Origin of the sequence: Marinospirillum alkalitolerans (assembly GCF_045055655.1) — a bacterium.
GTDB classification, from domain to species: Bacteria; Pseudomonadota; Gammaproteobacteria; order Pseudomonadales; family Halomonadaceae; genus Marinospirillum; species Marinospirillum alkalitolerans.
In genome coordinates this window covers 115,344-230,686 of sequence record NZ_JBANFI010000003.1, presented here as the reverse complement: position 1 = coordinate 230,686, position 115,343 = coordinate 115,344, and the positions used below count along the sequence as shown (strand labels likewise).

The 115,343-nt window shown below is 53.6% G+C and carries 94 protein-coding genes and 1 tRNA gene (1 of these 95 only partly in view); 35 read left to right on the top strand and 60 right to left on the bottom strand.

From position 1 onward, the window contains the following. Window positions 1–8 precede the first annotated feature (8 nt). Window positions 9–1,418 (top strand): replicative DNA helicase, encoded by a 1,410-nt coding sequence (gene dnaB, locus V6U78_RS05975; protein WP_405338426.1) that lies wholly within the window; start codon window positions 9–11, stop codon window positions 1,416–1,418. 7 nt (window positions 1,419–1,425) lie between these two features. On the opposite strand, the gene V6U78_RS05970 is transcribed toward dnaB, so the two are convergent. Beyond that, window positions 1,426–1,869, bottom strand: coding sequence for a hypothetical protein (locus tag V6U78_RS05970; RefSeq protein WP_405338424.1), 444 nt, complete (start codon window positions 1,867–1,869; stop codon window positions 1,426–1,428). A 174-nt stretch (window positions 1,870–2,043) separates the two neighbouring features. After that, window positions 2,044–2,376, bottom strand: a complete 333-nt coding sequence (locus tag V6U78_RS05965; protein WP_405338422.1) for a DUF3392 family protein — start codon at window positions 2,374–2,376, stop codon at window positions 2,044–2,046. Between the two features lie 206 nt (window positions 2,377–2,582). Between V6U78_RS05965 and trpB the strand changes: the two genes are divergently transcribed. Both trpB and V6U78_RS05955 read left to right on the top strand, forming a co-directional pair. Continuing rightward, window positions 2,583–3,803 carry a tryptophan synthase subunit beta gene (trpB, locus tag V6U78_RS05960; protein ID WP_405338420.1) on the top strand — a complete coding sequence of 407 codons (1,221 nt, stop codon included), beginning with the start codon at window positions 2,583–2,585 and terminating at the stop codon, window positions 3,801–3,803. Window positions 3,804–3,893: 90 nt separating this feature from the next. Beyond that, window positions 3,894–5,519, top strand: a complete 1,626-nt coding sequence (locus V6U78_RS05955; RefSeq protein WP_405338418.1) for a methyl-accepting chemotaxis protein — start codon at window positions 3,894–3,896, stop codon at window positions 5,517–5,519. Between the two features lie 134 nt (window positions 5,520–5,653). On the opposite strand, the gene V6U78_RS05950 is transcribed toward V6U78_RS05955, so the two are convergent. Further along, window positions 5,654–6,499, bottom strand: a complete 846-nt coding sequence (locus V6U78_RS05950; RefSeq protein ID WP_405338416.1) for a hypothetical protein — start codon at window positions 6,497–6,499, stop codon at window positions 5,654–5,656. Between the two features lie 153 nt (window positions 6,500–6,652). On the opposite strand from V6U78_RS05950, the gene V6U78_RS05945 reads away from it, so the two are divergent. Further along, window positions 6,653–7,423 (top strand): response regulator, encoded by a 771-nt coding sequence (locus tag V6U78_RS05945; protein WP_405338414.1) that lies wholly within the window; start codon window positions 6,653–6,655, stop codon window positions 7,421–7,423. Window positions 7,424–7,461: 38 nt separating this feature from the next. Here V6U78_RS05945 and cysG read toward each other — a convergent pair whose 3' ends face one another. From cysG to V6U78_RS05910, 7 genes are all read right to left on the bottom strand, one after another. Then, window positions 7,462–8,916 carry a siroheme synthase CysG gene (gene cysG / locus V6U78_RS05940; RefSeq protein WP_405338412.1) on the bottom strand — a complete coding sequence of 485 codons (1,455 nt, stop codon included), beginning with the start codon at window positions 8,914–8,916 and terminating at the stop codon, window positions 7,462–7,464. 40 nt (window positions 8,917–8,956) lie between these two features. After that, the gene (locus V6U78_RS05935) at window positions 8,957–9,715 is read right to left on the bottom strand and encodes a phosphoadenylyl-sulfate reductase (protein WP_405338410.1); all 759 of its coding nucleotides are present in this window, start codon (window positions 9,713–9,715) and stop codon (window positions 8,957–8,959) included. Then, the gene (locus tag V6U78_RS05930; RefSeq protein WP_405338408.1) at window positions 9,705–10,145 is read right to left on the bottom strand and encodes a DUF934 domain-containing protein; all 441 of its coding nucleotides are present in this window, start codon (window positions 10,143–10,145) and stop codon (window positions 9,705–9,707) included. The genes V6U78_RS05935 and V6U78_RS05930 overlap by 11 nt, the downstream gene beginning before the upstream one ends. 221 nt (window positions 10,146–10,366) lie before the next feature. Further along, window positions 10,367–10,786, bottom strand: a complete 420-nt coding sequence (locus tag V6U78_RS05925) for an OsmC family protein (protein WP_405338406.1) — start codon at window positions 10,784–10,786, stop codon at window positions 10,367–10,369. 38 nt (window positions 10,787–10,824) lie between these two features. Further along, window positions 10,825–11,634, bottom strand: a complete 810-nt coding sequence (gene trpC, locus V6U78_RS05920; protein WP_405338404.1) for an indole-3-glycerol phosphate synthase TrpC — start codon at window positions 11,632–11,634, stop codon at window positions 10,825–10,827. Further along, window positions 11,631–12,665, bottom strand: coding sequence for an anthranilate phosphoribosyltransferase (gene trpD, locus V6U78_RS05915; RefSeq protein ID WP_405338402.1), 1,035 nt, complete (start codon window positions 12,663–12,665; stop codon window positions 11,631–11,633). The genes trpC and trpD overlap by 4 nt, the downstream gene beginning before the upstream one ends. Window positions 12,666–12,669: 4 nt before the next feature. Further along, on the bottom strand, window positions 12,670–13,272 hold the full coding sequence (locus V6U78_RS05910; protein ID WP_452312087.1) for an aminodeoxychorismate/anthranilate synthase component II: 603 nt from the start codon (window positions 13,270–13,272) through the stop codon (window positions 12,670–12,672). A 231-nt stretch (window positions 13,273–13,503) separates the two neighbouring features. On the opposite strand from V6U78_RS05910, the gene V6U78_RS05905 reads away from it, so the two are divergent. Continuing rightward, entirely contained in the window at window positions 13,504–13,701 is a 198-nt protein-coding gene (locus tag V6U78_RS05905; protein WP_405338400.1) for a hypothetical protein, read from the top strand. A gap of 91 nt (window positions 13,702–13,792) precedes the next feature. On the opposite strand, the gene V6U78_RS05900 is transcribed toward V6U78_RS05905, so the two are convergent. The 3 genes from V6U78_RS05900 to V6U78_RS05890 form a co-directional block, all read right to left on the bottom strand. Then, window positions 13,793–16,171, bottom strand: coding sequence for an efflux RND transporter permease subunit (locus V6U78_RS05900; RefSeq protein WP_405338398.1), 2,379 nt, complete (start codon window positions 16,169–16,171; stop codon window positions 13,793–13,795). Between the two features lie 12 nt (window positions 16,172–16,183). Next, on the bottom strand, window positions 16,184–17,284 hold the full coding sequence (locus tag V6U78_RS05895; RefSeq protein ID WP_405338396.1) for a WD40/YVTN/BNR-like repeat-containing protein: 1,101 nt from the start codon (window positions 17,282–17,284) through the stop codon (window positions 16,184–16,186). Window positions 17,285–17,468: 184 nt separating this feature from the next. After that, a complete protein-coding gene (locus V6U78_RS05890) occupies window positions 17,469–18,101 on the bottom strand; it encodes an MBL fold metallo-hydrolase (protein WP_405338394.1) in 633 nt (210 codons plus the stop codon). Window positions 18,102–18,263: 162 nt separating this feature from the next. On the opposite strand from V6U78_RS05890, the gene V6U78_RS05885 reads away from it, so the two are divergent. Then, a complete protein-coding gene (locus tag V6U78_RS05885) occupies window positions 18,264–19,040 on the top strand; it encodes a sulfite exporter TauE/SafE family protein (protein WP_405338392.1) in 777 nt (258 codons plus the stop codon). On the opposite strand, the gene V6U78_RS05880 is transcribed toward V6U78_RS05885, so the two are convergent. Then, window positions 19,037–20,278 carry an MFS transporter gene (locus V6U78_RS05880; RefSeq protein WP_405338390.1) on the bottom strand — a complete coding sequence of 414 codons (1,242 nt, stop codon included), beginning with the start codon at window positions 20,276–20,278 and terminating at the stop codon, window positions 19,037–19,039. The two genes, V6U78_RS05885 and V6U78_RS05880, sit on opposite strands and share 4 nt — an antisense overlap. A gap of 121 nt (window positions 20,279–20,399) precedes the next feature. Between V6U78_RS05880 and V6U78_RS05875 the strand changes: the two genes are divergently transcribed. Further along, entirely contained in the window at window positions 20,400–21,284 is an 885-nt protein-coding gene (locus V6U78_RS05875; RefSeq protein ID WP_405338388.1) for a LysR family transcriptional regulator, read from the top strand. A 12-nt stretch (window positions 21,285–21,296) separates the two neighbouring features. Here the strand turns inward: V6U78_RS05875 and V6U78_RS05870 are convergent, their stop codons facing one another. Then, entirely contained in the window at window positions 21,297–22,478 is a 1,182-nt protein-coding gene (locus V6U78_RS05870; RefSeq protein ID WP_405338386.1) for an MFS transporter, read from the bottom strand. 190 nt (window positions 22,479–22,668) lie between these two features. Between V6U78_RS05870 and V6U78_RS05865 the strand changes: the two genes are divergently transcribed. Beyond that, window positions 22,669–23,706 (top strand): GGDEF domain-containing protein, encoded by a 1,038-nt coding sequence (locus V6U78_RS05865; RefSeq protein ID WP_405338384.1) that lies wholly within the window; start codon window positions 22,669–22,671, stop codon window positions 23,704–23,706. A gap of 63 nt (window positions 23,707–23,769) precedes the next feature. Here V6U78_RS05865 and V6U78_RS05860 read toward each other — a convergent pair whose 3' ends face one another. The 3 genes from V6U78_RS05860 to V6U78_RS05850 all read right to left on the bottom strand — a co-directional run bounded on the left by V6U78_RS05860 (window position 23,770) and on the right by V6U78_RS05850 (window position 27,130). After that, complete coding sequence (locus tag V6U78_RS05860) at window positions 23,770–25,689, bottom strand: ATP-binding cassette domain-containing protein (RefSeq protein WP_405338382.1); 1,920 nt, start codon at window positions 25,687–25,689, stop codon at window positions 23,770–23,772. Window positions 25,690–25,706: 17 nt separating this feature from the next. After that, on the bottom strand, window positions 25,707–26,642 hold the full coding sequence (locus V6U78_RS05855; protein WP_405338380.1) for a chemotaxis protein CheV: 936 nt from the start codon (window positions 26,640–26,642) through the stop codon (window positions 25,707–25,709). Between the two features lie 143 nt (window positions 26,643–26,785). Continuing rightward, window positions 26,786–27,130: a thiol-disulfide oxidoreductase DCC family protein gene (locus tag V6U78_RS05850; protein WP_405338378.1), complete on the bottom strand. Its 345-nt coding sequence runs from the start codon at window positions 27,128–27,130 to the stop codon at window positions 26,786–26,788. A gap of 117 nt (window positions 27,131–27,247) precedes the next feature. On the opposite strand from V6U78_RS05850, the gene V6U78_RS05845 reads away from it, so the two are divergent. The 5 genes from V6U78_RS05845 (at window position 27,248) to ung (ending at window position 30,937) form a co-directional block, all read left to right on the top strand. Next, window positions 27,248–27,979, top strand: a complete 732-nt coding sequence (locus V6U78_RS05845) for an SDR family NAD(P)-dependent oxidoreductase (RefSeq protein ID WP_405338376.1) — start codon at window positions 27,248–27,250, stop codon at window positions 27,977–27,979. A gap of 72 nt (window positions 27,980–28,051) precedes the next feature. Continuing rightward, window positions 28,052–28,885 (top strand): TatD family hydrolase, encoded by an 834-nt coding sequence (locus tag V6U78_RS05840; protein ID WP_405338374.1) that lies wholly within the window; start codon window positions 28,052–28,054, stop codon window positions 28,883–28,885. After that, complete coding sequence (locus V6U78_RS05835) at window positions 28,882–29,376, top strand: hypothetical protein (protein WP_405338372.1); 495 nt, start codon at window positions 28,882–28,884, stop codon at window positions 29,374–29,376. The genes V6U78_RS05840 and V6U78_RS05835 overlap by 4 nt, the downstream gene beginning before the upstream one ends. A 143-nt stretch (window positions 29,377–29,519) precedes the next feature. After that, on the top strand, window positions 29,520–30,143 hold the full coding sequence (locus tag V6U78_RS05830; RefSeq protein WP_405338370.1) for a riboflavin synthase subunit alpha: 624 nt from the start codon (window positions 29,520–29,522) through the stop codon (window positions 30,141–30,143). A 53-nt stretch (window positions 30,144–30,196) separates the two neighbouring features. Continuing rightward, window positions 30,197–30,937, top strand: a complete 741-nt coding sequence (gene ung, locus V6U78_RS05825) for a uracil-DNA glycosylase (RefSeq protein ID WP_405338368.1) — start codon at window positions 30,197–30,199, stop codon at window positions 30,935–30,937. Between the two features lie 8 nt (window positions 30,938–30,945). Here the strand turns inward: ung and V6U78_RS05820 are convergent, their stop codons facing one another. Next, complete coding sequence (locus V6U78_RS05820) at window positions 30,946–32,649, bottom strand: DUF342 domain-containing protein (RefSeq protein WP_405338366.1); 1,704 nt, start codon at window positions 32,647–32,649, stop codon at window positions 30,946–30,948. Window positions 32,650–32,895: 246 nt separating this feature from the next. On the opposite strand from V6U78_RS05820, the gene V6U78_RS05815 reads away from it, so the two are divergent. From V6U78_RS05815 to V6U78_RS05795, 5 genes are all read left to right on the top strand, one after another. Then, entirely contained in the window at window positions 32,896–33,225 is a 330-nt protein-coding gene (locus V6U78_RS05815) for a hypothetical protein (protein ID WP_405338364.1), read from the top strand. A gap of 63 nt (window positions 33,226–33,288) precedes the next feature. Beyond that, complete coding sequence (locus V6U78_RS05810; RefSeq protein ID WP_405338362.1) at window positions 33,289–34,092, top strand: response regulator; 804 nt, start codon at window positions 33,289–33,291, stop codon at window positions 34,090–34,092. Window positions 34,093–34,234: 142 nt separating this feature from the next. After that, the gene (locus V6U78_RS05805) at window positions 34,235–36,865 is read left to right on the top strand and encodes an EAL domain-containing protein (RefSeq protein ID WP_405338360.1); all 2,631 of its coding nucleotides are present in this window, start codon (window positions 34,235–34,237) and stop codon (window positions 36,863–36,865) included. 62 nt (window positions 36,866–36,927) lie between these two features. Further along, window positions 36,928–37,245 (top strand): hypothetical protein, encoded by a 318-nt coding sequence (locus V6U78_RS05800; protein ID WP_405338358.1) that lies wholly within the window; start codon window positions 36,928–36,930, stop codon window positions 37,243–37,245. A 62-nt stretch (window positions 37,246–37,307) separates the two neighbouring features. Further along, the gene (locus V6U78_RS05795) at window positions 37,308–37,754 is read left to right on the top strand and encodes a flavodoxin domain-containing protein (protein ID WP_405338356.1); all 447 of its coding nucleotides are present in this window, start codon (window positions 37,308–37,310) and stop codon (window positions 37,752–37,754) included. A 64-nt stretch (window positions 37,755–37,818) separates the two neighbouring features. Here the strand turns inward: V6U78_RS05795 and V6U78_RS05790 are convergent, their stop codons facing one another. Both V6U78_RS05790 and ppnN read right to left on the bottom strand, forming a co-directional pair. Further along, entirely contained in the window at window positions 37,819–38,103 is a 285-nt protein-coding gene (locus tag V6U78_RS05790; RefSeq protein ID WP_405338354.1) for a hypothetical protein, read from the bottom strand. A gap of 102 nt (window positions 38,104–38,205) precedes the next feature. Next, window positions 38,206–39,582, bottom strand: a complete 1,377-nt coding sequence (gene ppnN / locus V6U78_RS05785) for a nucleotide 5'-monophosphate nucleosidase PpnN (protein WP_405338352.1) — start codon at window positions 39,580–39,582, stop codon at window positions 38,206–38,208. Window positions 39,583–39,948: 366 nt separating this feature from the next. On the opposite strand from ppnN, the gene V6U78_RS05780 reads away from it, so the two are divergent. Together V6U78_RS05780 and V6U78_RS05775 are read left to right on the top strand one after the other, a co-directional pair. Beyond that, complete coding sequence (locus V6U78_RS05780) at window positions 39,949–41,349, top strand: xanthine/uracil/vitamin C permease (protein ID WP_405338350.1); 1,401 nt, start codon at window positions 39,949–39,951, stop codon at window positions 41,347–41,349. A gap of 98 nt (window positions 41,350–41,447) precedes the next feature. Further along, the gene (locus tag V6U78_RS05775; protein ID WP_405338348.1) at window positions 41,448–42,356 is read left to right on the top strand and encodes a LysR family transcriptional regulator; all 909 of its coding nucleotides are present in this window, start codon (window positions 41,448–41,450) and stop codon (window positions 42,354–42,356) included. Window positions 42,357–42,394: 38 nt separating this feature from the next. Here V6U78_RS05775 and ppa read toward each other — a convergent pair whose 3' ends face one another. After that, a complete protein-coding gene (gene ppa / locus V6U78_RS05770) occupies window positions 42,395–42,922 on the bottom strand; it encodes an inorganic diphosphatase (RefSeq protein WP_405338346.1) in 528 nt (175 codons plus the stop codon). A 261-nt stretch (window positions 42,923–43,183) separates the two neighbouring features. On the opposite strand from ppa, the gene V6U78_RS05765 reads away from it, so the two are divergent. Continuing rightward, a complete protein-coding gene (locus tag V6U78_RS05765; protein ID WP_405338344.1) occupies window positions 43,184–44,908 on the top strand; it encodes a protein kinase domain-containing protein in 1,725 nt (574 codons plus the stop codon). A gap of 100 nt (window positions 44,909–45,008) precedes the next feature. Beyond that, window positions 45,009–45,542 carry a zinc ribbon-containing protein gene (locus tag V6U78_RS05760; protein ID WP_405338342.1) on the top strand — a complete coding sequence of 178 codons (534 nt, stop codon included), beginning with the start codon at window positions 45,009–45,011 and terminating at the stop codon, window positions 45,540–45,542. A 58-nt stretch (window positions 45,543–45,600) separates the two neighbouring features. Here V6U78_RS05760 and lnt read toward each other — a convergent pair whose 3' ends face one another. From lnt to miaB, 5 genes are all read right to left on the bottom strand, one after another. Continuing rightward, window positions 45,601–47,121, bottom strand: a complete 1,521-nt coding sequence (lnt, locus tag V6U78_RS05755) for an apolipoprotein N-acyltransferase (RefSeq protein ID WP_405338340.1) — start codon at window positions 47,119–47,121, stop codon at window positions 45,601–45,603. Between the two features lie 32 nt (window positions 47,122–47,153). Further along, window positions 47,154–48,032 carry an HlyC/CorC family transporter gene (locus tag V6U78_RS05750; RefSeq protein WP_405338338.1) on the bottom strand — a complete coding sequence of 293 codons (879 nt, stop codon included), beginning with the start codon at window positions 48,030–48,032 and terminating at the stop codon, window positions 47,154–47,156. A 155-nt stretch (window positions 48,033–48,187) separates the two neighbouring features. Beyond that, entirely contained in the window at window positions 48,188–48,664 is a 477-nt protein-coding gene (ybeY, locus tag V6U78_RS05745; protein WP_405338336.1) for an rRNA maturation RNase YbeY, read from the bottom strand. Continuing rightward, window positions 48,657–49,715 (bottom strand): PhoH family protein, encoded by a 1,059-nt coding sequence (locus V6U78_RS05740; protein WP_405338334.1) that lies wholly within the window; start codon window positions 49,713–49,715, stop codon window positions 48,657–48,659. Before V6U78_RS05740 ends, ybeY begins: the two co-directional genes overlap by 8 nt. Before the next feature lie 9 nt (window positions 49,716–49,724). Then, window positions 49,725–51,077, bottom strand: a complete 1,353-nt coding sequence (gene miaB, locus V6U78_RS05735; protein WP_405338332.1) for a tRNA (N6-isopentenyl adenosine(37)-C2)-methylthiotransferase MiaB — start codon at window positions 51,075–51,077, stop codon at window positions 49,725–49,727. A 212-nt stretch (window positions 51,078–51,289) separates the two neighbouring features. Between miaB and V6U78_RS05730 the strand changes: the two genes are divergently transcribed. Further along, the gene (locus V6U78_RS05730; RefSeq protein WP_405338330.1) at window positions 51,290–51,964 is read left to right on the top strand and encodes a class I SAM-dependent methyltransferase; all 675 of its coding nucleotides are present in this window, start codon (window positions 51,290–51,292) and stop codon (window positions 51,962–51,964) included. A 76-nt stretch (window positions 51,965–52,040) separates the two neighbouring features. Here the strand turns inward: V6U78_RS05730 and V6U78_RS05725 are convergent, their stop codons facing one another. Next, window positions 52,041–54,104, bottom strand: a complete 2,064-nt coding sequence (locus V6U78_RS05725; RefSeq protein ID WP_405338328.1) for a carboxy terminal-processing peptidase — start codon at window positions 54,102–54,104, stop codon at window positions 52,041–52,043. Window positions 54,105–54,471: 367 nt separating this feature from the next. Between V6U78_RS05725 and V6U78_RS05720 the strand changes: the two genes are divergently transcribed. Then, on the top strand, window positions 54,472–55,785 hold the full coding sequence (locus tag V6U78_RS05720) for a M18 family aminopeptidase (protein WP_405338326.1): 1,314 nt from the start codon (window positions 54,472–54,474) through the stop codon (window positions 55,783–55,785). Window positions 55,786–55,843: 58 nt separating this feature from the next. Here the strand turns inward: V6U78_RS05720 and V6U78_RS05715 are convergent, their stop codons facing one another. The 3 genes from V6U78_RS05715 to V6U78_RS05705 all read right to left on the bottom strand — a co-directional run bounded on the left by V6U78_RS05715 (window position 55,844) and on the right by V6U78_RS05705 (window position 63,265). Beyond that, the gene (locus V6U78_RS05715) at window positions 55,844–58,939 is read right to left on the bottom strand and encodes an efflux RND transporter permease subunit (RefSeq protein WP_405338324.1); all 3,096 of its coding nucleotides are present in this window, start codon (window positions 58,937–58,939) and stop codon (window positions 55,844–55,846) included. A gap of 2 nt (window positions 58,940–58,941) precedes the next feature. Continuing rightward, window positions 58,942–60,066 carry an efflux RND transporter periplasmic adaptor subunit gene (locus V6U78_RS05710; protein ID WP_405338322.1) on the bottom strand — a complete coding sequence of 375 codons (1,125 nt, stop codon included), beginning with the start codon at window positions 60,064–60,066 and terminating at the stop codon, window positions 58,942–58,944. 283 nt (window positions 60,067–60,349) lie between these two features. Beyond that, entirely contained in the window at window positions 60,350–63,265 is a 2,916-nt protein-coding gene (locus tag V6U78_RS05705; protein ID WP_405338320.1) for a bifunctional diguanylate cyclase/phosphodiesterase, read from the bottom strand. 454 nt (window positions 63,266–63,719) lie between these two features. Here V6U78_RS05705 and V6U78_RS05700 point away from each other — a divergent pair, with 454 nt between their 5' ends. Beyond that, window positions 63,720–65,450, top strand: a complete 1,731-nt coding sequence (locus V6U78_RS05700; RefSeq protein ID WP_405338318.1) for a DEAD/DEAH box helicase — start codon at window positions 63,720–63,722, stop codon at window positions 65,448–65,450. A gap of 137 nt (window positions 65,451–65,587) precedes the next feature. Here the strand turns inward: V6U78_RS05700 and V6U78_RS05695 are convergent, their stop codons facing one another. From V6U78_RS05695 to V6U78_RS05630, 14 genes are all read right to left on the bottom strand, one after another. After that, window positions 65,588–67,852 carry an Orn/Lys/Arg family decarboxylase gene (locus V6U78_RS05695; protein WP_405338316.1) on the bottom strand — a complete coding sequence of 755 codons (2,265 nt, stop codon included), beginning with the start codon at window positions 67,850–67,852 and terminating at the stop codon, window positions 65,588–65,590. An 85-nt stretch (window positions 67,853–67,937) separates the two neighbouring features. After that, a complete protein-coding gene (iscB, locus tag V6U78_RS05690; RefSeq protein ID WP_405338314.1) occupies window positions 67,938–69,293 on the bottom strand; it encodes an RNA-guided endonuclease IscB in 1,356 nt (451 codons plus the stop codon). A 377-nt stretch (window positions 69,294–69,670) separates the two neighbouring features. Then, window positions 69,671–70,804: a sulfate/molybdate ABC transporter ATP-binding protein gene (locus tag V6U78_RS05685; RefSeq protein WP_405338312.1), complete on the bottom strand. Its 1,134-nt coding sequence runs from the start codon at window positions 70,802–70,804 to the stop codon at window positions 69,671–69,673. After that, window positions 70,801–71,697: a sulfate ABC transporter permease subunit CysW gene (cysW, locus tag V6U78_RS05680; protein ID WP_405338310.1), complete on the bottom strand. Its 897-nt coding sequence runs from the start codon at window positions 71,695–71,697 to the stop codon at window positions 70,801–70,803. Before cysW ends, V6U78_RS05685 begins: the two co-directional genes overlap by 4 nt. 1 nt (window position 71,698) lies before the next feature. Continuing rightward, window positions 71,699–72,553, bottom strand: a complete 855-nt coding sequence (gene cysT / locus V6U78_RS05675; protein WP_405338308.1) for a sulfate ABC transporter permease subunit CysT — start codon at window positions 72,551–72,553, stop codon at window positions 71,699–71,701. An 11-nt stretch (window positions 72,554–72,564) separates the two neighbouring features. Continuing rightward, window positions 72,565–73,602, bottom strand: coding sequence for a thiosulfate ABC transporter substrate-binding protein CysP (gene cysP, locus V6U78_RS05670; protein ID WP_405338306.1), 1,038 nt, complete (start codon window positions 73,600–73,602; stop codon window positions 72,565–72,567). 123 nt (window positions 73,603–73,725) lie between these two features. Further along, window positions 73,726–74,499 (bottom strand): thiosulfate oxidation carrier protein SoxY, encoded by a 774-nt coding sequence (locus tag V6U78_RS05665; RefSeq protein WP_405338304.1) that lies wholly within the window; start codon window positions 74,497–74,499, stop codon window positions 73,726–73,728. Window positions 74,500–74,513: 14 nt separating this feature from the next. Next, the gene (locus V6U78_RS05660; RefSeq protein ID WP_405338302.1) at window positions 74,514–75,608 is read right to left on the bottom strand and encodes a YeeE/YedE family protein; all 1,095 of its coding nucleotides are present in this window, start codon (window positions 75,606–75,608) and stop codon (window positions 74,514–74,516) included. Between the two features lie 125 nt (window positions 75,609–75,733). Then, a complete protein-coding gene (locus tag V6U78_RS05655; RefSeq protein WP_405338300.1) occupies window positions 75,734–77,032 on the bottom strand; it encodes an FCSD flavin-binding domain-containing protein in 1,299 nt (432 codons plus the stop codon). Between the two features lie 22 nt (window positions 77,033–77,054). Then, on the bottom strand, window positions 77,055–77,420 hold the full coding sequence (locus V6U78_RS05650; protein WP_405338298.1) for a c-type cytochrome: 366 nt from the start codon (window positions 77,418–77,420) through the stop codon (window positions 77,055–77,057). A gap of 144 nt (window positions 77,421–77,564) precedes the next feature. Then, complete coding sequence (locus V6U78_RS05645; protein ID WP_405338296.1) at window positions 77,565–78,353, bottom strand: ferredoxin--NADP reductase; 789 nt, start codon at window positions 78,351–78,353, stop codon at window positions 77,565–77,567. Window positions 78,354–78,640: 287 nt separating this feature from the next. Then, window positions 78,641–79,657 (bottom strand): tRNA 5-methoxyuridine(34)/uridine 5-oxyacetic acid(34) synthase CmoB, encoded by a 1,017-nt coding sequence (gene cmoB / locus V6U78_RS05640; protein ID WP_405338294.1) that lies wholly within the window; start codon window positions 79,655–79,657, stop codon window positions 78,641–78,643. A 3-nt stretch (window positions 79,658–79,660) separates the two neighbouring features. Next, window positions 79,661–80,401, bottom strand: a complete 741-nt coding sequence (gene cmoA / locus V6U78_RS05635) for a carboxy-S-adenosyl-L-methionine synthase CmoA (protein ID WP_405338292.1) — start codon at window positions 80,399–80,401, stop codon at window positions 79,661–79,663. Beyond that, window positions 80,398–81,477, bottom strand: coding sequence for a methyltransferase (locus V6U78_RS05630; RefSeq protein WP_405338291.1), 1,080 nt, complete (start codon window positions 81,475–81,477; stop codon window positions 80,398–80,400). Before V6U78_RS05630 ends, cmoA begins: the two co-directional genes overlap by 4 nt. 337 nt (window positions 81,478–81,814) lie before the next feature. Between V6U78_RS05630 and V6U78_RS05625 the strand changes: the two genes are divergently transcribed. From V6U78_RS05625 to V6U78_RS05615, 3 genes are all read left to right on the top strand, one after another. After that, a complete protein-coding gene (locus tag V6U78_RS05625; protein ID WP_405338289.1) occupies window positions 81,815–84,019 on the top strand; it encodes a TRAP transporter permease in 2,205 nt (734 codons plus the stop codon). Window positions 84,020–84,076: 57 nt separating this feature from the next. Further along, a complete protein-coding gene (locus tag V6U78_RS05620; RefSeq protein WP_405338287.1) occupies window positions 84,077–84,532 on the top strand; it encodes a universal stress protein in 456 nt (151 codons plus the stop codon). Between the two features lie 266 nt (window positions 84,533–84,798). Further along, window positions 84,799–85,812 carry a TAXI family TRAP transporter solute-binding subunit gene (locus V6U78_RS05615; RefSeq protein ID WP_405338285.1) on the top strand — a complete coding sequence of 338 codons (1,014 nt, stop codon included), beginning with the start codon at window positions 84,799–84,801 and terminating at the stop codon, window positions 85,810–85,812. Between the two features lie 101 nt (window positions 85,813–85,913). Here the strand turns inward: V6U78_RS05615 and V6U78_RS05610 are convergent, their stop codons facing one another. Together V6U78_RS05610 and V6U78_RS05605 are read right to left on the bottom strand one after the other, a co-directional pair. Continuing rightward, on the bottom strand, window positions 85,914–86,753 hold the full coding sequence (locus V6U78_RS05610; RefSeq protein ID WP_405338283.1) for a CheR family methyltransferase: 840 nt from the start codon (window positions 86,751–86,753) through the stop codon (window positions 85,914–85,916). A gap of 112 nt (window positions 86,754–86,865) precedes the next feature. Further along, window positions 86,866–87,807, bottom strand: coding sequence for a chemotaxis protein CheV (locus V6U78_RS05605; RefSeq protein ID WP_405338281.1), 942 nt, complete (start codon window positions 87,805–87,807; stop codon window positions 86,866–86,868). A gap of 139 nt (window positions 87,808–87,946) precedes the next feature. On the opposite strand from V6U78_RS05605, the gene flgA reads away from it, so the two are divergent. The 5 genes from flgA (at window position 87,947) to V6U78_RS05580 (ending at window position 90,512) form a co-directional block, all read left to right on the top strand. Beyond that, window positions 87,947–88,567, top strand: coding sequence for a flagellar basal body P-ring formation chaperone FlgA (flgA, locus tag V6U78_RS05600; protein WP_405338279.1), 621 nt, complete (start codon window positions 87,947–87,949; stop codon window positions 88,565–88,567). Window positions 88,568–88,707: 140 nt separating this feature from the next. Next, on the top strand, window positions 88,708–88,998 hold the full coding sequence (flgM, locus tag V6U78_RS05595) for a flagellar biosynthesis anti-sigma factor FlgM (RefSeq protein WP_405338277.1): 291 nt from the start codon (window positions 88,708–88,710) through the stop codon (window positions 88,996–88,998). 154 nt (window positions 88,999–89,152) lie between these two features. Then, window positions 89,153–89,641: a flagella synthesis protein FlgN gene (locus V6U78_RS05590; RefSeq protein WP_405338275.1), complete on the top strand. Its 489-nt coding sequence runs from the start codon at window positions 89,153–89,155 to the stop codon at window positions 89,639–89,641. 5 nt (window positions 89,642–89,646) lie between these two features. Then, entirely contained in the window at window positions 89,647–90,357 is a 711-nt protein-coding gene (locus tag V6U78_RS05585; RefSeq protein ID WP_405338273.1) for a flagellar brake protein, read from the top strand. Window positions 90,358–90,435: 78 nt separating this feature from the next. Then, window positions 90,436–90,512 (top strand) — tRNA-Arg (locus V6U78_RS05580). 32 nt (window positions 90,513–90,544) lie between these two features. On the opposite strand, the gene recD is transcribed toward V6U78_RS05580, so the two are convergent. From recD to V6U78_RS05515, 13 genes are all read right to left on the bottom strand, one after another. After that, complete coding sequence (recD, locus tag V6U78_RS05575; protein ID WP_405338271.1) at window positions 90,545–92,530, bottom strand: exodeoxyribonuclease V subunit alpha; 1,986 nt, start codon at window positions 92,528–92,530, stop codon at window positions 90,545–90,547. Then, window positions 92,527–96,480, bottom strand: a complete 3,954-nt coding sequence (gene recB, locus V6U78_RS05570) for an exodeoxyribonuclease V subunit beta (RefSeq protein WP_405338269.1) — start codon at window positions 96,478–96,480, stop codon at window positions 92,527–92,529. The genes recD and recB overlap by 4 nt, the downstream gene beginning before the upstream one ends. Next, complete coding sequence (gene recC, locus V6U78_RS05565) at window positions 96,473–99,994, bottom strand: exodeoxyribonuclease V subunit gamma (RefSeq protein WP_405338267.1); 3,522 nt, start codon at window positions 99,992–99,994, stop codon at window positions 96,473–96,475. The genes recB and recC overlap by 8 nt, the downstream gene beginning before the upstream one ends. Before the next feature lie 108 nt (window positions 99,995–100,102). Next, the gene (locus V6U78_RS05560; RefSeq protein WP_405338265.1) at window positions 100,103–100,381 is read right to left on the bottom strand and encodes a TIGR03643 family protein; all 279 of its coding nucleotides are present in this window, start codon (window positions 100,379–100,381) and stop codon (window positions 100,103–100,105) included. 176 nt (window positions 100,382–100,557) lie between these two features. Continuing rightward, window positions 100,558–102,657 carry a methyl-accepting chemotaxis protein gene (locus V6U78_RS05555; RefSeq protein ID WP_405338263.1) on the bottom strand — a complete coding sequence of 700 codons (2,100 nt, stop codon included), beginning with the start codon at window positions 102,655–102,657 and terminating at the stop codon, window positions 100,558–100,560. A gap of 233 nt (window positions 102,658–102,890) precedes the next feature. Next, entirely contained in the window at window positions 102,891–104,249 is a 1,359-nt protein-coding gene (locus V6U78_RS05550) for a YjiH family protein (RefSeq protein WP_405338261.1), read from the bottom strand. A 165-nt stretch (window positions 104,250–104,414) separates the two neighbouring features. Then, window positions 104,415–105,914, bottom strand: coding sequence for an anthranilate synthase component I (trpE, locus tag V6U78_RS05545; RefSeq protein ID WP_405338774.1), 1,500 nt, complete (start codon window positions 105,912–105,914; stop codon window positions 104,415–104,417). Window positions 105,915–105,919: 5 nt separating this feature from the next. Beyond that, window positions 105,920–106,666 carry a phosphoglycolate phosphatase gene (gph, locus tag V6U78_RS05540; RefSeq protein ID WP_405338259.1) on the bottom strand — a complete coding sequence of 249 codons (747 nt, stop codon included), beginning with the start codon at window positions 106,664–106,666 and terminating at the stop codon, window positions 105,920–105,922. Next, on the bottom strand, window positions 106,663–107,367 hold the full coding sequence (rpe, locus tag V6U78_RS05535; protein ID WP_405338257.1) for a ribulose-phosphate 3-epimerase: 705 nt from the start codon (window positions 107,365–107,367) through the stop codon (window positions 106,663–106,665). The genes gph and rpe overlap by 4 nt, the downstream gene beginning before the upstream one ends. Window positions 107,368–107,532: 165 nt before the next feature. Further along, entirely contained in the window at window positions 107,533–108,549 is a 1,017-nt protein-coding gene (locus tag V6U78_RS05530; protein WP_405338255.1) for a DUF3530 family protein, read from the bottom strand. A 90-nt stretch (window positions 108,550–108,639) separates the two neighbouring features. After that, window positions 108,640–109,482 (bottom strand): co-chaperone DjlA, encoded by an 843-nt coding sequence (djlA, locus tag V6U78_RS05525; RefSeq protein WP_405338253.1) that lies wholly within the window; start codon window positions 109,480–109,482, stop codon window positions 108,640–108,642. Further along, window positions 109,479–110,162, bottom strand: coding sequence for a nucleotidyltransferase family protein (locus V6U78_RS05520; protein WP_405338251.1), 684 nt, complete (start codon window positions 110,160–110,162; stop codon window positions 109,479–109,481). Before V6U78_RS05520 ends, djlA begins: the two co-directional genes overlap by 4 nt. A 58-nt stretch (window positions 110,163–110,220) precedes the next feature. Further along, the gene (locus tag V6U78_RS05515) at window positions 110,221–111,291 is read right to left on the bottom strand and encodes an aminoglycoside phosphotransferase family protein (protein ID WP_405338249.1); all 1,071 of its coding nucleotides are present in this window, start codon (window positions 111,289–111,291) and stop codon (window positions 110,221–110,223) included. On the opposite strand from V6U78_RS05515, the gene V6U78_RS05510 reads away from it, so the two are divergent. Together V6U78_RS05510 and V6U78_RS05505 are read left to right on the top strand one after the other, a co-directional pair. After that, entirely contained in the window at window positions 111,290–114,079 is a 2,790-nt protein-coding gene (locus tag V6U78_RS05510) for an LPS-assembly protein LptD (protein ID WP_405338247.1), read from the top strand. The genes V6U78_RS05515 and V6U78_RS05510 overlap by 2 nt on opposite strands. Window positions 114,080–114,190: 111 nt before the next feature. Next, window positions 114,191–115,343 carry the 5' portion of a peptidylprolyl isomerase gene (locus tag V6U78_RS05505; RefSeq protein ID WP_405338245.1) on the top strand. 158 nt of this gene lie beyond the right edge of the window, so the window shows 1,153 of its 1,311 coding nt (coding positions 1–1,153); it begins with the start codon at window positions 114,191–114,193; its stop codon lies beyond the right edge, outside the window.

Genomic DNA, 115,343 nt, shown 5'->3' with positions numbered 1-115,343 from the left:
TAAATCCAGTGGAGCCAACTTCTCTGGCACAAGATCAAGAAATCGCACAGGTCAAAATGTTACCGCGTTCGGAAGAAGCCGAGCAGTCGGTGATTGGCGGCCTGATGTTGGATAACGCCTCGGTCGATGCGGTTGCCGAAGTTCTCGTACCTGAGGATTTCTACAACAAGCAAAACCAGCTTATTTTTAAATCCATTCTTGAGCTCGCCAATAAGGGTTCACCCTTTGATCCGTTGATTTTATCGGCAGAATTTAAAGCCAGAGGATTGCTGGATGCGGTCGGAGGGGATGCCTATCTACTGGATCTGGCGCGCAATACGGCTTCAGCGACCAATATCCGAGCCTATGCCGAGATCGTCTATCAACGCTCAGTGCGTCGTAAGTTGATTCAAGCGGCCAATCGTATTGCCGATGCAGCCTATAATCCTGGCCCGCGCCATGCCGATGAGTTGCTCAATGAAGCTGAGCGTGAAGTTTTTGCGATTGCTGAAGATCGCCCTAAAATCGGTGGCCCACAGCAGATTAGTAGTGTCGCCAGTGATCTACTGAAAAAGATTGCCGAACTGGATCTACAGCCTGGTGGGATTACCGGTCTGACGACAGGGTTTAAGGATCTGGATGAAAAAACCTCTGGCTTGCAGCCTTCAGATTTAATCATCGTGGCTGGCCGTCCCTCGATGGGGAAGACCACCTTTGCCATGAATCTTGTTGAAAGCGCGCTGTTGAACTCCAATCAGCCTGTACTGGTGTTCTCGATGGAGATGCCGGCTGAACAGCTGTTGATGCGTGTTTTCTCCTCTTTAGGCCGTATTGATCAAACCAATGTCAGAACAGGCCGCCTCTCGGAGCAAGATTGGGATCGCTTGTCTGCAACGCTGGCGTTAATCAAGGATAAGCCCTTGTTTATTGATGATACGCCAGGCCTGTCGCCGAATGACTTGCGTACACGTACACGGCGTTTGGCGCGTGATCAGGGCAATCCAGCCTTGATTATGGTGGATTATCTTCAGCTGATGCGGGTACCGGGGAATACTGAAAACCGAACAGCAGAGATTTCAGAGATTTCGCGCTCGCTCAAGGCGCTGGCAAAGGAGTTCAAGTGTCCAGTTGTGGCCTTGTCTCAGTTGAATCGTGGATTGGAGCAGCGAACCAATAAGCGCCCGATTATGTCGGATTTGCGTGAATCAGGTGCGATTGAGCAGGATGCGGATGTCATTGCTTTTGTGTATCGCGATGAGGTCTATTATCCAGAAAAACAAGAGAACAAGGGCTTGGCTGAAATCATTATTGGCAAGCAGCGTAATGGTCCGGTTGGTAGTGTGCACTTGCTGTTTACTGGCCGTTATACCCGTTTTGATGATCTGGCACCCGAGAGCTACGCCCAGTATAAGGATGCCGGTATCCTGTATGAAGAGTAAGCACTGCTTAGCAAATCAAGCAGCCTTGACGTCGCCGATCATAGTGCTGCTCGATAACGCTGAAGGCTTCGCTTTCATTGAATACACCCAGCCATTCAAGCCGTAAATCGGCTGCATAGATCACCTCGACCTGCTCTGTATCCAATGCCTGTACACGGTAGCCGCTCCAAGCGGTCCCCAGCAGGCCAACAAAGCGTGGTGCAGGTCCTTGCCCTTTTAACCAAGGCGCAATCTCCTCAGGCAGCAGTTTAAGATGAACGCAGGTCTGCGCTGCTTCAATAAAGCGGGCTTTTTGCACTGCCAAAAGCGCGGGCGAGGCAAAAGCACCTAGGTGAAGGCACTCATCCTGATGCAAAGCGTAGAGATACCAGCCGCCTGAGTAGGCGGCTTCTTGCCACTGCCAACCTGTTGGCGCAGTGAGGGGCGGAGGATTATGCTGGGAACATGGCATATTTAACGACTCGCTTGATGTAGCTCAAGAAAAAAGAAGATAAAACCCCCTAAGCTACTGGATTGGTGGTCAAGACTTCTGCTGGTGTGCGCTGTTTTTGATCCGTGAAAGCCCTGTCGAAGAGGCTGTGCGCATCTGGCCAGCAGCAGATCAGTCTCCTATAGGGCACCAGCCTTATACTTGGTGCTTACGCTCTGCCAGCCATCCAATCAGCAAAAACAGCCCTAAAATCAGTGGGCCGAGCCATTGAATGCTGACCAGTGCAAGCCAGTAGGCCAGCCACGGCGTCAGAAAAACAGTCATCGCACCATAGCCAAAAGCACACATGAGTACAAAGCCGATCAGCCGGATCACACGATGATAAGGCCGAAGCTGGCGTTTGATGAAGCGGTTGATATCATCGCCGTAGATCACCAGTAAAGTCGCAATCAAGGCCAGAGCAATAGCATCAAGGTGGCGAAGTGCCAGATGCCCACTGCGTAAGAGTATTTCGTTCAGGATGTCCATCGTGCTCGCAATCCTTGTAGGTCAATGTTATTTTTGAACAATTCGGCTGAGTCGCTGAGTGATCCATAATGGCAGGAAGATCAATGCAGCTCAGGCCAGAGTGTGGCAGTGTCTGTGAGCGAGTGGTACCCAAAAACTCGGCTGATCAGACTGTTCAGACTTTTTCCCCTCGATTCTCTTTAAGTGAAGACTGAGTAGGCGTAACAATGATACCCAAACAACAAGAAACCTCCACCAGTGATTTAATGTTGCCGAACGCAGAAGGTTATTTTGGTCCTTATGGCGGGCAGGCGATTCCGCCTCATCTTAAAAGCATTATGGATGAAATCTATCATGCTTATCTGGCGATCCGCGAGACGCCAGCATATCAGCAAGAGCTGCAAGAGCTTTATCAGCACTATGTCGGTCGTCCGAGCCCGATTTATTTTGCACGTCGCCTCAGCGCGGCCTGTGGTGGCGCCAAAATCTACTTCAAGCGAGAAGATCTTAATCACACAGGTGCGCATAAAATTAACCATGCCCTCGGTGAAGCCTTGCTGGCTAAGCATATGGGTAAAACCAAGGTGATTGCCGAAACTGGAGCCGGTCAGCATGGTGTAGCCATGGCGACGGCCTGCGCCTTGGTTGGCTTGCCGTGTGAAATCCATATGGGGGCCATCGATATTGCTAAAGAGCACCCAAATGTGACCAAAATGAAGATTCTGGGTGCGCGTCTGATCAGTGTTGATCGTGGTACACAAACGCTGAAGGATGCAGTGGACAGTGCCTTTGATGAATATATGCAGGACCCTGAGCAGTTTTTCTATGCTATTGGCTCAGTGGTGGGTCCGCATCCCTTCCCGATGATGGTGCGTGATTTCCAGATGATTATTGGGCGTGAGGCGCGCGAGCAATTCCCGGCCATGACCGGCAAGCTACCTGATTATGTCGCAGCTTGCGTTGGCGGTGGCTCGAATGCGATGGGGATTTTTTCCGGCTTTCTTGATGATCATCAAGTCCAGCTGATTGGGGTGGAACCTCTGGGGCGTGGTGTAGCCAAAGGTGAGCATGCGGCCACTTTAACCTATGGGCAACCGGGGACCATGCATGGTTTCCATTCTTATATGTTGCAGGATGCCGAGGGTGAACCTGAGCCAGTCTATTCGATTGCCTCTGGCTTAGACTATCCATCAGTCGGGCCGCATCATAGTTATTTGAAGGATCTCGGGCGGGCGCAGTATGTGGCGATGGATGATCAAGCCTGTTTGGATGCTTTTATGCAACTGTCGCGTTTGGAAGGTATTATCCCCGCCTTGGAATCAGCCCACGCAGTGGCTTGGGCGATGCAGAAAGCCGCTGAGCTGGATGAGCAGCAGACTATTTTGGTCAATCTTTCAGGGCGTGGTGACAAGGATGCCGATTTTGTGGCTGAGCAGCTCCAGCTGTAATTGGCACAGGAGTACGCCGGTTTGGCTGTGACTGGACTGGCGTGACTTTAATGAAGCGGCTCAAAAGCCTCGACTCGATGGAGAAGCGGTATGAATAAGTGGCTGGCCAATACATCGATCCAAACCAAGGTCAATGCTGTCCTGCTGGTGGTGTTGGTGACGGTGATGCTGGTGTCAATGCTGTTTACAGTGCGCAGTGAGCGTCTGATGGTGGAAGAAACCATGGAGCAGACTGTGCGCGATATTGCTGATAGCTATCTCGACACCCTGAATATCATGATGCTGACGGGGACCTTGGCCCAATTCCGTGAAATTCATCGAGACAAGGTGCTGAGCCAACCAGGGGTTGTCGAAGCCCGAGTGCTCAGAGCGGAGCCAGTGCGGCGCTTTTTTGGCCCAGGTGCCGATATCGATCAGCCGCGTGATGAGCTGGATCAGCGTGCACTCAGTGGTGAAGCCATACAGCTGATCCAATCCACACCTGAGGGGCGGGTGCTGACTGTCGTGCGACCCGTGTTGAATGATACCGACTATCGCGGTACCAACTGTATGACCTGCCATGTGGGTACCGAAGGCGAGCTGTTAGGTGCCATTCGCATCAGCTATAACCTCAGTGATCTCGATCGGCGAATTAATCTGAATCTGCTCCAGCTCGGTGGTATTCAGGTGTTGTTGTTTGTCATCGGCATCGCGCTGATTTCTTTGGTTCTTTATCGCTTAATTTTGCGGCCCATCAATAAGTTGCGTCGTGCTATGCAACAGGTTGAGCAGCACTCAGATTTGACCATTCGTGTTCCCTACGCCACTGCGAAGGACGAAATCGGTGTGCTATCCAATGCCTTTAATACCATGATTGAGCGTTTTGCGCTCAGCCTGCGTAAGGTCACGGAGACCACGCGCACACTCAAATCTTCTGCTGATACCATTTCGCGTGTTGCGGATGAAACGGTGACGGCAGTCAATCACCAGCATGCTGAGACCGAGCAGATGGCCAGCGCGATGGAGCAGATGCAGGCCAGTGCCACCGAGGTGCGTGAGCATGCTGCGCGTACCTCTCAGGCCTCTCAGGAAGCCGATACAGAAGCCAGTGCGAGCCGTGAGCTGACTCAGGCATCGATTGCTGGCATACATCAGCTCACGCAAGACCTTGAGCGCGCCGGTCAGGTGATCAGCGAGCTGGATCGCTATAGTGCGGATGTCGGGCAGGTGCTGGAGATCATTACCAGTATTGCAGAGCAGACCAACTTATTGGCATTGAATGCCGCGATTGAAGCCGCGCGTGCGGGTGAGTCTGGACGGGGTTTTGCCGTGGTTGCTGATGAGGTGCGCTCCTTGGCGAACCGTACTCATGAAGCCACGCGTCAAGTTCAAGCGACGATTGCGCGCTTGCAAGAAGAAGCCAAAGACGCCGTAGAGGCCATGCAGACCGCGCGTAGTGGAGCCCAGCAGAGTGTGGGTGATGTCGAACGCGTTGCTGAGTCGCTGATGCATATCGCTGACGCGGTGACCCATATCAGCCAGCTGAATGCACAGATGGCCAATGCAGCAGAAGAGCAGCGGGATGTGGCGGGTCGTGTTAATGATCAGGTGGCTCATATTGGCACGATTGCCCAGCAGGCTTCTGCTGATGTAGGGCAGACCTCTCAGGTCAGTGATGATCTGGTGCAGTTGGCTGAGCAGCTCGAGAAGTTGGTCGATCAGTTCAAGCTACAATAAGCGCTGATCTTCAGCCCAGTCAGCCGATCCGATTATTGATGGCTGGCTGGGCTGGATCGATTGAGAGAAGAGCGTCAGAGCAAGTGGGCAACGAGCCAGAACAGAGGCACATCAGAGCTGGCTCAGGCTTGGTGCTAGGCCGCTGGTGGCTGGCCGATCACTTCACCCACTGTGGCAACAAAATGAACGGGATCAAAGGACTGAGGCAACTGCTCATGGATCACAAAGTACATAAACAAGGCGTGCATCGCACCCAAGCGATAAAAGAGATTGCTCACAAAGCCTTGTAACCAACCAGGTTGGTGGCGTTTTAAACCGAGTTTACTCTTTGCTGTGCCAAATAAATAAGCATAGGTGGCTCCGGTAATCTTCTGTTCAGGTCGAAACACACCCTGCTGAACTCGCTCTTTGGTGAGCTTCACGGCATCGCGAATAGAGCGCGCCAAGGAGACCGCCAGATGCTTGTTGATCGTCTTGATGGCGGTGGGCAGCTTGTCACTGGGTTCGTTATCCTGAGGACGTGCAGGCAGGGCCTGAAACTGTGCCCTGGCTTTGAGCAGTAGCTGATGCTTTTCGCTGAGTAAGGTATGGGCCTTGGCAAGATGCAGAGAAATACTTCCATTGGCGCTTTGGCGGTAAAAAACATGGGCGTTCAAATGCTGGAAGATGTGTTGGCGTCTCAGCAGGCGTGCAAGTTGATTGAGCAGATCTTTTGATGAGAAGAAGGGCATGGTCGCCAAGGGGAGCACCACGACCAAGGTGGCCAGCATGCCAAGGCTGAGGACAAAGGTTCTTTTTCGAATGAGCAGGCTTTCAAACAGGCCGAAGAGCAGCGCGCTCAGTGCGATGAGCATCAGCAGTGAGAGCATCAGCGCATTGCCGAAATAGTGGATCAGAAAGCGTCTTCCTTGCTGTTGCGTCAAAAGCGTCTTGATAAAGCGGCGCATCTCATCAAGACGGAAAAGGAAGCTCGATGTCATATTCTTCTCCTTCAAAAAACCGAGAAAAGGCTCAGAATCAGCCCAGAAACTATTGTAACAAAAAGAAAAGCGCCAGTGAGCGATGAGGCTTCTTTTCTTCACTGCGCCAGATTAGACTAATGGCCAAGAAAGTAAACATAAGAGAGCAGGCTGATGTTAGAAAATGATGTCGTGTTGGTGGTGGATGATTCTGCCACAGCGAGAACAGCCATCACCAATGTCTTGCGTGATCGTCTCTATTGTCAGACGATTATTGAGGCTGCGAATGGTCAAGAAGCGTTAAAACGCCTGCAAGCGAATCCTGATATTGACTGGATTTTCTGTGATTGGGAGATGCCGGTGATGGCCGGTGATGAGCTGCTTTCTAAGGTGCGTGAAAACCCAGCTACAGCCCATCTGCCATTTATTATGATTACCGCCAAGGGAGATCGAGATTCTTTGGTCACTGCGGTACAACTTGGTGTGACCTCCTTTGTCGTGAAGCCCTTTACACCAAAAAAATTGATTGAAAAGGTGCTGTTAGCGCGCGGACGGATGGAGCGGCGCAATGCCGAGCGCATTAAGGCCACGCGTGGGCAGCAGTTGATGCTCAAATGGGCGCAGGCCGAGCAACCTATAGCGGCTGATCTACTGGATGTTTCTTTGTCTGGATTGCTGCTGCTCGCGCCTTTTGAGCCAACCAAGACATTAGGCGTGTTTAGCTTGGCACACTTAGGGATCACCTTGCCCAATAGTGGCGCAACAGGTGAGCTACCCTGTCAAATTATTCGTCTTGAGGCTGATCCCTTGCATCCCGCTCGTGATGATCAGATCCGAATTGCGGTGCGCTTTCAGCCTATGTCGGCTGAGCAGCGTAAGTTATTGATGGACTATATTGAGGCGACACGGCGTTTAGCGCCTCAGCCTGAGCCTGAATCCGCTTAGGCGATCGAGGTCGATCCCAATCGCCATGCGGCTGGTTTTCAGGCCGAGGTTGAATGCAGCTTCGGTGCGGCTTGGCTGAGTGGTCCTTGTACAGCGATAGTCGGGGCAGGGTTGTTAAACCAAGCCAGCTGATGATGCAAGGAGACCACCTCGCCGACAATAATTAAGGCAGGGGCTTCAATTTGGGCTTCGGCCTGCTGAGCCACAATGGTTTCCAAAGTGCCAACCAAGACTTTTTGCTCTGGCGTGCTGCCTTTGGAAATCAACGCAATCAAGGTGCTCGCGGGTTTTCCGGCTTCGCGTAATCCAGCGACAATCAGCTCCAGGGTATGCAAGCCCATATAAAAGACCAGCGTCTGGTTGGGCGCACGCATTTCAGCAAAGTTGAGTTCACTGGTACGGTTTTTCAGCTGCCCGGTAATCAACTTCACCGACTGTGCATAGTGGCGGTGGGTCAAGGGGATACCGGCATAGGCTGAGCAGGCATTGGCCGAGGTGATCCCCGGGACAACCTGAAAGGGTACGCCAGCGGCTTTCAGCTCTTCTAGCTCCTCACCGCCACGGCCAAACACGAAAGGATCTCCACCTTTGAGACGCAACACACGATGGCCTGCACGGGCTTTTTCAACCAGCAGCTGGTTGATATCAGGCTGTGGCAGGTGATGGTGATCGCGCTTTTTGCCAACATAAATCAGCTCTGCATCGCGTCGGCAGAGTTCGAGAACCTCTGCGGAGACGAGCCGGTCATAAAGTACGACATCGGCTTGCTGCATCAGGCGCAGGGCTTTAAAAGTCAGCAGCTCAGGGTCTCCAGGACCTGCACCAACGAGATACACCTCTCCGACACCTGCTGATGATCCCTCTGCCGCCTCTAACTCGGCTTGGAGAAGTCGTTCAGCTTCAGGCATCTGGCCATTAAAAACTCGCTCTGCAATCGGGCCAGAAAACACCTTTTCCCAAAAGTAGCGCCGTTGATTGATCGAGCCAAAGCGCGCTTTGACTGCCTCACGAAAGCGCCCAGCCAGCTGCCCCAGATCGCTATAACGAGTGGGTATCCAGCTCTCAAGCTTGGCGCGCAACAGGCGTGCCAGAACAGGCGCCTTACCTGCTGAAGAGATGGCAATCACCAGTGGGGAACGATCAACAATTGCAGGAAAGATAAAGCTACACAGGGCTGGCTGGTCAACCACATTGACGGGAATGCCGCGTGCTTGACAGGCCTGATAAACCCGCTCATTCAGTGGCTGGTCATCCGTTGCGGCAATAACGAGCTTTTTACCCTCTAAATAGGTGTCGGCATATTCGGCATAATGGATCTGGCCTTGTTGTTCCTGAATCAGAGTCTTGAGATCAGGATGCACACTCAGCGCGACCAGCTCGACCTGCGCACCAGCTTTGATCAACAAGCGGGCTTTACGCAGGCCAACCTCGCCACCACCAATCAGTAACACTGGCTGTTGGCGTAAATTGAAAAACAGAGGTAAATAGTCCAAGAGTGCACCTTTATCCAAACAGAAATACGGCCAAAGAAGACTAGGGGGTGACTTGTGTAGGCCGAGCAGGATGCAGGCCACATTCGCGCTGCTCTGCCTGCTCCCACCACCAGCGTCCAGAGCGCGGATCGGCTCCCGGTTCAATCGCACGAGTACAGGGTGCGCAACCCAAGCTCGGATAGCCTTGATCATGCAAAATATTGTAGGGCCAGTGCCGTGTACGAAGCACCTGCCACACCTCATCCTCTTCCCAATCAAACAGGGGGTTGATCTTGGTGAGTTGTTGCGCGGCATCCCATTCACGCAGTGCCAGCTGCTCACGGGTGATAGATTGTGCGCGCCTCAGGCCAGTGATCCACGCCTGCTTGCCCGCTAAAGCGCGCTGGAGCGGCTCCAGTTTACGCAGTGCACAGCAGCTTTTACGCAGCTCAATGGAGCGATAAAAAGCATTGATACCTTCTTGCTTGACCCAAGCTTGCAAGGCTTCAGGAGCAGGATAAAAAACCTGCAGATCAAGCTGCGGCCAGCGTTTTTGCACTTCGGCTAATAGATTCAGTGTTGGTTCAGGCAGGCGGCCGGTATCGAGCACAAACAGTGGGATCGCCAGTGACTGCTCGGCGAGGCAGCCAGTGATCAGCATATCTTCGGCACCGAGGCTATTGGCAAAGGTGATATCTTGCCCAAACTCCTCACTGGCCTCTTTGAGACGAGCGCAGAGAGTCTGGTACTTGGCCTCCAGTGCTGGTGTCAGTGCTGCTTGGGCACGGCTGGGTGCTTTCAGAAAATCATTAAGCGACATGGGGCTGCCCTGGATAATGCACGGAGATCTCGCCAAAAGCGGTCAGATCAGCCTGTGTCAGCTGCTGCTCTGTCAGCTCAAAGGCGTTAAAGCCACAGCTTTCCAAGAAGGCGAGTTGATCCCGTAATAGATGACCACGCGCGCGCAGCTCACCCTGAAAACCAGCACGGCGGATCAAACGCGCCAGGCTGAAGCCGCGTCCATCACGAAAGGCAGGAAACTCAATCGCGATCATCTGTAGTTGATTCACCCAGCTTAGCAGCGGTGCAATATCATCTTCGGTGGTGCAGGCCACAGCGAGGCTAGCCGGTGGGGCAGTGAGATCACGCAGAGGCCAGACGACAGGCTGGTGGTTCGGCGGTGTTTCATCTGCTTGGATAAAGTACCAAGGGTCATTGTCGACCAGTTGACGATTTTTAATCAGGGGCATAACCACTCCACAGACAGGGTTCAAGCGTTCAGGCGCTAGTCTACTGACTCTGAGGTGGTTTAAAAAATAATAACTAAGGCTTTTGATATTTCTTTATGGAATAAGAGGGCAGGGCCAAGCTGATCTTGAGCAGGGCTTCAATTGAGGCTGAAGCCCTGAAGCCCTGAAGCCCTGAAGCCCTGAAGCCCTGAAGCCCTGAAGCCCTGAAGAGAGGCGAGAGGTTAAACCTCGATGATTTCGTGGCTGTGGGTGATCTCGACACCTGCTTGACCGAGCATGATCGAAGCCGAGCAGTATTTTTCGGCAGACAGCTGCACCGCACGCTCGACTTGAGTGGGCTTGAGATCCTTGCCCGTCACCACAAAGTGCAGGTGGATTTTGCTGAACACCGCTGGCACGCTATCAACACGCTCCGCTTGGATGTCCACGGCACAGTCCACCAGCTGCTGGCGAGATTTTTGTAAGATGGTGACCACATCGTAGCTGCTGCATCCACCGAGTCCCATCAGCAGCATTTCCATTGGACGTGGGCCAGTATTGCGACCACCTGAGGCCTCAGGGCCGTCCAGAACCACTGAGTGGCCTGTGCCTGACTCAGCCACAAATTGCACACCATCGACCCATTTGACTTTAACTTGCATGCACATGACCTTTGTGAAGAGAAAAGGGCTGCGACGCATCAGCGCGCAGGAAAAAACATGGCTTGTAACGCTTGCCCTGGATCGGCCGCACGCATAAAGGCTTCACCAACGAGAAAGCCCTGTACTTGGCGCTCCTGCATAGCCAGCACATCATCGCGTGAGATCAGGCCGCTTTCGGTGATCACCAGGCGATCTTCTGGAATCAGTGGCAACAGATCCCAGGTGTGTTGCAGGCTGACTTCAAAGCTGTGCAGATCACGGTTATTGATGCCAATCAACCGGTTAGGAAGAAGCAAGGCACGTTCTAGTTCAGCTTGATTATGTACCTCGATCAACACATCCATACCGAGTTCATGCGCCAGAAGATTCAGCTCTTGCATGGGCTGGTCTTCAAGGCAGGCGGCAATCAATAAAATGGCATCGGCACCGATGGCGCGCGCTTCATAGACCTGATAAGGATCAACAATAAAATCCTTGCGAATGACAGGCAGGCGGCAGGCCGCGCGGGCGGCTTGCAAATAATCTTCATGGCCTTGGAAAAAATCATGATCAGTCAGCACAGAAAGACAGGCTGCGCCACAGGCCTCGTATCTTTGTGCAATTTCTGCAGGAATAAAATCCTCACGCAGCACACCCTTGCTCGGAGAGGCTTTTTTAATCTCAGCAATAATAGCGGGCTGTTGAGCCTGAGCACGATCGATCAAGGCTTGAGCAAAACCACGTGGCGTATCGGCCTGCTGAGCCTTGTGGATCAAGCTGGCCGTGGGGCAGTGGCGGCTACGTTCGGCCACCTCTTGGTGCTTGCGGGCGACGATGGTCTTCAGAATCGTAGGGAGATTGGCATTCATGCAGCAGTTCCTGGGTTAAGGCTTTGGGTCAGGCTGATTAGGGCTTTGAGTTTTTCCATTGCCTGTCCAGAGGCGATGGCATCCTGTGCCAGCGCGACGCCTTCAATCATGGATTCGGCGATATCAGCAGCGTAGAGGGCTGCACCTGCATTCAGCAGCACCATATCCAAGGCTGGGCCAGCTTGATTGTTCAGTACTTCGCGCATCAGTTGCAGTGATTCCTGGGCTGAGGCAACCTTCAAAGCCTCTAGTGATTGGCGATCTAAACCATAGTCCTCAGGTGAGATGGTGTACTCATGGATCTCACCTTGTTTAAGCTCAGCAACATGGGTTGGGCCAGCAATCGAGATTTCATCCAGACCTTCTGCACCACTGACCACCAAGGCGTGGCGCACACCCAGTTGCTGTAGAACCTTGGCTAAAGGCGTGACCAGCTTGGCACTATAAACACCAAGGAGCTGATGTTGCGCTCCGGCAGGATTGGTTAAGGGGCCAAGCAGGTTAAACAGGGTGCGGATACCCAGCGCTTGACGTGGTGCCACCGCGTGGCGCATCGCACTATGATGCTGGGGGGCAAACATAAAGCCGACGCCGAGTGCTTCGACGCAGCGCTGGACAGCCGCCGCATCCAGATTGAGATAAACACCAGCCGCTTCGAGCACATCAGCACTGCCACTGGTGGAAGAGACAGAGCGATTGCCATGCTTGGCCACCTTGCCTCCAGCGGCAGCGACGACAAAGCTGGCACAGGTGGAGACATTAAAGAGATGGGCGCCATCGCCACCTGTGCCGACCAGATCGACGAGCTCCATATCTGGCAGATGGACAGGTGTAGCCAGAGCGCGCATGACCTGAGCGGCAGCAGTGATTTCTTCGACGGTTTCACCCTTCATACGGAGACCGAGCAGCAGCGCGCTGACCTGCATTGGCTCAGCTTGGCCGCTCATGATTTCTTGCATGATCTGGGTCATGGTGGCGTGATCTAGATGCTCAAAGCGGGAGACTTGATCGATCGCGTGTTGAATAGACATGATTTCAGCTCGCTTGGGCTAGAGGAGGTGGGGTATTGAGAAAGTTCTTCAACAAGGCATGACCCTGCTGAGACAAGATGGATTCAGGATGAAACTGAACGCCTTCAATCGGCAGAGAGTGGTGTTTGACACCCATAATTAATCCAGGTGTGGGGTCATCCTGAGCCACGCGCGCGGTCACTTCAAGGCAAGCGGGCAGGCTGGCTTCATCAATGACCAGAGAATGATAGCGAGTGACATTCAGCGGTTGCTGTAGACCGGCAAAAACCCCCTGACCTTGATGCTCGATCCAAGAGGTTTTGCCGTGCATCACCTGAGGCGCTCTGACGACCTTGGCGCCAAAAGCCTGCCCTATGGCCTGATGCCCTAAACAGACGCCCAAAATTGGCAGTTTGCCAGCAAAATGCTGGATCGCCGCTAAAGAGATACCGGCTTCATTCGGTGTACAGGGGCCGGGAGAGATGACAAGATGGGTTGGGTTGAGTTCTTCTATCTGTTCCAGCGTCAGACGATCGTTACGTTCAACGATGACAGAGGCACCGAGTTCAGAAAAATATTGGACGAGGTTATAGGTGAAACTGTCAAAGTTGTCGATCATCAGCAGCATGGTGGGTGCATCCTGAAATTGAAATAGCGAAAAAACAAGGCTCAAGGATTATACATAGATTCTTATTCAGTGCTAAGAAACCTCTGTTCTAGGCTCATGCCGCTGAGTTGGGAAGATGCATTCAATGTGAATCAGTAGCCGTCTTGTGCATTTTCAGGCAGAGGCTGTTAGGCTTAGGTTTCATCCTTATGTGATCCATAGGGTCTTTATCCTCATCCGCAAAGGTGAAGTATGGATATTTCAGCAGTTAACCCGGAAGTTTTGGTGCGCTCAACGCTGGCACAGCGTGATGCGCAAGTCCGACTTGAGGCGCAAGTGAGTGTCGTCAAGCAGGCACAGGAAGTACAAGGTGATGCCATTATGGCGCTGATGGGTTCAGTTCCAGCACCAGAAGGACGTTCAGGTCATACCATTAATGTGAGCGTTTAACTCTTCACACTGATGCTACCTGAAAAGCAAAAAAGCCCCTTGCTATGCTTGGGGCTTTTTTTGTGGATGGGGGATTTTACTCCCCCTAGGCTTAGGATGCTTGGGTTGCAGGGTGGGCTTGATCCTTGGCAATCACCTGATCTTTCAGCAGGTAGCGTGCAAAGGCAGGCAGTAACCACAGCGCGCCGATCATGTTCCAGATAAACATAAAGGTGAGCAGTATCCCCATATCCGCCTGGAATTTGATCGGTGAGAAGACCCAAGTTCCGACACCGATGGCCAGGGTGAGACCAGTAAAGCTGACCGCCTTACCTGTTGAGCGCAGCGTGTGGTAATAGGCATCTTGCAGATTCTCGCCTTCACGCAGATATTGGCTTAAACGTGAATAGATATAGATGCCATAGTCCACGCCGATACCCACCCCGAGTGCAATGACGGGCAGGGTGGCGACCTTGACGCCAATTCCAAGCTGGGCCATCAGCGCTTGGCAGAGCACCGAGGTCAATCCCAGTGGTGCGACAATACAGATCACCGCACGCCAAGAGCGGAAGGTGATCAACACCAGAGCGGCCACAACCGCGTAGACAAAGATCAGCATAAAGGTTTGTGCGCGGGCGATTTCTTCATTGGTGGCGGCTTCAATACCTGCACTGCCGGCTGCGAGCATAAAGACCGCAGCCTCAGAGTTGTTCTCGGCCGCAAAGGCCTCGATCTCGCGCGTGACACGCACCAGCGTATCGGCCTTATGATCTTCCAGATATAGAATCACGGGGAGCAGATCACACTGGTTATTGATCATCCCAGCGGGCAGGTTGCTCATGGCCTGATTCAGGACAAACTGGTTGCGTGATAAGGCCTCCCACTTCAGGTTGCCTTCATTAAAACCAGCGATCACCCTTTGGGTAATATAGGATGGCGACATAGTGCCTTGTACGCCCTCTAGATTACGCATCTGCCATTCAAGACGATCGACGGCTTCGAGTGCTTCAAAGGCAACACAACCCTGCTCGGGTGTTTCCACCATCACCACCAGCACATCCGCACTGGTCGCATAGTTGCGTGTGACATAAGCATTATCGAGGTTATAGCGTGAATCTGGGCGCAGCTCGGGCGCACCTTCATCAAGATCCCCGATTTGAAGCTGGGCACTCCCAATCAAACCCACCACACCCAAGATTAACGCGACCAGTAAAGACCAGGGCGCCACCTTCTTGTGACTGAAAAAGGAGATACGATGCCAGATGGGCGAGGTTTCTTGACGCTTGCGTTCAGCACGAATAATGCTGGTTTTACCCACGCCCAGATAAGACATGATCAAAGGCAGCAACAGTAGGTTGGTGAGGATGATCACCGCGACACCCAAGGCAGCCGCAATGGCCAGCTCTTGAATCACCTGAATATCAATAAACAACAGCGTCATAAAGCCAATGGCATCCGAGACCAGCGCCAGAATACCGGCCACATACAGGCTGCGGAAGGCCAGACGGGCAGCCATTAAGCGGCTATGACCATGTGAGGCTTCAATCGCCATCGCGTTGATGACCTGCACGCCGTGGGAGACGGCAATCGCAAACACCAAAAAGGGGACCAGCATCGAGTAGGGATCTAAGCCAAAGCCCATGAGCTTGAGAAGCCCAAGCTGCCAGACAACGGCAATCACTGAACAGACCAGTGGAATAATCGAGCTCTTGAAGCAGCGCGAATAGAGGAAGAGCAGTACAAAGGTAATCGCCAGTGCGATCAGGAAGAAGAAGCCGACTTGTGTAGCGCCATCAATCAAATCACCAATCAGCTTGGCAAAACCGATAATCCGAATTTGAAAGGTGTCATCGCTAAAACGATCACGGATTTCCTCTAAAGAATGCGAGAAGGTTTGGTAGTTCAGCGGTTGTCCATCAACCATTTCGACCAGCGGTGCCAGTACGATGGTAGAGCGAAAGTCATTCGCCACCAGAATGCCAACCTGTCCTGAACGCAGCACGTTTTCACGCAGGACTTCGAGGCTTTCTGCGCTGCCATCATAGGTATCAGGGATGACGGTGCCACCTTCAAAACCCTCTTCAGTGACCTGGGTCCAGCGCACAGCTGGGTCCCACAGAGAGCGGACTGCAGACTGATCGACGCCGGGTAGGAAGCGCACCTCGTCATAGACTTCTTGCAGGCGCTGCATATAGGCCGCGCTGAAAATATCCGCGCCCTCCTCTTCTACCGTCACGACGATGCGTACGGCATTCCCGAGTCCACGCAGGTCATCCTGACGCTCCATGAAATTCTCGATATAGGGGTGGGAGAGGGGAATCAGTTTTTCAAAACTGGCTTCGGGCTTGACTTGCACGGCTTGTGTTGCCAAGAAGATCGTGACCAGCAGCAGCAGGCCAAGCCAGAGTGGGCGCGCATGGAAAATGACACGTTCAAGCCAAGGGGCTTGGCGATCCAGTTCAGCGGTGGTTTGTTGTTCTTGTGAAGTCATCAGCGGCTTCCCTTAAAGTGAATCAGCATCTTGAGGAATCATCAGGCGATGCACGCCTGCGCGGCCAACAGCGATGATCTGCTGGTCTTGCGCGATCACGGACACCAGAGATTGGCGCTGAGGCAGTTGGAGCGCCTGGAGCTGATGTGGCTCGCCATATAAATAAAGGCCATTTTGGCCCACCAGCAGTAGGCGTTCACCCAGAATCAGCCCTGCGTTCAGTGTTTGTTCTGTTGGCGTTGGAACTTCTTCCCAGCTGGCACCGGCGCTATCGCTGATGAACAGGTGGCCGCGCAGACCAAAGGCAAAGAGCTGCTCTTCTGTGGCGATCACACCAAACAAGGAACCGTCATAGTCAACCGAGATATCTTCCCAGCTCTCACCTTGGTCTTCGGAGAGAAACACAACACCGCCTTCACCGGCAATATAGAGCCTGCCCTGGGGGTCCTGCGTGATGGCGTTAAGATGGCGGCCCTCCCAGTTGGGAATCCGGTCGCTGACCAGTGTCCAGCTTTCACCTGCATCCTCGGTCATCAGGGCCAGGTTATAACCACCCACCGCGAGCCCCTGGCTGGGTGAAAACATCAGGATATCCAGCAAAGGCGAGACTTCCTCGGCTTCCAGTGCGAAATAGAGCAGATCGAGCTGTTCTTCGAGGTATTCAATATCCACCAGATCATCCGCTTCCTGGGCCTGCTCAAGAGCCAGCTCAAGTTCAGGCAGCTTGGCTTCAGCACGCACTGGGGCGGCAGTCAGTTCATGGTGAACCAGCTCCCAGTGGCTGCCCTGATCACGGGTGCGCAGAATGATGCCTTCATGGCCAACGGCAAAACCGAGTTGATCATTGGCAAAGTCAACACCTGTGAGGTGCGCAATGACAGGCGCCTCGGCTTGCTGCCAGTCCTGTTGAGGATCTTGGAAAACGATATGGCCGCGTTCTCCTACACTGACCAGGCGCTCACCTGCGGCACTGATGTCCAGTAACAGGCTGGACGCCGCTAAGGCAGAAGGGAGAGCAGGGCGGAGGAGTTGCTGTTGTGCTGAAGCCAGGCCAGGAAAGAGCAAGCCAAGCAGCATCATAAAAACCAAACAGCGAGAGAAGAGCTGCTGCATAGAAGGTCTCCAGTTATTTTTTTTAGATGGGTCGCGAAGAAGCAGTCATCTTTGCACTCTAGCATTATGCGGGTTTGCAGACAAACGCTTGTTTTAACTTGTTGCGGCTGATCGACCTATCCTTTAGTCGAGTCAGCCAGCACCAGATGCTGCTTCAATGCGATGATGGTGCGACTTGTTGAGTTTAGCGCAGAAAAGGATTGTTTCTTTTTTCTGCACCAAAACTCGACATCGGCCCATGCCCAGGTACAAAGCGGACCGCATCGCCAAGAGGGAGAAGTTTGTTTTTGATCGAGGCGATCAATGTAGCGTGATCACCGCGAGGAAAATCAGTCCGGCCAATCGAGCCAGCAAAGAGCACATCGCCGACCTGCGCCCACTGGCTTTCTGCATCATAGAAAACAACATGCCCAGGTGTATGACCAGGACAGTGCAAGACCTCCAGCTGGCTCTGTCCTAGCTGAATGCGATCTCCTTCTTCTAACCAGCGATCTGGCGTGACTGGCTTGGCTTCAGGAAAGGAAAACAGGCGGCTTTGATCACCGAGACCATCCAGCCAGAATTGGTCTTCACGCTGGGGGCCCCAGATGGGTACGCCTGTTCTGGCTTTTAAATCTGCTGCTCCACCTGCATGATCGATATGGCCGTGGGTCAGTAATAGATAGGTAAGCTTGAGGCCACGCTGTTCCACGGCCTCCAAGAGGCGATCAACTTCACCGCCGGCATCGATGATGGCTGCTTCTTGGGTGAGATCACACCAGATCAGCGTCGCATTTTGCGCAAAGGGGGTGACGGGGAGAATTTCAAAATGTAGCACAGGCTGACTCCTGATGGCTGGGATAAAGCGATGAGACCGAAGGTGAGATCAGGCCTCTCTCTGCTGCTTCTAGACAAGATGCAGCAAAATGCAGACTCAATATTATGCTTTTTTTGTGATGTCTTCTCTAGATGTGTTTTGTGCTGACTCAGGAGATCGAAGGTGACGGCTTTTTTTCCCGCTGAATTAAGTGCCAGTATTCAACTGCTACTGATTGTGGCCGCCGCGCTGACGTCGGTGTTGACGGCCAGTTTTGGCGTGGGAGGTGGTGTATTGCTACTCGCCATTTTGGCGCTGATCTTGCCACCGGCGGCGATTATTCCGGTACATGGTATGGTGCAGCTAGGTTCGAATGCCAATCGGGCGCTGATGACCTGGCGACATCTGGATTTTAAGATGCTGCTGATTTTTGCGCCTGGCGCGGTGATGGGCGCGTGGATCGCCAGTGTGTTTTTGGTGCAGCTGCCGCTTGCTTGGCTACAGTTGATTATTGCTGGTTTTATTCTCTTTTTATGCTGGGGGCCTGCGATTCCAAGCATTGGCCTAGGTCGCTTGGGCACTTTAGCAACAGCGATCTCGACCAGTTTTCTGAGTATGTTTGCTGGGGCAACAGGGCCGTTGGTGATGGCCTTTATCAAGCAACAGCAGCAGGGGGAGCGTTTTCGTACCGTCGCCAATTTTGCTGCAGCGATGAGTTTACAGCATCTGCCCAAAGCCGTGGTATTTGGTGGTGCAGGCTTTTTATTTCAACAGTGGCTTGGCCTGATTCTATTGATGATTGCAGCGGGAGCTGTTGGCACCTGGCTAGGACTTAAGATTCTTGGACGCATGAGCGATCAGCGTTTTGCACGCATTATCCATTGGATACTGACGCTGCTGGCCATGCGTTTGCTCTGGGATGCTTATCAAGCGCTGACTGAAACCGCACACACCTTTTAAGAAGCCTGCGGCTTCTCGGCTTGTGTCGTGTGATTCGGTGCAGCATGGAGCTGGCTGAGTGTGCGTCCATCCTGACGCGCGAGCCACAGGCTGCACCCAAGCGTGATCAGCAGGATCACGACTGAGCCTGCGACCACCCCAGGCCAGGCGGCCCAACGCCAAAAGGGGTCGAGGTAAAAAGCACCGCTGCTGGCTCCGAGATAATAGAACACCAGGTAGAGGCTTGAGGCACTGGCGCGCGCTTCGGTCGCTTGGCGGCTGACCCAGCTTGAAGCATTGGAGTGACAGAAAAAGAAGCCAAAACTGCTCACCAATAGCCCAAGCAGGATACTGATCAGGCTAGGGAAGAGAGTGAGGCCACTGCCCAGTAGCATCAGGCTGATCCCCAGTGCCATACAGTAAGGTTGCGCCAGCACCAAGGCGACACGTCCAGATATACTGGCTGCCCAGGTGCCGCTTAAATAGGTCAAAAAGAGTAGGCCCAACCAGCGACTGGCGAGCTGCCAAGGCTCACCTGCTAGCAGATAGGTGATATAGCTGTATTGATTGACAAAGATAAAAAAGTTCAGCCCGCCAATCAGGTAGGCCACTAAGAGAAGCGGATGACGCAGATGCAGTCCTAAAGGACGTATAAAAGAAGACCAGCCAAAGCGTTGCGCTTGAAAATGACGTGAAGGTGGCAAGGCCCACCAGAACACGGCTAAACACACCAACGATAAGCAACCAGCAGCCAAGAAGCTCGCTCGCCAATCAAAAAGATCTGCCATCCAGCCTGAAAAAAGCCGGCCATTAATGCCTCCTAGAGAGTTGGCGGCAATATAGAAACCGACAGCCAGCGCGACGGCCTTTTTGGAGAACTCATCCCCCATATAGCCAATCGCAATGGCGGGAAGACCGCCGAGCAAAAAGCCTTGAATCGCGCGTAGGACCAAAAGACTAGGGTAGTTGGGCGCCCAGGCGAGTAAAAAGGTGACCAGTACGACGCCGATCATGGTGATTAGCATGATTTTTTTGCGCCCGAGCGCATCAGACAGGGGGCCATAAAATAGCAGCGATAAGCCGAGGGTCAGGCTTGCTAAGGCCAGAGAAGCATTGGCTTCTAAAGAAGAAATGCCAAAAATAGTTTTGAATTCAGGGAGTAAGGGTTGAGTGACATAGAGGTTACTGAAGATCATAAACGAGCCGCAGCCCAGCGCGAGCGTGGCCCGCCAAAATTCGGGTGATTTTTCTTTAATCATGGCGTTAAGTTTGGTATAAGAAATATAGACAAGAGTGATACATCAAGAGGTGTTCTCACTCTACGCCCTCTGATACAATAAGCGAAATATATCCTACCAATACTCAAGATAAGGTCATGTTATGGATATTCGTCCTTTGCGTTATCTGGTTGCTGTGGCTGATTTGGGGAGCTTTACCTTGGCGGCTGAACGTTTGGGTGTGGCCCAGCCCGCGGTCAGTATGTCCATTCGTAATATGGAAAAGCAGCTCGGCTTGTCCTTGCTTGATCGGGGTGAAAAGAAGGTGAAGCCAACAGCGGAGGGTGCGCTGCTGCTGGTGCATGCACGACGCATTCTCGATGAGGTGGAAGCCGCTGAGCTGGCGCTCAATGAGGCGCGTGGCCTGACCAAGGGAGAGGTGCGCATCGGGATTCCAAGTATGCTGGGTTCCTATTATTTTCCACCTATTCTGATGGCTTTTAAGCACCGGCATCAGAATTTGAATCTGGCCGTCTTTGAAGATGGCACGCGCAGCATCCAGAAGAAAATTCGTGAAGGTACCCTTGATGTGGGGGTGATCGTCGCTGATCGTGTGCCCCCCGATTTAGAGGCCGTTTCATTCTTACAAGAAGAAATGGTGGTCTGTGTGCCATCTGATCATCGTTTTGCTGATATGGATGCGGTGAGTTTTGCCGATTTCTTTGAAGAAGAGCTGGTGCTCTTTAAAGAAGGCTACTTCCACCGTGAGTTTATTGATCGTGTGTGCGAAAAATCCGGGCTGACTCCCAAGGTTGCGTTTGAATCCAACTTGATCCCGCTGACCAAATCCATTGTGCGCCAAGGCTTTGGCATTACTGTTTTTTTGAAAATGGTGCTCAAGGATGAACCCGATTTGATTGCTGTCCCCTTCAAAGAGCGCGTGTTTTTGAATATGTCGATTGCTTGGAAAAAAGGCGCGTACCAATCGATTGCTGATCGCGCCTTTGTTGACTTTTTGCTTGAGCATGCCGAAGTGGCCGCCAACTAGCGTCTGGCGTTGTTAGCTGTGATTTTGTGCTGGCTGTGCTTGGCGTGGTTTCAATCCATAAAGTGCAAGCATGACCAGCGCAATACAGGGTAGCATCCACAGGTTGAGCTGCTCCCAGCCCAGCCAGTGATGCAAATGCCCTGCTAGCAGACTGGCGAGGGCCGAAAACCCAAAGACAAAAAAGTCATTCATTCCTTGGACCCGAGCTTTTTCCTGAGGAGCGTAGCTTTGTGTCAGCAGGTGAGTAGCACCGATAAAGGTGAAATTCCAGCCTATGCCAAGCGCCACCAGCGCAACCCAGAAGTGCCAGTAGTCTCTGCCAAGCTGACTGACCAGAACACATCCCAGCAGCAGCCAGCATCCCGCTTGAATCACATGGCGTGTGCCAAAGCGCTGAATCAGGCGACCGGTGATAAACGAAGGCAAAAACATACCCAACACATGCCACTGAATAATGCTGGCTGTATCGTGAAAAGCATAGCCATCCTGATGCATGGCCAGGGGTGTTGCCGTCATCAGTAACACCATCACCGCATAGCCTAGACTGCCCGCGAGAATGGCTGCAACCAGCTGAGGTTGTTGGAGCAGCTGACGATAAGGTCGCCCACCCCTGGCTTGCTCCTGAGGACTTGGCTGAGGCAAGGGGAGTAGCAGAATCAGCAGTAGTGTGAGCAGATAGAGCCCAAATAGTGCGGCAAAAGCGCCCAAAAAGGGAGAATCAGGATAAAAGGCCTGTGACCAGATGGCCAAATTGGGACCAATCAGTGCCGCGAGTACGCCTCCACCCATGACTAGACTGATTGCGAGTGCAGCTTGCTGGGGAGAGCAGGCCTCGACTGCGGCAAAGCGGTACTGCTGTCCAACGCCAATGGCCATGCCCAGCAAAAAGGTGGCGCTACAAAACAATATAAAGCTGTGCTCGAGTAGAGCAAGATAGGCCAGTCCGGCACCGACGAGGCCAAGCAGGTTGCCGAGTAAAAAACCAATTTTACGGCCCATCCAGCCCATTAGCAGCGCAGCAGGTAGGGTGATGCTCATCAGCCCTAAAAACTGTAAAGCGATAGGAAGGGTGGTGTAGGCTGGTGTGGGGGCCAGCTGCTGGCCAATTAGGGCGCCAACTGAGACCAGCAGGATATTGCCGCTAATCAGCAAGGCTTGCCCGAGAGAGAGGCCCCAGACATTCAGTGGAAGCATGATTTTTCCTTAACAAAAGGCAGAGCATAGCATGGTGGTGATTTTTTATAAGTGATGTCTAATGCATGTTTGCACTCTTTGTTGATGTCTCGGGGCAAAAAAGGTGATTTTTGGTGTTTTTTTGTTAACTCGCTGACAAGCTTCATGTAGCATATTGGAATCAACTTGATTATGGATTTCTGGTCAGACTATGCCTCATCGACTTCATCAGTTGCTAGACAGCCTAGCGCACATTACCAGCTACAGGGATGTCCAGCGTTTAGAGCTGAGCCTGTTGAAAACCCTGCATGAAATCTTAAATCCACTCTCCTTGCAGTTATACAAGGTGGATGAGGCCTACCGACTATTGATCGCGCTCAGTTACCAGCCCGCCCAGTCCGATGTCGTCGAGCTGCAACCAGAGCAGGCGCAATCTCAGCCCGCTTCAGACTTGGTTCGTCGTGCCTTGCAGCAGGGGCAGCCTTGTTTTGTGCAGGCAGCGGATGCTTCCTATCTGTGTGCCTTTCCTGTAGTGGATATGCATGACATCCACTTTTGCCTATTGATCGGCAGTCAAGAACCACTGGTGGCAACGGAAGAACATCTGATCAGCAGTTTCTTTCGTATTTATCATAACTTCTGCCGCCTGCTCGAAGATGCGCAAACGGATGAGCTGACAGGGCTGCTGAATCGGAAAACCTTTGATGAGAACTTCTTACGCATCAGCCAAGAGTTGATTGATCCCAATATTCTTGCTGATGCAGATGATCGCCGCCGTGTCTTGGCCGCTAAGGTTGATCATCACTGGATGGCGGTACTGGATATTGATCACTTTAAGCAGGTCAATGACACCTATGGCCATATCTTTGGTGATGAAGTATTGATACTGATCTCGCGCTTGATGCAGCAGAACTTTCGCCGTACAGACTATCTCTATCGTTTTGGTGGTGAGGAATTTGTGATCGTCGCTCACTGTGGTGGTTTAGCAGAAGCGAAAAAGCTCTTTACACGCCTGCATCGTGCGATAGAAAGCTATCCCTTCCCTCAGGTTGGGCAGGTGACCGCCAGTATTGGTGTGGTGCAGCTGACTAATCGGCATTTGGCCTCTTCGCTGCTTGATCAGGCTGATCAGGCGCTCTACTACGCCAAAAGTCATGGTCGTAATCAGCTTCATTTTTATCAGGAGCTTTTGGATCAAGGCTTGATGAAAGAGAAGCGGCCTAAAACCGGCTCGGTGGATCTTTTTTAAGGAACCCACTTCGTCCATGAAGTGGGGTTGCTTTCAGCTGTCTACCCTAGAGTGTATCGAGTTTTAGAGCGCTTCAAGTTCCAGCCAGCGTTCCATTTTGCCTTCTAACTCTGCCTGTAAGGCTTCGAGGTCCGCCAGCTCTTGAGCGACCACTTCAGAGCTTTGCTGGTAAAAATCAGCTTGGCTGATCTTGGCTTCCTGTGCGGCAATCGCAGTTTCCAGAGCCTCGATCTCAGCGGGAAGCTGATCGAGTTCACGCTGCAACTTGTAGCTGAGCTTTTTGGTTGGTGCTGTCTCCACTTTGGGTTGTACAGCCGCAGTGGGCGCAGCTGGCGGAGACACCTCTTCTAAACGAGAGATTTGTGCCGCGCCTTTGTTGCTGCCAAGCTCTGGAAAACGCCCGCCTTGGCGTAGCCAGTCTTCATAGCCGCCAACATATTCCTTAATGCGTCCCTGCTCTTCAAAGGCCAGAATACCTGTGACCACGCTATCCAAGAAGGCGCGATCATGGCTGACCAGCAGCAGTGTGCCTTCGTAATTCAGCAGTAGCTCTTCGAGGAGTTCGAGCGTCTCAAGGTCCAGATCATTGGTTGGCTCATCCATCACCAGTAAGTTGGCAGGCTTGGCGAAGAGCTTGGCCAGCAGCAGGCGATTTTGTTCTCCACCAGAAAGCGCGCTGACTGGCTGGCGTGCTCGATCAGGCGTAAACAGAAAATCCTGTAGGTAGCCAATCACATGCTTATCGCGCCCATTAATCGTGACACTGGTGCGCCCTTCAGCCAGGTTATCCAGGACCGTTTTGCTCGGGTCTAACTGGCCGCGCAGCTGATCAAAATAAGCCACTTCAAGCTGTGTGCCGAGTTTGACTTCACCGGCTTCTGGTGTCAGCTGACCAAGCAGGATCTTGAGCAGTGTGGTTTTACCTGCGCCGTTGCGCCCCAAAAGACCGATCTTGTCACCGCGCTGGATACGCGTGCTGAGATCGCGAATGACGGGTTGATCACCATAGCTGTGTGAGACATTTTTCAGTTCAACGACCAGCTTGCCTGATTGTCCGGCCGCTTCGAGCTGAATATCTGCCTTACCCTGACGCTGTAAACGGGCGGCCCTTTCTTTGCGTAGTTCTTGCAGGGCGCGCACGCGGCCTTCATTACGGGTGCGGCGTGCCTTGATACCTTGACGTATCCAGACTTCTTCTTGAGCGAGTTTTTTATCAAAAGCCGCTTGATGTCGTGCTTCGACTTCAAGCTGATGAGCCTTATAGGCCAGAAAATCCTGGTAACCGCCTTCCCAGCTGATGATTTGGCCTAGATCCAGCTCCAGCATCCGTGTGGCTAGATTTTGCATAAAGGCCCGATCGTGGGTGATCAGTAACACCGCGCCATTAAAGGCTTTAATCTGTTCTTCTAACCACTGGATGGTTTCGATGTCCAAATGGTTGGTCGGCTCATCGAGCAGTAAGAGATCGGGCTCGCTGATCAAGGCTTGGGCTAAGGCCACACGACGCCGCCAGCCGCCTGACAGAGAAGCCATCTTAGCGCTGCCATCCAGATGCAGGCGTTTCAGTAGTTGTTCAACCTTCTGGCCGAGTGACCAGCCATCACAGGCATCCAGCTGATGCTGCAGGGCATCCATCTTGTCCAGATCGACCTGATCGGGTGGAAGCTGAGTGAGATGGTGAAAAGCCTCAAGAAGACGGCCAGCCTCAGCCAGACCGAGTGCGACGACCTCGTAGACATCGCGATCATCCGCAGCAGGTAAGACCTGAGGCAGGACGCCAATTTTAAGGCCGGGTTTGCGCCACAAATCGCCGCCGTCCGGCTGAATATCACCAGCGACCAGTTTGAGCAGCGAGGATTTACCGGCACCATTGCGTCCAAGAAGTGCCACCCGCTCACCCTTTTCCAGAGTGAGGTTGGCATCATTTAACAGTGGGGTTGGGCCATAGGCCAGATGAAGATGTTCAAAGCGCAGCAGTGTCATGGGAAGGAATGAATAACCTAAGCTTGCCCGATTTTTTCTCGGATACGTTTTTCGACCAGCGCCGCGAGGAGCTTGGGCTGGAATTTAGATAAGAAGTCGTCACAGCCGACCTTCTCAACCATGGCTTTATTGAAGTTGCCTGACATCGAAGTATGCAGCACAACAAATAAATCTTTGAGCTGTGGATCTTGGCGCACCGCTGTCGTCAGGCTATAGCCATCCATTTCGGGCATCTCGGCATCGGTGATCAACATCAGCAGTTTTTCAGGAACCTGCTCACCATCGGCAGCCCAGGCCTTGAGTTGATTCAGGCCGTTCTTACCGTTAGTGGCGGTATGCAGGGTAATGCCAAGGGGTTCGAGGGCTTGACGCACCTGAGAAATCGCAGTGGGTGAATCATCCACCATCAGGATTTCCATGTCCTTGGCAGCGGCCAGCAGTTCCGCTTCGAGATTGCTGGTGTCGACGAGCACCGCATAGGGGTTGATTTCAGCCAGCACCTTTTCAACATCAATGATTTCAATAATCTGCTGCTCTAGCCGCGTAATTGCGGTGAGATAATGCTGCCGACCTGTAGTGCGTGGCGGTGGCATGATGTCTTCCCAATTCAGGTTGACAATGCGATCCACCGCGCCCACCAAGAAAGCCTGCACGGTTGAGTTGTATTCAGTCACAATCAAGTTACTGGCTTCACCTGGCTGTAAGGGCGGCATACCGATGGCCTGAGCCAGATTAATGACCGGTACGGTTTGGCCACGCAGATGCGCCACGCCGACAACATGAGGATGATGGCCGGGCAGGTTCACCAGTTTGGGGAGGCGCAGTACTTCCTGTACTTTAAACACGTTAATCGCAAACAGCTGCTGACTGTGGAGTTTAAACATCAGCAGTTCAAGACGATTCTGCCCGACGAGTTGTGTGCGTGAATCAACGCTAGCTAAGACTCCGGCCATGAAAAAGCCCTCTTGGTGATTTCTTCTTTTGTTAGTGAATGCCGTTTATTCACATACTAGTGAAAAAAGAGACAACTGACCAGAAAAGGCAGGTCTTCAGTGCATATATTTTCTGAGCAGAAGCAGGTAGAAGCAATAAGAGGCTAAAGATCGCAACGCAGGTGGCGGCTGCGCCATCTGGCCCACAGCTCGTAAACAAGATGACCAACGTGCCTTATCAGTGGCAGGTTCAGCAGCCAAGCGGTTTTCTTCAAACCAGCCGCGCGCCAATAAGCAACCGAGGCGGCATAGCCAATATGCATCTGCTGCCCATCAAAGAAGTGGATGCGCCGATAAAGCTGTTCCAGTGTATAGCCTGCGGGTGGAACAAAATCGGCTTGGCTGATATCCACCAGCGCGACCTGGGGTTCAAGTTGAGGTCGCAGATGATCAATCTCACGTCGGCAGAGGCCGCAAGAAGCATCATAGTAGAGCTGAGCAGCGGGCATGTGGCTTACCTTGGCATGGCGGGTTAGAAAAACTTGAGTTAAGCTAGTGTATAAGTTTTGTTCTATTTTTGGCAAGCTTAGTTGAATCTCTCACCACGATGAGTCAAGAGGTAGCAGATGCATCTTATTATTGCAGGCGCTGGGAGTGGTATCGGTCTCGCTCTGGTGGAAAGCTGTCTGGCGGAAAAGCACTGGACGCAGATCAGCGCCCTCTATCGTCGCTCTGGTACGGCGTTGATGGCCTTGGCTGAGCAAGATCCACGTCTGGTGTGTTATCAACTGGATTTAGCGGATGACCAGCAGGTAGCAGCTTGGGCGCAGCAGTCTAGGCATCCAGTGGATTGGCTGATCAATACATCTGGGATTCTGCATGATCAGGCGCAAGATCTTCAGCCAGAAAAATCCCTGCAGCAGCTCAAGCGCCAGTCCTTGATGACCAGCCTGACGCATAATGCGCTCAATCATCTTTTGTTGCTTCAGCAGTTGCAGCCTTACTTCAACAAGCAGCGGCCTGTGGTGATTGCGTCCTTATCGGCGCGTGTGGGGAGTATTGGCGATAATCGCTTAGGCGGCTGGTATGCCTATCGTGCCAGTAAGGCGGCCTTGAATCAGCTGATGCATACAGCCGCGATTGAATTGCGTCGCACCCACCCTGGTAGTCTCTGTGTGACACTGCATCCGGGAACAACGGACACACCGCTTTCGGCCCCCTTTCAAGCACGCGTACCGGCTGCGCAGCTATTTGATGCAAGGCAGTCTGCGGCTTATCTGCTTCAGGTGCTGCGTGGTTTAACGCCGGAGCAGACGGGTGGTTTTTTTGCATGGGATGGACAGCCGATTCCCTGGTAGTGGGCGGAGATTAGAGGCCCAGTCGCTTTTTGTTGTAGGATAGCGCTTTTGATGCGAATAAAAGGAGCGCCCGTGGCAGAAGAGGCATTAGTCGATATCGGGGTGAATCTGCTGGATGCTGTTTTTGATGCTGATCGAGAAGCCGTGATCGCACGAGCGCAGGAGGCCGGTGTCATCTGGCAGATTTTAACCGGCACCCAGATCCAATGCAGTGAACAGAGCTTGGCGCTGGCGCAGCAGTATCCTCAGCAGCTGCGCTCGACAGCGGGCGTCCATCCTCATCATGCCAGTCAATGGCAGCCGGATTGGCAGCAGACTCTGACCGCTTTGCTGGCGGATCCCTGCTGTGTGGCAGTCGGGGAAACAGGCCTAGACTACAATCGCCTTTTTTCACCAGAATCAGCGCAGTTGTTGGCTTTTGAGGCGCAGCTTGAGTTGGCTGCCGAGGTGAAAAAGCCCCTTTTTTTACATGAGCGTGATGCCGCGCAGCCGATGTTAGAGCGGCTGACCAGCTGGCGCGATGATCTGGCTGGTGGCGTGTTGCACTGCTTCACTGGTGATAAAAAGGCCCTGTTTGGCTATTTGGACTTGGATCTTTATATCGGGATTACGGGTTGGGTGTGTGACGAGCGGCGAGGTCAAGAGTTGGCGACGCTGGTGAAATCCATCCCTGCTGATCGCTTGTTAGTTGAAACTGATGCACCCTGGCTGGTGCCGCGCACTATCAAACCAAAACCGAAGAAAGGGCGTAATGAGCCGGCTTTTTTGCCTTGGGTGATCGCCAAGATCGCGGCCGAGCGCGGAGAAAGCCCAGAGCGAGTGGCGGCCATCACAACGGCCAATGCGTGCCGTCTCTTCGGTCTGCCCCGCGTTGAATCCACTGACCGATTAGGAGACCTGCTGTGAGCTTTCCCACATTTATTGCGATTGAAGCGGCAACGCAGGAGCTGGACAGTCCACCCTTGTATATCGCCTGGTCCTTGCCGACCGGGCAGATTAAGCAGGCGCGAATTGCACCTGATGAGGCCTGGGCGCAAGAGGATCAGCCCCTCTGGGAGGCCGATGCCGCTGAGGCCTATGCGCCGGCTGAAATCGTGCGTGAATTCCTCTATGACCAGCAGGATGAGGTGCTGTATCTGACAGCCATGATACCGGCTGAGGCTTGGTTGAGTCGCTTGTTTGATGCTGCAGGTCAGGAGATGAGCTTTGAACTCCAGCCAGCTGCAGAGCTGATCGGTGATGCGCCCCTATGGCAGCAGACTTACCGTGAAACACTGGATTTTCTTGGTCTTGATCCAGAGCGGGCAGAAGATCAGGTCCGCGCACTGCTAGAAGTGCATGTGCTGCTGAGCGGTGAGCAGCCAGAGGCCAGCAGCGAGGCCGAAGCTGATTTCTAAAAAGCCTCTGATGAACGACTGCGCTTGTGACCTTGATCAGAGGTTTCCTAATGCGCACAACCTGATTCAGCAGATGCAGTATAGAGAGATGCAGTGAATAAAGATGAAACGCCAGTCGGGCGATGAACTCAATGAGGTGCAAGATGTTTACCGGTATTGTTCAGGGGGTTGCCCCGCTCCATTCTTTAGAGAAAAAGCCCCAGCTGCATACACTGGGTTTAGCGATTCCTGCTGCGCAGCGAGACCAGCTGACACAAGGGGCCAGTATCGCACTGAATGGGGTTTGCCTCACAGTGACCCATTGGGATGAGGATGCGGTATATTTTGATGTGATGATTGCCAGTCTGCAATTGACCAATCTGGGACAGTTGGCGGTCGGTGATCTGGTGAATTTTGAGCGTGCCGCACGCTTTGGTGACGAGATCGGCGGCCATGCTATGTCGGGGCATGTGATGGGGTGTGTCACCCTGTGCCAGCGGCATGAATTGGATGCAGACAATCTGCGTCTGGATTTTAGCCTGCCACCCCAGTGGAAGAAGTATATTTTCAATAAGGGCTATATCGGGCTGAATGGCTGTAGTCTGACCATTGCAGAAGTTCATGAGGAGCGTTTTAGCGTGTATCTGATTCCTGAAACACGCCGTGCCACGACTTTTGGTCTGTTGCCTGAAGGCAGTCAGGTGAATCTAGAGGTCGATCCACACACTCAGGTCATCGTGGATAGCGTCGAGCGGGTATTGGCGCAGCGTCAGCTTGAGGGCGTCTAGTGATGCCGCTCAATCCACCTCAGACTCACGATCTTTTTGCGCCGGATAGGATGATGCCATCTGCATCGGGCAGTGCCGTGGCGACAAGGCAACGCCCCTTTCCTGATGACTGGATGGCGGCTGGTCTGGCAGAGGAGCTGCAACAGCCCTACATCGATCAACTACGTGATTTTTTACGCGCACAGAAGCAGGCAGGTAAACAGATTTATCCACCGAGTCATCAGTGGTTTGCGGCCTTTTGGCAGACACCGCTGAGCGAGGTCAAGGTGGTGATTTTGGGGCAAGATCCCTATCACGGCCCGGGACAGGCGCAGGGGTTGAGTTTTTCCGTTCCTTCGGGGGTGCGGGTGCCGCCCTCGTTGCTCAATATTTATAAGGAGCAGGCACGTGATCTCGGGATAGAGCAGCCCGCACAGGGCGATCTGACGCCTTGGGCGCAGCAGGGGGTGTTGCTTTTGAATGCGGTTTTGACGGTAGAAGCGGGCCAAGCGGCCTCGCATCAAGGACGCGGGTGGGAAAGACTGACGGATCGCGTGCTGGAGATGATCAACCAACACGGCCAGGGTGTGGTGTTTTTGCTCTGGGGGGCTTTTGCGCGTAAGAAAGCGGCGCAGATCGATCGTCAACGTCATCTGGTCCTGGAGGCACCGCACCCCTCTCCGCTTTCTGCCCACCGTGGCTTTATCGGCTGTGGTCACTTTAGTGCCGCGAATCAGTGGCTTATCAGCCAAGGCCGCACGCCGATCAACTGGCAGTTGCCAGCCAAGCCTGCGTTGGATGGGCAGGCAGGCTGAAACACGGTCTAGCGCATCTGGACTTCACCATCGCGTAAGAAGAAGGTGACCTTGCCCAGATCGTTACGAGGAGAAAACTGAGCTTCGTCGATCTCCAAAAGCGTGCCAGGAAAACAGGTTTTACGCACATGGATCCGTGCGTGCTGCCGCTCTTTGATGTCTTCTTGGATCTTTGCCAGTCGATCATACAGGCTATTTTCCTGAGCCTGTAATTGATTACGGGCCTGCATGATCTGCTGTTTTTTCTCTTCTGTAATAGGCTTGCGCAGTTGCTTGATCTTGGCGATCAGCTCTTTCAGCTTGGATTTTTGAACTTCAATCTGCTGCAGCCTGTGGTTGATTTTGGTGGATTCCTGCTTCAGGTCCTCTGTGCCGCCCACACGAAGATGGGTTTGCACATTGGCGGGTGCCCCCGCGATTCCGATATCAATAAACTGATTGGCCTCTGCTAAACCGCCCACGATGGCGCCTTTGCCCAGCAGATGAATTTTGACGCCTGCCTTGATCTTGGAGTGGAGGATTTGCTTTTGCACGATGATCTCTTGAGCTGCTTTGACCTTGGCTTCTTGGATAAAGCGTGCTTTGACCGTGACACCAGCATGTAAATAGGCCTCTGTGGTGCTTTCGTTTGCATCCTTTAGAGGCTTGCCTCGTTCTTCTTTGGCCTTGCGGCCAATCACCCCGCCGCCGATTTCAATACTGCCACCGGCTTTGATATAGGCGGCTTCAACGAGTCCACCGACCTTGACGTCTCCAGTGACTTCGATCTTCATGCCGGGATTCACATTGCCTTTGACAAAAACACTGCCATCAAAGCGGACATGGCCTGATTTCAAACCGACTTCTTCGAGCTTGAGTACCTGTTCAACAAGCGCCCCTTTTTCATGGACCACTGGCATACCCGCGACACTGGAGAGCAGCAGGTCATGATCGTCAGGGGCCAGCCTGACGGTTTCGTCCTTGGCGGATAGGGTGATGTCCTTGCCATTGCGGCCTTTGATCGTTTTGCCTGTGACTGTCCAGCCTGTTTTGCCTTGGGTTGGAGGATGACGGCGCACCAGTGCTTGATCCGCATCAACATGGGGGAAGTCGCCCAGCTCAAAAAAGTCCACCTGCCCGTCATCGTTCATCTGCGGGCGGCGATCCATGATTTCATCAATCAGTGGCTCCAGCCAGGCATCTTCGCCATCATAGGCGCTCTCTCCGTAGGCCACGATCTGGCAAACCGGGAGCCCGGTGGTGCGCAGCTGTTGACTGGTGGCGGCTGATGTCAGTTCAGCGAGGCTTTCATCGATCAAGCCGCGTACAACATGGGCTTCCTGCAATGCCTTGCTGAGTGCTGCGCTGGTGATATCTTGACCACGACCTTGGGGCGGATGGAGTACAACGCTGGCCAGCATTTGATTGGGGCTGAGGTGGACTTCGGCGCGTGCATCGACAGGGCCACCAAGGCGCTGTTCGCAGGCCTCGCCACGGCGCATGGCATCGAGCAAGACGGCCAGAGCCGCTGATTCAATTGGATAATCCGCCGCAGGAAAGCCAGCCAGCTCCATGATTTGCGGGAAGTCTTCAGGCTCAAAGGGTTGCACCATCCCTGTGGGTTGGTGGATGGCCCAATAATCCCCTTGCTCATCTTCTTTAAAGGTGAGTCCAAGCTCTTCCGGAGTCGGAATGCTCAGCATCAGATCTGTGTCGTCTGGTTGCTGTCCCATAGATGTTCCCTTGGCTGTACGAGGCTGAGTGCACCACTGGCAGGAGTGTGTGATGTCTTCAGTTTAAAAACCTTGATCTTAATAGTCATTTTAAGTGAAAGATAGACATACTAACGCCACATCTTCAACTCTGGCATCAGTCTTTTGTGACGCTTTGTAGCAACTTAAGGCAAAAAGCCAACTGACTCCTTAGAGAAGAAGGTTTATCATGCAAAATATCTTGTTGACTAAAAAGAGGGATGTCGCATGGCGATGACTCGCAGAGCCAAAATTAGACGCGCCCGTCAGTTGATTGCACTGACTTTGCTCGCTGAGCTGAAGACCAATCAACGCAATCTGCTCTCGCTCATTTTAGATAAAGCCACCTTCTGGTCTGAGGATCGTCAGGCTTTGCGTTTGCCGCCTCTTCCCCAGGCAGTGCAGATGCAAATTGCACGCACCCAAGGTCAGCGCCTCTATCGCCTGCGTGAGGCTGTCTTTCATCTGGCACCGAAAAAGACTGTGGAAGCGCGCCATCTTATTTATCGTGATGATGTTTATCAGCCCCGCTTACCCGGCGGCACACGGCGTCACTAGAACCACTCTTGGCTGTGCTGCTTGGCATGATCTTACACAGAAGATGATAGAGGAGAGAAAAGGATGAATAATCAAGCGGTTTTATCCCTTGATGAATTGGGTGTGCTGTTGGTTGAGCCTTCTTCAACACAAAGAAAAATTCTGCAAGCCCAGTTGAGTGCGCAGGGTATAGAGCAGCTTGAAGTGGTTGGTTCAGCGCGTGAAGCCTTGATGAAAATGCGCACCTATGTTCCTGATCTGTTGATTACCAGCCTCTATTTACCTGATGCGCAAGCGCATGAATTGTTTGCCCTGATGCAGCGTGATCCACGCCTACAAGGTGTGGCCAAGATGGTGGTTTCCAGCGAACAAAAGCGCGAAAACCTTGAAGCTGTGCGACAAGCTGGCGTATTGGCGCTCCTTCCTAAGCCTTTTAACCGTCAGGATTTGGTGCGGGCGCTTTCTTCAACGCTGGATTATCTCACGCATGAAGAAATCGATCTTGAACTCTATGACGTCACCCAATTACGCGTGCTGGTGGTCGATGACTCACGTATGGCGCGGAATCACCTGATGCGTGTGTTAAAGCAGATCGGTGTCGAGCACTTTGATGAAGCAGCAGATGGTCAGCAGGGTATCACTCTGTTAGAGCAGAACACCTATGATCTGGTTGTGACAGATTACAATATGCCGGTGATGGATGGTGAAGCCTTGATCAACCATATTCGCCAATCACCTAACTACTCACATGTGCCGGTCATGATGGTGACTTCAGAAGATGAATCCCGCTTGGCCTCGGTGCGCCAGTCCGGTGTTTCAGCGATCTGTGATAAACCCTTTGAAGTCAATCAGGTCAAGCAGCTGCTCGTGGCCTTGCTTGAGTCCTAATCTATCGTCGTCCAACTCCCAAGTGTGTCTCCGTCACCTGAAAGACCACCACACCTTGAGAAGCCAGTGCTGCAGGATGCAGGCTGGATAAAAAGAAACAGCAAAGACCAAAGGAAGGTGATTGGATATTGAGGAGAGGGTCTTGGAATTTTTGGCAGCACCAGCGGGGGAAAGTGTCAGTCTCTGTCTCGGGGAGGATCCCGAAGTGGGCAAGCTGGTCAGTCGAGGTCTTCTCACCTGTGCACCAGATCTGCCTTTAAAGCAGGTTGCACAGCGGATGTATCAAGCCAATGTCAGCTGTATTCTGGTGATGGAAGCCGAGCAGGTCGTCGGTATCTGGAGTGAAGGCGATACTCGCCGCCTCGATTTTAATCAGCCTGGCCTGCTGGACATGCCCATTCGTCAATGGATGAGTGCTCCTGTGGTCAGTATTGCAGCTGATCGGCCAATGAGTCAGGCTTCGGCGATGATGAAAAGCCAGCATCTGCGGCGCTTGCTGGTGGTGGACGCTGATCAGCAGCCGCTGGGTGTGCTCACGCAATCTGATATCGTGCGTCATCAAGGTGTTGAACACTATCTGTTGATGCGCAGCGTGGGCTCCAGTGTGACACGCGAGCCTCTGCGTTTATATGGCTATCTTTCTTTGGCTGAGGCCGTGCAGCGTTTGCGCGATACCGGTCGTGAAGCGGCGATTGTTGAGCGGGGTCGTGGCCTGCCTCCTGGTATTATCACCGAAAGAGACCTCATCAAGCTGCTGGCCTCTGCGCAACGTCCTGCCACCCTACAAGAAATTGCTGATCGTCCTCTGCTGTGTGTGCCGAGCGATATGAGCCTGCTCAGTGCTGTGGATTTGCTGCGCGAGAAGGGGTATCGCCATCTGGGTGTCCTAGAGGCCAGCGAGTCTTCAGACGAGATCAGTGCTGCCGGACGCATTTGCGGTCTCCTCTCTTTTAGTGACATTCTCGCCAGCATTGAGTCTGAGTATGTGCATCAACTGCGTGCCGCGATAGAAGCACGTGATCAAGCCCTGCAATCTTCGATGGAAAATCTGGTGCTGGCACAGAAGGTGATCGAGGCTTCTTTGGATGGCATTTTGATTACCGATGCCCAAGGCGTGATTCAGGCGGTGAATCCCAGTTTTACTGCGTTAACAGGCTATGCACCGGAGGAGGCCATAGGCCAAACGCCGAAGCTGCTCAGCTCAGGTTTGCATGATGCCGCTTTTTATCAAGAAATGTGGGACAGCCTGCATCGGCATGGTTATTGGCAGGGTGAAATCTGTAACCGACGCAAAAACGGTGACTTGTATACAGAATGGCTAACCATTACTGGTATACGTCATACGCAGGGAGAGATACGCCAATTTGCTGCTATTTTTAGCGATATTACCGAGCGTAAACGCAAAGAAGAGCAGATACATAGTCTGGCTTATTATGATGAACTGACAGGGTTGGCCAACCGGCGGCTACTCCAAGATCGGCTGGATTTAGCACTGGCGAATGCCAAGCGTCACCAACATAAACTGGCTCTGCTGTTTCTGGATCTGGATCTATTCAAGCGTATTAATGACACTCTAGGTCATCAGGCCGGCGATGCGGTGCTGAAAGAAGTCGCACAAAGATTGAACCAGCTGGCACGTGGTGGAGAATCCGTGGCGCGTCTAGGTGGTGATGAGTTCACCATTTTGATTCCTGAAGTCCAGGCTTTGATAGATGTGGAACAGCTGGCCGCCCAGATCGTCGGTTCTTTGTCTCAGCCCTTGTTGATTAATAAGCAAAGCCTGGTCGTCTCGACCAGCATTGGGATCAGTGTTTATCCTGATGATGGCCATAATGCTGAAATTCTGCTCAAGCATGCAGATACCGCTATGTATCGAGCAAAAGAAGCGGGCCGTAATCATTTTTGTTTTTATAACGCGATGATGGGCGAGCGTAATTACGCTGATTTGGCGTTGGAGCACGGTTTAAGAAAAGCGCTACGCCAGCAGGATTTGTTTGTTGTTTACCAGCCTAAAATAGATGTGGTCAGTCGTCAGTGGGTGGGATTAGAGGCTTTAGTTCGCTGGACAGATGAGCAGCTTGGCCCTGTCTCGCCCGCTGAATTTATCCCACTCGCTGAAAAACTAGGCTTGATTGAAGAGCTGGGTGAGTGGGTATTGGATGAAGTGATTCGACAGATGGCCGCCTGGCCGCAGCAGGTGCGCATTCCTGTTTCGATCAATGTGTCGGCTCGTCAGCTACTGGATGGGCAGTTTGCTGTGCGCATTGCCAAGCGTTTGGCCGCCTATCAGCTTCCCGCTCAGCGTCTCGAGCTAGAGTTGACCGAAAGCTGCCTTGTTCTTGGCCAGGATTCTACCCAGAAAACTTTGTTACGTGATCTACGAGCGCAGGGTATAGGTATTTCTGTGGATGATTTTGGTACTGGCTACTCTTCCTTGTCCTATTTGCGCCAACTCCCGCTAGACACGATTAAAATTGATGCGAGTTTTATTCGCGAGCTGCCAGGGAATCGTGAAGATGCACAGCTGGTTTGGGCCATTATCGGTATGGCCCGCGCGCTGGGATTAGATCTGGTGGCCGAGGGTGTCGAAACTGCGGCTCAGGCTACACTACTGGCCGGTTTAGGCTGCTGTGTTTGTCAGGGTTACTGGTTAGCGCGTCCTGCATCCGCAGATCAGGTCGCTCAGTGGATGGATGAAGTGGGTCCAGAGGCGCAGTGGCAGGGCTTTCCCGATGGATGGGAACCTTTTGCGCCTAGCGAGTCAGCCCCATAGCTGGTAAAAAGCGCTAAAAAAGGCCATGCTCAGCATTCATCTTGGTCAAAAAGGAGAAGGTCATGCAAACAGTGATAGACATCATGAAAGATCAGCTGCATAAACAGCAGATGCCTTTGGCAAGCTATCAGAAGCAATGGTTAGAGGCCATGGAACTGTTGGTCGAAACCGAAATGAGTGCATTGCGTACTTATTGGGAGGCTTGGTTTAATCTTTCTAAAACCTGCTTTGCAGGCCAGGATGCACAAAATCCGCTCGATCTTGGGCATGGCTGTGCTGATATGTTCTGCGCTTTTAATAAAGCCTTGCTGGAGCACCATCATCAGCGGCAGAAGATAGCCCAAGACTGGCGCGAGCGCATTTCAGAAATCATGTATTAATCCTGTGAAGCTGGTGAGCCTGTGTGCGCTGACCAGCTTTTTTTGTTTTTTAAGGAGCCTGAGTGAAAGTTTATCTGGCAGTGGGCAGTGTGTATGGTGGCGCGGCAGAAGTCGCAGAAGAATATCAGCGCGCTTTATCAGAAGCAGGCTTGGCAGCTGAGCTTGATGAAGCGCCACGGGTTGAGCGTCTGGGTGCAGAAGATATCTTGCTGGTCGTGACGTCAACCACAGGTCAGGGCGAGCTGCCTGATGCGATCCAGCCTTTTTTTCAGCAGCTAGAGTCGCAGGCGATGCAGTTAAGCGGACGTCCTTTTGCGGTCGTGGCGCTGGGTGATTCTTCTTATGGTGCCAGTTTTGCCGCTGCTGGCCGTGCCTTTCAGCACAAGCTGGAAGATCTGGGTGCTCAGGCGATTCAGCCTTTGCTGGTGATTGATGCTTTAGAGCATTTTCAAGCTGTTGATGGGGCGCAGGTTGCGATTCAGAGCCTGGTTGAGGCCTTGACACGCTGATGAGTATGGAAGGATCTCAGTGGCTAGAAAAGCGAATAAAAGGAGAGGCTCGCAGCACCGTCGCTTAGAAAGGATTGATAAACATCACCATCACCAGTAGCGCACCTAATACCAGCAGAATATCCAACACCCAACGACTAATAGAGCGTTTGCGCTTTTTAGGCTGGGCTTGGACGACTTGAGTACGGCCACCGCGTGCCGCTGTATTCGGTGCAGAACGAGATGAGGCTGTTTTTCTTTTGCGAGGCGCAGCGGATTTGCGCCTCTGCATCTGGCGTTTGAGCTCCTTTTCTTCATGCTCTTGTTTGCGCCTGAGAGCATCCTCCTTGAGCTTGGCCATATCCACCATGTTGAAAACTCCCATCTCTTAATACTGGCCGGCTAGTTTACAGCTTCACGCCAAGGATAACTGCAAAGCCCTGTGCTTTTATGTCTCAGATTCGTTGCAGGTTTAATTGATAATACGATAGCAGGGGTGATACTCCTCGCTGGCCAGCTTCATCCGCCCTTGAGCAACAAAGGCACGTAATAACTGATCCAAGGATTGCATTATAGCGGGTTCGCCCTTCAGCTCAAAGGGGCCATGCTGCTGGATGGCTTGAATACCTGACGCTTTGACATTGCCGGCCACAATACCGGAGAAGGCGCGTCTTAATTGAGCTGCCAGCTCTTCGGTGGGCTGGTTGCGATGGAGTTGTAATTGACGCATGGCTTCATGGGTAGGATGAAAGGGTTGCTGAAAGAGAGGGTTGATCTTTAAGTGCCAGTTAAAATAAAAGGCATCAGAATGCTGGCAACGATAATGGGTCACGTCTTCGATTCCCGCTTTTAAGTAGCGGGCAATTTCTGCCGGATTATTCATGATAATGCGGTATTTATGGCGTATTTCATCACCAAAGACCTGCACCAAGAAGGCATCAATCTGCTCAAAATAAGCGCGTGCTGATTCAGGTCCTGTCATCACGATGGGCAGTGGATGCTGCTGGTTTTCTGTACTACTCAGTAATCCAAGAAGGTAAAGGATTTCTTCGGCTGTACCCACGCCACCAGGGAAAACAATAATGCCATGGGCAAGGCGCACAAAGGCTTCCAGCCGTTTTTCAATATCGGGCATGATAATCAGCTGGTTCACTATGGGATTGGGCGCTTCAGCAGCAATAATCCCTGGCTCAGAAATCCCGATATAACGCCGCTGCGTGGTTCTTTGCTTGGCATGAGCTACGTTGGCGCCTTTCATGGGGCCTTTCATGGCGCCAGGGCCACAACCTGTGCAGATGTCTAGACCGCGCAGCCCAAGATGATAACCAACATCCTTGGTGTACTCATATTCTTCACGCGAAATCGAGTGGCCGCCCCAGCAGACTACCAGATTGGGAGAGAGGTTGGTTTGCAGGGCGCGTGCATTGCGCAGAATATGAAAAACCGCTTCGGTAGCGGCACTGGAATCTTCAAGATCATAGCGCGGATGCTGATCGATCTCATTGCAGACATAAACCAGATCACGAACCACTGCAAAAAGATGCTCGCGGATACCACGGATCATTTGACCATCAACAAAAGCCTCAGCAGGGGCTGCCGTTAGGCGCAGCTTAATGCCGCGATCCTGTTGTAAGACTTCAATGTCAAAATCTGGGTGCTGATCCAGCAGGGCTTGGCTGTCATCTTGTGGGCTGCCGCAGGAGAGCACAGCCAATGCGCAGCGACGCAGCATTTCGTGATGTCCATTGCTGGAGGTGTCTTTCAGTCGGTTGACTTCATCTTGAGATAAGACTTCAAGGCTACCCTCGGGGGAGACTACTGCATTGACACTGGTGCGTGTAAAGGTCATACCCACTCTCTCCTGATTGAATCATGGCTGATCTATCATAAAGCATCTTGTTGGTCTTTGCTGCCCTGAATTTTTGTGTGGTTTTTTCTTTTTTGTCGCGCTGCAGCAGAATAATATTTCATGTTTATTAATTTATTAGATTTATTTTTGCTTGTATTGCTGTTTATGCAGTTGAATCGACTGGTGTTCTGTTTGGGCAAGCAAGCGGTTGTTAGTGCCAAGGTCGAATAGTGCTCGCGTGCGAAGCAAGGTAAAAAAGCAACCACTGATGTTTCACACTGACAAAAATAGCAAAGTGAGCTCGGTGCCCGCGCAGGGGAAACCAACTCCGCAACACATAATGATAAATTGATAAGGAACGCAACAGTGCTCTTAAAACGCAAGCATGGTGAAGAACACCCTTATTGGCCGGCAGGGCCTTTTAAGATACGCCTACCCTTTATCCACTATCGCTGGGAAACCGCCGAGACCATCCAGGCTCTGGTGATGTTCGTCGTCGCGATGGGGATGATCCCGCTGCTTGAACGCTATCTGGGCCTGCCCTATGACGTGGCACTGGCCTATGTTGTGGTGTGCGGGATCGGCTTTATGCTCCCCAACTTGCTCGGCGTACCCTTTGTTCCTGGCTGGATTACACCGGCGATTCCAGTGGTTTTGCTCTACTTAGGCGATTTTGAGCCAGGTCCAGATGCGATTGTGGCTTTGGTGGCGCTGCAGCTGGTGGTTGCCTTGGTTTTCTTGTTTATGGCGGTGACTCGCCTTGGCAGTACACTGGTCAATAATATTCCGAACTCGATTAAAGCAGGGATTCTGCTTGGTGCCGGTATTGCCGCTATTTCTGGCGAGATCAGCATCGGTGGCCGTCTGCATAACACGCCAATCTCTTTGATTATCGGTGGCTTGGTGACGGCCTATGTGCTCTTTTCCTTGTCTTTCCGTGATTGGACTGAAAAGCACCGTTGGGCCAAGCTGATTGCAGGTTATGGCATGGTGCCAGGTATGCTGCTGACCATGATCATCGGTTGGTCTGTTAAGGAATATCCGCTGCCCGATATCGAGTGGGGCATCAATGTGCCTGCCTTTGGTGAGATCTGGAACTGGCTTCCCTTTACCTTGGGCTTCCCTACCTTAGCGATGATGGCGGCTGCGATTCCAACGGCGATTATTGCCTATATTATTGCCTTTGGTGACATCATTGTGGGCCAAAGCTTAATCAAGCGTGTTGACCACCTGCGTCCTGACGAGAAAATTGAAGTTAACGTTGACCGTGTTCACCTGATCACTGGTATTCGTAACGCCATTCATGCTTTCTTTGCGCCCTATCCTGGTTTGGCTGGCCCGCTGTTTACTGGTGTTATGGCCACCATTGCTGAGCGCTACCGTTATGGCCGCAATGCCATGGATACCATCTATTCTGGTGCGGGTGTGTTCTGGATTGTCGGTTTTATCGCGCTCTTTTTACTGCCGCTGGTCACTGTCTTCCGTCCTGTATTGCCCATTGCCTTGTCGATTACGCTGCTGATCACCGGCTATCTGTGTATTGCTGTCGCGGTTGAGCAGATCGATAACGCCACCTCGATGGGCGTAGCGGGTGTCATGGGTGTGGTTTTAGCCACGCACGGTGCCGCTTGGGGCCTGGGTGCCGGTTTGGTGATGTACTTCCTGATTGAGTTCCGTGGCCGTAAAAAAGCAGCCGAAGATACGGCCGAGCCGATCCACGTGGATGATAATATGCCGCAGGATAATGAAAAACCGGCTGATCGGTGACCTCAGCAACACGGATCATCTAGCATAAAAGTATTTCGGCATTACAATAAAGCCCCCAGCCCTTGGCTCGGGGCTTTTTCTATTTCTAGAGTTCACCTATGTTTAATGCGCTGTACTTCAAAACTTTTATCAGTCTGGTCGAAACAGGGAGTTTCACGCTCACCGCGCGTCGTCTTGAAATGACGCAACCTGCTGTGAGTCAGCAGGTACGCAAATTAGAGCAGTATTTTGGCCTACCCTTGCTGATGCGTCAGGGACGCAGCTTTGAGCTGACTCCTGCTGGCCGTCAGGTGTATGACTACGCCTTGCGGCTCTTTGCTGAGCATGATCAGTTTCGTCATCGTCTTGAGCAGGATCTCGCCGAAGGCGGCGAATGTCGCTTTATCTGCCCTGAGTTGGTGGGCGAGCTGTTTTATCCCTTTACCCTGGGTTATATGAAAAATTATCCGCGCCTGAAGCTGGATCTGCGCTTTGCAAACAATGCACAAGCAGCGCAGGAGGTCTTGCAGCGTAAGTCGGATGTGGCACTGGTCAGTGAGTTTACTAAGCATGCTGATTTACAGCTGCAAGAGTATATGCAAGAACCCTTGATTCTGGTGGTGCCGGCGGACTTTCAAGGGAACAAACTGCAAGATCTATTGAGCTTGGGCTTTATCGAGCATGAGCAGGGCGCTCAGTTGCTGTCTTCTGTGTTGCGTGCCAATTTCCCAGAGGAGTTTCGCGGCCAGCGACAGGTGACCCAGCGTGTCTTTATCAACCAGATGCATCTTGTGTTGGATGCGGTTGCACGGGGTTTGGGCTTTACTGTGGTACCACGCAGCATCTGGGAGGCTTCGACCTGGCAGCAGCTCACACGGGAGTGGCGTTTAGCGACTGAAGTCGAGTGGTCGATTTATCTGGTGCATCATCGCAAGCAGTCGATAAGTGAGCGCAGCCGTTATCTGCTGGATGAGTATCTGCTCTGGCGAGCTGGGCATCAGCCGCATGGCGTGAAAGATGGGGAGTGAGGTGGCGCTACCCTGCTGAATGCAGGGTAGCAGCGGGATTAGCCTTTGTAGGCAGCCGCAGCTTTTTCAATGGCAGCACGTGCTTCTGCTGCTGGGCCCCAAGCCTCAACCTTCACCCATTTACCTTCTTCCAGATCCTTGTAGTTCTCGAAGAAATGGGAGATTTGCTTGCGCAGCAACTCAGGCACATCTTCGATATCTTGGATGTCGTTATAGAGGCTGGTCAGCTTCTGGTGAGGCACGGCCACCAGCTTCTCATCGACACCCCCTTCGTCGGTCATATTGAGTACACCGACGGCGCGGCAACGAATCACACTGCCTGGCTCAACAGGGTAAGGAGTGATCACCAGCACATCGAGAGGGTCGCCATCATCACCCAGTGTCTGGGGGATATAGCCATAGTTAGCTGGATAGAACATGGGCGTCGCCATGAAGCGGTCAACAACTAACGCATCCATATCCTTATCAATTTCATACTTCACTGGGGAATGATTAGCAGGAATTTCGATGACAACGTAGATATCATCAGGCAAGGATTTTCCAGCTGGAATTTTGGTATAGCTCATTGCGTTGACCTTTTGCAGTGGTTGATTTTGCGCTGGAATTATACGCACCCTCGACCGATAAAACCAAGCGCAAGGCAGGGTATCAGACCAAGGGATAAGCTTTTTAGGCTCATTTTTATGCACAATTGAGACCAAGGGATAAGGGCTGAGGCTTGGAAGCAAGGCGCAGTCAGAGGATACTCTTGCCAAGCCCAGGTTGCTGCATTGCGCTGATCAAATCACACTTGGACACACATCGATGGAGCAGGTTGAGAAGGGGTCATGCATTTGGATGAATTAAAAGTCAGTTATGGGCAGGCCTATCTTGCTCAGGACCGGCGTCATGCGCGCTCTTCTATGGCGGTGAGCTATCCCAGAGACTCCCAACTGGCGGTGAAAGGTGTGGCGGGCGTGGTGTCGGATTCTACTTGGCGCAATACGCTGGCCAAGCAGGCTGGGGATCTGTGCGTGCGCGGGTTTATTGCTGACTACTATGCCACACCTGATAACTGGGATGTCAAAACTTCGGCCAACCGTGTCTTGGCGGCTTTAAATGCTTGGCTTTTTGCACAAAGCCGGACGCTCAGTCATGGCAGCTATATTAGCTCGATGAGTATTGCGGTGTTGCGTGGTCAACAGGGCCATCTTTTTCATATGGGCGATACGCTGGTGTATCGCATCAGAGGGGCTGAGGTACAGCAGCTCACGCGTGAGCACACGACTTTTCTAGGTGGCTACCGCTATCCTTCGCGTGCATTGGGGATGGATCCAAGCGTGGATATTGATTATCTGAACTTTAATCTGCGCCAAGGGGATTTATTCCTGTTCACCACTCAGGCTGTCAAAGGCACCTTGATGCCATCTGATCTGGTGCAGCTGGTGCGCCAACATCCTGAGGATCTACACCAGACCTGTGATGAAATCTTGAAGCAGGCGATTGAAAAAGCCAGTCGACGCGGCTATTCCAGCCATAACTTTTGTTTTCAGTTGTTGCGCGTGGATCAGTTGCCTCAGCAGCAGCAAGAGGATCTAGGCAGTGCCTATGCCAGTTTACCGGTACCAGATGAGTTGCGCGTCGGGGATGAGATCGATGGCTATCAGGTGCAGCAGGTGTTATCACGCAGCTTGACCAGTCGCCTGTATCGCGTCTTTGATCCACAAACACAGCTTCAACGTGTGCTGAAGGCTCCCTCACCTCAGCTGGCCCGAAAAAAAGAATTGATTCGCCACTTTATGTTGCAACAATGGGTTGTGCAGCGGGTTGGCTCGCCCTATATCGCCAAGGTCGTGGATCTTTCGCGTCCACGAACCCAGCTCTATTATCTGATGGAGTATATCGAAGGCCAGTCGCTGGCGCAGTGGCGGGTCGCCTATCCAGAAGCGGACATCAAGCAGAAGATCGATCTGATTGAGCAGCTGACCAAAGCTGTTCGCGCGCTGCATCGTCATGATGTGATGCATCAAAACCTGTCGCCGGAGAACATGCTGGTTGATCGTGATGGACGCTTGAAACTGGTGGATTTTGCAGCTTGCGGCCTGATGAATCCAGCCGATATGGAAGGCCTGCCGAGTCTGCTCACGCTGGCGCGCCGGGTTGGGCTCACGCCCTATTCTGCGCCAGAATATTATCTGGATCTGGCTCCAACACCGCGCGCCGATCAGTTTTCGATTGCGGCCATTGCCTATGAACTCTTCAGCGGCCATCCTCCCTATGCTGGACAACTCGAGCAGCTTCAGCAGCAGGTCGATACCAGCCGTTTGCATTATCTCTCTCTCGCGCAGCCAGGTACTGAGGTGCCGCCGTGGATGGATGCTGCCTTGCGTAAGGCTTTGCAGCCCAACCCTGAATTGCGCTATCGCCGCTTGTCTGAGTTGATCTATGATTTAAAGAAGCCACCGGCTGTTTATCGTGCATCGCTGGAGACAGGTGAGCAGCGCCCCGTGGCTTTCTGGAAGGGGCTGGCAGGCTTACTGCTCTTGTTATTGCTGTTGAGCTTGTTTTATTAATCGATTGCCGTGTTAAGCTGGAAAGCCTGAGAGGTATGACTCTGCCAGCTGGTACTGAGTGGCAAAGATGGCCTGAGCTGATCACGAAAAGGAGAAGACCATGTCCGATCAAGCCGAGCGTTTAGCTGCGCTTTATGATGAACTGGTGGAAAAGCTCTATCAGGTACAGCAAGAAGTTGAACAAGCCAGCCAGCAGATCAATCTGGAAGCGGAAATCCAGCGTCTTCTTGATGCTGAGCAAGAAGTGGAGCGTGTGACAGCAGAAGAGGCCAGTCTGCTACAGGCTTGGTTGAAGCGCGATCTGGTGGATCTACAAAAGCATCTCGCCACAACAGGCAGTGGTGTGGCCCAATGGCTGGCTCTAGAAGGCGCGGTTCTGGGTGAGCAGGTGATGCATTGGCTGCGTCAGATTGCTGATCCAGCCTTGTTAGATGCACGCACGCTTGAAGAAGATCTGCTCAGCCGTGAAGATCCCACCCTCTATCATGCTGGCGAACTGGCCATTGCAGGGGCTTTTGTGTGCACCCAGTGTGAAAAGCCTGTTGAAGTTGCCTATACCCACCGTCTTGAACCCTGCCATCGCTGTGATGGGCGTGTTTTCTTGCGCCGCAGTGCCGAGGCTTCCTCTCTCTAGACGGCTTCCCTTGTTGGTTGCCAAGTCGCCTCTTGATAGGAGGCGCTTGGCTTGTGTGCTAGTGGGCGTCACGCCGTGGCAGAGGCCACCAGCGTGCGGCGAGCAGCAGCAAGAGGCTGAATCCACCGGCTAACCAAGATCCCCACAACATAAAAGGCGTCTGCCCGGTGCGCGGCTGGAGCTGACCTATCAGCACTCCGTCTTCAAATTGAGGCAGCTGTTGCGTGATACGCCCATGATGGTCGATCAAGGCGGTGACCCCGTTATTGGTCGCCCGAGCCAGTGGACGCCCTGTTTCTAGTGCGCGCATTTGCGCGATTTGGCGATGTTGTAAGGGCCCGATTGAGGCACCAAACCAGCTGTCATTCGACACCGTCAGCAGCCAGTGGCTCTCTTGCGCTTGGCGTGCTGTAAAGTCGGCGTAGGCAATCTCGTAGCAGATCAGTGGGGCAATCTGGGTCTCGCCAAAGCTTAACTGACCGCCAGGAGGTGAGCCTGGTTGGAAGCTGGACATCGGCAGGTCAAAAAAAGCGATCAGTCCACGCAGATAGCGCTCCAAAGGGACATATTCGCCAAAGGGCACCAGAATACTCTTGTGATAAATCCCTGAGGCGCCGCCTGCTGTCACTAGGCTGTTATGAAAAGCCGAGGTGCTGGTTTCACGCGAGACCAGGCCAGAAATCAAGCCAGCTTCAGGGCCAGCATGACTGAGCGCGCGCGCAAAAAAAGGCGCGGCTTGATCGGGAAGCAGGGGAAGCGCTGTTTCAGGCCAGAGGAGCAGGTCGATCTCCTGTGCTGTGGCCGCTTCACTGAGGCGCAGATATTGATGAATAATCCGACCGCGCAGTTGAGGGTTCCACTTGTCTTCCTGAGCAATATTGCCTTGCACCAGTGCCAAGGTCAGCGGTGATCCCTGGGGTTGGGTCCATTGAACAGGTTGCAGCAGTAGACCCGCGATCAGAAGAGAAGCCAGAAGGCCGCTGCTGATCCAGCGTCGATGGCTGGTTTTGAGGCGCGTCATTGCGGCATGGCTGAATGGAGGTAAGCCATTTGGACGCCAGACTTGCAACAGCAGCAGGCCGAGCAGCACGCACAATCCAGAGACACCATAAACACCGAGAAGCGGTGCCCAGCCTGCCAGTGGGCTGCTGATTTGACTGCTGCCGAGCAGGAGCCAGGGAAAGCCAGTCAGGAACCAAGAACGGAATATCTCCATGACCACCCACAAAGCTGGCCAGCTCAGCAGCACCCAGCGTCCAGCGAGAAATCTTTGCCAGATCCAGGCATGCAGCGCAAAGAACAGTGCCAATCCAGCGACAAATAAGCCAGTTAAGAGCAGCGCCAAGGGAACCGGAGCATGGCCATGCTCATGGATGCTGACATAGACCCAGGATGCGCCAGAAGCAAACAGCCCCAGACCAAAGAGCCAGCCCAGCCAAGTGGCCCGCGCAACAGACTGCTGATCAAGAATCAGCAGCAGTACCAAGGGGGCCAACCAAGCCAGCGGCCAAAAATCAAAGGGGGCTGCTGCCAGTGTCAGAGAAGCGCCGCTCAGCAGCGCGAATAGAGCAAGTCGCATGTCAATCCTTGGCGAGCCAGATGGCTGCGCGGCTAGTCTTCAGGGGGGAGGGCGGCAATCTCCTGCGCGCTGAGTTGACGCACTTGGAGCAAACGTATGCGGCGGTTGTCGGCGTTGATGACCTTGAACTCAAAGCCTGCCAGAACCAGCGCCTCGCCGCGACGTGGTAGATGGCCGAACTTCTGCATCACAATACCGCCGAGGGTGTCGAACTCTTCATCACTAAAGTCGGCAGAGAAAAAATCATTGAAGTCTTCAATGGGCGTTAACGCGCGCACTAAAAAGAGGCCCTGCTCAGTTTGGCGGATATCGGCTTCTTCTTCGACATCATGCTCATCTTCAATATCACCGACGATCTGCTCCAGCACATCCTCGATGGTGACCAAACCGGCGGTACCGCCATATTCATCGACAACGATCGCCATATGGTTATGCGTGGCGCGAAACTCGCGCAGCATCGAGTAGAGGCGCTTGTATTCAGGAACAAAGGTGGCTGGGCGCAGTAACTGGCGCATATCAAAATTGGCGAGTGCTTCAGGATCGGTGATCAGCGGTAGCAGATCCTTGGCCAGTAAAATACCCAGCACCTCATCGGCGGTTTCTCCAATCACCGGAAAGCGCGAGTGGGCGGATTCAATCAGCAAGGGGAGAAAATCACGCGGATGCTGATCAATCTTGACCACCACCATATGAGAGCGAGGAATCATCACATCCCCCACCTGCATATCGGTGAGCTGTAAGGCCCCCTCGATCACGGTCAGTGCTTCATAATCAATCAGCTGGCGTTCAGAGGCATCTTTTAAAAAGCCGAGCAGCTCTTGGCGGTTTTTAGGTTCAGTCGAAAAGGCACTCAACAGTTTATCCAGCCAGTTTTTAGGGGGCTGCCCCCGGCTCGATCGCTCTTCGTTCATGGCGTTTGTTGTTTCACCCTGGACTCAATATGGCAAGTGTTCATTGTTTGAGAAGGCCTTTGATCTATCATTTGGCTGGTCATGCTGCCTTGACCTGCCAAGTGATCTTGATCAGAGGCCTGATTGACTGCCCGACAAGAAGAAAGAAGGTGTCTTCAGTCTTTTGCGGCCTGATAAGGATCGGGAATCCCTAGTTGGGCCAGCAGTTGTACTTCATGGCTTTCCATGGCTTCGGCTTCGGCCTCTGTCTCATGATCCCAGCCTTGCAGATGCAGCAGGCCATGAATGACCAGATGCGCCCAATGGTGAAGCGGTGCTTTGCCTTGCTGCTGGGCTTCTTCGAGCACCTTCGGCACGCAAATCACCAGATCACCCAGCAAACTTAACTCAGCCTCAGGCGGTAAATCAATGGGGGCTTCAAAAGGAAAGGACAAGACATTGGTCGGAGAGTCCTTACCACGATAAGCCGCATTCAGTGCTTGGCTTTCTTCCTCATCGACCAAGCGCAGCGTCACTTCCGTTGCTGGCTGGTCTGCTGGATAGGCAAGATCCAGCCAGCTTTGTAAATCGGTGAGGCTAGGCAGAACCTCATCAGCTGCCTGAGTCGCGATTTGAAGATCCAATTCAATCATGCTGAACCCGCCCTTGTGGGTGAGAAGTGGAGGGTTGCGCGGTTTCCTCTGCGGCCTCGGCCAGATCATAGGCTTCGACAATACGCTGTACTAAAGGATGACGAACAACATCGCGATTCGCAAAGTGAGTCATGCCAATACCCTTGACCTCCTTGAGCACCTGCATCACATGCACCAGACCTGAGCGAGTACCGCGTGGCAGGTCGATCTGCGTGACATCACCGGTAATCACGGCGGTGGTGCCAAAGCCGATCCGCGTCAGGAACATCTTCATCTGCTCACGCGTGGTGTTCTGGCTTTCATCGAGGATGACAAAGGCATTGTTCAGTGTACGGCCGCGCATGAACGCCAGCGGTGCGACCTCGATGACATTCTTTTCGATCATCTTGGTCACCTGCTCAAACCCCAGCATTTCGTAGAGGGCATCATAGAGGGGGCGTAGATAAGGATCGATCTTCTGCGCCAGATCACCGGGTAGAAAGCCGAGCTTCTCACCTGCCTCGACCGCAGGGCGCACCAGCAGGATGCGGCGAATCTCATCTTTCATTAAGGCTTCTACAGCACAGGCCACCGCGAGATAGGTTTTGCCTGTTCCGGCCGGACCTATGCCAAAGTTAATGTCCTGGCTGCGAATACTGCGCACATAGGCTTGCTGATTATCACCACGGGGCTTGATGTGCAGTTTGGGCGTGCGTATCTGCACTGGGGCCTGAGAGGGCAGGCCTTCTTCTTCGAGTGCTTCAAGGCCAGCTTCTTGAAGATGCAGATGGATCAACTCAGCATGGAGTTCTTCATGCGCACTTTCTTTGTAGAGCTGTTCGAGCAGCATGGCGGCTGTTTGAGCACGCCGTGCCTCCCCCTGGATTTGGAAGGCATGTCCACGATGATTGATGGTGACGCCGAGGCGTTGTTCCATCAAGTTCAGGTGGCTACTTTGCGGCCCACACAGGGCGGCGAGACGCTGCGCGTCTTCGGGGACCAGAGTGAGTTGGATCACTCTGGGAGAGCGAGTGAGATCCTCAGCGGCATCCACGGCATCAGTTGGGGTCACAAGGCTTCCTTATTCGGCTAAACGGCCACGTAAAGAGTTAGGGTAGGCTTCTTCGATGATCACATCAACAAATTGACCAATATAGTCCAGAGGGTGATCGCTGGTCACGTTGACGACCCGGTTATTTTCGGTACGGCCAGAGAACTGGCCTGGGTCCTTAGGTGCCAGCCCCGTCACCAGTATGCGCTGGCGCGTGCCGACCATCCGTCGGCTAATCTGCATCGTCTGCTGATTAATGCGCTCTTGTAAGCGCTGCAGGCGCTGCTTTTTGACCGCTTCGGGTGTGGTGTCTTCCAGATCAGCAGCAGGTGTACCTGGGCGAGCGCTGTAGATAAAAGAGAAGGACAGATCAAAACCTATCTGCGCGATCAGATTCATCGTGTCCTCAAAATCCTGATCCGTTTCATTGGGGAAGCCCACAATAAAATCGGAGGAGAAGCTGATATCGGGACGATTGGCACGGATGCGCTTCATCTTCTCGACATATTCAGCGCGGGTATGGCCACGTTTCATGGCGGCAAGAATACGATCTGAACCTGTCTGAACGGGTAGATGCAAATGGCTGACCAGCTCAGGCACATGGCGATAGACTTCGATCAGGCTGTCAGAAAATTCGACTGGATGTGAGGTGGTAAAACGAATGCGATCCATGCCTTCCACTGCAGCAACACAGGTGATCAGCTCCGCCAGATCGATTTCTTCACCAGCGGCATTCAGGCCACGATAGGCGTTGACGTTTTGACCGAGCAGGTTGACCTCGCGCACTCCCTGATCAGCCAATTGCTGGATTTCACGCATCACATCTTCAAATGGGCGTGAGACTTCTTCACCGCGCGTATAGGGCACCACGCAGAAGGTACAGTATTTCGAGCAGCCTTCCATAATAGAAACAAAAGCCGTGACGCCTTCTACCTTGGGTGCAGGCAGGCGATCAAACTTCTCTATCTCAGGAAAGGTGACATCAACAACCGGAATCTTGGTGCTGCGTGTGGCATCAATCATCTCTGGGACGCGATGCAGTGTTTGCGGGCCAAAAACCAGATCAACAAAAGGCGCACGCTGGCGCAGCTTATCGCCTTCCTGACTGGCCACGCAGCCGCCAACGCCGATCAGCAGGTCTGGGTTCTTCTCCTTCAGTAGACGCCAGCGTCCCAGCTGGTGGAAGACTTTTTCTTGCGCTTTTTCACGGATCGAACAGGTGTTGAGCAGAATGACATCGGCCTCGTTCTCATCATCCGTGAGTTCCAGCTGGTGGGACACACCGAGCAGATCCGCCATGCGTGTCGAATCATATTCATTCATCTGACAGCCATGGGTTTTGATAAAGAGCTTCTTGGTGGTGGGTTCGCTGGCCTGAGTCATAAAAGCACACAACCTATATTGAGGAGATAAAAAGAAGAGGCGGATTATACAGCCTGAGCCGAGCGCAGGGCTAGTGAACAAATTTTCATCAGTTTATGCTAGTGTTGCAGCACAGAGGCATCGGCGAGGTTACTCTAAAGATGCTCCCAGGTTTATCCACAGAAGGTGTGGATACATCCTGAGTGGATCAATCATCCTGTTGGGGAAGCTGAGTGGACAGAAGCTACTGGGAAAAAGTGTGGCGTGAAGAAGACCTAGGTTTTCATCAGCCGCAAGTGAATCGCCATTTACAGCGTTTTTGGCAAAGACTACAGCTGGCCCCCGAGGCGCGTGTTTTTGTCCCGCTGTGTGGCAAGAGCCTAGATTTAGACTGGCTGCTTTCTGAGGGGCATGAGGTCATCGGAATCGATCTGGCTGAACAGGCTCAGCAGGCTGTGCTGGCGCGCCATTCGGCTGGGGTACGTTATGCACAGCAATCACATTTGCATCTGGCTTGGCAGGAGCGCTTGTTGTTTGTGGTTGGGGATGTGTTTCATCTCAAGGCGGATTTATTGCGCTCAGTCGATGCTGTTTATGATCGTGCTGCGCTGGTTGCCTTGCCCACGGCAGTGCGCGAGAACTATGCGTTGTTTTTGGCCCAGTGTTTGAAGCCAGGGGCGCAGATTCTGCTGGTAGCACGTGAAGAAGCGGCCCGCTTACAAGGGCCTCCTTTTAGCGTGAATACACAGGAGGTTGAGCGCTTGTATGGTGCGAATTTTGCCATCGAATGCTTGGCAGAAGAGGTCAGAAGCGATCAGGTTGTAGAAAGGGTGTTTCTGCTGGTACGACATCAGCCTTGGGCTTCGGGCTATTTACCTGTTGAAGCCCAGGAAACCCAAGCTGGCTGATGCTTATTGATGTCAGCGGTGCAGATGAACAACAAGGCCTCCACAGCGGAGGCCTTTTTTTAGTGGATGCGCGCGGCTAGTTTTGCTGGCTCACCAAGCGCGTATAGTCGACCAGAATACGCCCTGTTTCATACAGGATGGCTTGATCCAGCGGCGTCGGCTCTTCACTGCTGGGATCCATTTCTTCAAGCTGGCTCAGCAACTCCAGGCCGAGGCGTTCACGACGACGATTCTCCATCGCCAGCTGTTCTTGCTCATCCTGCTGCTGTTCGCGTTGGCGTTCAGCCAGGTTCAGACTGATGCTGGGTGCGCCATTATGACGACGCAACCATTCTGATTGCTCTTGCAGGAAGAGGAAGTTGGCATCCTGTTGGATACGTTGTTGATGGCTGGAAAGCAGCGTCGCGATTAAGGGTGCTGGATCAGCATGGCGACGTGTGACGGCTGGTTGAACCTGATCCCAGGCCAGTGCGTTAGGAGAGGCGCTTTCTCCGATGCGATCTGGATCAAACAGCGGTGGGAAGGCAATATCTGGCTCGACACCACGATGCTGAGTGCTGGCACCAGAGATGCGGTAGAACTTGGCGCGAGTAATCTTCAGCTGACCATAACTCAGATCAAGAATAGTCTGCACCGTGCCCTTACCAAAGGAGCGCTCACCGACCACTATGCCGCGCCCATAATCTTGGATTGCACCGGCAAAGATTTCAGAGGCTGAGGCAGACAGGCGATTGATGACAACGGCCAGTGGGCCTTCGTAGAAAACACGGCCACTGGAATCGCCCAGCACATTGATTTGCCCATCTGCATCCCGAACCTGTACGGTCGGGCCACGTGGAATAAACAGGCCAACGAGGCTATTGGCTTCTTGCAGTGCGCCGCCGCCATTGTTGCGCAGATCTATCACCAAGCCATCGATACCTTCTTCTTGGAGCTCACGGATCAGTCGCGCGACATCGCGGGTGGTGCTGCGATATTGGGGATCATTATTGCGCTGGCCTTCAAAATCCAGATAAAAGGTCGGAATCTCAATGATACCTATGTGGCGCGTTGCTCCTTCTTCCTGTACCTCGATGCGACGGCTGCTGGCGGCTTGGTCCTCCAGCTCAACAGCATTGCGCTCGATTTCTATGACACGTCGCGCGGTATTGTCTTGGTTCAGGACTTCAAGGCGCACAATCGAACCACGAGGCCCCCGGACCAGATCGACGACTTCATCGAGACGCCAGCCGATCACATTCTCGATTTCGCCTTCTACACCCTGAGCAACACCGATAATACGATCATTAGGGCGTAGCTGACCTTGGCGATCGGCCGGGCCGCCAGGTACAAGACTGACGACCTTGGTATATTCGTTCTCAGTTTGCAGCACGGCCCCGATGCCATCTAAAGAAAGGCGCATCTGAATATTAAAGCTTTCGCTGCGGCGAGGTGAAAGATAGTTGGTGTGCGGATCAACGCTGGTGGTAAAGGCATTCATGAAGCCTTGGAAGATATCATCCGCATTGGTTTGGCGCAGGCGGCTGAGCTGGTTCTGATAGCGGCGTACCAGTAGATCACGCGCTTCTTCGCGGGTTTGCTCTGCATCCATCAGACTGAGTAGTTCATGGGTCAGGCGTTGTTGCCAGTAAGTTTCTAGCTCAGCTTGACTGGTGGGCCAAGGCTGTTCACGCCGATCTGGCATAAAGCGCTGGTCTTGATCGAAGCTGAACTGATCCAGTTCTTCTTGCAGCTGTACGAGATTTCGCTCAAGACGCGCCTTGTTTTTGTTGGCGATGGAGACAAAAACCTCGAAGGCAAATTCGAGATCGCCCTTGACCAGGGCTGCCTCCAGCTCCGCCGTGCGCTCTAAAATGGCTTGGCGCTCTGCGGCGGTGAGCAATGCCTTGTTGGGGTCGAGCTGATCGATGTAGTTCTCCAGTGCTTGACGCTCGAGCTCAGCATCCAGTGCAACGCTGGCAAAGTGCTGGCGCACCAAGGTGCGGGTCACTTCGCGGGCGACACGGCGCTGCTCGGCAGAAGGCGTAAGCTCTTCTAACGGCGTGTACTGGCGTGTGGAGACTTCTTCGGCCACGAGGGGCGCGTTCAAACTGAGGGTCAGCCAACAGATCAGCAACCCACGCAAGAGTTGCGTGCGCATCCTTTGGTTACTCCTATTCTTCACAGGGTTATTTTTCTTAGGGCGATAAAAAAACATCTTTTTGCTCAATGTGACTAGCCTAGCTGTCTTGGCTGCAGATAACATGATGCTGGCTTTAGAGTCCGCTGAACTCAATAAGTTTGATCGGCTTGGATCAGACGTCTTCAGCACAGTCATCGACGAGCGTCGAGAGAGGTTGATGGTTTGATACTGGGTTAAGCATAACGCATCAATTCACCGATGACAGCCTTCTGACTGGGCTGAAAGAAAAAAGCAGCAAAAAATGACAGGACATCAACACGGATTCACTGAGTTGCTGTCCTTGGCTGGTTGGCACACCTGATGAAGAGGTACAAGAGGTTTGACTATGCAAACACCCGCATTTAATCAAGGCTTACTGCGTTTTTTACAAGCCGCCCCGACACCAAGCCATGCTGTCTTGCAGATGCAGACCTTGCTTGATCAGGCTGGCTTTGTGGCTTTAGAGGCCGAAGAGGATTGGGATTTAAAAGCGGGGCAGGGCTATTACCTCAGCCACAGTGGCCGTTCACTGATCGCGTTTCGTCTCGGCCAAGCTCCGCTCGATCAGGCCGGTGTGCGTATGGTGGGTGCGCATACCGACAGCCCCTGCTTAAAGGTGAAGCCCTTGCCGGATCTGCAACGCCACGGTGTGAAGCAGCTGGGGGTCGAAGTCTATGGGGGGGCGCTGCTCTCCACCTGGTTTGATCGTGATCTTTCTCTGGCGGGAGAGGTGCACTATTTGAATGCCAATGGCGAGCTTTGTCAGGCCTTGATCAACCTAGTCGAGCCTGTTGGTGTGCTTCCCTCTTTGGCGATTCATCTTAACCGCGAAGCCAATAAAGGAGTGGAGATCAATCCACAAACCCATCTGCCAGTGGTGTGGGGCTGTCTGCCAAAGGGGCAAGAAGGGCTGGCACTGCGTCAGCTGCTGGCTCATCACCTACTCGGTGAGGGCTATGAAGTCAGCGAGGTCGTTGATTATGACCTCTGTTTCTATGATACCCAGCCGCCCGCTTTAACGGGTTGGCAGCAGGAGCTGATCACCAGTGCGCGGTTGGATAATCTGCTGTCCTGTTATATTGGTCTGCAAGCCTTGATTCATAGTGAAGCGGCACAGGCTACGCAATTGCTGGCTTGTCATGATCATGAAGAAGTGGGCAGTGCCTCAGCCGTCGGTGCGGAAGGTCCAGCGCTTGAGAACCTGTTGCGGCGTTTGGCGGGCGATCAGCTGGCTTATCAGCGCTTGATGGCACAGTCGATGCTGGTTTCGGCAGATAATGCCCATGCGATCCATCCCAATTATCCAGATCGCCATGATGAAAAACATGGCCCCCAACTCAATGCTGGCCCAGTGATCAAGCACAATGCCAATCAGCGCTATGCGACCAGCAGTGAAACAGCGGCCTTGTTTGCAGGCTTTTGTCGTGAGGCAGGTGTGCCAGTGCAGCGCTTTGTGGTGCGCTCGGATATGGCCTGTGGTAGCACGATAGGCCCAATTAGTGCCACTCAACTGGGTGTGCGCGTGGTAGATGTGGGGGTGCCCCAGTGGGGTATGCATTCGATCCGCGAAACAGCGGGGGCTTTGGATGCTTGGTATCTCTATCGTGCGCTGTGTGTTTTTATGCAGCAGAAGGAATTGAAAATACAGCCGTCTGTGTAGTCAGCCGAGCTGATGGAGGCCACCCTTGTTGCGGTGGCCTTTTCAATGGCGAAGCCGATCAGCCTGGTGGGTGCTGTTCGAGTTCGCTGGCCAGCTGATTGGCAATGCGCTCTGGTGAGCCAGTATGGCGTGCGAGCAAATTATAGGTCAGCGGCACCACCACCAGCGTCAAGACTGTTGCCAAGGCAACGCCAGAGAACACGACCAACCCAATGGCTTGGCGGCTTTCCGCGCCTGCCCCGGTGGCCAGCATCAGCGGGAGTGTACCAATCAGCGTCGTGGTGGCCGTCATCAGAATCGGCCTTAAACGACGGCGGGCAGCTTCAACAATCGCCGCATTAAAAGCCAGACCCTGATCACGCAGCTGATTCGCAAACTCAACGATCAGTATCCCGTTTTTAGCCGAGAGGCCAATCAACATAATCATCGCCAGCTGGGTATAGATGTTGATACTGCTGCCTGACCACCAGAGGCCGAGCATGGCGCCTGCCAGCCCCAGTGGCACCGTGAGCAGCACCACAAAGGGATGGACAAAGCTTTCAAACTGGGCTGCCAGCACCAGATAAACGATGATCAGCGCCATGATGAAAATCCACTCGATGGCTGCGGAGCTGGTTCTGAAATCCAGCGATTCACCCTTGTAGTCGATGACGGCATAGGGAGGCAGGCGCTCAATGGCGAGGGCTTCTAGATAGTCGAGCGCTTCTCCGAGCGAATAGCCTTCGCCCACGCTACCTGAAAGAGTCACCGCCCGCTGGCGATTATAGTGGGGCAGGCGGGCTGCCTCACCCACCTCAGTAAAGCTGACCAGTTGATCGAGGCGTATCAGCTGCTGGCTGGTGGAGGACTGGATCAAGAGCTGGCCCAGCTCATCAATCGAGGTAAAGCGACTCGGCGCGCCGGTTAAGAAGACATCATACTCGCGGCCTCTTTCTTCAAAGCGTGTGATGCTGCGACCGCTGAGCATGACTTCCAGCACTTCGCCAATGGCTTGGCTCGAGACCCCCAGCTGGGCCGCGCGTTCTCGATCAATATGCGCCCGAATCTGAGGTTGGGTTTGATCAAAATCGATCTCCAGATCCTGAATACCGGCAAAATCACTGGCGGCTTGACGCAGATCCTCTGCCCAGCCGAAGAGTTCATCATAACTACTGCCACCGATCACCAGTTGGACAGGGCTGCCACTGGCCTGCCCAAGAGGTGAGGTAATGCGCGGAAAGATCATCACATCAGGCAGATCACGGAATAAGGTGCGCAACTCTTGCAGCAGATCAAAGGCATTTTGTGGCCTTTCCTTCCAGGGGGTTAGGCTGAGAATCAAAAAGCCTGAGTTATCCCCCTGAGTTGAGAAGCCGGGCGAGCGCAGGGTGATGCTGCTGACATTGGGGCCATCTAAAAAGGGCAGTAGGCGCTGTTCAACTTCGAGCATGCTGGCGCGCATTCTTTCTGCGCTGGCCCCTTCTTGTCCGCGAACAAAAACAAAAATAGAACCCTGATCTTCCTGAGGGGTGAACTCACGCGGTAGCTGCATCAGTCCCCAGGCTGTGCCCCCAAGGCTGATCAGCAGCAACACGGCTGCAATCCAACGCTGTTTGAGTCCGCCTTCTAGCAGGCGTTGATAGGCCTGCTCCAGCCAATGGAGTCCACGGGCGAGCCAGCGCTGTTTCTCCTTGGGCGGATGGGCTTTCAGCCATTGTGAACAGAGCACGGGGGTTAATGTCAGCGCAATCAGGCTGGAAAAAGCCACGGCCACCGCCAGTGTGAGGGCATACTCACGGAAAAACTGCCCAACAGTGCCTTCTAGAAAAATAATCGGCACAAAGGTGGCGATCAGGACCAAGGTGGTGGCAATCACCGCAAAGCCGACCTCTTTGATCCCAACCCAGGCCGCGAGCAGCGGGGGCTTGCCTTCATCTAAATGACGGTGGATGTTTTCTAGGACCACGATGGCATCATCGACCACCAGGCCGATGGCCAGTACCAGCGCCAGCAACGTCATTAAATTGATGCTGAACCCAAAAAGATCGATACCAATAAAAGTGGCAATCAGTGCAACGGGCACCGTGACGGCAGGGATAAAGGTCGCGCGTGGTGTACCCAGGAAGATAAAGATCACCAAGACGACCAGCAGCAGCGCCAGCACCAGAGTGGTTTGCACCTCCGTCAGCGCGCTTTCAATAAACAAGGAGGCATCAAAGGTGGTGGTCAGACTGGCCCCTTCTGGCAAGAAAGGACGAATCAGCTCCAGCTCATCCTTGACGGCCTGAACGACTTCAAGTGGGTTGGCGGTTGAAATCGGCTCAATCGCCAGCCCCACAACAGTGCGTCCATTGGAGCGGAAGATCTGATTGGTGTTTTGTGCGCCAAGCCCGATCTGAGCAACATCGCCCAGACGTATCTGTGCATGATCCTCTGTGCGCAAGACTAAGCGTGCGAAGTCTTCTGGTGTATTAAAATCGCGCGCCACCTGCAGCTGGAGGGTGCGTTGTGGCCCTTCGAGTTCACCAGCACGCAGTTCAATGTTTTCTTGACGCAGGCGCTGGATGATATCTGTCGCGGTCAGGCCGCGCGCATTCAGTGCATGTGGATCGAGTTCAACCCGCATCACATAATCCTGTGCGCCCAGCAGCAAGATATTACTGACGCCGTTCACCAGACTGAGCCGATCTTGCAGAGTGCGCTTGGCATAGTCGGTCAGTTGCAGGCTATCCATCCGATCGCTGCCCAGAATAATGTACAAAATGGCATCGGCAACCAGACTGCGCTGCATCACCAGCGGACTGGTGGCATCCTCTGGCAGCAGGCGTGTGACACGGGCGACAGCTTCGCGGACATCATTCGCAGCGCTATCGAGATCGCGCCCTTCTTCAAAAGTAATCGCCACGCGTGAAACGCCACGGGTCGAGTTGGATTCAATAAAGCGAATGCCTTGTATCCCTGAGAGCTGATCTTCAATGGGCGTGGTGACCTGCAGCTCCACCACCTCGGCAGAGGCACCGGGGAAGTTGGTCGAAATGGTAATACGCGGCTGCACAACCTCAGGGTATTGGCGAAGTGGCAACTGTGACCAGGCAATCAAACCAAAAACAATCAACAAGAGATTGATGACGAGGGCGAAAACAGGGCGGCGCACCGCCGTTTCAGAAAGTTTCACGACTAGACACCCTCCGCCGGCGAGGCTTGCAAGGCGAGAGTCTCAGGGTGGGGATCAGGAGCAGTGACCGGACGCACAAACATGCCATCACGAACCTTCACGACGCCTTGGTGGATAATCTGCTCATCGGCTTGGAGGCCGCTGATGACCTCGGCCCAGTCGGCGGTGATGCGGCCGACCTGAATCAGACGACGCTGAACCTGCTGGCTGGCATTGATCACAAACACGGCCACTTCTGGACCATTGTAACTGAGGCTGCTGACGGGCACGGTCAAGGCTTCACGCGGGCGTATCTGCAGCTGGATCTGGGCGAACATGCCAGGCCGCAGTTGTAAGTCTGGATTGGCGAGACGGCCGCGTATCTGGAGTTGTCCGGTACTGGGATCAACACGCGTGCCAATACTTTGGATGGCACCTTCAAAGTCGGTTTCTGGCCAGGCCGCAACGCGCACCTGAAAAGGCTGCCCTGGGTAGAGATGCGCCAGATGCTGTTCAGCCAGGGTGAAATCAACCCGCAGTGGGTTGAGTTGATCGAGCGTGGTCAGGCGCGTTCCGTTATCAACCAGCTGACCAACGACCAGATCCTGCTCGCCGAGATGACCCTGAAAAGGGGCTAGAATGCGATAGCGTTCACGCTCTGCGCTGAGGGCTTGCTGCTCTGCACGCAGGCTTTCCACCCGTGCTTGCTGGCTAGAGAGTTGTTCTTGGGTGATGGCCTGAGTCTGGATGAGTCGCTCAAAGCGTGCCAGCTGCTGTGTGGCTTCGTTCAGGTTGGCCTGCACCTGACGCTGTTGAGCCTGCAGGCGTCGATCATCCAGCTGCACCAAAAGCTGGCCAGCCTCGACTTGGGCACCATCTTCAAGCTGATGGGCCAGGACCAGCGCGCTGACTTCGGCTTTGATGTCGACACTCTGCTGAGCTTGTAAGCGGCCGCTGGCAAACAAGGGCTGGTGAATCGAGCGGACTTCAGGCTGAGTCAGTGTGACGGCGACCCGCGGTGCCTGCGCCCAGCTCAGTGGGGCAAACAAGCTGGTCCACAACAACAAGAACAAGACCAGTGGCGGTGACAATAAAGAGAAGATCCAGCCTTGGTGACGCGCAGGGCGCAGACCAGACAATAAAGACATAACAGCATTCCTTGTAGCAAGCAGAACAAAAAGAGGCGCATCGAGCAGCTTGGGAATCGAGTCTAGCATTGACTTGTCTCGATTCTATGTCAGTGTCGTGGCCGACTCTTTGACCTAAACCAGAGCGAGGTGTTCCACTTTAGGGAACCTCTGATCAACGTCACGAGCGCAGGTCAGGCAAGGCAAAATTGATCGAAAAAGCGGAGTTTACGCGGAGTAAATGAGCATTTTGAGACCAATTTTAACGTAGCATCACCAAGCACAGTAGTTAATCAGAGGTTTCTTAGCCAGTGCGGCGCTGCAGTTCAGGCTGTGCCACAGGCCGACCAAGCAGATAACCCTGCATCGTATCGCAGCCATGATGACGCAGGAAGCGATCTTGTTGTGCGGTTTCGACACCTTCGGCCAAGACCTCAACACCCAGGCTATGACCCAGGTTGATAATACTGAGGATAATTGCATCATCCTTGGTGTTTTTGCCGATATCACGAATAAAGCTCTTATCTATTTTGATGCGATCCAGTGGCATCAGCTTGAGTCGATTCAGCGATGAATAGCCAGTACCAAAATCATCCAGCGCAAGGCGATAGCCAGCGAGGCGCAGTGATTTGAGTTGCTGAAAGGCAAAGTCTGGGTTTTGCTGCAACAGGTTCTCGGTGATTTCCAGTTCGAGGCGTTGACGGTGTAGGCCATAGGAATCCACCAGCAGATTCAGCTGCTCGATAAAGTCAGCCTGCAAGAGCTGCAAAGGCGAGATATTGACCGCTACGCAGGGCACTTGATAGCCCTCTTCCAACCATTGCGCTGTTTGACGACAAGCCTGATCAAGCACCTGCCAACCCAAGGGAATAATCATCTGGGTTTCTTCGGCCAGTGGGATAAAGTGATCAGGTCGAATCATACCGCGCACAGGGTGCTGCCAGCGCACCAGTGCCTCCAGTCCGCAGAGTTCGCGTGTGGTCAGGTGATATTGAGGTTGATAATGCAGCTGGATTTGTTGCGTATTCAGCGCCAAGCGCAGTTCCTGCTCTAGCTCAAAATCACGCAGCATCTGCTCTGTTTGTGCTTGTTGATAAATCTGGTAGGTGTTCTTGCCCAAACGCTTGGCCTGATGCAGGGCTGTATCGGCATTGCGTACCAGGCTATTGAAATCCAGTCCATGATCGGGCGTCCACGCCAAGCCAAGGCTGATGCTGGTTTGTAAGACCAAGCCATCTATCTGCATGGGGTGGCGGCTCAGCTCAAGCAGGCGCAGGCTCAGTTGTTCGGCTTCAGTACGGCACTGCTGTAAAGCGGGTGCGCTGAGTAACAAGGCGAATTCATCTCCACCTAAACGATAAAAGGTGACCTCGCTGGCAGAATGGGCAAAGTGCTGCTGGGTTTCTTGTTGCCAGCGTGCAGAAAGCTCGATTAATAGATGATCGCCAGTTAAATGTCCTAGGCTGTCATTGATCAGTTTAAAGCGATCCAGATCAATAAAGATCAACGCCAGATGGGGGCAGGGTTGGCTGAGTTGGCGTTGAATATCATTTTCTAAGCTGATGCGATTAGGAAGCCCGGTCAGCGCATCATGGTGAGCCTGAAAGCTGAGTTTCTGGGTTTGTTGCTGTACGCGCGTTGCCAGTTCGCCTTCGCGCTGATAACGATGCAGGGCAAGGCCACAGGCTAAAAAAGCACTGAGGCACAACAAAGCATGAAAAAGCAGTAGATGCTGTTGTGCCTGAAGAGCCAGATATTCAGGTGTGGATTGGATATGAAGCTGCCATTGCTGATCGCCCAGCTGTAAGGCGAACTGGGTGCTAAAGCGTTGACTGGATGACAGGGGAAGTCGATCTAACCCGCCCTGAGAATCTTGCCATTGATAGAAGGCTGCTGTCGCTCGGTTTTGATAGGCCTGTAGATTGAGTGCTTGTAGTTGGCTGGCGCTCAGCGCGGCTTCAATCATGCGATTGACGGTAAAGACCCCAGCCATAAAACCCACCAGGCTTTTTTGGCCTTCTAAAGGCGACTGCTGATCTTGGGTGGACTGGGTGGTGTAAACCGGTTGTAGGATCAGAAAACCTGGCTCGTCTGGTGCCTGAGTGAGACGCAGAATATCGGTATTCACTGGACGTCCGCTGGATTGGGCCAGCAGAATCCAATCGCGCCGATCATCGAGTGACATCAGATTAAAGCCCAAGGCTTCTTGATTGGTGGCACGTGGCTCCACAAATTGCACCACGATTAACGGGTCGCGCTCATCCAGTGCTGCACCATAGATGGCAAAGTCTTCCTGCCCGAGCAGTGCGCGTGTGAGCTGCTCAAAAGCGGCTTGCTCTTGCTGATGCACCAAAGGGTCCCATGAGTAGGCGAGTACAGAAGGATTGCTGGCCAAGATGGGAAGCGTCAGCTCACGAAACAAAGAAGGGGTCAGTGCGGAAGAGTGGCGGGTAAAACTGCGTTCGAGTTGGCTCAGATCAGCCAGATTCTGCTGGAAGAGGCGATGTAACTGGGTATCGAGCAGCGCGACATCCTGATTGAAGCGCTCCTGTGCCTGCTGAGTGAACTGCACCAGTAGCAGCTGATGCAGCAGCAGAATAAACGCCAGACTGCCACCCAGCTGATAGAGGGTCGATTGCAGATGGCGGCTAGGCTGGGTTTGGCTGCGCCAGTGCAGCGCAATCAACAGCAGGGGGGTGAGCAAGGCCAATCCCAGCACCTCGCCAGCCCAGTAGCCGAACCAGAAAATCAGCGGGTTGAGCTGCGGATCACCAAAGAGGTGGGCCAATATCAGGCTATCCATCAAGCTGTGGATAGCGGCAAGTGACAAGACTGGCCACAGAAAAAAACGGATCAGGCTGCCTTTTTCGGATGTTTTCAGTGGATGGGCTTGAAGTCGCAGAATCAGCCACCGACCGGCTGCGGCCTGTCCTGTTGCCGTTGCACTGAGTAATAAAGCGCTGATCAGGTTGGGCCACTCTAGCAGAGGCGCGGGAGTGAGAAGCGCCAGTGAAAAATGGGCAAGCAAGGCCCCCAGTGCAATACCATATAAAGCGCGATAACCAAAATGCAAGACACCGGCCAGAGCCAGCCCACTGGGCAACCAAACGGAAAAGAAAAAAGCAGGCAAGGCGGCATTCAGTGACAGAGCGCACCAGAAGGTCAAAAGGTAGCCAAGAGTCAGGAGCAAGGTATGGCGGCTTGTATGAAGCCAAGACATAAGGAGTCCTCTGGTGATCAGCAGAGAAGAAAAGATTCGGGTGCTACAGGGTAAGAATCCCTTTTCTTCAATGGCAGGATGCCCAAAAACATGTCAACTTGATGCGTCATAATACAGGGGCAGTTGCGAAAGTAACATCATTTGCATCATAAAAAACGCAGTTTTTATAAGTCTACTCGCCGCTGTTGAGACGGATAGGCTGAGAAGGTGCCTCTAGCTGCCTTTTCTTTGCCTTTTTCTGCAGCCCTGTACCTGTTGTGCTGCGCTCGAGCACAGAAGTGGTTTTTTCAATGCGACTTTACTTGGCTTTGTGTGAAGAAGGCTGCTATAATCCCGCTTCTTATGTGATAGCCCTGAACGGCTATTCCCTGCATCAGGCTGTCGTTGCCCTTCCTTAATTGTGTATCGGGCCCGCGCCCGCCTCTGCGTTCCCTCTGTACCACAGGTATTATTGATGTCTACTGACGCGAATTTGCCCGCTTTTAACGAGCTGGGTCTTCCTGATTTTTTGCTTTCTGCTATTGAATACAACCAACCTTCTCCTATCCAGGCACAGACGATTCCTCTGCTGCTGGAAGGACACGATTTATTAGGCCAGGCCCAAACCGGGACGGGCAAAACAGCGGCCTTTTCTCTTCCTTTATTGGCCCGCCTAGATGTGAACGCACGTTCACCTCAGGTTTTAGTTTTGGCACCAACGCGTGAATTGGCGATGCAGGTTGCCGAATCCGTTGAAAAATATGGCGCGAACATGAAAGGCGTGAAGGTGGCTAACCTTTACGGTGGCGCAGAATACCGCGAGCAGATGCGTGCCCTGAAATCTGGCGCACAGATCGTAGTCGGTACGCCTGGCCGTGTGATGGACCATATGCGTCGTGGCAGCCTGGATATTTCTCAGCTGAAAACACTGGTGCTGGATGAAGCCGACGAAATGCTGCGTATGGGCTTTATTGATGATGTGGAGTGGATTCTTGAGCAGACGCCAGCTGAGCGTCAAGTGGTGCTCTTCTCGGCGACCATGCCAGAGATGATCCGCCGCATTGCCCAGCGTCACCTCAAAGATCCTAAAGAAGTGCGTATTGCGGCAAAAGCGCGTACCGCTGATACCGTCACTCAGCGAGTGTGGATGGTCAACGGTCTGCCGAAGCCTGAAGCCCTGACGCGGATTCTTGAAGCTGAAGCCACAGATGGCATCATCATCTTCACCCGTACCAAAGCCAGCTGTGCTGATCTGGCCGATTTCCTGAATAGCCGTGGCTTCCGTGCCAGTGCTTTACATGGTGATATGGCACAGGCGCAGCGCGAACAGGCTGTGGATAAGTTAAAGAAGAGCCAGTTGGATATTCTGGTCGCGACCGATGTGGCCGCGCGTGGTCTGGATGTTGAACGCATCAGCCACGTTATCAACTTTGATCCGCCCCATGATAGCGAGTCTTATGTGCACCGTATTGGCCGGACAGGTCGTGCGGGCCGGAGCGGTCAGGCGATTCTTTTTGTTACTCAGCGCGAAAAGCGTTTGCTGTTCAACCTTGAGCGCAGTACAGGTCAGCGCATTGAGCCTATGGAGCTGCCAAAGGCGGAACTGATCAATGCCAAGCGCAGTGAGCGCTTTAAAGAGCAGATCATTCACTCTTTGCAAGCTCGTGATATCGAACAGTACGAGAAGCTGCTGCAAGAAGTCCACAGCGAAACCGATACCGATCCGCTGCGCATTGCGGCCGCTTTGGCCAAGATGTTCCAAGGCAACACGCCTTTGTGGGTTGAAGAAGTGAAGCCGCGCCCGATGCGTGATCGTCCTCGTCGTGAAGATGATGCTGGTGGCCGTGGTCGCCGTGATGCTGCTGGCCCGCGTGGACGTTCGCGTGATCCAGAAGCAGGCATGAAGCGCTACCGTATGCCGATTGGCCGCTCGCATGGTGTCAAGCCAGCCAATATCGTTGGAGCGATTGCCAACGAAGCGAATATCTCTAGCCGTAACATTGGCCGTATTGATATTCAACAGGATTTCAGCACCGTCGATCTGCCAGAAGGCATGCCGAAGGCTGTATTCCAGGCGCTGGCCCGCGTACGCATCTGTGGTGTACCGATGAACCTGAGCAGCTCAGCCGGTGGCAGCAGTGCGCCACGTGCTGCAGAAGATGACGCTGGCCGTCGTCCACTGCGTCGTCGCCCAGCTTCAGCCTAAATGGCGTCAGCCAAGGGCATCATTGCCCTTGAGCGCTGGGTGTGGAGTTCAGCTCGCCACCCAGCAGGCTTAAAATAGGTCATAAAAAAACCCTCTTGCGAGGGTTTTTTTGTGGCTAAGAGTCAGAGAGGGGCTGCTCAGGGCGCTTCTTGCACCACATCAACATAGTAGCCATCCACGCCGTTGACTTCTTCATGCACCAGACCATGTACATCGGTTTCAAAGCCAGGAAAGCGCTGGTTGAAATCACGTACAAACTTCAGATAGCGCACGATGGTGGCATTAAACTTCTCGCCGGGAATCAGCAGTGGAATGCCGGGCGGGTAGGGGGTGACCAGCATCGCCGTAACACGGCCTTCAAGGGCATCGATTGGGCAACGCTCAACCTGACGGTGCGCCATCTTCGCCCAGGCTTCGGCAGGCAGCATCGCAGGCTCGATATTGGACAGATACATATCAGTGGTGATGCGGGCCAGGTTGTACTCCTTGTACACCTGATGGATCGCATGGCATAAATCGCGCAGCCCCGTTTTCTCATACTGAGGATGGCGCGCGGCAAATTCAGGCATCACCCGCCAGATCGGCTGGTTGCGATCATAGTCATCTTTGAACTGCTGGAGCTCAGTCACCATTGAATTCCAGCGGCCTTTGGTAATGCCAATGGTAAACATGATGAAGAAGGAGTAGAGGCCGGTTTTTTCGATGATAATGCCGTGCTCTGCCAGATACTTGCTGACAATCGCCGCAGGAATACCCTGAGCATCAAAGTTACCATCGACATCCAATCCGGGGGTGATGATGGTGGCTTTAATGGGATCGAGCATATTAAAGCCGGTTTTGATGTCCCCAAAACCATGCCAGGTATCTCCGGAATGAATCACCCAGGCATCTCGATCACCTATGCCTTCTTCCGCGAGTTCTTCTGGACCCCAGACAGTAAACCACCAGTCATCATCACCGAATTCAGCATCGACCTTGCGCATCGCGCGGCGGAAGTCGATGGCTTCATGAATGGATTCTTCGACCAGGGCTTGCCCACCGGGTTCTTCCATCATCGCTGCTGCCACATCGCAGGAAGCAATAATCGCGTACTGGGGGCTGGTGGAGGAGTGCATCAGATAGGATTCATTGAAGCGATGGCGATCCAGCTGACGGGTTTGGCTATCTTGGACCAGAATTTGTGACGCTTGAGAAAGACCCGCCAGCAGCTTGTGGGTCGATTGGGTCGCAAAGACCAGTGTTTCTTCCGAACGCGGACGATCGGCACCGATGGCATGCATATCCTTGTAGAAGGGATGAAAAGCAGCGTGAGGCAGCCAGGCTTCATCAAAATGCAGCGTATCGATGGTCTGACCCAGCTGGGCTTTGATCTCTTCCACATTGTAGAGAATACCATCATAGGTAGATTGGGTGATGGTCAGAATCCGTGGCTTGTCCTTATTGACGGCATGGCGTGCGAAGGGATTGGCTTCGATCTTGGCACGTATCGTGGCCGGATCAAATTCACTCTTCGGGATGGGGCCAATAATGCCGTAGTGGTTGCGTGTGGGCATCAAAAAGACAGGAATCGCCCCCGTCATGATGATGGAGTGCAGAATCGATTTATGGCAGTTGCGATCAACCACCACCACGTCTCCAGGGGCGACAGTGGAGTGCCAGACCACCTTGTTTGAAGTCGAGGTGCCATTGGTGACAAAGAACAGGTGATCACAACCAAAAATCCGCGCCGCATTATGCTCACTGTCGGCAACTGGGCCGGTGTGATCAAGCAGCTGGCCCAGTTCATCGACGGCGTTACAGACATCAGCACGCAGCATATTCTCACCAAAGAACTGGTGGAACATCTGCCCGACGGGGCTTTTTAGAAAGGCCACCCCCCCTGAATGTCCTGGGCAGTGCCAGGAGTAGGAGGAGTCGCTGGCATAGTCCATCAGCGCAGTAAAAAAGGGCGGTGCCAGCGCATCAAGGTATTTTTTGGCTTCACGAATAATATGCCGTGCCACAAACTCAGGCGTATCCTCAAACATATGGATAAAACCATGCAGTTCACGCAGGATGGCATTCGGAATATGGCGCGAGGTGCGCGTTTCGCCGTACAGAAAGATAGGGATATCATGATTGCGCTTGCGCACTTCACGAATAAAGCTGCCAATCTGCTCTAAAGCACGATCGACACCCTCTTCCTCATCGGAAAATTCCTCGTCATCAATGGAGACAATAAAACAGGACGCGCGGCTGGCCTGCTGCGCAAAGGCCGTGAGATCACCATAGCTGGTGTAGCCCACGACCTCCATGCCTTCTTTACCTATGGCTTCGGCGAGATCACGAATACCGGAACCAGAAATATTTTCTGAACGAAAATCTTCATCGACCACGATGACGGGGAAACGAAATTTCATCATTTTACGCGAGAAACTCCGTGCTTTAGCTCAGAGTGGAAAACGTAACCTTGATAGAGGTCTCGTTTTACCTGTTCTCGCTTCTCCTTTATGTTCTTAGAACTGTTGAAGTTTGGTGGTAGCCATAGCCATCACCACGTTGAAGCATTCGGCAATATTTCCAGCTGATGCCCTGAATAATCTGATCAGGAAGCTGGATATTAAAACTGCCTGTTTTTCTGATAGCGACACGACCCGTGTGAATACCCGCCTTCTTGCCTGATGGTACCTCGGCCTTCACCAAATCACCCGTTTGAAAACCTTGCACGCTTTTCTGGCGCATCAAGTAACCGCGAGGGAAGCCAAAACGATCTAAGCGAGTGCGCTGATAGCAGCCCCTTCCTGATGCCTTGATCGTTAAGGTGGGTCGCTGCCAGCCTTCAATCTGTTCAATCTGGCCTACGCAAACCGCATCCAGCGCGTGAGTTTTTGGTATACCAAGGCGCTGGCGATTGAATTTTGTTTGGCCGCCAGTGCCTGTTAAAACAGGTAGATCTATTTGCTTGAGTGCATTCAACAATGCCCAGCGAGTCGCATTCACCGCAGCTGCATCTTTCAGTGGCTTTTTACATTGCTTCAGTACACGGCCCAGCTGCTTTTCAGCCGAGAGACCCTGTTTCTTCAAGCGGCGCTTTAAGCCTTTGTCCTGCTCAAAAAAGACTGCAATCGGCTGATTATTCTTGGCTTGATTGCACTGGTGGCAGGCCAGCGTCAAATTACTGATGCGATTTGATCCACCTTGGCTTTTCGGGTGAATATGCTCAATCTGGAGTGGCACGTCTTGGGTGCCGCAGTAAGCACATGCACGGCCCCACTTTTCCAAAAGATACTCGCGCACTTCATAGCCCAGCAAAGTGCCTTGCTGATACTCCACGCCGCTGATCTCGGGATTATCGAGCCTCTGCGTATCAAAGCGCACCAGCTCTTGCTGAATGCTGGTGATCGGGGTTAATTTTATGATCCGCTGCACCCAATCTACTGTCGTATCCACCCGATGCTGTAAGCTTGGAGCCAGCCAACCTTTGGGCTTGGTGCGATTATCAAAACGCGCAGCACGGTAGCGGAGCTGATTTCTACGGCGGCGGCGAAAAGCACGACGCTGCTCTAAGGCTTGCTTGATTTGAAATCCACGATGAATCAGCTCAAACAAGCAGAGCACGACCTGTCTTTCGGGCTGCTGTTCATCTTCGCGCACTACCGCTAAGCCCGTGATTTTGCTGCCTGGATCAATCTTGGTCTGTAGTGGCTGAAAAGTGGAGTCAGCGGCCAGTCGATCTTTCAAGCGAATCGTGAAGGGGCGCACTTTGTGTACCACTGCACGCCCACGCACTAATAGCTGCCGTGCTCGTTTTTCAGAGCAGGGCATCAGTGGTGTTTTACGCTTGTCCAGTACAAAAACAGCCATGCTGTTTCTCCGCTATTCAACTTTCAAGCCTTCAAACTTTAAATTCAGCCCTTACGGGTTCTAGTGACGCAGGGCTTACGCCCTGTCTCCCCTCGGGAAAGTCAGCAATCGGCTCCCACTTCTTAAAAGAAGTGGCGAACAGAACCTTCGGCGTTTTACCTTGCGCCAGCATGATCCTGTTCTTCCAGAGCAGCGAACTGAGGAAGCATTCGCTGGTGGGTCTTCACGACCTATTGCTAACGTAGCGGATTGGTTGCCGCTTTCCCTGGTCAACCTAGCTTGCTTTCACAAACTCCTGCCTTCAGGCTGGGGTAGTTGACGCGCTGAGCCTATCCTCAAGAAAGTGAGACTGAGTGGGCAATCTAACGCATCCCCTGTTAACTCGCTAGTGAAATTCTTGTGGAAGATGACCAGTTCAGCGGCTCAGGTCCTGCTGGCGTTACGCTGGCCTCTGCAGCGGCAAAAAACTGGCCCGCCAGAGGACGCAGGAAGCAGCGATCACCCCTTTGTGGCTGCCAGCTATTAAAGTCCTGATGGCTGATGGCCACTTCCCAGGGTTCGGCGCTGGACCAGCCTTGCGGTAGCAGTTCAAGGCGGACTTCGGCACCGATCAGGTTGATGGCATTGATCTGCATGGGCAGATGGGCCTTTTGCACTGGCTCGCGGCTGAGGGCCAGCTCATGCGAGCGCAGAAAGACTTCACCTTGCTCAGCTTTGAGAGGGTGAGGCAGTTCGATCCAGGCTTCGCCCTGAGACATCTTCTTGCCTTGCACCTGCCCAGAGAAGATATTGACCTGACCTAAAAAGTCATACACAAAGCGTGAGGCTGGCTGATGATAGAGTTCCTGCGGCGTAGCCTGCTGCTCGATGCGTCCTTGGCTCATCACCACTACACGATCGGAGACTTCGAGCGCTTCTTCCTGATCATGGGTGACAAAAACACTGGTAAAACCCAGCTCGTCATGGAGTTCACGCAGCCAGCGGCGCAGCTCTTTACGCACCTTCGCATCCAAAGCGCCAAAGGGCTCATCGAGCAGCAGCACGCGTGGCTGCATGGCCAGCGCCCGAGCCAGCGCCACACGCTGCTTCTGACCACCAGAGAGCTGAGTGGGGTAGCGTTGGGCCAGATGGGGGAGCTGAATGCGCTCCAACAGCTCACTGACGCGACGCTGAATCTCCTGCTGTGGTGGCCGCTGGGATTTGGGCAGCACATCCAGACCAAAGGCAATATTCTCGGCCACGGTCATATGCTTGAACAGGGCATAGTGCTGAAACACAAAGCCAACGCGGCGGTCGCGCACATGCTGGCGGGTGACTTCTTGATCCTGAAAGAAAATTTTCCCTGTATCGCAGCTTTCTAAACCGGCGATCATGCGCAGCAGCGTGGTTTTGCCTGAGCCAGAAGGACCGAGCAGTCCGACCATTTCGCCATCCTGGATATCCAGATTCAGTGGATGCAGGGCTTGGAAAGATCCAAAGGATTTACTGACTTGTTGAATCCGAATGCTCATGACTCGACCTCTTTCATTTGACGTTGCTCCAGCCAAGCCTTCGCGGCAAGCGTGATCAGCGCGAGGCAGGCGAGCAGGGCGGCGCTGGTAAAGGCACCGACGAGATTATAATCCTGGTACAACAGCTCAACATGCAGGGGTAGGGTGTTGGTCTCACCGCGAATACTGCCTGATACCACCGAGACCGAGCCAAATTCTCCCACCGCACGGGCATTGGTTAAAATGACGCCATATAACAAGGCCCATTGGATATTGGGCAGCGTGACTCGGCGAAACATCTGCCAGCCACTGGCACCAAGGCTCAGCGCCGCTTCTTCTTCGCTTGAACCCTGTTGCTGCATCAGCGGAATCAGCTCACGTGCCACATAAGGGCAGGTGATAAACACCGTGACCAGCACCAGGCCCGGCCAGGCGAACATGATTTGTAGGTCATGGTCCATCAACCAGCCACCGAGCCAGCCTTGACTGCCGTAGAGCAGCAGATAGATCAAACCAGCGACCACCGGCGAGACGGCAAAGGGAATATCAATCAGCGTCATCAGCAGCTTGCGCCCGATAAAATCAAAGCGGGTTACCAGCCAAGCCAGCAGGACACCAAAGACTAGATTGATCGGTACCGTCAGGGCGGCGACCAGTAGAGTCAGTCCGATGGCGTGTAGGGTGTAGTGATCGGTGAGGTTCGTCCAAAAACCGGACCAGCCCGCACTGAATGCCTGCACAAAAATCGCAATCAGTGGCATCACCAGCAGTAAAAAAACAGCCAGCAAGACCAGGCCAATCAGCAAGCGACGCAGCCAGGGCTGATCACCCACGCGCTGGCCTTGCGCCTTGCTGGTTTTTTTCTGCGGCTTCACGCTGCTTGCACTGGGTGGGCTGAGAGTGGAGGAATCCATATTAACGCCCCTGAATACGCTTTAAGTAGCGGGTTTGCCAGATATTGATCAGCAGCAGTGCCGTGAGTGACGTCAATAAAATCACCGAGGCGATGGCGCTGGCTGCCGCATAATCAAACTCTTGGAGACGAATAAAAATCATCAAGCTGGTTACTTCGGTCAGATAGGGCATATTGCCGGCAATAAAGATGATCGCACCAAACTCACCCAGGCTGCGGATCAGTGACAGGCTCACCCCCATCAACAGCGCTGGCCAGAGTGCTGGAAAGAGCACCCGTCGAAAGACAGTCAAATCTGACGCGCCTAAACTGAGCGCCGCTTCTTCATCCTCTTGTGCCAAATCTTCAAGAACAGGCTGCACACTGCGAACAACAAACGGCAGGCTGGTGAACAGCATCGCCACCAGTATGCCGGCTGGTGCATAGGCGACCTGAATGCCGACTTGAGACAGCAGCTGGCCATACCAGCCATTTTCTGCAAACAAGGTGACCAGCGTCAGGCCTGCAATCGCCGTAGGAAGCGCAAAGGGCAGGTCGATCATCGCATCAATCAGGCGCTTGCCAAAAAAGTGATAGCGCACCAAGACCCAGGCCAGCAGCAATCCCAGCACCCCGTTGATCAGTGACGCTCCGAGCGCCATCAAAAAAGTGACGCGATAAGAGGCGACAACGCGAGGATCAGAAATCACCTGCCAGTATTCCTGCCAGCTCATGCTACTGGTTTGTACGATCAGACCCGTGATCGGCAACAGAAGAATCAGGCTGATAAAAAGCAGTGACACCCCCAGGCTGAGGGTGAAACCGGGCAAGACTTGCTTGCCCTGAACGCGAAGATGCTTGTGCAAAAAGGTAGGCATGGAGGGGGGTCCTAGCGGCGCTGATACTGATCCAGCTGGCCACCATTGGCAAAGTGGTGCTGCATGGCGGCTTCCCAGCTACCGGCGATGTCTTCAATACCCAGCAGCTGCAAGGCTTGGAAGCGATCTTGGTGAGCGGCGGCGACTTCAGGATGATGCACACGCAGGTTAAAGCGCGCTAAAAGCTGCTGGGCTTCCTCGCTATAAAGGTGCTCAAGATAAGCGCGTGCGCGTTCTAGATTGCCATTGCGCTGTGCGTGGCGCTCTACAACGGCGACAGGAAACTCGGCGCGAAAGCTAATCGAAGGCACCACAATTTCAAACTGCTGCTCTGGGAAGGCTTCAATAATACCGAGGATTTCGGATTCAAAGGTGATCAACACATCACCGATATTGCGCTCAACAAAGGTATTGGTGGCACCGCGCCCGCCTGTATCAAACACGGCAACACGATTCAGCCAGCCGCGCATAAAAGTATCTATCGCTGCTTGATCCTCGCCAAAGGTTTGCTGCGCAAAGCCGAGAGCGGCCAAATAGGTGTAGCGGCCATTGCCTGAGGTTTTGGGGTTTGGCAGGACGCTGCTGACATCGCTGCGGGCCAGATCATCCCAGTCTTGAATATTGCGTGGGTTATCGGCACGCACTAAAAAGGCCATGGTGGAGTAGTAAGGCGAGCTGTCATTGGGCAGCAGTTCACGCCAGTTGGCAGGTAGGAGATTGCCGCGCTGATGCAGAATATCGATATCCGTGACCTGGTTATAAGTCACCACATCGGCTCTGAGACCTTGAATAATGGCCTGTGCCTGGCGTGAAGAGCCACCATGAGACTGGCGGATTTCGATCGCTTCACCTGTGGTGTTTTGCCAGTGCTCGGCGAACAGGACGTTGTAATCGGCAAACAGCTCACGCGCAACATCATAAGAAGAATTGAGCAGGCTAGAGGCTTGAGCCACACTGGCTGTACCGGCCAACAGAAGAGCCAGACTCAAGGTTTTAACGCGCTGTAAAGGTGATGGCGCAGAAGACTGTGGAGCGTGTGTTTTTAGCATGGTTCGACCCCGATAAAAGTAGACCTATTCAAGAATAGGGGACAGCTTAAATCGAGATCGAGTTATAACAAAGCTATTTCTTAGAGCGTTTGGTTATCTGCTCCTAACTGAAACATGCGCGGCTCAGAGTTGCAGCTGGCGTTCTTCACGCAGTATTTCGCCCTGTTGATCCTGCCAGATAAAGCTAGCTTGCGTACTGGCTGGCAGGATCAGACCAAAACGGAAATAGGGATTGGCCGCGACGCCTGTGTGTAACTCCAGATGCAAGGCTGGCTGCTGATCGAGCTCAAGGGTGAAGGATTCAATCAGGTTTTGTGCGCGTAGCGGTTCGCCGATTACCTGAGTGAGCCCTGTTTCCATGGGGTGGTTGATCAGGGTGCGGATATCGATGCTGCGGCCTGCTTGCAGACGACGCGGCAGCGCGATGCGTGGTTGCTGCATACTGGTGATCTGGGTTTCATCGCCGCCGATCAAACAGCCGCTGACGGTCACTCGTACCTGCTGTTCTGCGATCCAGAATTGGCCTTGTTGGCTACGCGCGACGGCAATCACGGTTTGGCTTTGGTTCAGGCGTATCCGTGTGGACAGCTGAGGTTCAACCCGTGCATCCAAAAAACTGGCCCGCAGGATATCTGCGCGTGGATTCTCTGTGGCAAAAAGGGTGATGAATTCTAATTGATCTCCCTCCGCCAAGGCTGCATCAAAGCGGAGGCTCAGATCAACTGAGGCCCCATTATCTGCGACTAAGGGGAGTTCAAGTGTCAGCCCTTGTGTTTGAGGCGTAGCGCCTTCGAGCAGGGCTTCGACGGGGGCAAAGCGCGTTGCTGCTGCTGCCGAGGTAGAGATCAGCAGCAGAAGCAGGCTGAGAAGACTCCAGTGTTGCAGATTCAATCGCATGATCAACATCCTATCTATGATGAAGGGTGAGAAGAAGAAAGGTGTCTGCGCATGGCCCAGCGGGTACCCAGTAGAATGCCGGCCAGTGCAAAGAAGCTGGTCAGTGCCAGAGTGGAAAAGCCACTCAGCCCTTGCCCCACGCTACAGCCCAAAGCCAGTACCCCGCCTACACCCATCATGAATCCACCGAGCAAAGAAAAATGGGTTTGGCGGGTGGAATCAAAGCCTTGCCAGCGAAACTCCTTCGCCAGCAGCGCCCGCACCAGCGCGCCGCAGAAGACACCCAGAACCAAGACCACCCCCAGATTTAGGCGGCTGCCTGTGGACAGCAGTAGGTACTGCTGGGTTTGTGCAATGGGAGCGATAAAGCTCAGCGCTGAGGGGGCCTGAGGTTGAAAGGGGTCTTGCGCTGCCCAGCCTGTCCACCACCAGCTGAGCGCGATCAGCAGGCCAAGACTCAAGCCGCCGAGGGCATCGCGTCCATCTAGGGCTAAGCGTCGCCCAGAGGTGCGGCAGCGGGGACAGCTTAAAAAGCAGAAGGCCAGCAATACCAAAAGTAAGAGGCTGATCAACACCACCATCGCCCAGCTGGATGCAAGGCCGAACAGTTCAGGTAGTGTGACACCACTGAGGCGTGGCAGAGGCAGGCCATCCAGTAGCAGGCGCAGGGGGGCTAAGATGCCGGACAGGGTCATGCCCGCGCCCAGTGCCAGAGCCAGCAGGGTGACGGCCGAGCGCAGATTGCCGCTTGCCAGCAGGACCACACTGCGCGCACCGCAGGCGTTGGCCAGCGTCATGCCATAGCCAAAGATCACCCCACCGAGCAACACAAGCAGCGGTGAGAAATCGCGTGGAAAAAAGACGCTGCGATCAAGATCGAGATCAAAAAGAACCCGTGCCAGCTGAGTGAACAGCAGACTGGTCGCCATAGCGAGGGCAAAGGCTTGTAACTTACGGCTATCCTGATGTTGCCAGCGATGCAGCAGACCTCGAAGCAGGCAGAAGCGGCTCCATTGTGCAATCAGGCCATAGGCGATGCCGATCAGTGCCATGCCCAAAAGCAGCAGCACTTGCGGTTGATCAATGAGGTCAGCAAACCAATCAGACATGAGGCGTCTCACTTGCAGCAAAGGTGAAGGCTGGGATCTTCTGCTGATCAGAAGAGCAAAAAGCAAGAGATGGTTTCCCATCCCTTGCTCTTGATCCGCTCAACAGGCTGAGATACGCCGGTGCATTAAAGCTGAGTGCCCCAGGTATCTTGGCTGATCGCATTATACCAGCCAACGGCATAGGCTGCCTCATTGCGGCGGAACTGCGCACTGGCCTCCATCGGGCTGACACCACCTGAGCCGGGAACACTGATGACGCGCTGGTTTTCGGCACGATAAACACCAGCAACGGTGATGCCATACTCAGGACCCACCAGGCTATAGCAGGTGTTGGCCCAGTAAGGATCAACTGGCTCAAAGCCACCCAGTGAGGCCAGAATCGCGGCAGCGGCCACCTTGCCTTGCGCATTGGCGGCAAAACCAGATTTGGGCATTGGAGCGGCAACAGTGGCATCGCCAACAACATAGATATTGGCAACCTGCTGAGATTCAAAGGTATTGGCCTTCACTGGTACCCAGCCAGAAGCATCGGTGACGCCTGCGCGTTCGGCAATCCAGCCTGCTTTTTGTGGCGGCACCACATTCAGGACGCTGGCGCGATGACGCGTGCCGAATTCGGTTTCGACTTCTAAGCGCGTCGCATCCACACGGGTGACTTCGCCATCCTGAGCACGGCCAACCCATTCGATGCGATCACCATAGAGTTCACGCCAGCCCTGCATAAACAGGCCCTGCTTAGAGAAGTTGTCCTTGGCATCGAGGATCAGAACCTTTGAGCGAGGCTTGTGCTGGCTAAAGTAATGCGCGATTAAGCTCGCACGCTCATAGGGTCCGGGCGGGCAGCGGAAGGGGTCTGCCGGTACGCTGAGGACAAAGGTGCCGCCATCTTCCATCGCTTCGAGTTGACGACGCAAAAGCTCGGTTTGTGGGCCGGCTTGCCAAGCATGGGGAGCCAGTTGTGCCGCGGCTTCATCATAGCCTTCGATCTCGTTCCAGCGCATCGAGATGCCAGGTGACAGCAGCAGACGGTCATAGTCTAAGCGCTGACCATTCGACAGCACGACTCGCTGTGCAACCGGATCGACATCTGTGGCTGTTGCATGAATGACGCGCACGCCATAAACCTGCTTCAGCTCATCATAGTTGTGCGCAATGCTGTCCATCGAACGCTCGCCAGCGAGCACCAGATTTGAAAAAGGGCAGGTGTGGAAGACACGCTTGGGTTCTACCAAGGTGACCTCCACTTGTGGATTACCGCGCTTCAGATACTTGGCGGCTGTGGCCCCACCAAAGCCACCACCGATGACCACGACCCGACCGGCTGAGCCTGAACGAGCACCTAAAGCAGCACACCCACCCACCAGAGGAAGTAGACCTGCGGCACCACCGGCTTTTAAGAATTGACGACGAGAAAACTGAGACATGACACTCTCCTGAAAAGTCGGATTAAGGCTGCGTAGGACGATAGGCTTGAGGCTGAGCAAAGTAGCGGGCCAACAGGGCCAGCTCTTCATCGGTATAGCCGCGCGCAAGGCGCTCCATTACCGTGGTATGCGGTGTCTCGCCACGCTTAAAGGCCAGCAGCTGGCTTTCTAAAACAGAAGCTGGGCGCTGCGCAATGGCTGGGATCACACCGCTTAAACGGCCTTCAGTGCCGTGGCAGCTGGCGCAGACACCCGCCAGAACTTGGGCTTGCAGGGCTTCGCGCTCAGTGAGTGGGGCTTCTTGTGCGAAGACATGACTGGAGAGCAGGGCCAGCAGCAAGGTCAAAAAAAGGCCTTGCAAGGGACGGCAGAGAGCGGAATGCTTCATAGTGGTTCCTCATCGTTTCTAGCTAGTTTGATTGTTCTATTTTATCAAGATGCAGAGGGGTTCTGCTACAAGACGCTGAAGCAGCTGGAGCCAGAGATCCGCCGCGCCTGCTTGGCTGACGGATCTCTGCATCACCTTGGCGCATTAATCAACAAAAGCCCGCTCGATGACATAATCACCGGCCTCACCCATGCGTGGTGAAATCTGAAAGCCACGTGCATCCAGCGCAGCAGAAATATCGCGCAGCATCATCGGGCTGCCGCAGATCATCGCGCGGTCTGTCTCTGGATTGAGTTCAGGTAGACCCAGATCGCGTGCCAGATCGCCGCTGGCCATTCGCTCGGTGATTCTGCCCTGCTGTGCTCGACCTTGATAAACAAAAGGCTCGCGCGTGACAGTGGGGTAGTAGATGAGTTGCTGAGCAATCTGTTCACTGAGATAGGGGTGTTCAAGCAGGTCGCCAGTGATGAACTCACGGTAGGCCAGATCTTTTTCATGGCGAACGCCATGCAGCAGGATGACCTTTTCGAAGCGCTCATAGGTGTCTGGATCCTGGATGACGCTTAAAAAAGGTGCCAAGCCTGTGCCGGTGCTAAAGAGATAGAGATGCTTGCCGGGTTTTAAATCGTCTAATACCAGTGTGCCAGTCGGTTTTTTACTGACAAATAAAGAATCGCCGATCTGCAAATGTTGCAGGCGCGAGGTCAGGGGGCCATCTGGCACCTTGATGCTGAAAAACTCCAGCTCTTCTTCATAGTTGGGGCTGGCAATGCTATAGGCACGCATCAGCGGCTTGCCTTCGACTTCAAGGCCAATCATCACAAACTGGCCGTTTTTGAATCTCAGTCCATCACTGCGGGTGGTTTTGAAGCTGAACAGGCGGTCTGTCCAGTGACTCACATGGGTAACTTCTTCTGCATAAAACTTGCTCATGGAACTGACCTCAAGGCGCCTGAAAATAGGAATAAAGGATAAAAAAAGCAGAGGATGGCTATGCTAGGGCTTTTTATAGCCGAGGTTAAATGGTTTGTTTTTATAATCTTATGCAAAAAAATATCTTCTGCTTTAGATCGAAAGGCTATAGAAGCCTGAGTGAAACAGTCGGATTTTATCACCGAAGAGTGAAGCTCGCCAGTTGCAGGGAAAACGCTGGGTTGGCACTTCTGTTGAGCAGAAGAAAAAGAGGGGTGACCGCTGGTGAGGCCAGCGGCCGGAAGTCTCTAGGGTTTGCGGGCGATCATCACGGCCCTGAGTGGGGCTGGGTAGCCTTCACGCGTGCGGCTGGGATCTTCTGGATCAAGAAAGTCAGCCAGAGATTGAAAGCGCATCCAGTCTGTACTGCGTTGCTCTTCGGTTGTGGTGCGGTTCAGATCAACGCAGCGTACATCAGCAAAGCCAGCTCTTTCTAACCAGAGGCTGAGGGCCGCGACAGAGGGCAGGAACCAGACATTGCGCATCGCTGCATAGCGATCTTGTGGCAGGAGCACCTGCTGCGCACCACCTTCAACCACCAGTGTTTCCAGTACCAGCTCTCCTCCTGAGCGCAGGCAGGCTTTGAGATCCAATAAATGATCGATCGGTGAGCGGCGATGATAGAGCACGCCCATCGAGAAGACGCTGTCAAAGGCTTCGAGCTGTTCCGGGACGTCTTCGATGCCCAGCGGCAGATGGTAAACCTGCTCGCAAAGCTGCGGCCCAAGTAGCTTTTTGACGGCTTCAAACTGGGCAAAATAACGGGGGGAAGGATCTATGCAGAGAGTCAGTGCTGCTCCTGCGCCTGCCATGCGCCAAGCGTGATAGCCACTGCCGCCGCCAACATCAAGGATCAAGCGTCCGCGCAGATCGCTCAGGTGGGGCGCGACGCGCTGCCATTTCCAATCTGAGCGCCATTCAGTGTCGATCTTGGTGTCATGCAGCAGAAAAGGCCCTTTACGCCAAGGGTGCAGATTATCGAGCAGTCCTGTGATGCGTTTTTTTTCGGCATCACTGAGCGGGCCTGCTGCCGTCTGGCCTGCACCAGCATAGAGGGCGTCCTGGTTCAGATCATATTCAGCGGTGCTGAGCTGGGGGAGCTGTTCTATTCTTTGCCACCAGCCATGAAACTCAGGGTGTCGCTGTGGCGAGAGGGCGCGGCTGAGCTGTTCAGGCAGGCGTGCAAGCCAGCGGTGCAGACCTGGGCGTGCCTGCCCCTGTTGTGCCAAGGTGGTATATAAATGAGAAAAATCAGGAGAGGCCATCAATTAGCTGCCTTTCAGTGCAATAAAAGAAGTGAAGTTCAGATACTGGAACCATTGGCTGACCAGACTGAAGCCCGCCTCACGCAAGCGCGAGATCTGGATTTCAGGGGTATCGGTACGCAGTACATCTTCCAGCGCTGTGCGCTTTTGTGCGATTTCGAGATCTGAGTAGCCATTGGCGCGTTTGAAATCATGGTGCAGTTCATAAAGCAGCTGAGCTTCACGCTGATCTTGAAGATGGACCTTCTCACTCAAAATCAGTATGCCGCCGGGTCGCAGCGCGGCAAAGAGGCGCTCGATCAAGGCAGCTCGATCTTCAGGTGCGAGAAACTGCAGCGTAAAGTTCAGCAAAATGGCATCGCAGGGCTGATAATCGACTGTGCGAACATCCGCACACATCAGTTGGCAGCGGCGAGCGGGTAAGGCCGCTTCGAGCACTTGGGTGGCCTGTTCGATCATCGCAGCAGAGGTATCGATGCCGATCAGCTCGAGTTGCTGGTGTGCTTCAAGCTGTTGTGCCACACACAGCAGCCCCGCGCCAAGCGAGCAGCCTAGATCATAAATACGTCCGCCTTCGGGCACATAGCGCTTGGCCATCACCCCAGCCATGCTGAGCATCTGTGAGTAGCCAGGAACAGAGCGCTTGATCATGTCAGGAAACACCCGCACAACCTGTTCATCAAAACTAAAGCGTGCATGCTGATCCAGAGGATGAGCAAAAAGCGCATCTGGAGCAAAACTCATTTGATCTGTCCTCCTCGCGCCCAGTACACGGCGTAGCGGCCATCCTGAGCATATTCTTGATACTGGCCGAAGCTGGCTTCGAGCAGTTCAGGCCAGGGTAGAAAGCGGTTCGCAACCAGCCACAACTCGCCTTGTGGATGGAGGTGCTGCGGGGCCTGACGAATCAGGCGTTCAGCGAGGCTGTAATCTGTGCGCTGCCCAGTATGAAAGGGTGGATTACTGACAATCCAATCAAAGCGCCGCCCATCTAAAGAAGAATAGATATCGCTCGGCAGGACTTCACCTTGTAATCCATTAGCCGCAAGGGTGGCTTGTGTGGCGGCCAAAGCCAGTCCGTTTACATCCGTTGCGCAGAGCTGCGCTGCGCTGGCGTAGTGTTTGAGCAACCAAGCGCCGAGCAGACCACAACCACACCCCATATCCAGCAGCTGCTTGGGTCGAGCCTGCCCCAGCTGCTGATGAGCTGGCTCTTGTAGCCGTTCGCGCCAGACTTCCAGTAAGAGTGCCGAGCCCTCATCCAGGCGTCCGTGGCTAAACACGCCAGGGCGGCTGATCAAGGTGAGTTGATCTTCTGTCTGCCATTGGCTGGCCTTGGCGACGGGGGCCAGTGTGCGTATCAGGGCCAGATCCTGTGTCGGCTGATCAGAGAGCTGAAGGCGATAGAGACTGGTGCGCTTGGCTGTATCCACCTTGTGAATGCTGAGCCCAGCTTGAGCGAGATTCTTCGCAACGGCCTTTAAACCGCTATGGTTATCTCCCACGAGATCAAGGCTCGGCCAGTGTGCCAAGGCCTGCTCAAGCCACCAAAAGCCCTCTTCCTTGGCTTTAGGCCAGAATAGCAGCGGGTGGCTGGGTGGGCTCAGTGGATCAAAGGTCTCTCCCACCAGTTGAGCGGCGATGCCCTGCTGTTGAGCTTGGAGAACTTGTCGCCAGTCTGCACTGAGGCTCAGCGCGACAGGCGCAGAGAGGGCGCTTAGTTGAAGCTCTGCTGGGGGGGCAAGCAGGCAGAGAGGCTGCTGCCAGCGCTCGCGATGGCGCTGTAAAAAGGCATTGAGATCGCAATGAGAAGAGGACATAGAGTGCCGATGGGTCAGAAAACAGGTCGGATGCTGCTACTCACTGGGCCTGCTGTGATGGCTGCAAGTCGAGCCAGTGTCTGTAGCTGAAAAGCGCATAAGATAGTCGTTTTAGCTCAGGATGACCAGTCTTGCTCTATTTTGTGTGGAAATCCGCACGCGGTTGATCTTGGTTGCGCGGACTTCCCTACATGACTAGCTCAACCTGGATTAGACTTAAGTCTGAATCTTTTTTGCTACCTGTATGATTATTAACGACTATTCTTGATGTGGCGCGCTAAGTGCTTTAGTCATTCAAATCAACAACACAATAACTATTCATTGACGGGAAGAGACTATGTCGAATGTCGATCAATCGCTCGATGGCTTGAGCCAAAAAGAAAAAGAAAAGCTGAAAGAGTTGATGGAAAAGGACGCCAAAAGTGAGCGACACCTGAATCGCCCTTGGACTCTCCTCGTCGCACTGCTTAGTGCAGCGATGGTGCTGGTCTACTTCTATGGCGCTGGCGTGGCGCCTCTCTCCATCCAGTATCATCTGGGTGTCTATGTGCTGATTACCTTTGTGCTGGTTTTTCTGCTCTATCCCGCTGGTCAGAGCCAAGCCGCGCGTATCGGCGCAGCGGTGCTGGCTGGCGTCGTTGGCTCTGTGCTGGTGAGCAGCTTTGTGGTCTATGATTCTCCCACCGCCTTCTACCAGCAGGTGCAGATGTTTAAAGAAACGCTGGAGTTTGATGGCTGGGCCGTGGCATGGGAGCAAGATCTGGATCGTCTGCATTATTTTGTGTTGGCGATTTTTCCTCTGGCTGCTGTGGTGCGTTTTTTGGATCTGTGGATGGAAAAAAATGCGCCCAATAGCCCATCGGCCAGTGATCTTTTTCTGGCGCTGGCGATTGGTGCTGCAGTGGTGTATTGGATTCATCAGTTTGAGCAGCTGAACTATCGTGCTGGTGCAGAGAATGAGCTGGATATGCTGATCAGCCTAGTGGGTATTCTGCTGTCGCTCGAGGTCTGTCGCCGTGTGCTTGGCTGGTCGATTACGCTGATTGGCCTTGGCATGCTGGCTTTTGGTTTGTTTGGTCCTTATCTGCCAGAGCTTTTTGCGCATCGCGGCTTTAGCCTTGATCGTCTGGCCACCTCTCTCTTTCTCACCACCAATGGTCTGTTTGGTGTCATGGCCAGTGTTTTGGCCACCTATGTGATTTTGTTTATCTTCTTTGGTGCCTTCCTACAAAAATCAGGTGCAGGTCAGTTCTTTATCGACTTGCCGCTGGCGCTAGCCGGTCGCTCAACGGGCGGGCCAGCTAAGGTCGCGGTCTTGTCTTCGGCTCTGTTTGGTTCGGTTTCAGGCAGTGCGATCGCCAATACCGTATCTTCAGGTGCTTTTACCATTCCGATGATGAAGCGGGCAGGCTTTAAGCCCCATGTGGCTGGTGGTATTGAACCTGCAGCGTCGATTGGCGGTATGTTCTTGCCTCCGATTATGGGGGCAGGCGGCTTTTTGATGGCGGAACTCACCGGAACACCTTACTCAACCATTATGCTGCTCTCCATTGGTCCAGCGATTCTTTATTTCTTGTCGATCTACTTTATGGTGCACTTTGAGGCCAAAAAGCAGGGACTGGTTGGGATCCAAGGAGAAGAAATTCCGCACTGGAAGCAGGTGCTGAAATCAGGCTGGTACTTTGCCTTACCGCTGATCATTATCACGATTCTGCTGTTGACAGGGCGTTCGGCGGGTAATGCAGCCTTCTGGGCCACCCTCTCTTGTATTGCCGTCAGCTGGGTACAAAAAGAAACCCGCATGGGACCCAAAGAAATTTGGGAAGCCATTTTGCTTGGCGCGCGTAATACGCTTGTTGTCGGGGCCACGATGGGCGTGATCGGGGTGATCGTGGGGGTGATCTCCTTAACGGGCATGGGCTTGAAATTCTCGGATCTGATTATTTCTCTGGCCGGTGGCAGTCTGATTATTGCCTTGGTCTTGATCGCGCTGGCTTCTTTGGTGCTGGGGATGGGTGTACCTGTGACTGCCGCTTACTTAATTGTCGCGGTGCTGGCCGTGCCGGCCCTGGGTGAATTTGGTGTCGCGGTGATTGCTGCGCATATGATTGTCTACTGGCTGTCGCAGGATTCGAATATCACGCCTCCTGTCTGTGTGGCCGCCTATGCCGGTGCCGCGATTGCTGGCTCTGATCCTTGGAAAACCGGTTGGACAGCCTTTAAGTTTGCCAAGATGCTCTATGTGATGCCGATGCTCTTTGCCTTTGTGCCTGCCATTTTGATGGACGGCAGTTTTACTGAGATAGCGCAAGCCTATTTCTCTGCGACTTTGGGTACGATTGCTTTTGGTGCCTTTGCGATGGGATATCTGCGCCGTACCACCACTTGGGTAGAGTGGATTCTGCTGGGCGTAGGAACCTTCTTGCTTTACTGGCCGAGCCTCTATACGGATGCGGCTGGTTTGGGCATCATTGCTCTGGTGTGGTTCCTGCAAGGCCGAGCCTCAGGATCACCTCAGGGTGTGGCACAGCCAACCCGCTAAAGCAGGCTGGCGCTGGCGATCCCAGTGCCAGGATATGACTCAATAGAGAGAAGAAAAATGTTCACTTATAAAACCCTCATGTTAGCGACAGATTTTTCCGAAGGTGCTGCCAAGGCTGCACAGCATGCCGCCAGTTTGGCGCAGCTCTGCCAAGCGCGTTTGCATGTGGTGCATGTCATCACCGAGCTGAGCGATAAGCGCCGTCGTCGCTTGCCTGCTGCGGTTGTTGAAACCTTTGTCCGTGAAATTGAAACCCATGCTTTAGAAGATATGAATCACTTTGTTGAACAGCATTTTGCTGATGCTGGGCAGCAGGGATATCAAGTGACATCCGATGTGGTACTGGGCGCGGACTACCACGCCATTCTAGAAGAAGCCACTAAGGTAGGTGCAGATTTACTGGTGATGGGCACACATGGCCGCACTGGTATAGAGAAGGTATTAGTTGGATCAACAGCAGAGCGTGTCGTGCGTAGTGCCTCGATTCCTGTTCTGACGGTGAGAAGCCACTGATACTAGGCGGCCTTGGCCAGGCTACTTGTGCTTGTCAGACCGATTGGATACTGCACAGCCAAGTTGCCTGCCATCAGCTGCTGGATCGCCAGATCATCTATAGCCTCAGCCATGGATGATCTGGCAAACAGCAATCAGCGACCTTGCTGCTCTATTCGATAGAAGGAGCGTTCTTCCTGCCTATGTTGCAGGTGGGTAGAGGGGATTGGCTGCTGTCGCAAGATAATAATCACAAAGTGAAGATCGATAAGACGAGGAAAACAAGAATGCTCAATAAACTCACTTTCAGCCAATTCCTGGCTAAACCCCTGACCTTCGCCGCCGCTGCGGTGACTGCTGCAGCGCTGGCAACAGCACCGATCAGTGCCGAGGCCCGCACTGAGCGTCTGGCCTTCTCAGGTGGCCCAGATGGCGGTACTTTCCAGTATTTCTCGAATGGCATTGCGACACGTTTATCGCGTGAACTGCCTAATGTTGAAGTCTCCAACATGGCCTCTGCGGGTTCTGTTGAGAATCTGCGCCGTGTGAACTCGCGTGATGCGGATTTCGGTATTGTCTACTCAGGTGATCTCTATCTAGGCTTGAATGGTCAGCTGACCAATGACACGCGCCGTTATCGTAACGTGCAGGCCGTGGCCTATATGTTTGGTGCGCCTGCGCATTTGATCGTGCTGGATAACTCAGGGATCCAGAATCCACAAGATCTGGTTGGCCGCCGTGTTGCTGTTGGCCCAGCTGGCTCTGGTGCGGCCGCTTCTGCTCAGCGTTATTTTGAAGGTTTAGGTATTTGGGATCAGATTCGTCCCCAGTATATCGGTTATAACCAAGGCGCTTCCGCTTTAGGTGATCGCCAGATTGATGCCCTGTGGGTCTTTGCTGGCTTCCCTAATGCTTCAGTAATTCAGGCGGCTTCTTCTAACCGTGTTCGTTTGCTGCAAACCTATGAAGCGGCCCGCGCTGGTAGCCTGTTTGAGAATCACCCCTACTATGCCCAGGTCACGATTCCTGCCGGCACCTACCCAGGCGTGGACTATGATGTCGTGACGATTCAGGATTCTGCCTTGTGGGTGACAGGTCGTCATGTATCAGAAGAGCGGATTGGCCAAGCGTTGGGATTGATCTACTCAGATGAAGGCTTAGCCTTTATGCGCAGTGTTTCTAATGCCGCGCGTGTGATGGGTCGTGATACTGCACTGACAGGTATCGTTACGCCGATGCATGCTGGCGCACGGACCTATTGGGAAGCACAGGGTTTAGAGTTGAGCCCAGCTCAGCGTTAAGTCTGAAACTTGCCCGATAAAAAATCCCAGCCTAAAAGCTGGGATTTTTTTATTTGAGGCTGCTTCGCCTTGATGCTGGCTGCAGCCTTGGAGCAGGTGATTTATTTTGCGCGGTAAATAATCCCGGGCCGACATTGCACCATTTCATACAGATCCGGCATGTTAGAAAGGGCTTCAGAGGCACCCAGGAACAAGTAGCCACCGGGTTTGAGTGTGGCATGGATGCGCCGCAAAATATCTTTCTTCAGCTCAGCTGAGAAGTAGATCAGCACATTGCGGCAGAAGACCACATCAAATTTACCCAGCATATTGTAGCTATGCAGCAGGTTCATTTGACGAAACTCAGCTCTTTTTTGGATGCCGGGGTTGACCTTCCACTTGCCTTCACCGGTTTGTGTGAAGTGCTGAGTCAGGCGCTCTTTAGAGAGGCCGCGTCCAATCGCCAGCATTTCATACATCCCAGACTTGGCTGTCGCCAGTGCCGAGGTGGAAATATCAGTCCCGATAATTTTCTCGCCTAGGCGAAAGGCGGTGGGCGAGGTTTTCTTAAACTCCTCAAGCACCATCGAGATGGAGTAGGCTTCTTGGCCTGTCGAAGCCGCTGCAGACCAGATGCGTAGCGGTTCACGGCTATTTTGTGCTGCCAGCTCGGGCAAGACGCGCGTTTGCAAGATGTTGAACGGATGGACATCACGAAACCAGAGGGTTTCATTGGTGGTCATCGCATCAACAACGGCTTCTTTTAAACCAGAACGAGGATTGCGCTGCATTTCGCGCATCAAATCGGTCAGGCTGGCGAGGTTTTGCTGCGCCATGATTTTACCAAGGCGGCTGGTGACAAGGTACTGCTTATTATCGCCGAGCAAAATACCGCAAGCCTCTTGGAGGAACTTGCGGAAAGCTTCAAATTCTTGTGGAGCTAAGACTCTTGTTGTCGACATCCCTCACCACCATTCATTGAGTCAGGACTAAGAAAAACCCGAAAAATGTATTTTGACCACTCAAAGCATAATAGCTGCAGGTTCTGATAAAAACCAGAAATTAGCAAGGCTTTTAACCACGCTTTAAGCCTGCAGCTGCTTTTATCTCGTGAATCACCACCTTAGCCAGCTCATCCGCATCGTATTTAGCTAAAAAGTAGTTGGCTCCCACTTTTTTAACCATGGATTCATTAAATATCCCGCTTAAGGAGGAGTGGAGCAGCACCGTCAGGTTGGTCAGTTTAGGGTCTTGCTTGATGTGCTTAGTCAGGGTGTAACCATCCATCTCAGGCATCTCAATATCGGAGATGATCATCAAAAACTCATCATTGACCTTCTTGCCCTCTGCGGCCATGTTCTGCAGAAATTCCAGCGCCTGCCGACCATTGGTCAGGCTGGTAAACTTGACGCCGGTTTCAGAGAGATTTTTTTCAACCTGATGCCGAGCGACGGTTGAATCATCCACCAAGAGAATATGGAACTGAGGTGCGATCTGTTTGATTTCATCAGTCAGTATCTCTGAAGAAACCGTTTGCGCGAAAGGATCGACACTGGCGATGATCTTCTCAACATCGATGATTTCGATCAGTTGATTATCCAGTTGGGTAATCGCGGTTAAAAAGCTGTCTTTACCACTACCTGAGGGTGGTGGATGGACTTCTTCCCAGTCAATGTTGACGATGCGATCGACTTCTCGCACTAAAAAGCCCTGAGTGCGGCGATTGTACTCAGTGACGATCACAAAGTGGGTTTCTGGTTTTTGCATCGCCGGTTGGCGGATCGCCATGCCCAAGTCGACCACGGAAATGGTACCATCACGCACATGGGCGACACCACGCACTTCAGGGGTGTGGTGAGGCAGGTTGGTCAGGCGTGGGCAGGGAATAATCTCCTTGACCTTGAATACATTGATACCATAAAGCTGTCTGCCATTGAGGCGAAAAAGCAACAGCTCCATGCGATTTCCACCCGCGATTTTGTTACGAGCGGTGAGTTTGCCTGCTGAGTTGGTCATAAGCACAAGTCTTTAGAGTAGGGAGTGGGCATTCGTGTCAGAGTATAAACTGCATCCTTTGAGGTTGATAAGCATCCTGCTTGCGAGTTTTTTGCTCGTCTGGCCTGCACTCGGTTTCAGTAATCAAGCAGCCCATAATATGCTTGAGTTGCGTGATGAAGTCTATGACTGGGTTGAGCAGCAGCTGCGTGAAGAGCAGCTACAGCGTTATCAGATAGAGCTTAGCACAACTCAAGGTGGCTTAAGGTTGCCTGTCTGTGAAGAAGCTTTACAGGTTGAGCCTCATGGACGGGCAGAGTTGCGCGGTCGTGTCAACTTGCGTGTCGCCTGTGCTGAGCAAGGCTGGTTTATCTATGTCACTGCCAATATTACTGTTTACACTCCAGTGGTGATTGCACGGACAGCCTTGCCGCGCCAAACGCAATTGACGCGTTCGATGCTGGAATTGCGTGAAATGGATGTCTCGCGCCTCCGTGGCAACTACTATACTCGGATTGAGGATCTGGTCGGTTTTCGTTTGCGCTCACGGGTGAATGAAGGGGCGGTACTGACAGATCAACAGCTGATCGCCAGTCATGCAGTGAATCGCGGCGATCAGGTGGTCATTCATGCCATTGGCAGCCAGTTGCAGGTCCGCATGCAGGGTGAGGCGCTTGATAATGGCCAGGTCGGCGATCAGGTGCGGGTAAGAAACTTACAATCTGGGCGTACAATTCGTGCACGGGTTGCCGCACGGGGCGTGGTTGAAGTCCATTTTTGAGCTGACAGAAATGGGCTACACGGCTTGCAGAAGACCCAGCAAAAGACTCAGATAAAAAGGTCAAAAAAAATTAAAGTTTTGTAGACTGAGGCCGAAAAGCTGAACATAAGTCAATACATTAACCTATGGGAAACCAGACTATGGCTATCGAACTCAATGGAGTAGGGAATCATCTCAGCCCAAGGGTTCGTGGTGGTGAGCAAGTGACCACTAAGAGCAGCAGTAGCCAGCCTGCCGCTCAACCCGCGGATCATGCACAGGATCGTGTTGAGCTGAGTAGTCAGGCGCAGCGTATGCTAGCGGCTGATCATACTGAGCGTTTTGATGAAAATAAAGTGGCGGCTCTGAAGCAGCAGATCGAAGACGGTCGCTATCAGGTCGATGCACAGCAGGTTGCAGCGCGTTTGTTACGCTTTGAAGCCGATTTCTAGATCAATTGATTCTCTCTGTTCTGCTTGCCTTAGGATGAGCAGGATCAACCCAAGGCTGAAAAGTCTTGGGTTTTTTTATGCCCTCCACAGAGGTTTGGTTTGATCGCTGAATCCGCTACACTGGCAAAAACTGGTTCACGATGAGGCACACAAGATGTCCGCAGCAGCTCAAGAGTTTAAGCCCCTATTAATTGAGGCCATCCAGCACCTACAGCAGCTCCATGCCCTTCTATTGGAGGAGCATCAATGGTTGCAGCAAGCTGAAAAGCAAGGTGATGGCCTGGATGCCTTGACAGAAAAAAAGCAGGCCTTGTTGCAGCAGGTAGAGCAAGACGTGCAAGCGCGTCAGGCTTTTTTAGAAGCGCAAGGTTTGACACCAGATCAAGCTGGACTGGATGCTTTTTTTGCACAGCAGGATGAGCGGATTGCTAAGGCCTTGAGCCAAGGCTGGACCCAACTGGTTCAGCTTTTATCTCAAGTGCAGGAGGCCAATCAGCTGAGCGCGCGTTTGATTCAGCGTGGCTTGCGTCATTTTGATCTGCTTTTTAAAGCCGTCAAAGCCAGCCAAGGTCAAGTCAGAGTGTATAACCCAGCAGGCGGTGCAGGTGATTTATCGATTCCTCGCCACCTAGGTCAGGCCTAATCACGATGGATGAGCATCTTCTGAATCGCCCAGCTGAGATCGCCAGCTTACTCAGCAGTCTAGAAAGGCACCGCAGTCCGCTGACTTTGCATTTTGCCACCAGCGGTCAAGATCATGCGAGCCTAGTGCTGGGTGTCGACCGTGAAAAAGAAGAGTTTTATCTTGATCAGCCGAGCCTGCTTGCTGGACAAAAAGCAGCCGAATCAGGTGAGCCTTTTACTGTTCGTGCTGTAGATCAAGGAGTGTCTATCTTCTTTAGTGGCTGTCAGGTTAAAGAGGTGGTTGAGCTGGCTGATGGCCCAGTGTATGTCGTGGCCTTCCCGCGGCAGTTGATTCACAACCAAAAACGAGATGCCTTTCGTGTGCGTATTCCGCTCTCTTATGAAATTAAAGCTGACTTATTGGCTTATGAGCGCAAGGCCCCTTTAATCGCTCAATTGGTTGATTTATCTCATACAGGCTGCCAGCTGCTTTTTTCTTATTTGGTGACGCCCCCCTTTCAAAAACGAGAAGTTTTTGAAGAATTAACACTCGATCTACAGGCCTTTGAGAAAAAAGTCACGGTTGCCGTGGAAGCCCGTCATGCACGCTATGATGATAAAAAACAGAGAACGCTGTGCGGTTTCCGTTTTATTCATGTGGATGGCAGCACTCAGGCTGAGATCGATCGTTTTGTCATCTTTTTGCAACGCGAGCAGCGACGACTTGGCCTTTAGAGCCTGATCGCAGCACGAGAAAAGAGGCCGCGTTGTCGCTGATCGAGCAAGTGGTTATAATGCTCGCCCTTCTGTTTTGTCTCCGTAGCTCAGCTGGATAGAGCGTCCCCCTCCTAAGGGGAAGGTCACAGGTTCGAATCCTGTCGGGGACGCCAATAAATTTTCTGCATTGTTCACTCTCTACCACCTATCCGCCAGTGCCAGTGGCTGTCATTAATCCGCTCGCGCGCTGTACCTGATTGCTGAGGGTGGATTGCAAGACCCGTTCCTCGCTGAAAACCAGCGTGAAGGCTTGACTGGAGCGGGTGATGCCTGTGTAGAGCAATTCCTTGGTCAGTACAGGGCTGGGCTGGTCGGGTAACACAAGTGCTGTGTGCGTGAATTCCGAGCCTTGAGATTTGTGCACTGTCATGGCAAAGACGGTTTCCACGCCCTGTAAACGACTAGGCAGGACCCAGCGAATCCCTCCCTGACCATCCGGAAAGGCAACGCGTAGCAAGCGACGCCCAGGATTTTTAGTGGCTTGCGGCCATTCTAGGCAGATGCCGATATCGCCATTCATCAGTTTTAGGCTGTAGTCATTGCGTGTGACCAGCACTGGACGGCCTGAATACCAGAGGTTGTCTGAACCCTCCAGTAAATCTTTGAGGGTGGCCGTGGCGAGCTCGTTCATCGCCTCCACGCCCCAAGGGCCACGTCGCACGGCGGTGAGCAATTGAAACTGACGATGTGCTGCAAAAACCTGCTGTGCCCAGACATCCAGCGCTTCGCGGTTGACTTCTCCATCCGCGTGGCTCGCTGGCTGCTCGTTTCTGATGACTTGTAGATAGGCTTTATAGCCCTGGCGGAGCAGTTTTTTCAGCGCATCCTGATCTGAATTCGCTGGTGGCCTAGAGCGGGTCAGCTGCATCAGCCGGAGATTGTGCTCACGAGTGAATGGGCTTTCATCTTGGCGTTGATAACGCTCAAAAATGGCTTTGATCTCTTTCACGCTGGCCTGACCTGAGTTCACCGCCTGTGCCAGCGCGCCAATGCCTGGATAGTCGTTAAAACGATAGCTGTGCTCAAGCAGGCTGGTGTATTGGTTGGCATCGGCTGAGCGACACAGATCTCCCAGCACTGATCCGGCTTCCACTGAGGCCAGCTGGTCTTTATCCCCAAGAAGAATCAGACGTGTCTGAGGTGTGAGTGCCAGCATCAGCTTGGCCAGCATCTCTACATCCACCATCGAGGCTTCATCGATAATCACCAGATCAGCCGGTAGGGGGTTGGCAGCATGATGACGAAAATGCCGTGTTCCGGCTTGGCTGCCAAGCAGGCGGTGCAAGGTGGTGACTTCGGTTGGGATATGGTCGCGGCAAGCCTGTAATGTTTCAGGCAGGGCGATCTTTTGCAAGCTGCCAGCCAGAGATTCACTCAAACGCGCCGCCGCCTTGCCGGTGGGCGCTGCCAGACGAATGCTCAGTGGTGGCAAACCGGCTTGCTGCTGTAAGCCTTGCAGTAGTGCCAGTAGTCGTACCACGGTGGTGGTTTTTCCTGTGCCTGGCCCACCCGTGATGATGGCAAAAGAGGATTGCGCCGCCTGTGCGCAAGCTTTTTTCTGGTAGTCAATGGCTGTGGGTGGCGCTTCAGGGAAGAGTGCATCCAGCAGGGGTGTGATCCTTGCTTCTGCAAGGGGGCGGGTATTTTGTAGTTGCTGATCCAGATAGGCCTGAATCTGACGCTCATAGAGCCAATAACGCCTGAGATAAAGCAGAGGTTGAGTTGCAGAGCCTGCTAGGACCAAGGGCGTCGAACCAGCACGCGGCGCGGGTTGATCACGCTCATCGCTGACAGCTTCACTGGCTAATAAGGCCTGCACCCAGCTTGTCAGGGTCCAGCCTTGCAACAGCTCAGCCAGTTCTTGTCCGGGATCTGTGCTTGTTGCTTGAAGCGGGAGAGGTTGGTCACGCTCATTCTTGGCAAGCTGTTGTTCTGGCTGCTCCAGCAGGGCTTGAAGATCCAAGCAGACATGCCCGCGCCCATTGGCTTCACTGACTAGGGCAGTGGCCAGCAACAAGGGAGCGCTTGCCTCGGGGCATTGTTCTTGAATAAAGCGCATCAAGGCCAGATCCAAAGGGCGCAGGGCACCGGCTTCAATCCAGTGAATCAGTCGCTCGTCCAGCTGGCTCATGCTTGTGCTCCTTGTTCTGCCTGGGGGTGATCTGTTTTTTTCAACATCGCATCCAGTTGTTCAATCAGTGCTTTGGGTGGTTTATCGCAAAATAGTCCCTGAGTTGGCTGGTGATCAGTCCCACGCAAGAACACATAGATCGCCCCGCCCACATGCTGGTCATAATCGTAATCAGGCAGGCGGGCTTTGAGCAGGCGATGCAGGGCCACCAGATAAAGCACATATTGCAAGTCATAACGGTGCGAGAGGATTGTGTTCAGCATGGCCTCTTGGGTGTAGGCTGCATCCTGAAATCCAAGGCGGTTGGATTTCCAGTCAATCACGAAGTAACGCCCCTGATGCTCAGCAACCAGATCAATAAAGCCTTTGAGCAAACCATTGAGCAGGTGGCTTTGAGCAGGCGGTCGCTCTAGTTGATGCAGTGTCTGGGCGCGCACAGCTTGATCCAGACTGCTGGTCTTGACCCAGTGACTTTCCAGCATAAACTCCATTTCGACCGAGATTTGCGTTGGCTTTAAGTCTTTTAAAGCCAAGTCAGGGATGTCTGATCCCAGTGCTTTGAGTGTCCAAGGCGTGTGTACAAAGTGGATCAACCACTGCCACAGGGGTTCAATAAACCTAGGCTGAATACGACGTCGGGTACAAAAAGCACCGAACTTTTCGCGGCTGGCAGTGTTGTCCTCGACCAGGGCGGCAAAGCCTTGGATGCTCTTGCCTGGTGTCTCTATGTACTGCTGCACCGCCGCCCACTCCAGCAGGCCATGCAAGAAGGTGCCCCAGGTGGCACCCGCCGGAAAATGGTGCAGGACGTTTTGAGCATTCAGCTGCCCCTGCTGGGCGTTCGTAGGATCTAAAAAAGCGGTGGTGTGCCCCTGCTCTTCCTGGTTGAGTTGATCCTCTTCATTGTGCTGCTCTTCTTTGGAGGTTGCTGAATCCTTGTCCTGCTGGATCTGAAGGTTTTCTTCGGGTGATCTGGCCGTGCTTGCCTGGGTTGCCATAGATTGAAATTGAATCGCTGAATAGCTGGCAATCCACCACTGATAGAGATGGGGCAGCTGAGGTGAGGGCCGCGCCTCTTCTAACTCTTCCTGCTGCTGGATAGACAGGGGGCGTGTTTGGGGCAGGGGGGCATTTTGCAGATGAAAGTGCGTTGATTGCTGGGCCAGTTCCTGCAGTTGTGCCTCATAGTCCTCGGTTGTTGCGACTGGCTGCCCGCCATTGAGCAGATAGCCCCAAGCTGAACGCTCGACCTGAGGTTTCTTGGCTGCACCCCCCTGTAAGGCGGCGACACCGAGCCAGAGCGCATGGCGTGCACGGGTGAGGGCAACATAGAGCAGACGCATGTCTTCACTGATACGCTCATCATTGGCTGTGTTCCAGGCCTTGGGGAAGCACTTCTGACCGGAAATTTCCTGATAGCGCCCTTCTTCTCGTAACCAAGGGACTTGTGGCGTATGACCATCGATTTCTTTCCAGCTGGCGATAAAAGGCAGCAGCACCAGTGGATATTCCAACCCCTTGGATTTATGGATGGTAATCACCTTGATGCGTTCGGCATCGCTTTCGAGGCGCAGCAGTTGTTGCTCATCGCCTGCTTCCAGGTGTTCGGCGAGATGACGGATCAGAGCCTGTTCCCCATCCAGTTCACGACTGGCTTGTTGTAGCCATTCGGCGAGATGCAGGATATTGGTCAGTTTGCGCTCACCTTCAGCGCTTTGGATCAGCCGAGCGGGTAAATCAAAAGCCTGCAGCAGTTGATAGCTCATCGCCAGAAGACCCTGGCGCTGCCAGATCCAATGCAGTTGCTGGAAGGTGTGCAGCTGTGCCTCCCAAGCGAGTTCATCCTCCTGCCAGACAGCCAGCTGCGCCAGTGGCAGGTTCAGTGTATTGGTGCCCAGTGCCGCCTTGACTCGCCCTTCGTCCAGAGGATTGGCGCAGGCATGCAACCAATGCAAAAAATCCTGGGCTTCTTGGCTAGAAAAAACGGATTCACGATCAGACAAATAAACGCTGGCGACCTGGCGCGCTTGTAGTGCTTTGCGGATGGCTTGAGCTTCAATACTGGTTCGGACCAGGATGGCGATATCCGCTGCTTGCAGAGCTTGGGTCACCTGCCCGTCTTTGCCAAAGCCAGCTTGACCTTGGGCTGCTGCTTCAAGCCATGTGACGATCTGGCTGGCGGTTGCTTCAGCCGCCAATTGTCGTTGGCGCTTGATGCTTAAGGGCTTGGGTCGGCCCTTGTCATCCTCTTCTTCGGGAGGAAAATACCAGAGATTGAGCGGATGTACGCCCTCTAAACCTGAGCCAGGTAGATAGAGGGTCTCCTCCCGTCCCTGGGCTTCAACGGGGGTAAAGGGAATGGGGTTGTGATCATCCTGCTGAAAGCGAAAAGCCGCACGCTCGTGATGCTCAGCGTATTGGAAGAGTGTATTGCAGGCCTCGACAACCCCCTGTGTTGAGCGAAAGTTCTTCTTCAGAGTGGAGTGGCGACCGGCAGTCGCGGCTCGTGCTTGCAAATAGGTATGAATATCCGCCCCACGAAAGCTATAAATCGCCTGCTTGGGATCGCCGATCATGAAGAGTCCTTGATCCTGTCGGTTCTGTGCGATGCCATAAATACGATCAAAAATGCGGTACTGGATTGGATCTGTGTCCTGAAATTCATCAATCATGGCCACCAAAAAGCGACTTCTCAGGCTTTCAGCGAGGCGTGCCGCCGCTTCAGGTGCGATGGCTGGATCGAGGGCGCGATCCAGTTCCAGTAAGAGATCATCAAAACCCATTTCTGCGCGCTGCTGCATGCGTTGTTGAAAGGTTTTTTCGACCCAAGATCGAGCATGCGCCAAGATGGCCGCCTTCAGGGGGAGATCAGGTTGCTCAACCTCAGGCTGCGCTGGGGTGGCACGTTCGAAGTATTCTTTGAGTCGTTTAAAGGCTTCGAGAGGCTTTTCCTGCTGCCAGTCTGCCCCTTTTTTAAATTTGAAAGCACCTGCGGCATAGTTTTTTAGTTTACTGGGTGCTTCTGCATTGCCTATGGCCCAGGCATAAATCTGATCCAGCAGCGCCTGATATTTTTCTGCTGTTGTGCTGTCGTGCTGTTGCCCATTCAGACTGGTGCGCAGCTCCAAAAGATGCGCTTTAATCTGAGCCCAATGCTCTGCCCAGTGGGCCTTGACTTGAGCCGCCAGAGCCAAGCGCTCTTCTTCGGCTTGCTGGAAGGCAAGATCCGCTGCGGCCTTGGCTGTTTGATAGTGATGCGCTCCGGCAAGGTGCGCTCGCAGGTCGTCTACCTTGAGTGGCTCGCCTTGGAAACTCGGCCCTAGACTGCCCATACTCAGCAATCCCTTTAAGGCGCTGTGCAGCTCTTCTGGGGATGCAAAGGCTTCTTGAATCAGCGTGGCTGCCTGAGCCGCATCTAAAGCATAAAAGTGGCAGCGCCAGTAGTCTCTGACGACCTCGGCCAGCAGATCATGGATATCCGTGACCAGCTGGCGGTTAAACAGCCCACGGGTATCAAAAGCCTGCTCAACCAAAACACGGTGACACCAGCTATGGATGGTCGAAATGCGGGCTTCATCCATGCTTTGTGCCGCCACTTGAAGCTGCCAGGCGCAGTGGTTCCATTGCTCCTTTGGATAGTCTCGGCGCAGCTGCTCCAGCGGGTCCTGCTCTGATTTGTCAGCCTCGGCTTGTAAAAAGTAATCTGCGGCTTCAACCAGACGACAACGTATCCGATCACGCAGTTCTTCGGCGGCTGCATCGGTGAAGGTCAATACCAGAATATCTCTGGGAGTCAGTGGCTGATGAAACGCAGTCTCTTGAGTGCCATGACCCAACACCAAGCGCACATACAGCAAGGCCAGAGTGAAGGTTTTGCCCGTACCTGCACTGGCTTCGATCAAACGGCTGCCCTTTAAGGGAAAGCTCAGCGGGTTGAGTTGTTCAGTCATGGGTAGCGGCCTCCTGCTGACTTGAGTGGAAGACATGGATCAGTGGTTGGTAGAGGCGTTCAGCCAATGTATAAAAGGCCTCTTCTTGCTGGAGGGCGTCATAATCTGGCCAGAAGCGCACAAAGGCTGGGTGTTCACTGATTTCTCCCCGACGTCGATAACCTGATTCATAGACGGTGGCCGGTTGCGTGCTGGCCTCTAGCGCAGCAAAAGCGGTTTGGCAAGGGAGCGGCAGGAGTTGTGTCATGCCTTGTTGGAGTGCCAGCAGCTGTTCTTTGAGCCAAGCTTGGGCCTTGAGGGCCGGAACGGGTGCCAGCGTGAGATCTGTGTCGGGTCCTAAAATGCGGGTGCGGGTCGGGGCTTGGAGTTGTGCGAACAGATGGGCAGGCCACTGGCGAATCAGCTGATGCCACTTGCAGCTCTTGCCTTGGTGAAGGCGGCTGGCCTGGATCAGCAAGCGCAGATGTTCACCCTGTTCGTTGATGCGCAAATCCGTTAATTGATCTTCCAGTAGAAGGGTATCACTGGCTTGCAGGCGGCCATGCATCCCAGCAGCAGGTCGGGTTGTTCTCAGAAGCTCGGCGTAGCTTTTTAAAGGTGGCGCTAGCTCTTGGTGGAGCTGTTCACCTTGCAAAACTCCAAAGGGAGGAAAAGCCAGACGACCTCGTGCCTGCAAGCGCTGGCAGGCGTGTTCTAAGCGTGAGTCCAGATCCGCGTGAGGCTGGCTGATCAGGTCGTGTATCACTTGTTGAATGACCTCATCCTTCACCGACCAGTCATCCAGACCTGTCAGCGCAAAGGCTTCGTCATCCTGAAGCACTTCTTGCTGATGAGACCAGTGAACCCCAAGGCGCTGACTGTAAAAGGTTTTGACCGGATGTCGCAAAAAGGCAGCCAGTTGCTGCAGCGTGATCGGTGCTTCTGGCTGCCATAGGGTGAGTGGCGGCTCAGCCAGGGTGGATTCAGTGGACTGATAAAGCTGGCGCCATTCATGGGCATAGGTAAACAAGCGTGGATCTCGATCCGGCTTAAAGTAATCACGGCTAAAGGGCTGCAATGGATGTTCGCTGGTGAGTGCGTTGAGCAGCGCCGCCCCTGCCGAGCGGGTGTTTTGAGGGTCGTGGCCTGCAAGCCGCCAACCAGCGGCCAGATGATCGCGCAGCTGGCCGACCAGCACAGAAGGTGGACGTAGACTATTGTCACGAATGTTGCGCCCCACCCAGCTGATGACCAGTTTTTCGCGTGCTGAAAGCAGGGCCTCCAGAAAAAGATAATGATCATCTTCACGGCGTGATCGATCACCCGGTCGGTAATCTTGAGCCATCAGATCAAAATCGGCCGAGTGCACGCTGCGCGGATAATCGCCGTCATTCATCCCCAGTAGCCAAATCTGCTGGAAGGGAATCGCCCGCATCGGCATCAGCGTGGCAAAGTTAATCGCGCCACCGAGGAATTTCTGGGTCAAGGTTGGCTGATCCAGAGCACTGAGCAGGGCTTCGCGCACCACCTCAAGAGGGAGGCAGGTTTTCACCAGACTGCCTTCTTGCCAATGCGTGTCTAGGGCATCGAGTTGCTTATCCAGATTGGTGAAAGCCCAGGCATCGGCGCTGCTGGTGTCTACAAAAAAGGTCTGGATCAGCTGATTGAGCTGGTCAATCCATTGTTTGGGCGTGTGGCGCTTTTTTAACATCTCGCGGGTGCTATGCAGGTCTCTGAGCAGCTGATCTAAAGGCCCCAGTAGCGCGGCCTCTAATCCGGCGACTTCATCGTGGGGCTCAATCCCCATCCAGGCCTCACTGTCACCGGCAGCAAAGCCCAGCAGCAAACGGCGTAGGCCAAATAACCAGGTATTTTGTTCGTTGGCAGGCAAATCCAGGTCAGCGCGCTGCTGTGCATTCAGCCCCCAGCGAATATTGGCCCCTTGAATCCACTCTTTTAAACGGGGCAGATCGGTTTCTGCCAGATCATAGCGCGCGCGCAGTGCAGGGGTATCCAGTAGATCCAACAGCTCACTCACAGTCAAGCGCGCACTGGGCAGGTGGAGGATTTTTTCCAGTGCAATCAATAGAGTGTTCTGGCCGCGCTGTCCTTGGTCGGCAATATGAAAGGGCAGAAAACGCGGATCGCACTGATCTCCCTGTGCGGCATAGCGACCAAACACCGCTTGAATATGAGGGGCATAAACATGGATATCTGGCACCATGACCAACACCTCGCGCAGAGGCAGGTTGGGGTTGTGCTCAAACTCAGCCAGCAGTTGATCATGCAGGATTTCTACCTCGCGCTGGGGCGAATGGGCGATCAAAAACTGCAAGCTGGTATCTGTCTGTGGATCGATATGGCTTGGCTGAGCTTGGCGCTCTTGCAAAGAACGCAGGTTGAGAAGGTCTGACTGGAGCTGCGTTAGCAGGCAGTTTTTCTCTTCTAAAGGGTCGCGGTAGAGATCAATGTTCTTCTGCACGGCTTTCCAGACCCGCTCTTGATAGCGGGTGGGCTCATCCTGTTCATCGAGTAGGTGCAAGTAATCCCGCCCTTGTTTGCCCCAGGCCGCCAGTAGAGGGTGACCCGCAAGATGCAGGTCTTCTGGATTGAGGCTGGCATCGATTTTGCGATCCTGAATGCGTCGGTATTCGCGGCGCAGCAACGCCTTGCCTTCGACCAGATCACCCCAATAGTGCTGGCAGGGGTTGTGGGCAAAGATCATCAATTGGGTGAAGGGCGAGATGGCCTGCAATAGCTCCAGAGTTTGGCGAGGTAGAGAAGAAATCCCAAACACCAGCACCCGACGAGGGAGACCTTCGGGCCGCTGATCCGGAGTGTAGTGAGCGCACTGTTCAATCACGGCTTGGTGAATGCTGGCGCGACTGGTGCGTGCCCATTTGCCCGTCCCCAAGCGCGGATCGGCCTCGATATCTGCACACAAATAGCGCCAAATCAGAGGCTGCCAAGCATCAGCTGGGGCTAATTCCTTTTTGCTGCCATCTGGTTTGATGATCCAGTCGGGTTGGTGTTCATCCTTATTGGCTTCCCAGGCTTCAAGCCAGTCTGCTCGATAGACCTGATACTGGTCATACAGATCAGCCAGATTCGCCGCCAGCTGGTGCAAACGCCGTGGGTCGTCATCTTGACTCAGAAAACCTTGCAGCGGCTTGAGTTTTTCAGCGTCGGCTTGCAGTGTGCCGAGCAGGCGATACAAACGCCAGGTGAGAGGGGCCTTATCAAAGGGCGAGATCTCTGGCAGTTCAGCAAAAATACTGCGATAGGCTTGCCATAAAAAACGTCCTGGCAGCCCTACCTGCATGGCGGCAGCGATACCACAGCCTCCTTGGTCGCGTGCCAGTGCCATTTTGAGCCATTGAGCGATACCGTTGCTCTGCACTAGAAAAGTTTCATTTTCCAGTGGATTGAGCGGATGCTTTTGAATCCATTGGGTGAGCAGATCACGTTGATCTTCAAGGCGGTTGCCCTGAAGAATCATCAGGCCAGGTTCAAGAGGGTGCAGAGAGGCAGGCATGGGGCGTCCTTGTGTTCACCAGTGGATAGGTGGAGATCGAGCGCGCTGAAATCGAGGTATCTGGCGACCTAAAGGCAGCCGAGGCAGCGTCTTTTCATCAGAGGTTTCTTAACTCGAACGGGGTTTATATTGTGTTGGGCAGTAGGCACGCAGCATACCGGGTTCGCGCTTGTGCAGGTGCTTGGTGACGCGTCCACTCACTCTTTTGCGCCACAGCTTAAAGCTGCTCGAGGTGAGCTGTTGACGCATCAGCTTTTTGACCTGAGCCTCGTTGAGAGCAAACTGGGCTTCGATGGCTTCAAAAGGAGTCCGGTCCTCCCAGGCCATCTCAATAATACGCGAAAGGTCTTCAGGTTGAAGCAGGGTCAGGGGGTGTGGTTGAGACATCAAGGACTCCCAAAATAGTACAAGCAAAGAGTGCAAGCAATAAGAGAGTCGATTGTAAACAACAAGCATCAACAACAACAGCGCCTTGAAACTGGCGCTGAGTGTGCGTTGAAAAAGAGAGAGGTCAGCAGAGCCGACTGTGCGCTTGGGGCACAGCCGACTCAGTGGCATGAGGTTTAGAAGCGGAAGCGGCCGAGTTCGGTTTCAAGGCGTTTGACCAGTTGCAGCAGGTTCTGGCTTTCCTGGTTGGCATCCATCGCGCCTTCGGCCACCAGATTGCTTTCATCACTGATGGTAATGATGCTGCGGGTGATGTCTTCAGTCACGGCGCGCTGTTCTTCAACAACACTGGCCATTTGGGTGGTCATGTTATCGATTTCCGTGATTGAACTGACCACCTGTACGAGGTTGGCTGAGGCTTCATCGGCTAAGGCCAAGCAGGTGTTGGATTGCTCGTTCCCCTCTTGCATGGCCTTCAACGCGCTGGCGCTACGGCGTTGGAGTTGATCAATCAAGTCCTGAATCTCTTGCGTTGATTGCTGAGTTTTTGAGGCCAGACTGCGCACTTCATCCGCGACCACAGCAAAACCGCGTCCTGCTTCTCCAGCACGGGCGGCCTCAATCGCCGCATTCAGCGCGAGCAGGTTGGTCTGCTCGGAAATCCCGCGAATCACTTCAACGATCTGGATGATATTGTCGCTATCCTGCGCCAGTTCGCTCATCAGCTGACTGGTTCGCCCAAGCTGCTCGGCGAGGGTGCGAATGGCTGTGGCACTTTGCTCAACATTTCGTGCACCGTTTTCAACGCCATCTGTGGCCTGATTGGAAGCGCTGGCTGTTGTGGCGGCGATTTCTGCCACCTCGCCCGCCGAGGCGGCCATTTGGTTAATGGCCGTGGCCACCTGATCCATCTCGGCGCGCTGCTTTTCTATCCCCTGAGAGCTGTTTTCTGAAATCTCGGCTGCGCGCACGGCTGAGCTTTCAACCTGCTTCATCTCTGAGGCAATATCACGCACGATGGAGTGGGTTTTGGCGATAAAAGCATCAATTCCTTCGGCCAGCTCGCCGACTTCATCCTGGCGCTTCATGTTCAGGCGTTGGGTTAAATCGCCATCTTGTGAGGCCAGTTGGTGAATCATCTGTGCGGCTTGACTGATCGGCGCGGCAATGCCGCGTGCAATGATGGTCAGCAGCAGCATACCCAAGCCAACAATACTGAGGCCAAGAACAAACTGGGCAATTAAACCCGCTTGGAAGGCCGAACTCATGTTTTCTTGCGTGGCCTGCGCACCAGCAAGCACCAGATCACGATCAATACTGACTAGAATAAACCAGGGGTTGGCGACATTCGGCAGCTGAATGGGGCTGATCACCACAAACTGACCGCCTTCGCTAAGGGTGATCGACTCACCGCTGCGCGCAACCTGCTGCAGACGATCTCGTAAGGGGTGGGTGAACTCAGCGCCCAATTCTAAGGCGCCAGTGGAATCCGCGCCGACCTTGCCTTGTGTCGTCAGCAGGAGAATCCGCCCTTGACCATTGTATAGATTGCGGCTGGCTTGTTCAGCGATGTTGCTGAGAAAGGTCAGCTCCAGATCGGCGCCGACCATACCGACAAGACGACCATCGATAATCAAGGGTTGAGTGATCGAGGTACCCAGTACCGTACGCCCAGCCGCTTCCCAGGTATAGGGTTCGGTTAAGCAGGTTTGGCGTGTTTCAATCGGGCAGGTGTACCAATAGTCGCGTGTTGGGTTTAAGTCCTCACCGGTCACAAAGCGGGTAATATTGAGCGAACGAATGCCCAGCGTATTATCTGGATTGCGAAACCAAAAGGGTGAGAAGCGGCCGCTTTCATGGGAGTGCGCAGCTGGGTTGGCACGGTAAAAGGCATCTTGACCATCGACCGCGTTTTCAAGCCAAGCGGTATATAAGCCTGCCATACCTGGGTAATGGCTCAGCAGTGAGCGAATATATTCACTGTACTGGGCGCGCGAGACCAGTTGATTGTCTTGGCTGGAAAAGCTTTGAATCGTCTCATTCAGTCCACGGACCACAAACAGGGTTTCATTGAACTCGCTGAGCGCGCGTTGGGCTTGAGCTTGGGCCAGCGCTTGGAGTTGCTGCATGGCGGCGCTTTCAAGCTCATGGCTGACTTGAGCCAGGGTTTGTCTTTCTAAGCGATGGTTCTGTACCGCCGTCACGGTGAGCAGGACCAAAATGGCACTGAACAAACACGCACCTGTGGCTAAAGCGATTTTATTTCTGATCTTCATGCGCTTTCCTCATAGTTGACCCCGAGTACACCCTCTCAATGTAGCTCCTCTGTTGCAAAGAGTAAATAAATTGTTTTTTTATGCTGCTTCCGCTGCAGTCTTGAGTGAGATGCTGGTTGATATAAGGTCGGCTGATAACAAGGTTTTTGAAGAGGCAAGCAGCAGAAATAAAAAAGCCCGCTCAGTCGATCGCTGGCGGGCAGAGGTTAAAGCAGAGATGAAACTTAAAACACTTAGAAAATCAGGTGCGCGATGCCAGCAATAATCGGCAGGGTGATTAAGGTGCGCAGAATAAAGATCACAAACAATTCCACGATATTGACTGGAATACGGCTACCCAGCAGCAGTGCACCGACTTCTGACATATAGATCAGCTGCGTGACCGAGACTGCAGCGATGATAAAGCGCGTCATATCACTTTCGATGGAGCTGGCCAAAATCGCGGGAATAAACATATCGGCAAAGCCAACCACCAGTGTTTGTGATGCGGCGGCGGCTTCAGGGATGGCCAGCAGCTCAAGTAGAGGGATAAAAGGCTGCCCCAGCAGACTGAACAAGCTGGTGTATTCGGCCAGAATCAGGGCGATAGTCCCGAGGCCCATCACCACCGGCAACACGCCAAAAACCATATCGACTGCATTGCGTACGCCATCTTTGAAGACAGAACCAACGGAGTGGACTTGAGCCGCCCTTTGGCGTGCAAGATGCAGGCTCCAGGTCCAGGTGTTATAGCCAGCTGGCAACACCTGAGCGTCTGGGTGGGGAGCGCTGCCATCAATATAGAGGTCTTTTTTCCAGCGTAAAGGGGGCAAGCGCGGGATGATCATGGCCGCAGCAAAACCGGACAGACAAATCGCGGCATAAAAAGGCAGGAAGAGATATTCGAGCTTCACCTGTGCCAGCACCACAAGACTGAAGGTGATCGAAACCGCAGAAAAGGTGGTGCCGACGACCACGGCCTCACGCTGGGTGTAAAAACCCTGCTCATACTGCTTGCTGGTCATCAAGATGCCCACACTGCCATCCCCGAGCCAAGAGGCCATGCAGTCAATCGCACCGCGTCCAGGCAGGTTAAATAGCGGGCGCATCACCTTACTGAGCAGGCCACCAAAAAATTCGAGCAGACCAAAGTTCAGCAGCAAGGGTAGCAGCAGACCCGCAAAGATAAACACCGAGAAGAGAGTCGGGAGTAGATCGTTGAGCACCAGGCCGCCAGTATCGTCATGCCAGATGGCCTCTGGACCAAACTGGAAGTAGGTCATCACCACGGCAGCACCGCCAAGCAGACGGATGCTGAGCCAGAACCAGGAGGGGTTGAGCAGGTTATGGATAAAAGGAAAGCGTTGCAGGCCTTGTGGCTGAAGTAGTTTAACAGCCAGCGACAGGATAGACATCAAGGCAATAATCAGTGTCACCACACCGATCAGATAATCACTCATCAAGGCCTTGAGGCCCTTGGCCAGCAGCGCAACCGGGATGGTGATGCTGTCTTCGTAACGAATCGGCACCATAAACAAAAAGAGGCCGATCAAGGAAGGGACAAGGAACATCCAGAGACGACTGGATGGTGGCGTTGGGGCAGTTTCTTGCATTGTTTTCTCGTATCGTCAGTGAAAAAAGCGTTTAAAAAAAGAAAATCGCTCAAAAAGCGTCTTTTTTGAGCGAATCAGTGGTCATGCCAATAAGGATGAAGAAGCCTGATCCATACGACGAGCGCGGGTCGATTTCAATCGAGAGCAAGTCGTGAAGCTGGTTTCTTAATCGCGTCCTAGGTTATCCAATCCCTGTTCAGCCATCGCAACGGCGCGCAACACGGCGCGGCCTTTGTTCAGTGTTTCTTCCCACTCCAGTTGTGGCACTGAATCCGCCACCACGCCGGCACCAGCCTGAATATGGACCTGCTGGTCTTTGATGACAGCGGTGCGGATGGCAATCGCGGTATCCATCGTGCCATGCCAGCCAAGATAGCCCACGGCACCGCCATAGACGCCGCGTTTGACTGGCTCCAGCTCATCGAGGATTTCAAGTGCGCGAATTTTGGGTGCGCCTGATAGAGTGCCAGCCGGGAAGGTCGCACGCAGCACATCCATTGCTGTGAGTTTAGGTTTTAGCTGCCCGACTACATTGGAGACGATGTGCATCACATGGGAGTAGTGTTCTACGGTCATTGAATCAGTGACTTCGACACTGCCGGTTTGAGCAATGCGCCCAACATCATTGCGGCCCAGATCAATCAGCATCAGGTGTTCTGCACGCTCTTTAGGGTCGGCGAGCAGTTCTTCTTCTAGCGCCTGATCTTCTTCGGCTGTACGGCCCCGCTTGCGCGTGCCAGCAATCGGGCGCACAGTGACTTGATTGTCTTCTAAGCGCGCTAAAATCTCAGGCGAGGAGCCCACTATCTGGAAGTGATCCAGATGCAGATGGAACATATAGGGCGATGGATTTAAGCAGCGCAACGCGCGGTAAAGATCCAGTGAAGCCGCTTGATAGGGATGGCTCATGCGCTGCGATAGGACACACTGCATGATATCGCCAGCCAGAATATAGTCCTTGATCTGCGCCACGGCCTGCAGGAAATCGGCTTCTGAAAGACCTGACTGAAAATCATCTTCTGCAATGGCTGGACGTCCTGTGCCTGGGCTGGTGGTGGTCAGGGTAGCCGTGCGGAGTTGGATTTCTAAAGACTCCAGTCTTTCCAATCCACGTTCATAGGCTTCTGACTGGGCTGGATCAACATGGGTGATAAACAGCAGCTTGCCAGAAAGATTATCAAAGACCACCAGCTCTTCTGAAATCATCAGCAGGATATCCGGCACTTGGAGCGGGTCCTGTTGCTCACGGCCTGATTGGGCTAAACGTGGCTCGATATAGCGGATGGTTTCATGCCCAAAGTAGCCCACCAGTCCGCCGCTAAAGCGCGGGAGTGCCGCGATGGGCGCGACCTTGAACTGCTGCTGAAAAGCTTCGATCTCAGCCAGTGGGTCCTTGACCTGCTCATTGCGCAAACAAGCACCGTCACGCCAATGCTGGATGTGATGCCCCCATACCTCGATCCGCTCGTGACTGGGTAGACCGATAATCGAATAGCGTCCCCACTTTTCTCCACCTTGGACGGATTCCAGCAGATAGCTATAAGGCTGCTGCGCGAGCTTCATATAGGCGGAAAGCGGCGTGTCTAAATCAGCCAGAATTTCGCGTGTCAGTGGAATGCGGTTGTAGCCTTGTGCAGCGAGCTGAGCAAAGGTATCAGGCGTCATCATGTTTATCCTATTCGATCAACAGCAGATTCGATCAACAGCAGATCGTTGAGAGAGCCCAGCATGGCATCAGGTTGGCTGAGGCTTAAATCTTCGCCATGATTATATCCGGCAGGCAGGCCAAGGCTGATAAAGCCAGCGGCGCGTGCAGCGTGGATATCATGACGTGAGTCACCGATCATCACACTGGTGTGGGGCGAGCAGCCCAAATGGTGCGCAGCATACAGCAGCGGGGCAGGGTCAGGTTTGCGTTGCAACAAGCTATCGCCACCCAGCAGCAGATCAAACTGGGTGTCCAGCTCAAATAAAGCCAGCAATGTGGGCAAATAGGCGCTGGGCTTGTTGGTAATCAGCGCCAGTTTTTTGCCACACTTTTTGAGATGCTGCACACTGGCCAGCGCACCAGGCAAGAGCTGGGTCGTGTGTCCGTTTACCTGTTGGTAGTGGTGCAAAAAGGCCTGATGGAGGCGCTGCACTTCATCCGCCTCTAAAGGCAGACTTGCGGCGTGGTCAGACCCATCTAAGGATTGATAGTGTGCTTGTACACACTGATGCGCCAAGCGCAGGCTGCCTTGGCCGACCCAATGTCTGACTTGGTCTTGGCTGACCTGTGGCCAGCCCAGATCCTTCAATCCTCGGTTCAGTGCCAGCGCCAAGTCTCCGACTGAATCCACCAAGGTGCCATCCAGATCAAAGGCAAAGAGCTCGGCTTGTTGCAGGCGCGTTAACAGCGCTGCACTGAGGCTGTTCATCTTTGAACCTGCGCCAGTTCTTGGCGTAGGGCGGCAATAATCGAATCATAGCGATGGGGATCGCTTGCTTGAGCGGCACCAAAGATCGCCGAGCCAGCAACAAAGCTATCCGCGCCTGCCGCAGCGACCTGGGCAATATTACCCAGACCAATGCCGCCATCCACTTCAAGACGCAGCGCGTGGCCTGAGGCATCAATCATCGCTCGGGCTTGCTCAATTTTTTTCAAGGTGTGCGGAATAAACTTCTGGCCACCAAAACCTGGGTTGACGCTCATTAAGAGCACCATATCCATCTTGTCCATCACATGTTCCATCAACTGCAAGGGCGTGGCGGGATTAAAGACCAGCCCCGCTTGGCAGCCGCCATCACGGATCATTTGCAAGCTGCGATCGATATGCTCTGAGGCTTCAGGATGGAAGGTAATGCTGGTGGCACCGGCTTCAATAAAGGCGGCAATCATCGCATCAACCGGCTTGACCATCAGATGCACATCAATCGGCGCGGTGACGCCATGATCACGCAGAGCACGACACACCATCGGGCCGATCGTCAGGTTAGGCACATAGTGGTTATCCATCACATCAAAATGCACCCAGTCTGCACCTGCCGCGAGAATATGATCCACCTCCTGACCGAGCGAGGCGAAGTTGGCAGAAAGAATAGAAGGTGCAATCACAAAGGGGTGTAAAGATGAAGGCATAACAGAATCCGTTGATGATAAAGAGCGCCATCTTAACAAAACTTCACGCCTAAGACAGCCTCAGCAAGTGATCGATCACAGCTTCACTTCTCAGGCCGCCTTCAAGATGGTTTCTGCTCTATTTTTTACAAACGCGCTTCAGTGATGTGTCGCGAGTCTCTGGGCTTAGAGGCTACGTAGCCAGCCTTCGACACGCTGGGCAATCCAATGGTCGGTGGTTTCCGCGCGGCGGCCAAATTCAAAGTGAATCGGCAGTTGTGTGGCGCGCGCATAGCCCAGACGGCGATAGATGGCCTGGCGCTCTGCAGCCCAAGCCTGTTGCTCAGCATGGCGCGGATCATAAAGATCAAGCAGCGGGGTGCGCGTCAGGCCCGCCAGTGTTTGACGGAGACTGGCAGCATCGGCCCCAGCGGGAACCTCAACTTGTAACAGAATCAAGGCCGCATTGCGTGGCAGACCGCCAGATTCGAGCCAAGGCTGGAGCCAAAAAACACTCTGGCCCTGCAAGACCAGCACTGTGCGTCCTCGTGTGCCGGATTCACTCAGCACAGCCCGGAGGCGCGCTTCGACTTGCTCGCGTTGTTGTGCCAGTTGTGCTGAAGGGTCTGGGCGTTCGGCTGGGGGGCGAGTGCTTTCTTCTTCAACTGGCGCAAAAGGATCGTTATTCGCCTGCTCTGTTTCTGTGCTGGTCTCGGTGACGAGTTGATCCAAACGCATCAGCAGGGGGCCAGGGGGGAGCGTGCGTTCGGGCAGGCTGGAGGCCTGATAGAGGGGCAGGCTCAGTGCATAGCTATGCCAGCCATATTCAGGGAGCTGGCGTCGCAGTGGGGCAATGCCGCGTGGCCAGTCTGGGTGATAGCCATCGGCAGGCAGCAAAATCACCTGGCCTTTGGGCTGATCTGAAAGGGCTTCGATATGCAGGGTCAGAAAGCGTGCTGGAGTATCGCTGTCGCTTGGCAGAGGTAGCTCCAATAGATCTGTGCCGCGTAGCTCTTGGCGCAGGGCTTGTAAGAGCTGTTGATACTCATCCAAGTGTTGGCGCTCTCTAGGGGGTTCTGCGCTGTCCTCTTCATCAGCACCAAAAAGGGGGTTGGCCCAGCTGGGGCTAGTCAATAGCAGGCTCAGCAGCACAGCCAGTGTTCTGGCGAGAGGTCGAAAAAAAGAGGGCAATAAATGCGGCACGTCAGTGACTCCCTGTAGAGCATCAAGCATTCAATCAATAAGTTGGATTCTGAGTCGATTAGGCTCAGAAGAAAAGCCTATTCGTGTAATTCAAAGTTGTCGCACTTTTTTTAATAAGGCATAAGCCTGCTGGATGTCCTGGGTTTTTTCTGTGGCCTTTTCCAATGCGCGATCGGTCAGGCCCTGGGCCACGAGCTTATCTGGATGATGTTGGCTCATCAGGCGGCGATAGGCGAGCTTGATCTCCTCATCAGAGGCCGTGCTATTGAGGCCCAGCTCATGATAGGCCGCCAGTAACCCCGCTTTTTCTTGCGTGGCCTGCCCTTGGCGGTTGTATTGCTTATGCTGCTGGCGTTGCTGCTGTTGATCGCGGCGTCTTTGTAAGCGTTCGAGTTCCACCAGGCTGAGCTGGAGGATGGGCAGCAGGGCCTTGAGTCGTGCGATCTGGGCCGGATGCGGGCCACCCTTGGCGTAGCTGATCGTCAGCAGATGATCAAGGAGTTCAAGTCGCTTGGCTTTATTGGAGCGGTAGCGCTGGCTGAAGAGCGTGAGGCGACCTTCAATCTGGCTATTGGGCATCTTGCCTTCATTGAACAGCTGAATGGCCTCTTGGCGCGCTTTGGGTTTGAGTTTCAGTTGCTTAAAAATGCCTTCAGCAGCGGCGATTTCTTGTGGGCTGACCCGGCCATCCTGCTTGGCAATATGGCCAAGGCAAACAAACAGAGCGTGGCGATACACCTGCTCTGCTGGTTGCGCGATTTTAAAAGGAGAGCCAAATCTGAGACGTGGCAAACGCGCCCAGAGGTGTTCACGATGGTAGTCAAAGCTATGTCCGAGAATGATCCCCAGCGCAAAGCCGATCCAGCCTCCAAGCAAAAAGCCGATGCACGCTCCGCCCGCCTTGCCTGCAAAGTGAGGCCAGCGCCATTTCATCGTGCGGCCCCCGTCAAGTGTGTGTGCAGTGCTTCTAGCCGCTCAGGTGTGCCGACATCCATCCAGCCTTGGGTGTAAAGTGCAGTGCTGAGTCGCCCTTGTTCAAGCGCCTTGTGCAGCAAGGGGGCGAGCTTAAAAGCCCCTGTTCGTGGCTCACCAAAGGTGGCTACTCGTTGCGCTGTGCTGAGCAGCTCTGGTTTGAGCAGGCTGCATCCAGAAAAGGTGGCGCGCTGCCCTGTGTCTTGCAGCACAAAATCGCCATCAGGATGATGGGGTGGGTTAGGCACCAGCCAGAGCCGACCCAGCTCCTCTGCTTCTAGTTGCGGTGCGCTCGGCAGGCTGTCGAGCCAAATATCGCCATTGATCAACCAGAAGGGGGCGGGATCAAGCAGTGGGAGGGCCTGCAGCAGGCCGCCACCTGTTTCAAGAAGCTGAGCCTCTTCTGAAAAGATGATCTCTAGCTCAACTGGGGCGGATTGTTTGACCCACTGGCGCAGCTGATCAGCGAGGTAATGCAGGTTGATGACCACGCGCTGTATGCCAGCCGCAACCAGGCGATCCAAATGCCAGGCCAGCAGAGGACGCCCGGCGACGCTCAGCAGGGGCTTGGGGCAATCGAGTGTCAGCGGGCGCATCCGCCTGCCTTCGCCTGCTGCAAAAATCATCGCTTGCCTGATCATCTGGATAGATTCAACTCCTGAACATAAAAGGTGGCTGACTTGCCTCAGTCTGATCCTGTCACTGGGTGAGCCGATCGAGCTTGGCATCAAGACGCGGTGCCAGCTGCTCACGAAACCACTGCTCTATAACGGCCAGTTGTGGGTATTTCTTGAGTGCTTGAAGAAGATGCTGGAAGGTCAGTGGTAAATCCTGCAAATAGGCACTTTTTCCATCACGCAGGGCCAGACGCACAAAGATACCCGCGACCTTAAGATGGCGTTGCATCCCCATCCAGTCATACCACTGCACGAACTGTGCTGGATCTTGCTGTTGTAATTGGGGGTGCTGCTGCTGGAAATCGGCGAGCCACTGGGCTTGCTGAGCCGCAGGCCAATCTAAATAAGCATCCTTGAGCAGCGACACCAGATCATAGGTGATGGGGCCGCAGACCGCATCTTGGAAATCGAGCAGGCCGAGTGTGGGTGTGGGGTGATCTAGGCACATCAGATTGCGTGAATGATAATCACGGTGCACAGTGACCTGAGGTTGGGCCAGTGCCTGAACAATCAGTTGCTGCTTCCAATCTGCCCAGCCAGCGGGGCGGGTGTCGATACCCAGCCAGGTGTCTAAAAACCAGTGATCGAATAGATGCATCTCTTGCTCAAGAAGAGCGGTTGAATAGTGTGGCAGCTTGGTGGCTGAGGTGGCGGTTTGTAGATGCACCAACTGGCGCAAAGCGGCCTGATAGTAAGCTTGGCTCTGTGCACAGGGTTGGGTCATGACGGCTTGCATCAGCTGCTGATCACCAAAATCCTCCAGCAGTAAAAAGCCTTGGGTCTGATCTTCAGCCAGTAAAGCAGGGACGGCTACACCCACTGCTCGCCATTGGCGACACAGATCAACAAAGCTGGCGCAGGATTCTTTTTCTGGCGGCGCATCCATGATGATGGCCTGGCGATCTGGCCAGCGCGCGCGAAAGTAACGCCGAAAGCTGGCATCGCCCGCCACTTGGCTGAGTTGGCAGGGCGTGGGATCGATACTGATCAGCCAGGCCTTCAGTTGTTGCTCACGCGTGGCAGCCGGATCAGAGGCTGCGGCAGCCTCCTGGGCGATAGGGTCATAAGCCAGAGGAGAAGCCGACGAATGCATGATGGTGAAAGCCCTTGTGCAAGCAGAGAAAAACCTTGGCAGTGCCAAGTGCGAAGCCGCTATAATACTTGTTTTTCTCTGCTGGCGTCATCTGGCCTCGATCAAGAGTGGGCGTATTCAGTCAGAACCAGTTTTGTGGGGGCTGTCCTTGTTGCAAGCTCGCTGTCTTTCTTTCTTGTCCTTCTTTCCAAGCGCAAGGCGCGTGGCGCGGCTCAGTTGTTATGTGCTGGGTGGCTGGGTGCTGGGTGCCAGCTTAGCGCAAGCGCGTATTCCTGCGGATCTGCCCGCCCATCAGCTTGATTGGCAGCCCTTTGCATCACCGAGCGGTGTCTGCTGGGGTGAGTATGTTTCCCCGCTTCTTGATCTGCCGGAGCCTCATCTGCCGATTGATCAGGCGCGCTTGTTTGCCGAAGCGGATCAAGCAGGCTATTCGCCATCAGGTGGTGTGGATCTGCTGGGGCAGGTGCGTCTACGCCAAGGACCACTGTATCTTCTGGCCGATCGTGCACATTTAAATGCAGAAAGGACGCAAGCCCAGCTTGAAGGACAGCTGGAGGTGCGCCAAAACAATCTGCTGCTGCGTGGCGAGCGGGGTCTGTATCAGCTTCATGATGAGTACCTTCGCCTTGAACAGGCGCATTTTGTGGTGCATGACCAGCGTTTGCGCGGTGCCGCTTGGCAGCTCGAGCAGCTGCCCGATGGCCGTGTGGTGCTGCATCAATCGCGTCTGACCACCTGCGCTCCTGATGATCAGGCGTGGCGTGTGGTGGCCCAGCGGTTGGTGCTGAATCAAGAGAGCGGTTTTGGGGATGCCTGGCATGTGCGTATGGAGATTCAGCGCGTGCCGGTTTTTTACTGGCCCTATTTGCGCTTTCCGATCGATGATCGTCGCCATACAGGTTTGCTGACGCCCTCTCTGGCCTACTCTAGCTCGACAGGCCTAGATCTTGCACAGCCGATCTACTGGAATCTGGCACCCAACTATGATCTGACTTTTTACCCACGTTATATCGAGAAGCGCGGCAGCATGTGGGGTTTGGAGGCACGCTATCTACAAGCCAGTGATCAGGGCTTATTGTTTTATGCGCGGCTGGCCGATGATGAGTTAGCCGAGCAAGATCGCTGGCATTTTTCTTGGCATCATCATGGTCATTGGCCGGGCCAGCCGCTGCGCTATCAGCTGCATCTCGATCAGGTCAGTGATGGGCGCTATTTTGAAGACCTGGCACGCGGCCGCTTTGGTGAAGATGAAGCTGATGATCTTTTACAGCAGGTGCGTGTGGATTATCGCTGGCGGGCCTGGCAGTTGACGGCCAATGTACAGGGCTATCAAAAACTCAGCGTCAGCCGTGATGCACACTATACACTCTGGGATTGGCGCGCCGGACGTGAGGCTGGCAAACAGGATTATTTTCGTCTGCCTCAGCTCGAAGCTCGCACCCACCTGGCTCTTGGCGGTGGTTGGCAGTTGAACTGGCTCAGTGAGCTGACGCGTTTTGATCAGTTGTTTGATGAGCAGGTCAGCGAGCCTGGACGGATCCATCCTACACTGCGTCCCTTGCCCGGTGAATCTGAGGGCTGGTATGCCAGCCATTGGGGCGCCGCGCGTGCATGGCGGCTGCATTTAGAGCCCAGCGTGACGCAAGAATGGCGCTGGCCTTGGGCTTATATTCGTCCACGTGCGGCTGTGCGCTATAACCACTATTGGCTTGATCCCTACTGGAGCGAGCATCAAACATCTGCGCAGCAAGACTGGATAGAGACTGAGCCGGATATGCTGGTGCCGCTGGCAAGCCTGGATTTGGGGTTGTATTTAGAGCGTCAAGATGACCTCTTCGGCTGGCGTTATCGGCAGACCTTAGAGCCACGCCTCTTTGCGGCTTATATTCCTTTTGTCGAGCAGTACCAGATTCCAACGGCGTTTGATTCTGCACTCAGTGAATTTGATTTCAACCAGCTCTTTCGTGCCGAGCGCAGCACAGGCCGCGATCGTCTAGCCGATATCCAGAAGGTGACACTGGGTGTGACCCAGCGCTTGATTAGCCAAGAGGCTGGGCGTGAGGTGGGCAGCCTTTCGCTGGCGCGAGAGTTTTATCTCGACGATCGGCGTATTGCTTTGAGTTATCTGCATCCAGATGAAGAGCCACGTTTTGAGAATCTGCCGGTTGATGAGCGCCCCTATGATCAGGTGCGCCGCGCCTCTAACTATGCTGCCCAATTGAGCTGGAATATCACCACGGCTTGGCGTTTCAACACCCAGCTTTTGTGGGATGAGCAGCTGGGGGTGACAGATCGTAGCGCAACGCGTTTAAGCTACAGTCGGCCCGAAGGGCATCAGCTGAACTTCATGCACACTTACACCTCCAACTATGCGCAGGGGCTGCGAGGTCGCAATCCAACCTCTGAGGATCTGGATCACAGTGGCTGGAGCTATCGTGATCGTGCAGAAGAGCAGTATGCGGTGTCGGGTTTATATGTCTTAGATGAACAGTGGCGTTTTTTTGCTAAACTCGGCTACGACTGGAAGCGTGATGAGCGCACCGAAAGCCTAGCAGGTTTAGAGTACAACTCCTGCTGTTGGCAGGTACAACTGGTATGGCGCAACTGGATGACCAATGTGAATGAAGCACCTGGTTTTGATGCTGAATTAGATGCCTTTCCAGCACGGAACCGTGATCGTGGTGTGTTTATTCGTTTTGAATTTAAAGGCTTGGGTGGAGCCGGTGCGGGTGGATCCACACGCGAGTTGCTGGGTACTGAAATCCCAGGGTACACCGATCGCCAGTGACTGCTTGCAGGGTCGCAATCAGGGGCCACCTATTTTGCAGTAGACAAGAAATTTTGCAGTAGACAAGAGCTTGATGCCAATTAAAGAGCGCATGAATAAGGGGCAGTAACTATGGGTAAGCAGCAGTATGCTGAGTGGAACAGATGGCGAGCTTTGGGGCTAGGATTGTTGCTGGGTCTGAGTGTGATGACGACTGTGCAGGCTGAGCCGCGTCTTCTGGATCGCCTTGTTGCCGTAGTCGGCAATGAAGCGGTGATGGAAAGCGAGCTAGAGCAGCGCTTGGAGCAGGTGCGCCTGCAGCTGAATGACCGCGGTGTCAGGCCACCACCTGCAGATCAGTTGCGACAGCAGGTATTGGAGCGCTTGATTCTGGATACTATTCAGCTGCAGCAGGCGCGTCAGGCTGGTATGCGTATCGATGACCAGACTTTGAATGCGACGCTCAATCGTATTGCCCAGCAAAATGGCTTGGATTTGCGCAGTTTTAGCCGTCAGATTGAAGCCGAAGGATTAGATTTTGCTCAGTTCCGCGAGCAGATACGCCAAGAAATGTTGATCGGTCAATTGCGTCAACGCCGTGTTGGTGAGCGGATTCAAGTCAGTGAGCAGGAGATCAATCACTACCTCAGCTCACCTGAGGCCATGGAACGTGAAGGGCGTGAGTTCCGTGTTGGCCATATTCTTCTGCCGCTGCCAGAGAACCCCACGCCAGAGCAAACCAGTCAGACCTTCGCTCGTGCGGAAGCACTGTTGGCGCGCTTGAATGCGGGTGAGGATTTCCAAACACTGGCGGTCTCCAGCTCGTCTGGAGATCAAGCGCTGCGCGGTGGTGATCTGGGTTGGCGTTCGGCCTTGGCTTTGCCCTCCTTATTCGCTGATCAAGTGGTCACCTTGCGTCCAGGTCAGAATGCGGGTCCTTTCCGTAGCCCCAGCGGTGTGCATTTGATCCAGCTGCTCGAAACGCGCGGTGGTGCTCAGCATCTGGTGCAACAAACACGCGCTCGTCATCTGCTGGTGGCGGTGAATGCGCTGCGTGATGATGCTCAGGCTCAGGCTGAAGCGCGTGCCCTGCATGCACGCATTCAGGCTGGAGAAACACTGGCCGATCTCGCCCGTCAGTATTCAGATGATCCAGGCAGTCGCCAATCCGGCGGTGAATTGGGCTGGGTGAGCCCCGGTCAGATGGTGCCTGAGTTTGAACAGGCGATGCAGCAACTGGCGGTGGGCGAAGTCTCTCAGCCTGTGCGCAGCGCCTTTGGCTGGC

What these genes read in the sequence shown, in the direction of transcription:
- gph (WP_405338259.1), bottom strand. Translation starts at nt 106,666, where the DNA reads ATGAACAGCCTCAGTGCAGCGCTGTTAACGCGCCTGCAACAAGCCGAG.
- V6U78_RS05660 (WP_405338302.1), bottom strand. Translation starts at nt 75,608, where the DNA reads ATGTCTGATTGGTTTGCTGACCTCATTGATCAACCGCAAGTGCTGCTG.
- V6U78_RS05555 (WP_405338263.1), bottom strand. Translation starts at nt 102,657, where the DNA reads ATGAAGATCAGAAATAAAATCGCTTTAGCCACAGGTGCGTGTTTGTTC.
- V6U78_RS05930 (WP_405338408.1), bottom strand. Translation starts at nt 10,145, where the DNA reads ATGCCCCTGATTAAAAATCGTCAACTGGTCGACAATGACCCTTGGTAC.
- V6U78_RS05880 (WP_405338390.1), bottom strand. Translation starts at nt 20,278, where the DNA reads ATGATTAAAGAAAAATCACCCGAATTTTGGCGGGCCACGCTCGCGCTG.
- trpB (WP_405338420.1), top strand. Translation starts at nt 2,583, where the DNA reads ATGATACCCAAACAACAAGAAACCTCCACCAGTGATTTAATGTTGCCG.
- V6U78_RS05710 (WP_405338322.1), bottom strand. Translation starts at nt 60,066, where the DNA reads ATGTCTTTATTGTCTGGTCTGCGCCCTGCGCGTCACCAAGGCTGGATC.
- V6U78_RS05605 (WP_405338281.1), bottom strand. Translation starts at nt 87,807, where the DNA reads ATGACCAACTCAGCAGGCAAACTCACCGCTCGTAACAAAATCGCGGGT.
- cysW (WP_405338310.1), bottom strand. Translation starts at nt 71,697, where the DNA reads ATGGATTCCTCCACTCTCAGCCCACCCAGTGCAAGCAGCGTGAAGCCG.
- V6U78_RS05665 (WP_405338304.1), bottom strand. Translation starts at nt 74,499, where the DNA reads ATGCGATTGAATCTGCAACACTGGAGTCTTCTCAGCCTGCTTCTGCTG.
- V6U78_RS05955 (WP_405338418.1), top strand. Translation starts at nt 3,894, where the DNA reads ATGAATAAGTGGCTGGCCAATACATCGATCCAAACCAAGGTCAATGCT.
- recB (WP_405338269.1), bottom strand. Translation starts at nt 96,480, where the DNA reads ATGACTGAACAACTCAACCCGCTGAGCTTTCCCTTAAAGGGCAGCCGT.
- cysT (WP_405338308.1), bottom strand. Translation starts at nt 72,553, where the DNA reads ATGCCTACCTTTTTGCACAAGCATCTTCGCGTTCAGGGCAAGCAAGTC.
- ppa (WP_405338346.1), bottom strand. Translation starts at nt 42,922, where the DNA reads ATGAGCTATACCAAAATTCCAGCTGGAAAATCCTTGCCTGATGATATC.
- lnt (WP_405338340.1), bottom strand. Translation starts at nt 47,121, where the DNA reads ATGCGACTTGCTCTATTCGCGCTGCTGAGCGGCGCTTCTCTGACACTG.
- djlA (WP_405338253.1), bottom strand. Translation starts at nt 109,482, where the DNA reads ATGAAATGGCGCTGGCCTCACTTTGCAGGCAAGGCGGGCGGAGCGTGC.
- V6U78_RS05860 (WP_405338382.1), bottom strand. Translation starts at nt 25,689, where the DNA reads ATGACACTGCTGCGCTTTGAACATCTTCATCTGGCCTATGGCCCAACC.
- V6U78_RS05830 (WP_405338370.1), top strand. Translation starts at nt 29,520, where the DNA reads ATGTTTACCGGTATTGTTCAGGGGGTTGCCCCGCTCCATTCTTTAGAG.
- V6U78_RS05560 (WP_405338265.1), bottom strand. Translation starts at nt 100,381, where the DNA reads ATGTCTCAACCACACCCCCTGACCCTGCTTCAACCTGAAGACCTTTCG.
- ung (WP_405338368.1), top strand. Translation starts at nt 30,197, where the DNA reads ATGCCATCTGCATCGGGCAGTGCCGTGGCGACAAGGCAACGCCCCTTT.
- V6U78_RS05720 (WP_405338326.1), top strand. Translation starts at nt 54,472, where the DNA reads ATGCAAACACCCGCATTTAATCAAGGCTTACTGCGTTTTTTACAAGCC.
- iscB (WP_405338314.1), bottom strand. Translation starts at nt 69,293, where the DNA reads ATGGCTGTTTTTGTACTGGACAAGCGTAAAACACCACTGATGCCCTGC.
- V6U78_RS05800 (WP_405338358.1), top strand. Translation starts at nt 36,928, where the DNA reads ATGCAAACAGTGATAGACATCATGAAAGATCAGCTGCATAAACAGCAG.
- V6U78_RS05655 (WP_405338300.1), bottom strand. Translation starts at nt 77,032, where the DNA reads ATGTCTCAGTTTTCTCGTCGTCAATTCTTAAAAGCCGGTGGTGCCGCA.
- V6U78_RS05700 (WP_405338318.1), top strand. Translation starts at nt 63,720, where the DNA reads ATGTCTACTGACGCGAATTTGCCCGCTTTTAACGAGCTGGGTCTTCCT.
- ppnN (WP_405338352.1), bottom strand. Translation starts at nt 39,582, where the DNA reads ATGACCTTTACACGCACCAGTGTCAATGCAGTAGTCTCCCCCGAGGGT.
- ybeY (WP_405338336.1), bottom strand. Translation starts at nt 48,664, where the DNA reads ATGATTGAATTGGATCTTCAAATCGCGACTCAGGCAGCTGATGAGGTT.
- V6U78_RS05905 (WP_405338400.1), top strand. Translation starts at nt 13,504, where the DNA reads ATGGATATTTCAGCAGTTAACCCGGAAGTTTTGGTGCGCTCAACGCTG.
- V6U78_RS05760 (WP_405338342.1), top strand. Translation starts at nt 45,009, where the DNA reads ATGTCCGATCAAGCCGAGCGTTTAGCTGCGCTTTATGATGAACTGGTG.
- V6U78_RS05855 (WP_405338380.1), bottom strand. Translation starts at nt 26,642, where the DNA reads ATGGCCGGAGTCTTAGCTAGCGTTGATTCACGCACACAACTCGTCGGG.
- V6U78_RS05950 (WP_405338416.1), bottom strand. Translation starts at nt 6,499, where the DNA reads ATGACATCGAGCTTCCTTTTCCGTCTTGATGAGATGCGCCGCTTTATC.
- V6U78_RS05765 (WP_405338344.1), top strand. Translation starts at nt 43,184, where the DNA reads ATGCATTTGGATGAATTAAAAGTCAGTTATGGGCAGGCCTATCTTGCT.
- V6U78_RS05970 (WP_405338424.1), bottom strand. Translation starts at nt 1,869, where the DNA reads ATGCCATGTTCCCAGCATAATCCTCCGCCCCTCACTGCGCCAACAGGT.
- V6U78_RS05750 (WP_405338338.1), bottom strand. Translation starts at nt 48,032, where the DNA reads ATGAACGAAGAGCGATCGAGCCGGGGGCAGCCCCCTAAAAACTGGCTG.
- V6U78_RS05515 (WP_405338249.1), bottom strand. Translation starts at nt 111,291, where the DNA reads ATGCATTCGTCGGCTTCTCCTCTGGCTTATGACCCTATCGCCCAGGAG.
- V6U78_RS05900 (WP_405338398.1), bottom strand. Translation starts at nt 16,171, where the DNA reads ATGACTTCACAAGAACAACAAACCACCGCTGAACTGGATCGCCAAGCC.
- V6U78_RS05895 (WP_405338396.1), bottom strand. Translation starts at nt 17,284, where the DNA reads ATGCAGCAGCTCTTCTCTCGCTGTTTGGTTTTTATGATGCTGCTTGGC.
- flgM (WP_405338277.1), top strand. Translation starts at nt 88,708, where the DNA reads ATGGCTATCGAACTCAATGGAGTAGGGAATCATCTCAGCCCAAGGGTT.
- V6U78_RS05615 (WP_405338285.1), top strand. Translation starts at nt 84,799, where the DNA reads ATGCTCAATAAACTCACTTTCAGCCAATTCCTGGCTAAACCCCTGACC.
- cmoB (WP_405338294.1), bottom strand. Translation starts at nt 79,657, where the DNA reads ATGGCCTCTCCTGATTTTTCTCATTTATATACCACCTTGGCACAACAG.
- V6U78_RS05685 (WP_405338312.1), bottom strand. Translation starts at nt 70,804, where the DNA reads ATGAGCATTCGGATTCAACAAGTCAGTAAATCCTTTGGATCTTTCCAA.
- recD (WP_405338271.1), bottom strand. Translation starts at nt 92,530, where the DNA reads ATGAGCCAGCTGGACGAGCGACTGATTCACTGGATTGAAGCCGGTGCC.
- trpD (WP_405338402.1), bottom strand. Translation starts at nt 12,665, where the DNA reads ATGTCTATTCAACACGCGATCGATCAAGTCTCCCGCTTTGAGCATCTA.
- V6U78_RS05910 (WP_452312087.1), bottom strand. Translation starts at nt 13,272, where the DNA reads ATGCTGCTGATGATCGACAACTTTGACAGTTTCACCTATAACCTCGTC.
- V6U78_RS05790 (WP_405338354.1), bottom strand. Translation starts at nt 38,103, where the DNA reads ATGGTGGATATGGCCAAGCTCAAGGAGGATGCTCTCAGGCGCAAACAA.
- V6U78_RS05925 (WP_405338406.1), bottom strand. Translation starts at nt 10,786, where the DNA reads ATGCAAGTTAAAGTCAAATGGGTCGATGGTGTGCAATTTGTGGCTGAG.
- V6U78_RS05645 (WP_405338296.1), bottom strand. Translation starts at nt 78,353, where the DNA reads ATGAGCAAGTTTTATGCAGAAGAAGTTACCCATGTGAGTCACTGGACA.
- V6U78_RS05875 (WP_405338388.1), top strand. Translation starts at nt 20,400, where the DNA reads ATGGATATTCGTCCTTTGCGTTATCTGGTTGCTGTGGCTGATTTGGGG.
- V6U78_RS05705 (WP_405338320.1), bottom strand. Translation starts at nt 63,265, where the DNA reads ATGTCTTGGCTTCATACAAGCCGCCATACCTTGCTCCTGACTCTTGGC.
- V6U78_RS05695 (WP_405338316.1), bottom strand. Translation starts at nt 67,852, where the DNA reads ATGATGAAATTTCGTTTCCCCGTCATCGTGGTCGATGAAGATTTTCGT.
- rpe (WP_405338257.1), bottom strand. Translation starts at nt 107,367, where the DNA reads ATGCCTTCATCTTTACACCCCTTTGTGATTGCACCTTCTATTCTTTCT.
- V6U78_RS05520 (WP_405338251.1), bottom strand. Translation starts at nt 110,162, where the DNA reads ATGATCAGGCAAGCGATGATTTTTGCAGCAGGCGAAGGCAGGCGGATG.
- V6U78_RS05820 (WP_405338366.1), bottom strand. Translation starts at nt 32,649, where the DNA reads ATGGGACAGCAACCAGACGACACAGATCTGATGCTGAGCATTCCGACT.
- V6U78_RS05775 (WP_405338348.1), top strand. Translation starts at nt 41,448, where the DNA reads ATGTTTAATGCGCTGTACTTCAAAACTTTTATCAGTCTGGTCGAAACA.
- V6U78_RS05945 (WP_405338414.1), top strand. Translation starts at nt 6,653, where the DNA reads ATGTTAGAAAATGATGTCGTGTTGGTGGTGGATGATTCTGCCACAGCG.
- V6U78_RS05865 (WP_405338384.1), top strand. Translation starts at nt 22,669, where the DNA reads ATGCCTCATCGACTTCATCAGTTGCTAGACAGCCTAGCGCACATTACC.
- V6U78_RS05935 (WP_405338410.1), bottom strand. Translation starts at nt 9,715, where the DNA reads ATGTCGCTTAATGATTTTCTGAAAGCACCCAGCCGTGCCCAAGCAGCA.
- recC (WP_405338267.1), bottom strand. Translation starts at nt 99,994, where the DNA reads ATGCCTGCCTCTCTGCACCCTCTTGAACCTGGCCTGATGATTCTTCAG.
- V6U78_RS05550 (WP_405338261.1), bottom strand. Translation starts at nt 104,249, where the DNA reads ATGCAAGAAACTGCCCCAACGCCACCATCCAGTCGTCTCTGGATGTTC.
- cmoA (WP_405338292.1), bottom strand. Translation starts at nt 80,401, where the DNA reads ATGAGTTTTGCTCCAGATGCGCTTTTTGCTCATCCTCTGGATCAGCAT.
- miaB (WP_405338332.1), bottom strand. Translation starts at nt 51,077, where the DNA reads ATGACTCAGGCCAGCGAACCCACCACCAAGAAGCTCTTTATCAAAACC.
- V6U78_RS05815 (WP_405338364.1), top strand. Translation starts at nt 32,896, where the DNA reads ATGGCGATGACTCGCAGAGCCAAAATTAGACGCGCCCGTCAGTTGATT.
- V6U78_RS05510 (WP_405338247.1), top strand. Translation starts at nt 111,290, where the DNA reads ATGATGGTGAAAGCCCTTGTGCAAGCAGAGAAAAACCTTGGCAGTGCC.
- V6U78_RS05850 (WP_405338378.1), bottom strand. Translation starts at nt 27,130, where the DNA reads ATGCCCGCTGCTCAGCTCTACTATGATGCTTCTTGCGGCCTCTGCCGA.
- V6U78_RS05625 (WP_405338289.1), top strand. Translation starts at nt 81,815, where the DNA reads ATGTCGAATGTCGATCAATCGCTCGATGGCTTGAGCCAAAAAGAAAAA.
- trpE (WP_405338774.1), bottom strand. Translation starts at nt 105,914, where the DNA reads ATGACGCCTGATACCTTTGCTCAGCTCGCTGCACAAGGCTACAACCGC.
- V6U78_RS05610 (WP_405338283.1), bottom strand. Translation starts at nt 86,753, where the DNA reads ATGTCGACAACAAGAGTCTTAGCTCCACAAGAATTTGAAGCTTTCCGC.
- V6U78_RS05650 (WP_405338298.1), bottom strand. Translation starts at nt 77,420, where the DNA reads ATGAAGCATTCCGCTCTCTGCCGTCCCTTGCAAGGCCTTTTTTTGACC.
- V6U78_RS05620 (WP_405338287.1), top strand. Translation starts at nt 84,077, where the DNA reads ATGTTCACTTATAAAACCCTCATGTTAGCGACAGATTTTTCCGAAGGT.
- flgA (WP_405338279.1), top strand. Translation starts at nt 87,947, where the DNA reads ATGCTTGAGTTGCGTGATGAAGTCTATGACTGGGTTGAGCAGCAGCTG.
- V6U78_RS05725 (WP_405338328.1), bottom strand. Translation starts at nt 54,104, where the DNA reads ATGCGCACGCAACTCTTGCGTGGGTTGCTGATCTGTTGGCTGACCCTC.
- V6U78_RS05810 (WP_405338362.1), top strand. Translation starts at nt 33,289, where the DNA reads ATGAATAATCAAGCGGTTTTATCCCTTGATGAATTGGGTGTGCTGTTG.
- V6U78_RS05870 (WP_405338386.1), bottom strand. Translation starts at nt 22,478, where the DNA reads ATGCTTCCACTGAATGTCTGGGGCCTCTCTCTCGGGCAAGCCTTGCTG.
- trpC (WP_405338404.1), bottom strand. Translation starts at nt 11,634, where the DNA reads ATGAATGCCAATCTCCCTACGATTCTGAAGACCATCGTCGCCCGCAAG.
- V6U78_RS05965 (WP_405338422.1), bottom strand. Translation starts at nt 2,376, where the DNA reads ATGGACATCCTGAACGAAATACTCTTACGCAGTGGGCATCTGGCACTT.
- cysP (WP_405338306.1), bottom strand. Translation starts at nt 73,602, where the DNA reads ATGCTAAAAACACACGCTCCACAGTCTTCTGCGCCATCACCTTTACAG.
- V6U78_RS05590 (WP_405338275.1), top strand. Translation starts at nt 89,153, where the DNA reads ATGTCCGCAGCAGCTCAAGAGTTTAAGCCCCTATTAATTGAGGCCATC.
- V6U78_RS05630 (WP_405338291.1), bottom strand. Translation starts at nt 81,477, where the DNA reads ATGTCCTCTTCTCATTGCGATCTCAATGCCTTTTTACAGCGCCATCGC.
- V6U78_RS05845 (WP_405338376.1), top strand. Translation starts at nt 27,248, where the DNA reads ATGCATCTTATTATTGCAGGCGCTGGGAGTGGTATCGGTCTCGCTCTG.
- V6U78_RS05585 (WP_405338273.1), top strand. Translation starts at nt 89,647, where the DNA reads ATGGATGAGCATCTTCTGAATCGCCCAGCTGAGATCGCCAGCTTACTC.